The following is a 115,343-nucleotide window of genomic DNA, read 5'->3' on the forward strand; positions in this document are numbered from 1 at the left end:
CGAAGAACTTGCGTGGGTCGAACTCGCTCGGGTTCTGTGCCATCAGGCGACGCATGGCACCGGTAGAGGCCAGGCGCAGGTCGGTGTCGATGTTGACTTTGCGCACGCCGTACTTGATGCCTTCGACGATTTCTTCAACCGGCACGCCGTAGGTCTCTTTGATGTCGCCGCCGTACTGGTTGATGATTGCCAGCCACTCTTGCGGAACCGAAGAGGAACCGTGCATTACCAGGTGGGTGTTGGGAATGCGCTTGTGGATTTCCTTGATACGGTCGATCGCCAGAACGTCACCGGTAGGTGGCTTGGTGAACTTGTAGGCGCCGTGGCTGGTGCCGATGGCGATGGCCAGGGCATCGACCTGGGTTTTCTTGACGAAGTCAGCGGCTTCTTCCGGGTCGGTCAGCATCTGGCTGTGATCCAGAACGCCTTCGGCGCCGATGCCGTCTTCTTCGCCAGCCATACCGGTTTCCAGCGAACCCAGGCAGCCCAGCTCGCCTTCAACCGAAACACCGCAGGCGTGCGCCATGGCGACGGTTTGCTGGGTGACGCGAACGTTGTACTCGTAATCGGTCGGGGTCTTGCCGTCTTCGCCGAGCGAGCCGTCCATCATGACCGAGCTGAAGCCCAGCTGGATCGAGCGCTGGCACACGTCAGGGCTGGTGCCGTGGTCCTGGTGCATGCACACCGGAATGTGCGGAAATTCTTCGATCGCAGCCAGGATCAGGTGGCGCAGGAATGGGGCGCCAGCGTATTTGCGAGCACCGGCCGAAGCCTGGACAATCACCGGAGAGTCGGTCTTGTCGGCGGCTTCCATGATGGCGCGCATCTGCTCGAGGTTGTTGACGTTGAAAGCTGGAACGCCGTAGCCGAATTCGGCAGCGTGGTCCAGCATCTGGCGCATGCTAATGAGTGCCATTGTGTATCTCTCTCCCGACAAGCGTCGTTTTAATCGTGCAAGCCTGCCGCAGTGGCGGTTGCTATTCAAGTAGTGTGGGCCGCCATCAGGCGGCCCGGCCAGTCACGGCGCCTTGCAGCCCCGCCCTATCAAATCGTTGGTGGCGACCCAGTACACCAGGCCTTCCTCACCCTTGCTGTGGAACGCCAGCACACCATCGCTGTACAAGCTGCCCGAGGCACCGGGTTCGGCTTTCAGGCGGTAAACCTGGTCGCCGCCGCCCAGGCGCACATCCACCTGCTGCTGACTGCTGTCGGCAAAACGCCAAAGCACTTCCGCCTGGCTGTCACACACCCAGCGCGTCCAGTTGTCCGACGGCGCCGGTGCAGGCGAGAAGCTTGCGCATCCACCCAGTACCGCCAGGGCCAGCACGGCCATGACTCCTTTCATTGAATATCCTCTAGCAGACCACAAACTGGCCGGTAGGTTGCCATCAACCGATCAAGGGCAACCCTGAGCCCGGCGCTGGTGTTCATCGTCGTATTTTTCCAGGCCATCCGGGCCGAGCCGCTTGTTGATCACCGGGACGGTTTCCGCCTGCCATTCGGACTGATAGCAGCCGCCTTTCGGCGCGCCCGGCTTATCAGCCGAAGGCTCCGGGGTGCTGGAGCAAGCGCCCAGCATCCCGACCAGGACAAACACAGGCAATCGCTTGACCATCAGGTCGCTCCCTTTGCCAGGCGCTGAGCGAATCAGGCCTTGGCCCGTTGTTCCAGTACTTCCACCGCTGGCAGGACCTTGCCCTCGACGAACTCGAGGAACGCGCCGCCACCGGTAGAAATGTAGGAGATTTGCTCGGCAACGCCATACTTGTCGATGGCAGCCAGGGTGTCGCCACCACCGGCGATGGAGAACGCCGCGCTCTCAGCGATAGCCTTGGCCAGCACCTTGGTGCCGTTGCCGAACTGGTCGAACTCGAACACGCCTACCGGGCCGTTCCACAGGATGGTCTTGGACGACTTCAGCAGCTCGGCGAAGTTGGCCGCAGTCTGCGGGCCGATGTCCAGGATCATGTCGTCTTCAGCCACGTCAGCCACCAACTTGACGGTAGCTGCGGCGCTTTCTGCAAATTCCTTGGCAACCACCACGTCGACAGGCAGCGGCACATTGACCTTGGCGGCAATGGCTTTGGCGGTGTCGATCAGGTCGGGCTCGTACAGCGACTTGCCAACCGGGTGACCGGCAGCGGCCAGGAAGGTGTTGGCGATACCGCCACCGACGATCAGCAGGTCGCAGATCTGGCTCAGGCTGTTGAGCACATCGAGCTTGGTCGACACCTTGGAGCCGGCAACGATGGCAGCCATCGGCTTGGCCGGGGCTTTCAGGGCCTTGCCCAACGCATCCAGTTCAGCGGCCAGCAGCGGGCCAGCAGCAGCGACGCTGGCGAACTTGGCCACGCCGTGGGTAGAACCCTCGGCGCGGTGGGCGGTACCGAACGCGTCCATCACGAACACATCGCACAGCGCAGCGTACTTCTGCGCCAGCTCGTCAGCGTTCTTCTTTTCGCCCTTGTTGAAGCGCACGTTCTCGAACAGCACGATGTCGCCGGCCTTGACGTCAACACCGTCCAGGTAGTCGGCAACCAGTGGCACTTCGCGGCCCAGGGCCTTGCTCAGGTAGTCGGCAACCGGCTTGAGGCTGTTCTCGGCAGAGAATTCGCCTTCGCGCGGGCGACCCAGGTGCGAGCACACCATTACGGCCGCGCCCTTTTCCAGCGCCAGCTTGATGGTCGGCAGCGAAGCCAGGATACGCGCATCGCTGGCAACCACACCGTCCTTTACAGGGACGTTGAGGTCTTCGCGAATCAGTACGCGCTTACCTTGCAGGTCGAGGTCGGTCATCTTCAACACGGTCATGAATGCAGTCCTTCAGGGCTGTTTACAAGTGGAGCGGGTTTGATTGACGACGTGCAGATAATGTTCGGCAACGTCGAGCATACGGTTGGCAAAACCCCATTCGTTGTCGAACCAGGCCAGCAGGTTGACCAGCCGGGGGCCGGAAACACGGGTCTGACTGGCATCGACGATCGCCGAATGTGGGTCATGGTTGAAATCACAACTGGCATGCGGCAGTTCAGTGTAGGCCAGCAAGCCCTTGAGCGGCCCGCTCAGGGCTGCATCACGCAACACCTGGTTGACCTCGGCCGCCGTGGTGTCGCGGGACGTCTGCAGGGTGATGTCCAGGCACGACACGTTAACCGTCGGCACACGTACGGCTTTGGCCTGAATTCGCCCGGCAAGTTCCGGCAACAGGCGTTCAATGCCACGTGCAAGGCCGGTGGACACCGGAATCACCGACTGGAACGCCGAACGGGTGCGACGCAGGTCTTCATGGTGGTAGGCGTCGATTACCGGCTGATCGTTCATTGCCGAGTGGATCGTGGTGATCGACACATACTCCAGGCCAAAGGCCTGGTCCAGCACACGCAGCAACGGAACACCGCAGTTGGTGGTGCAAGAGGCGTTGGAGACCAGCAGCTCACTGCCGTCCAGACAATCCTGGTTGATGCCATAGACAATCGTTGCGTCGACGTCTACTTCACTGGCCATGGGCTGGGAAAACAGCACTCGCGGGGCACCGGCATCAAGAAAACGCTGGCCATCGGCACGGGTGTTGTAGGCGCCGGAACACTCAAGCACCAGGTCGACACCCAGTGCGGCCCAGTCGATTTCTTCCGGCGTGGCACTGCGCAAGACTTTCACGCAGTCGCCGTTGATATGCAGACAATCGCCATCGACCTTCACCTCGCCGGGAAAACGCCCGTGGGTGGAGTCGAAGCGTGTCAGGTATTCGATGCTGGCCTGGTCGGCCAGGTCGTTCAGCGCAACGATCTCGAAGCCGGCCTTTGCCCCTCGCTCAAAGAGTGCGCGCAAAACGCAACGACCGATACGGCCGTAGCCGTTGAGTGCAACTTTGTAGGGACGCGGTTGGGGCATGGGATGCTCACGGAACAGAAGCGTTATCTGCAACCTATGGGATTTGAGGCGAGGCCATCGCGGATAAATCCGCTCCCACAGCGTTTTGTAGGAGCGGATTCATCCGCAATCAATCCAGCACCGCTCCCACAGAACAGCGGGATCAGTCTTCCAGCAGCTCTTCAGCGGTACCCAGGATGTTTTCCAGGGTGAAGCCGAACTCTTCGAACAAAGCAGCCGCCGGGGCCGATTCGCCGTAGGTGGTCATGCCGATGACACGACCTTCAAGGCCGACGTACTTGTACCAGAAGTCGGCATGGGCCGCTTCGATAGCGATACGCGCGCCAACCTGCAGCGGCAGTACCGATTGCTTGTACGCAGCATCCTGGGCATCGAACACGCTGGTGCACGGCATCGACACGACGCGGGCCTTGCGGCCTTGCTCGGTCAGTTTGTCGAAGGCCTGAACGGCCAGGCCGACTTCGGAGCCGGTGGCGATCAGGATCAGCTCAGGCTCGCCTGCGCAGTCTTTCAACACATAGCCACCACGGCTGATGTCGGCGATCTGGCCGGCATCACGGGTTTGGTGCTGCAGGTTCTGACGCGAGAAGATCAGTGCCGAAGGGCCGTCCTTACGCTCCAGCGCGTGCTTCCAGGACACCGCCGATTCAACGGCGTCGGCTGGGCGCCAGGTGTCCAGGTTAGGCGTGCTGCGCAGGCTGGTCAGTTGCTCGATCGGCTGGTGAGTCGGGCCGTCTTCGCCCAGGCCAATCGAGTCGTGGGTGTAGACGTGGATTACGCGCTGCTTCATCAGTGCCGACATGCGTACTGCGTTACGTGCGTATTCCATGAACATCAGGAAGGTTGCGCCGTAAGGCACCAGGCCGCCGTGCAGGGCAACGCCGTTCATGATGGCGGTCATGCCGAACTCGCGCACGCCGTAGAACATGTAGTTGCCGCTGGCATCTTCAGCGCTGACGCCCTTGCAACCTTTCCACAGGGTCAGGTTGGAGCCGGCCAGGTCAGCCGAGCCGCCGAGGAACTCTGGCAGCAGAGGACCGAAGGCGTTCAGGGTGTTCTGGCTGGCCTTGCGGCTGGCGATGGTCTCGCCTTTGGCCGCCACTTCAGCAATGTAGGCCGAGGCTTTTTCCGAGAAGTCAGCAGGCAGCTCACCGCTCAGGCGACGCTTGAGCTCGCTGGCCAGTTCAGGGAAGGCAGCGGCGTAGGCGGCAAAGCGCTTGTCCCAGGCCGCTTCGGCAGCCTTGCCGGCTTCTTTGGCGTCCCACTCGGTGTAGATGTCAGCCGGCACTTCGAACGGCGCATGGTCCCACTTCAGTTCTTTACGGGCCAAGGCGATTTCATCGTTGCCCAGCGGAGCACCGTGGCAGTCTTCCTTGCCCTGCTTGTTCGGCGAACCGAAACCGATGATGGTCTTGCAGCAGATCAGCGTTGGCTGCTCGCTTTTGCGTGCGGTGTCGATGGCGGTCTTGATCTCGTCGGCGTCATGGCCGTCGACATTGCGGATCACCTGCCAGCCATAGGCTTCGAAGCGCTTTGGCGTGTCATCGGTGAACCAGCCTTCGACTTCACCGTCGATGGAGATACCGTTGTCATCGTAGAAGGCAATCAGCTTGCCCAGGCCCAAAGTGCCGGCCAGAGAAGCGACTTCGTGGGAAATGCCTTCCATCATGCAGCCGTCACCCAGGAACACATAGGTGTGGTGATCGACGATGTTGTGGCCTTCACGATTGAACTGCGCACCCAGCACTTTTTCTGCCAGGGCAAAGCCCACAGCGTTGGCCAGGCCCTGACCGAGCGGGCCGGTGGTGGTCTCTACGCCCGGGGTGTAACCGAACTCCGGGTGGCCCGGGGTACGGCTGTGCAACTGGCGGAAGGCCTTGAGGTCGTCGATGGTGACGTCATAGCCGGTCAGGTGCAGCAGCGAGTAGATCAACATCGAGCCATGGCCGTTCGACAGCACGAAGCGGTCACGATCGGCGAAATTCGGGTTGGTCGGGTTGTGCTTCAGATAGTCGCGCCAAAGAACCTCGGCGATATCCGCCATGCCCATAGGGGCACCGGGATGGCCGCTGTTGGCCTTTTGCACGGCATCCATGCTGAGGGCACGAATGGCGTTGGCACGCTCACGACGGCTGGGCATCGCTTATCTCCTGGGCTTGAATTAGTTACGGTACGAAAAAAGGCGGCCATTTTCGCCCAGGCACGTGTCCGGGGGCAATGACGGATGGTCGATGCAGCGTGATTTTCCTGTGTTTAAGCGCAGATTCAGGGGTTAGCCCGGCCAAACAGCAGGATCGGTCGCGTGTGCTGCGACGATTTGCCCCGCTTATCGCGCAATATCAAAACTTTTTGATATTGCTCTTGCGAGGTGAGGGGTGCCCTGTCTAGACTGCCGCCCCATGAATGTACGTGCGCCCGCAATCCGCCCAGAGCAAAGCGAGGAGCTGGCCGCCTTATGCAAGGCGGGCGGCGACCCACTGCGCCTGAGTGTTCTGCGGGCACTGGCCAGCGATTCGTTCGGCGTGCTGGAACTGGCGCAGATCTTCGCCATTGGCCAGTCGGGCATGAGCCACCACCTCAAGGTACTGGCGCAGGCTTCCCTGGTGGCAACCCGGCGCGAAGGCAATGCGGTGTTCTATCGCCGCGCCTTGCCGGACGACCAGCGTTTGGGTGGCAAGCTGCACGCAGCCTTGCTGGAAGAGGTTGATGCACTGATCCTGGCTGATGACGTCCAGGCGCGCATCCATCAGGTACAGCAGCGCCGAGCCGCCACTAGCCAGGATTTTTTCCTGCGAGTAGAAGAGAAGTTTCGCGCCCAACAAGACCTGATTGCCGGCCTGCCCCAATACGGCGAAAGCCTGCTGGCGTTGCTCGACAAGCTCAGCTTTGCCCCCCACGCCAGCGCCCTTGAAGTCGGCCCTGGCGATGGCGAATTTCTGCCCGAGTTGGCCCGGCGCTTTGCCCGGGTCACCGCACTGGACAACAGCCCGACCATGCTCGAGCTGGCACGCCAGGTCTGTCAGCGTGAAGGCCTGGCTAATGTGAACCTGCAGTTGGCCGATGCACTCAGTGCAACGGATGTGGAAGCCGACTGCGTAGTGCTGAACATGGTCCTGCACCATTTCAGCGCCCCGGCCCAAGCCCTGCGGCAACTGGCCAACCGCGTAAAAGCAGGCGGCAGCCTGTTGGTGACAGAGTTGTGCAGCCATGACCAAAGCTGGGCCAGAGAGGCCTGCGGTGATATCTGGCTGGGTTTTGAACAGGACGACCTGGCCCGCTGGGCCAGCGCTGCGGGACTGGCTCCCGGGGACAGCCTTTATGTGGGCTTACGTAATGGTTTCCAGATTCAGGTCCGCCATTTTCAGCGACCGGCTGGCGACACTAACATCGGTAAATTTTAGGAACCCGTCGAGATGAGCGAATACTCCCTTTTCACCTCCGAGTCCGTGTCTGAAGGGCATCCGGACAAAATCGCCGACCAGATTTCAGATGCTGTGCTGGACGCCATCATCACCCAGGACAAATACGCACGCGTGGCCTGCGAAACCCTGGTGAAAACCGGCGTAGCGATCATCGCGGGTGAAGTCACCACCTCGGCCTGGGTAGACCTGGAAGAGATCGTCCGTAACGTCATCGTCGACATCGGTTACAACAGTTCCGACGTCGGCTTCGACGGCGCCACCTGCGCCGTGATGAACATTATCGGCAAGCAGTCGGTAGATATCGCCCAGGGCGTTGACCGCAGCAAACCGGAAGACCAGGGCGCCGGTGACCAGGGCCTGATGTTCGGCTATGCCAGCAACGAAACCGACGTGCTGATGCCTGCACCGATCTGCTTCTCTCACCGTCTGGTCGAGCGTCAGGCCGAAGCGCGCAAATCCGGCCTGCTGCCATGGCTGCGCCCGGATGCCAAGTCGCAAGTGACCTGCCGTTACGAAGGCGGCAAGGTTGTCGGCATCGACGCCGTGGTGCTGTCCACCCAGCACAACCCTGAAGTCTCGCAAAAAGACCTGCAGGAAGCGGTGATGGAGCTGATCGTCAAGCACACCCTGCCTGCCGAGCTGCTGCACAAGGACACCCAGTTCCACATCAACCCGACCGGCCAGTTCATCATTGGCGGCCCGGTGGGTGACTGTGGCCTGACCGGCCGCAAGATCATCGTTGACAGCTACGGCGGCATGGCCCGTCACGGCGGTGGCGCATTCTCCGGTAAAGACCCTTCCAAGGTTGACCGTTCGGCTGCCTACGCCGGTCGCTACGTGGCCAAGAACATTGTTGCCGCCGGCCTGGCCGAGCGCTGCGAGATCCAGGTGTCCTACGCCATCGGTGTAGCCCAGCCTACCTCCATCTCGCTCAACACCTTCGGCACCGGCAAGATCTCCGACGACAAGATCGTCCAGCTGGTTCGCGAGTGTTTCGACCTGCGTCCATACGCCATCACCACCATGCTCGACCTGCTGCACCCGATGTACCAGGAAACCGCTGCCTACGGTCACTTCGGCCGTATCCCGCAGCAGAAGACTGTCGGCGACGATACCTTCACCACCTTCACCTGGGAACGTACCGACCGCGTCGACGCCCTGCGTGCAGCTGCTGGTCTGTAAGCGTCAGCTACAAGCACCAATGCACAAGAGAAGCCCCAGCCGAGCGATCGGCTGGGGCTTTTTTGTGACATATCGGCTGACAACTCCAAGCGCTGTCCTGGGCAGCCATTGCCTAGGCTGAGGACTCCCTACCGCCAAGCAAGGATGCTGGCCATGTTGCTCAAGTTGCTCGCCTCGCTGCTCGCCACCGCCTACTTATCCACAGCACAGGCCGAGACGTGCCCCGCCTGGTCCGTCGAACGTGCGCAGCGCGAAATAAAGCAGCTGGGTGAAACCGTGAGCCGCTGGGATGCGCATTACCACGGCCAGGGCATTTCACTGGTGCCTGATGAACTTTATGACCAGAGCCGGCAACGCCTGACACACCTTCAGGCATGCTTCGATCACAAGCGTATCGACACGCCGTTAGCCAGCGCCCGCGGACCTGTCGCCCATCCCGTCCCGCATACAGGCGTGCTCAAACTGGCCGACGAACACGCCGTCGCTCGCTGGATGCAAGGCAAACAGCACATTTGGGTACAACCCAAAGTGGACGGCGTTGCTGTCTCACTGGTGTACCGTGAGGGCCGACTGCAGCAATTGCTCAGCCGCGGCGACGGAACACACGGGCATGACTGGAGCCGGCATATTCCATCCCTTGGCGGCATCACCCGAGAACTGCCGCAGCCACTCGACCTCACGTTGCAGGGCGAGCTTTACTGGCGCCTGGACGCGCATGTGCAATCCACTGCAGGAGGGCTCGGCGCACGCGGCACCGTGGCGGGTCTGATGGCACGCAATCAGTTGAGCAGCGCGCAGGGCGCAGGGATCGGCCTGTTCGTCTGGGACTGGCCAGCAGGGCCGAACACCCAGGCCGAACGACTGGCCAAGCTGAGTGCGCTGGGTTTCGCCGACAGTGAACGCTACAGCGTCGCTATCAACAGCCCGGCAGAGGCCGCGCATTGGCGCCAGCACTGGTACGGTACGGCCCTGCCCTTTGCCACCGACGGGGTGATCCTGCGTCAGGACAGCCGCCCACCCGCCGAGCGCTGGCGTGCAAACGCGCCGTACTGGATCGCCGCCTGGAAACACCCGCTCTCCCAAGTACTGGCCGAAGTACGCCAGGTGCATTTCAAGGTCGGGCGCACCGGCAAAATTACACCCGTTGTGCAATTGCAGCCCGTCGCCCTCGATGACCGGCGCATTACCCACGTCAGCCTGGGATCAGTCGCGCGCTGGCAAGCGCTGGACATACGCCCGGGCGATCACGTGACGATAAGCCTGGCTGGCCTTACCATCCCCCGCCTGGAAAACGTCGTGCACCGCAGTACTGTGCGCCAGCAGGTGCAGACGCCGAAACAAGGACAGTTCCATGCCCTGAGCTGCTGGCAGCCCAGCCCCGGCTGCGAAGAACAGTTCATTGCCCGCCTCACCTGGCTCAGCGGCAAGCAAGGGCTCGACCTACCGCGCATGGGGGCTGCCGTCTGGCGCAACCTGATGCAGGCTGGCCTGGTCAACAGCCTGAGTGACTGGCTGGCGCTCACGAGCGAACAGCTGCAGCCGCTACCGGGCTTCAACACCGCTAGCGCCGAGCAACTGATGCAGCGCGTCGACCTCGCACGAACACGCTCTTTCCAGCAATGGCTGCGCGCCTTGGGAGTACCAGCACCGCGCAACCTTGATCTGCGGTCGAACTGGCCAACGCTGGCAGCCATGACAGCAGCCCAGTGGTCCGGTGAGCCCGGTATCGGCGCTAACCGCGCCAAACAACTCGAAGCCTTTTTCACCCACCCGCAACTGGCCGCTGTGGCTGAGCAACTAGGGGTTCAAGGCATTGAAGGTTTCCACAACGCAGGTTAAAGAAGCCACCTGGCGAATCAGGATTTTTCTGACAATGCAGCCGAAAAGTCCACCTAGGGTTCCTTAATTCGCGAAATAAGGGCAGGATTTCCCCCAACCTTTACTGCTATGCCCCGAATGGAGGCGCCCATGAAAGTCTTTTCTTCGCTCATTCTCATGACTGCACTTGGCCTGGCTGCCAGTGCGCTGCAGGCAGCCCCGGAAGCAACGCCCCTGACCGGCTGTGCAGCCAAGAAAGCGGACATTCAACAACAGATTGACAAGTCCGTTAACCCTTTCGAAAAAGCCGGTCTTGAGAAAGCGCTGAGCGAAGTCAACGAGCACTGCACCGATGCCGGCCTGAAGAAAGAGCGCGAACAGAAAGTGCTCGACGCCCGTCACGAAGTGACGCAGCGCACCAAGGACCTGGACAAAGCCATGAAAAAGGGCGATGCAGAGAAGATCAACAAGCGCAAAGACAAGCTGGCCGAGTCCAAGAAAGAACTGCAGGAAGCACTGGACGCACTTGATAAGTAAGCCAACGGTTTAACGCTGTAGTTATCGCAGGGCCTGACTCCACCTGAGCGTGGAGCAAGCAGGCCCTGCGACCTTGTATTCAATGGTTACGAAATTCGGTATGACAGGCTTTGCAGGCTGCTTCAACCTTGTCGGTCGGCGCAGCCAGATCGGCCGCCTTCAGCGGTTGATTACGGGTAACGGCGACCAGTTCGCCGGTCGCTACCTCAAGCTGACGCGCCAACTCCTGGAAACGTGCCTGCTTTTCCCAGACGTCAGGGCGCGCACTGGTTTCGTCTTCCTCGCGAACCTGTGGAAAATGCTTCCACGGCTCACGGGACAAGGTGTCGAGCTGCACGGCGCCGTCGGCGAACTTCTGTCCGTTGAACGCCAACCGACCGCGCAGCATTCCGCCGAGGTCTTCACTGGTCTTGAGCATCTGTTTGAAAATGGTCTTGCGCTGGCCCAGCGGCGAATTGGGATCAACGCCACCACAGGCGGTCAGGGTCAGGCAGGCCAGCAGTACAACGGAGAGTCGCTTGAGCATCATGGTAACGTCGGCTTACGGGAAAAAGGCGGCCAGTATCCTCGCCTCACCGCCAAAGACCAATACCCTTATTAAATCTACGGATTGTTGCCCACGCCTCAACCCCCGGACAATCCGCTACGGAAACCCCTTCATGAAATTTCCTTTACGCCATCTGGGCTGGACACTCTCGGTACTGGCCCTGCTCACCGGTTGCAACGGCGGCGCCCCGGAAAAACCCAAGCCCCATGCGGTCGCCACCTACGTCAGCAGCACCTGGAAAGACCTGCCCCAGGTCAGCGATAGCGACCTGCTGGCCGGATTCGAAGCCTGGCGCAGTGCTTGCGAGCGCCTCAAGCGTGACGCCATCTGGGCGGGTACCTGTACTGCCGCCGCCAGTGTCCCCGCCGACAGTAATCAGGTGCGCAGCTTTCTTCAGGCACAACTGGATGTCTACAGCATGCGCTCGGGCGACAACAGTGCGAACGGGTTGATCACCGGCTACTACGAACCGGTTTACCCCGGCAGCCTGACCCAGACCGCCAGCGCGCATGTGCCGGTGTACGGCGTGCCGAACGACATGATCGTGGTGGCACTGGACAGCGTTTACCCCGAACTCAAGGGCAAGCGTCTTCGCGGCCGCCTGGAGGGTCGCGTGCTCAAGCCTTACGACACTGCTGAAGTGATCAACCAGCACGGTGTACCAGCCCCGGTACTGGCCTGGCTTACCGACCCGATGGACCTGCAGTTTCTGCAGATCCAGGGTTCCGGTCGGATTCAACTCGAGAGCGGCCGCCAGTTGCGTGTTGGTTATGCCGACCAGAATGGCCACCCTTATCGTCCGGTTGGGCGCTGGCTGGTCGAGCAGGGTCAATTGAAAAAAGAAGAAGTGTCCATGGGTGCCATTCACGCCTGGGCCGAGGCGAACCCGGCGCGCGTGCCCGAACTCCTGGCGAGCAACCCCAGCTATGTATTCTTCAGTACGCGTCCGGACAGTAACGAAGGGCCACGCGGTTCGCTCAACGTACCCTTGACCGCAGGCTACAGCGTGGCGATCGACCGCAAGGTAATTCCGCTGGGCAGCCTGCTGTGGCTCTCCACCACTCGCCCCGATGGTGCACCGGTAGTACGGCCGGTTGCTGCCCAGGACACGGGCGGGGCGATCACCGGAGAAGTGCGTGCAGACCTGTTCTGGGGCACCGGCGCCGAAGCAGGAGAACTGGCTGGCAACATGAAGCAGCAAGGGCAGATCTGGTTGCTATGGCCCAAAGGTGCAGCGCTGCCTGAAGTGCCGAAGGTGCTGTGATTCGATCGCGGGACGACCGCTCCTACCGTCATAGGGGGAGCGGACTTGCTCCGCGCTTGCGTCAGGCCGATACAACAAAAAACGAAACGATCAACCCCACGCCAACAAACCAGACCAGCGAGCGCAACGCCGCCCAGTCAGCCAGGTAGCAGATGATGTAGAGCAGGCGACTGGTGATGTACAGCACTGCCAGTACGTCCTGGGTCACCTGTTCGGCGTTACCGACAATGTCGGCGATAATCACTGCTGCGGCAAAAGCCGGAAACGCTTCAAAACTGTTCAGCTGTGCCGCATGAGCACGCCGCGGCAAGCCTTCGAGTTTGTCGAGAAACGCTCGCGGGTCGTGATTTTGCCGCAAGTTGAAACGTCCGCTCCCGAACTTGGCGATGCTGGTACACAGTACCGGCAGAAACATCGCAATCAATACACACCAAAGCGCAACGGTCATGGCTATTTCCTTATCGGTCGGGAAGTCAGAGTTTCATGATCAGCATGCCAATCAGCACCAGGGCACAAGCTAAGAGCCTGGGCCCACCAAAAGGTTCTTTGAGGTAGCGCATTCCGAACAGCACCACCAGAATCACGCTCACCTCACGCAACGCCGCCGCTTCTGCCACTGACCCCAACTGCATGGCCCAAAGCACCAGCGCATAACTGAGCAGCACGCACACACCGACGGCCAACCCAAGCCGCCACTGCAAGCGCCAGAACAGCACGAACGGCGCGCGTCGGGCAACACCGGCCAACAACGGAAAGGGCCATGCACTGAGCAGCGTCAACCACACAAGATAGTCCAGCGGCTGCGACCACAGCCGGATGGCCTGACCATCGAACCAGGTGTAACAACCGATGCACAGCCCGATCAGCGCCACCACCGGCAGCATCGACCAGGGCAGACGATCCCCGCCTCCGCCCTGCCAGAGCAAGCAGGCCATGCCACAGGGAATCAGCAGGATGCCAATGATCTGCTGGTTGCTCAGGGCTTCTCCGGCAAAGGTCAAAGTGAGAGCCAGCACCACCAACGGCGACAGCCCACGCATTAACGGATAAACCAGGCCCAGGTCGCCAACCCGATAGGCCTGGATCAACAAAAACCGGTAGAACTGCTCGAACAGTGCCGAGGCCAGCAACCAAGGCCAGACTTCTGCAGGCGGGAACTGCACGAAGGCAACCATCACCAGCGCAAACACCAATGCCACGGCGTCCATGCTGGCGATAACCAGCAGGCGCTCGCCGCTGAACTTGATCAGAGTGTTCCAGGTTGCATGCAGCAGGGCGGCAACCAGCACAAGGGAAGTGGCTAACACGCGAAGGTCCTTGGCAAGGCAGAAGGGTCATCATTGGCCAGCCACTATCTAAGCATTTACCCCGGCACTGCGTCGCGCACATTTGCCAACAACGGAAACCAAATCGTACAGGCGCGGTCAACGCATGCACTGAAAAACTGTGTCCCCGCACCCACGACAGGCCATCCAAGCACTGCCCGACGGAGTCGGGCGTCAAATCGGAAGCCATTACAGGACCTGGAATGCTTGAGCTTGTTGCTGCGTTTATCTGCCTCACCACCCTCCTCACCTACTTGAACTACCGCTTCATCGGCCTGCCGCCCACCATCGGCGTGATGGTCACCGCCCTGTTGTTTTCCCTGCTGCTGCAAGGCTTGAGTGTCATTGGCTTCCCGGGGCTTGAAGAGCGGGTGCAAAGCCTGATGAGCCAGATCGACTTCAACGACCTGCTGATGCACTGGATGCTGTCGTTCCTGCTGTTTGCCGGCGCCCTGCACGTGAATCTTGCCGACCTGCGCAGCTACCGCTGGCCCATCGGCCTGCTGGCCACCGTCGGGGTATTGATAGCCACCGTGGTCATCGGCTTCCTGGCGCACTGGATCTTTGCTTTGTTCGGCTGGCATGTCAGCTTGCTCTACTGCCTGCTGTTCGGCGCGCTGATTTCGCCGACCGACCCGATTGCGGTTCTGGGCGCCCTGCGTACCGCCAACGCCTCCAAACCGCTGAAAACCACGATTGTCGGTGAGAGCCTGTTCAATGATGGCACCGCCGTGGTGGTGTTCACCGTGCTGCTGGGTATTGCGCAACTGGGGGAAACCCCGAGCGTTGGCGAAACCACCCTGCTGTTCGCCCGTGAAGCTATCGGCGGAGCGTTGTTCGGCGGCCTGATCGGTTACATCACCTATCGCATGATCAAGAGCATCGAGCAGTATCAGGTCGAAGTCATGCTGACCCTCGCGCTGGTCATCGGCGGCTCGGCCATGGCCTATGAACTGCATGTCTCGGCGCCGATCGCGATGGTCGTGGCCGGCCTGATCATTGGCAACCTGGGGCGTAACCTGGCGATGAACGACATGACCCGTCGCTACATGGACGGTTTCTGGGAACTGATCGACGACATGCTCAACGCCCTGCTGTTTGCCCTGATCGGCCTGGAGCTGTTGCTGCTGCCGTTTTCCTGGATGCACCTCGCAGCGGCCGGGGTGCTGGCCGTGGCGATCCTGCTTTCGCGTCTGCTGACCGTCGCCCCGGCGATCCTGATGCTGCGCCGCTGGCGCAGCGTGCCCCGCGGAACCGTGCGCGTACTGACCTGGGGTGGCCTGCGCGGCGGCGTGTCGGTTGCCCTGGCCCTGTCGCTGCCTTCGGGTACCGAGCGTGATCTGCTGCTGAGCATCACCTATATCGTGGTGCTGTCGTCGATCCTGCTGCAGGGACTGACGATCGGGCGGGTCGTGCGCGGGGTCACCGAACAGCCTTGAGCGACGCAGCCATCGCCTGCAAGCCTGCTCCTGCCCGTGCGACAGGAGGAGACTTGCAGGTGAAGCGCTTGCTTACTCGACCGGAGTGTCGAACTGATCCTTGATGTATTTGATCTCGGTGCGCCCGTGCGCTGCCGGCAAACCATCCTCACCCAGGTTGACGAAGACCATCTTGTCCACAGTCAGGATGCTCTTGCGGGTGATCTTGTTGCGCACTTCACATTTGAGGGTGATGGACGTGCGCCCGAATTCGGTAGCGGTGATACCCAGCTCGATAATGTCGCCCTGGCGCGAAGCGCTGACGAAGTTGATTTCCGAAATGTACTTGGTGACCACACGCTGGTTGCCCAGCTGGACGATGGCATAAATCGCCGCTTCCTCGTCGATCCAGCGCAACAAACTGCCGCCGAACAAGGTGCCATTGGGGTTGAGGTCTTCAGGTTTTACCCATTTGCGGGTGTGAAAATTCATAACTGCTCCTGACCGTCTTGCCAATTGATGACGGTAATGATGGCAGAGCTCGCCCCCGGCCTCCATTTAACATCGACTATGGTCTCGATTAATCGACAGAAAGCCTTGGGCAGATACGCAGGCACGGCTATAATCGCGATCGCTTCAAAAACGGTCATCTGTACTTGATACCGTTCCCGCCACCTGTCCGAGGGGCGCTGCAGCAGGTTCCACCTGTCAGGCTCGGATGGGGCGTTGTCTGGCCAGGAATACCTGCCGACTCTAAACGCACAACGGCGCCCATTCGCACATTACGAATGGAGGCTCTTCATGAGCGCTGTAAACACGCCTGCCGGTTTTACCGATTTCAAAGTCGCTGACATCTCCCTGGCTGCATGGGGCCGTCGCGAAACCATCATCGCCGAATCGGAAATGCCTGCACTGATGGGCCTGCGCCGCAAGTACCTGCAAGAGCAACCGCTCAAGGGTGCGAAGATTCTCGGCTGCATCCACATGACCATTCAGACCGCCGTGCTGATCGAAACCCTGGTTGCCCTGGGTGCCGAAGTACGCTGGTCGTCCTGCAACATCTTCTCCACTCAAGACCAGGCCGCTGCCTCCATCGCCGCTGCCGGCATCCCGGTATTCGCCTGGAAAGGTGAAACCGAGGAAGAGTACGAGTGGTGCCTGGAACAAACCATCCTCAAGGACGGCGCCCCATGGGATGCCAACATGATCCTCGACGATGGCGGCGACCTGACCGAACTGCTGCACAAGAAATACCCGGCTGTTCTGGATCGCGTCCACGGTGTGACCGAAGAAACCACCACCGGCGTTCACCGTCTGCTGGACATGCTGGCCAAGGGCGAGCTGAAAATCCCGGCCATCAACGTCAACGACTCGGTCACCAAGAGCAAGAACGACAACAAATACGGCTGCCGCCACAGCCTGAACGATGCCATCAAGCGTGGTACCGACCACCTGCTGTCCGGCAAGCAAGCGCTGGTCATCGGTTACGGTGACGTGGGCAAGGGTTCTGCCCAGTCGCTGCGTCAGGAAGGCATGATCGTCAAGGTCACCGAAGTCGACCCGATCTGCGCCATGCAAGCCTGCATGGACGGTTTCGAGCTGGTTTCTCCGTTCATCGACGGTATCAACACCGGCACCGAAGCAAGCATCGACAAAGCCCTGCTGGGCAAGATCGACCTGATCGTGACCACCACTGGCAACGTCAATGTTTGCGACGCGAACATGCTCAAAGCCCTGAAGAAGCGCGCTGTGGTGTGCAACATCGGCCACTTCGACAATGAAATCGACACCGCTTTCATGCGCAAAAACTGGGCATGGGAAGAAGTCAAACCGCAAGTACACAAGATCCACCGTACCGGCGCTGGCGAATTCGACCCGCAAAACGACGACTACCTGATCCTGCTGGCCGAAGGCCGCCTGGTCAACCTGGGCAACGCCACCGGCCACCCAAGTCGCATCATGGACGGCTCGTTCGCCAACCAGGTACTGGCGCAGATCTTCCTGTTCGGCCAGAAGTACGCCGACCTGTCGCCTGCGCAGAAGGCCGAGCGCCTGACCGTTGAAGTGCTGCCGAAAAAACTCGACGAAGAAGTGGCCCTGGAAATGGTCCGCGGCTTCGGCGGCGTAGTGACCCAGCTGACTCAGCAGCAAGCCGACTACATCGGCGTGACTGTTGAAGGGCCGTTCAAGCCGCACGCCTACCGCTACTGATGGGCCAAAGCCGGTGACGCCGCAAGCGTTACCGGCTTTTTTCTGTAAGCCAGCCACCGGGCTGGCCTGCTTGATCGGTTTACCAGGATTTCGCCATGTCTCAGGAACGTCGTTACAGCTTCGAGTTCTTCCCGACCAAGACCGATGCTGGACATGAAAAACTGCTTGCCACTGCCCGCCAGCTGGCCAGCTACAACCCGGATTTCTTCTCCTGCACCTACGGTGCCGGTGGCTCGACCCGTGACCGCACGCTGAACACCGTGCTGCAGCTGGAAAGCGAAGTGAAGATCCCGGCCGCACCGCACCTGTCGTGTGTCGGCGACAGCAAAGAAGACCTGCGCAGCCTGCTGGCCCAGTACAAGGCCGCCGGCATCAAGCGTATCGTTGCCCTGCGTGGTGACCTGCCTTCGGGCATGGGCATGGCCAGTGGTGAACTGCGCTACGCCAATGAACTGGTCGAGTTCATCCGCCAGGAAAGCGGCGACCACTTTCATATCGAAATTGCCGCCTACCCGGAGATGCACCCGCAGGCGCGCAACTTCGAAGATGACCTGAACAACTTCGTGCGCAAGGCCAAGGCCGGTGCCGACAGCGCCATCACCCAGTACTTCTTCAACGCCGACAGCTACTTCTACTTCGTCGAGCGCGTGCGCAAGCTGGGCGTGGACATTCCGGTCGTACCGGGGATCATGCCGATCACCAACTACAGCAAGCTGGCGCGCTTCTCCGACGCCTGCGGCGCCGAAATCCCGCGCTGGATCCGCAAGCAGCTGGAAGCCTACGGCGACGACGTCCAGAGCATCCAGGCCTTTGGCGAGGACGTCATTACCCGCATGAGTGAACAACTGCTGCAAGGCGGTGCGCCAGGGCTGCATTTCTACACCCTGAACCAGGCAGACCCGAGCCTGGCGATCTGGAACAACCTCAAGTTGCCCCGCTGATCGGCACAATTTACCGTTAGTAACAATTGATGCAGATTTTGGACGGGCCTTGGCTTACGCTAAGGCCTTTCTGCAATTTACAACTAACGGATTATTGCGCTCCATGCCCCAAGGACATACCTCTACTCACCCGCAACTTGTTTACCTGGTATTCGGGGCCAAAACCTATCATCAAGAAGCACAGTTCAGCATCGTCAGCGCGCTGGCCAATCTGCGCAAGACACCTGGCGAAGCCTTGGACATCCAGGTCTACAGCGACGATCCCGCGCCTTACCAGCAGCTTCCGGTAACCGTCCACCCGCTCGATGCCGCCACGCGTGAAGCCTGGAACCAGCCCTACGGCTATCATTTTCGCAGCAAGCATGTCGTCCTGCGCCAGGTCCTGGCCAAGGCACCGATGGCTGTACTGATTGATACCGACACGTTCTTCCACCAGTCGCCCATCGAACTGTTCCGTCGCGTCGCTCCCGGCACATTGCTGTGCAATGCCATCGGCAGCACCTATGGCGCAGACAAACAATGCCCGCTGTTCCAACGCCTGGCGCCCATGCTTGAAGCACGCGGCCTGGCCGATCAGCAGATGCCGCTGCTCAATTCCGGCGTAATCGGGCTGACGCAACAGGACGCACCCTTGCTTGATCGCTCCATCGCTCTGATGGACGAGTACTACCCCCACGCCAATGGCGCCTACACCCTGGAAGAGTTCTGCCTGTCCGTGGCGGCCTACCGCAACCTGCAGGTCAATCAGTGCACCGACTTGATCCATCACTACTGGAGCCGCAAACAGTTGTTCCGCGCCAAGGTCCAGGCCTGGCTGGCCAAGCACCAGCAAGCCCCATTGAGCAGCGAGGCGCTGGAAGATGTCGCCCTGGTCAACGCCCAACTTCCCAAACCCCCTGCGCTGCAGCGCCTGGGCTACAAAGCGTTGAGCCTGACCCTGCCGGCCGAACAGCGCCAGTTCCTGCGCGAACTGATGTATGGCTGCTACCCGTACCCCAACGAATTCGACCGCGCCAGTGCCCCCGCGTGGTGGGACAAGGCGCTGGCAAACCTGAATGCCCGCCACCCACAACCGCTGTGCCCCAATAAGTTGAAGCAGTGGTTCGATCAACCCGGCATGCGCCTGAGCCTTGGCAGCAAACGCCGGGCCGTGCGTGATTCCCTGTTGAAGCGCGCACACCACTGAACGCCTTCTCAACGCTGCGCGCACGTCTACTAGCCATAGCCGTGCGCACGTCGTAATCTCCGGACATGCGTTATTTCCCCCGCCTGTTTGCCACCCTGTTGCTCACTTGCCTGAGCACGTTTGCCTGTGCCGAAAAATTGCTCATCGTCACCGAACCCTGGGCACCTTACGTGTACCTGGAAGACGGTCAGGCCAAAGGCATCGACTACGAGGTCACCGTCGAGGTGTTCAAGCGCCTGGGCGTGGAGGTGGACTGGCAGTTCCTGCCGTGGAAGCGCTGCCTGGCGATGATCGACCAAGGCCTGGCAGATGGCATCCTGGATATCTTCCAGACCGAAGAGCGCGACCGCTACCTGTACTACCCCGACGAACCCTTGTCGGAGGTGGCGTTTGTGCTGTTCTATGCCAACGCCCGCCCTCACCCGGTAGAGCGCCTGGAGGACCTGGCCGGGCTGACCATTGGCACCTCGCCCGGCTATACCTATTCGACAGCGTTCAATGAATCGTCTCGATTCAAGCGCGAACCGGCGCCAACCCATGAAGCCAATTTCGGCAAACTGCAACGCGGCCGTATCGATCTGCTCATTACTGACCGCCGCGTCGGGCGTTTTCTTGCCAGCGAACTGGGCCTGGCGCAGGACGTCAGCGAGCTACCACTGGTCGTCAACAGCCAGCACCAGTACCTGGCAATACGCCGCAACGCCGGAAAGGACTCACTGGCGCAACGTTTTGCCGAAGAGTTGCGCCGGTTCAAACGCGAGCCCGCTTATGCAGCCCTGAATGCCCGCTATGCCAGCATGGGGGATAAATTTCCAACCACCGTTGAGCAGCAGGAAAGCGGCACGCCGTGATTGCTCTGTTATACTCGGGCCTTCCCGCCAGGCTTACGCCCGGACGCTTGGCCTTGCAAAAGGCATCCCGACCGGCAGGACAGCGCGGCCAAGAGCCCGCCCGCCACATTCCGGATGCGCATTGAAGGCCCTGCTGGACCGGACGCGATAGCATCACCCGATGCCCGTCGCGCCAGGCAAGATTATCCCATCGGGCTTAGCCCCCACTAAGAACAGGATTGCTCATGTCCTTTGCTTCCCTCGGTCTCTCCGAGGCTCTAGTCCGCGCCATCGAGGCTGCAGGCTATACCCAGCCCACTCCGGTGCAACAGCGGGCCATCCCCGCCGTGTTGCAAGGTCGCGACCTGATGGTCGCCGCCCAGACAGGTACTGGTAAAACTGGCGGTTTCGCCCTGCCGATCCTTGAACGCCTGTTCCCGGGCGGTCACCCTGACAAATCCCAGCGCCATGGCCCCCGCCAGCCGCGGGTTCTGGTGCTGACCCCCACACGTGAACTGGCTGCACAGGTTCACGACAGCTTCAAGGTCTATGCCCGCGACCTCAAATTCGTCAGCGCCTGCATCTTCGGTGGCGTCGGCATGAACCCGCAGGTTCAGGCCATGGCCCGTGGCGTCGATGTGCTGGTGGCCTGCCCTGGCCGTCTGCTCGACCTGGCCGGCCAGGGCAGCGTCGATCTTTCCCACGTTGAAACCCTGGTGCTGGACGAAGCCGACCGCATGCTCGACATGGGCTTTATCCATGACGTGAAGAAGGTCCTTGCGCGCTTGCCTGCCAAGCGTCAGAACCTGCTGTTCTCGGCGACCTTCTCCAAAGACATCACCGAGCTTGCCGACAAGTTGCTGCACAACCCCGAGCGCATCGAGGTGACGCCGCCCAACACCACGGTTGAGCGCATCGAGCAACGCGTCTACCGCCTGCCGGCCAGCCACAAGCGCGCCCTGCTGGCTCACCTGATTACCACCGGGGCCTGGGAGCAAGTGCTGGTGTTCACCCGGACCAAGCACGGCGCCAACCGCCTGGCCGAGTACCTGGAAAAGCACGGCCTGACCGCTGCTGCGATCCACGGCAACAAGAGCCAGAACGCCCGCACCAAAGCTCTGGCCGACTTCAAGGCCGGCACCGTGCGCATCATGGTTGCCACCGATATCGCCGCCCGCGGCCTGGATATCGACCAACTGCCACACGTCGTCAACTTCGAGCTGCCAAACGTTGAAGAAGACTACGTGCACCGTATCGGCCGTACCGGCCGCGCCGGTCGCTCGGGTGAAGCCATCTCGCTGGTTGCACCCGACGAAGAGAAGCTGCTCAAGAGCATCGAACGCGTTACCCGGCAGAAGATCCCGGATGGCGACCTGATGGGCTTTGATGCCTCCAAGGTAGAAGCCGAGAAGCCCGAGACCCGTGAACGGCCTCAAAACAATCCTCGCGGTGGCCGCGGCCAGCGTGCTGACGGCACCAACAGCAGCAACGGTGGCCGCAAGGATAAAGGCAAGGATCAGGGCAAGGAAAAAGGTCGCGACAAGGACAAGGAAAAAACCGCAGAGAAGTCTGCTGGTAGCGGTGGTCGTCAGGAGCGCAAGCCACGCGACAACAAAAAGCCTCGTCAGGCGCAGTCAACCCAGGCAGGCGCACCTTCGATCCCGGCGGACCGCGATCCGGAAGAGTTCCTGGATGATGAAGTAGATAACTTCGGCAACCGTGCCGACTACGTCAGCCCTTACCAGAACAAAGGCAATCAGGGCCGCAACCGTCGCCCGGGTGCACCGGCGCAAACTGGTGCCGGTACCGGTGGCCAGCCACGCAGCGGCGCTGGTGGTGGTGCAAACCAGGGCCGCAACAATGGCCCGCGTAGCGGTGCAGGTAGCTCAGCCAACGGCGAGAAGCGCGGTGGTTCGCGTAACAGTGGCGGTGGCCAGCAGCGCCGTGATGGCGGTGGCGCCCGCAATCGCCGTCCAGCCAGCGACAATCAATCGGGCGAGCCGGCCGTGCGCAACCCGCGTGAAGGTCAGCCGCAACCGAAGATCATGCACAAAGAGTCGAAGATCGACCGCTTCCCCACGGCCGAACAGCTTGAGCAACTGCCAAGCCGTCCGCGTGGCGAGAAGCCGGCACTGCTGACGCGTAACCGCTGATTCAGTGACCCGCCAACAAAAACGCCGCCCCTAGGGGCGGCGTTTTTGTTGGTGCGTGTTGCAATGTTACTTTTTGACGCCTTCGACCGAGATGTCCAGGTCCAGGGTCTGCGACGTGGCACCTGGGCCTTTGATGCCAAAGTCGTTCAGGTTCAGGGTGGTGGTGGCGTTGAAGCCAGCACGCTCGCCGCCCCATGGGTCCTTGCCTTCACCGACGAAGGTGGCTTTGAAGACTACCGGCTTGGTGACACCGTGCAGGGTCAGGTCACCAGTCACGTCAGCAGTTTTCTCGCCGGTCGATTTGACTGCAGTGGAGACGAACTTGGCCTCTGGGTATTTCTTCACATCGAGGAAGTCTTTGCTGGCGATGTGTTTGTCACGCTCAGCGTGGTTGGACCAGACGCTGGCGGTTTTCAGGTCAACGGCAATCTTGCTCGCTTCAGGCTTGGCGGCATCCCACGAGAAGGAGCCGTCGAAATCGGTGAAAGTACCGTGAATGAAGCTGTAGCCCAGGTGACTGATTTTCCAGTCAACAAAGGCGTGCTGACCCTTCTTGTCGATCGCGTAATCAGCAGCCATGGCCTGACCAGCCGACAGCAGAGCAGTACCGAGCGCCAGTGCGGCAAAAGTCTTTTTCAACATGCGTCTATATCCCTTTGGAGTTGAGGTTGAACATCAAGCTTTGCGGCCCAGCATGCGCTTGAGGGTCGCGTCACGGTCGATAAAGTGGTGCTTCAGGGCTGCCAGGCCATGTAAGCCGGCAAAAATCACCAGGCCCCACGCCAGATACAAATGGACTTCACCGGCGATATCCGCTTGATCAGGCAGGTTGCTGACCAGCGCCGGCACGTCAAAAAGACCGAACACCGGAATGCCTACACCGTCGGCAGTGGAAATCAGGTAACCCGCGACCATCACCGCAAACAGACCGACATAGAGCAGAGCGTGGCCGAACGTGGCGCCCACGCGGGTAAGCTTGCTGTAGCTCGGCAGTGCCGGCGGTGGCGGGCTGATGAAACGCCAGAGCACCCGCAGCAGCATCACGCCCAGCAGTACCAGGCCGATGCTTTTGTGCAGGTCCGGGGCGTCTTGGCGCCATGCGCTGTAGTAGTCCAGACCCACCATCCACAAGCCCAATCCGAACAGCCCGAAAACTACCAGCGCCACACCCCAGTGGATGACGATGCTGACAAGGCCGTAACGAGAGGATGAATTGCGCAGTTGCATTGCCGTGCTTCCCTGAAAGAACTGTGCCCAAGACTAACGAGTTATCTATCGAATTAAAGCCGAAAATTTTGCTTTGAAATATCGAGAAAGACGATTGTTAGTGTTTTACAGCGCCATTAAGGAAACATTAACTATGGGGGAAGGAATGCATCAAGGGACAAGCCCGCTCACCCTCTCGGTGACAGCGGGGACGGGCTTGTCCGGGGTTTCAGCGCATTACTGCGCCTTGGCCTGAATGTTGGCCACCGGCTTTTTGGCCGGCTCAGCCTTGACCGTGGCTTTCTTCACTGGCGCGGTCGCCTTGGCTGCAGTTTTCTTCGCCTGGTCGGCCTTGGCCACAGGCTTTTTCACCGGTGCCTGTTTGGCTGGCGCTTTGGCAGGTGCAGGCTTGACTGTTTCTTCCTTTGCGACCGGGGCCACGGCTGGCGTGGATACCGGCGCTGACGCGGCTACGGGTGCCGGAGCGGCGTCGGCAGCTTTCGCCTCCGGTTGCGCGGCTGGCTTGTCATCGCTGCCAAACATCCGCTTGAACAAGCCCGGCTTGCTTTCTTCCTGCTTCGAAGTGTCCACCGCTTTCGCCGGTTTATCGGACGATCCACCGAACATGTTGGAGAAGAAATTGCCCTTGCTGGCAGCTGCCGCGGTGGCGGCTGCACCGGCAACAGTGGCTGCCTTGGCCGGATCGAAGGACTTGCCTGCGGCGAGGTCTTGCACCTGGCCGGCGGCACGCTGACCGCTGCGCAGCGCACCTTCCAGGGTACCCGGGTACAGGGCATCGGTATGCTCACCGGCAAAAATGACGCGCTGCACCGGACGCTCCCACAGGCGCCAGAATTTGCTGATCTGCCCCGGGCCGTAGGCCAGGTAGGCGCCACCCATGTTGGCATCGGTGCTGTAACGGCGTACTTCATAACCGGTGAACGCACCACGCGCCTGCGGGTAGAACGCATGCAGGCGGATCAGCACCTGGTCGACCATCTGCTTGTCGCCAAAGGCCTGCAGCAGGCGGGCATTGTCACCCGACAGGTTGATGACGACGTTGGCGCCACCCTTGAGCGCCGGCTCGATCCAGAGCATGCCCAGGCCGGTGTTGCTGTAGATCTCGCCGGACATGCGCGCACGGCTTTCCCACACCGGGTTCTTGAACTTGAGCAGCAACTGGTCGCGCCAACCGTAGTTGGTGCCTTTGAGGGCTGCCAGGTGCTGGTTGTCCAGCCCCGGGATCATCTGGATCTTGGCCAGTGCACGCAGCGGTACGGCCAGCACTACGTAGTCGGCCTGGTAACCCACGCTACCGACTTTGACGGTTACGCCGTCCTTGTCCTGGGTGATGGCGCTGACGGGCGAGCTGGTCTTGATGGTCTTCAGTTCTTTGACGAAGGCCTGGGCCAGTACCGGGCTGCCACCAGGCAGGCGGGCTGCACGCAGGTCACGGTCGCTGACACCACGGTAGACGCGAGTCTGCTGGGCGAAATACAGCAGCGACAGGCGCGATGGCTCGTCGTAGCGGGTACGAATCTGCTGGTTGACCAACTGACGAGCGGTGGTCGGCAGTTGCAGCTTGTCCAGCCAGGTGGACACGTTCAGCTGGTCGAGGGCGAACAAGGTGCTGTTGGCCGCCGGGTTCTGCGGGTCGTCGATCGAACGCGCCAGGTCGTCGAGGGTCTTTTCGTAGCGCTTGAGCGCCTCGGCGGTGGCCGGCTGCTTGGTGGCCAGGTCCGTCGAGCTGAAGTACTCGCCGTCGATCAGGTAGCCCGGCGTCCGCACGAACTCCGGTGCCGGCTGGGTGCTGATCTTGAAGGTATCGAGGTACTGGTTGAGGGTCGGCTGCGCCTTGCTGTTGCCGATCCACTCGCTGGTGGCCAGGCCCGAACGCCCGCCCATGCCGGACTTGGCCTCCAGCAGGGTGACCTGCCAGCCCTTGCCCTGCAGTTCATATGCAGCGGTCAGGCCCGCCAGGCCACCACCCACGACGATTGCCGTCGGGGTCTTGGCCAGCGCAGCACCGCTGAACAGTCCTATCATTACGAGCGCACAGGCGCGCAGCCAAGCAGCAGACATTTTGGCGAACTCCGGATCAAAGCAGAATGTGGGGGAAGCCCCCGGAAAGAATAGCCGAAGGATACGTCACGCCAAGCCCGCTCGCCAGCAATGCCAGGCAGCTGATTGCATGCCACGGGTTGTCCTTCGTCGACGCATTGCATAGGCTTGCGCCGCACGTGCGCGCTGTCGTCGCCAGGAGAATCGAAATGGGCCTCAACCAACAGTGGATGGAACGCGACCTCAAGGTCTTGTGGCACCCCTGCACCCAGATGAAAGACCACGAACATCTGCCGCTGATCCCGATCAAACGCGGTGAAGGCGTGTGGCTGGAGGACTTCGAGGGCAAGCGCTATCTCGATGCGGTCAGCTCCTGGTGGGTCAATGTTTTCGGCCACGCCAATCCACAGATCAACCAGCGCATCAAGGACCAGGTCGATCAGCTCGAACACGTGATCCTCGCCGGTTTCAGCCACCAGCCGGTCATCGAGTTGTCCGAGCGTCTGGTCAAGCTCACTCCCGAGGGCCTGGATCGGTGTTTCTATGCCGATAACGGCTCGTCGTGCATTGAAGTTGCGCTGAAGATGAGTTTTCACTACTGGCTGAACAAAGGTCAGCCAGAGAAAAAGCGTTTCATCACCCTGACCAACAGCTACCACGGCGAAACCATCGCCGCGATGTCGGTCGGCGATGTGCCGCTGTTCACCGAAACCTACAAGGCCCTGCTGCTCGACACCCTCAAGGTGCCAAGCCCGGACTGTTACCTGCGTCCTGAGGGCATGAGCTGGGAAGAGCACTCGCGCAACATGTTCGCGGCCATGGAACACACCCTGGCAGAACACCATGCCAGCGTCGCCGCGGTCATTGTCGAGCCGCTGATCCAGGGTGCTGGCGGCATGCGCATGTACCACCCGGTCTACCTCAAACTGCTGCGCGAAGCGTGCGACCGCTACGGCGTGCACCTGATTCATGACGAGATCGCCGTGGGCTTCGGCCGCACCGGCACGATGTTCGCCTGCGAACAGGCCGGCATCCGCCCGGACTTCCTATGTCTGTCCAAGGCCCTGACCGGTGGCTACCTGCCACTGGCCGCGTGCCTGACCACCAACGAGGTGTACAGCGCCTTCTACGACGACTACCCGACCCTGCGCGCCTTCCTCCACTCGCACAGCTACACCGGCAACCCGCTGGCCTGTGCCGCGGCGCTGGCGACCCTGGACATCTTCGAGCAAGACAACGTCATTGAACGAAACAAGGCCTTGTCTGCACGCATGGCGAGCGCCACGGCGCACCTGGTCGATCACCCGCATGTCGCCGAAGTGCGCCAGACCGGCATGGCCCTGGCCATTGAGATGGTTCAGGACAAGGCCAGCAAGACCGCCTACCCCTGGCAGGAGCGGCGCGGCCTGAAAGTCTTCGAGCATGCACTGACCCGTGGCGCCCTGCTGCGCCCATTGGGCAGCGTGGTGTACTTCCTGCCACCGTACGTCATTACCCCGGAACAGATCGACTTCCTTGCCGAGGTGGCCAGCGAAGGCATCGATATCGCCACCCGCGACAGCGTCAGCGTGGCCGTTCCGGCTGATTTCCACCCTGACTTCCGCGACCCGGGCTAACAGCATTGCTGGCAACACCAGCAATGACGTCCGCACAGCCAACACCTACCCAGAGTTTTGAGATGAGACTGTCCCGCTTCTTCATTGACGCCCCCCTGAGCCTTGGTGAGCATGACTTGCCTGAGGCCCAGGCCCATTACATCGGTCGGGTGCTGCGCATGGCCGTTGGCGACGCCGTGCAACTGTTCGACGGCAGCGGCGTGGAATTCCTCGGCCAGTTGCTTGAAGTCGGCAAGAAAACCGTGCGGGTACAACTGAACGAATCGTTCGCCGGCCAAGCCGACTCCGGCCTCAAGGTTCACCTTGGCCAGGGCCTGTCCCGTGGCGAGCGCATGGATTGGGCCATTCAGAAAGCCACTGAACTGGGGGCCACGGTCATCACCCCGATCGTCAGCGAACGCTGTGAAGTGCGCCTCAAAGATGAGCGCGCCGACAAACGGCTGGCCCACTGGCGCCAGGTGGCTATCAGCGCCTGTGAACAGTGTGGCCGCTCCAGCGTACCGCTGATCAACTCGCCGGTGTTGCTCGCCGATTGGCTCAAGGCCTGTGACGAACAGCTCAAGCTGGTCCTGCACCCGGTCGCCGAGCCGCTCACCAGCCACCAGCAACCCGCCAGCCTGGCCTTTCTGATCGGCCCGGAAGGTGGCTTGAGCGAAGCTGAAGTCGAGCAGGCCAAGGCCGCCGGTTTCCACGCCGCCCGCCTCGGCCCACGCGTGCTGCGCACCGAAACCGCACCGGTGGTGGCCCTGGCCGTGGCTCAGCAGTTGTGGGGCGATTTTTAAAGCACGTAGAAAAATACCGCGATGAAGTGCAGCAAGCTGCCGGCGATGACGAACAGGTGCCAGATGCCATGCCAGTGGCGAAAGCGGCTGTCGTAGGCGAAGAAAATGATGCCGATGGTGTAGAACGCACCACCGGCAGCCAGCCAGGCAAAACCCGCCGCGCCGAGACTGGCGAGCAAAGGCTTGACTGCCACCAGCACGATCCAGCCCATCACTGCATAAATGATGATCGACAGCACCCGTGCTTCGGAGCGCGGCTTGATCTCCTGCAACATGCCGATCAGCGCCAGCCCCCACACCACGCCGAACAGGCTCCAGCCCCAGGGGCCGCGCAAACTGACCAGACAGAACGGCGTGTAGCTGCCGGCGATCAGCAGGTAGATGGATAGGTGATCGAGCTTGCGCATCACCACCTTGGCCTTGCCGCGCACGCTGTGATAGACCGTTGAAATGCTGTAGAGCAACAACAGGGTAAAGCCGTATATAGCCAGGCTGACGATTTTCCAGGGGTCGCCCTGCAGGCTTGCCACCACCAGCAGCCAGATGGCGCCGATACAGGCAAGCACTGCGCCGACCAGATGCGTCCAGGCGTTGAAACGTTCACCGTGATACATGCGACAGGGTCCTCCGGACAACGGACAGGGTTCCCATCCTACACAGGCAAATGTTTCAAACCAGCCCTGCCTCCTCAAGCAACTGCTCAAGCGCCGGCAGATCCGGCACCCTGGCAACCTGATCACCCACCTGCACTGCCGCCAGCTCCAGTGCCGCCAACGGCACATCCACGTAGTTGAGCTGGCTGTCGAGCTTGCACGAACGGGGGATGCCCTGCACCAGCAAGGCAATGAAGCGCAGGCGGCTGCCACCCAGGGCATTGAGCACGACGATCCGCGCCCGCTCCCCGATCCGCACCTGGCCACCACAGGCCGCCTCGAAGCTGAGCAGCGGCAGGCGCTGGTTGCGCCAGTCGATCCAGCCCAGCATCCACGGCGGCTGGTCGGTTGCCGGCGTCCCCACCTGGTAGCCGATCAACTCGGCCACAGCGACATTGGGCAGTACCAGGCAACGATCGGCCATTGCCAGCAACAACCCGGTCAGGCTGCTGCGACGCCCATTGCGGGCAGATTGCTCAAGCATGACGGGGACTCCAGCGAGCAATGCTCTGCAGCAACACCGACTCCTGATAGGGTTTGCCCAGGTAATCGTTGACGCCGATGGACATCGCCCGGTCGCGGTGCTTCTGTCCGGTTCGCGAGGTGATCATGATAATCGGCAAATCCTTGAGGTCGGGGTCGTTGCGTACCTGCGTCGCCACTTCGAAACCGTCCATGCGCGGCATCTCGATGTCCACCAAGAGGATATCCGGGCGGTGTTCCAGCAGCAGGGCCATGGCATCGACTCCATCTTTGGCCGTCAGTACGTTCATGCCATGGCGTTCGAGCAAGCGGCTGGTGACCTTGCGCACCGTCACCGAATCATCGACCACCATCACCAGCAACGGTCGCGTCGGGGCCTGCTCGATAGCCTGCAGCTGAACACCCGCAAGGGCGCCAATGCGCTGTGCATGGCGATGGTGCAAGCCGCGCAGCTGCCCCAGCAGATCCAGGATCAGCACCACGCGACCGTCACCCAGCAGGGTCGCCCCGGACAATCCCTGAACACTGGCGAACTGCGGCCCCAGACTCTTGACCACGATCTCGCGGCTGGCCGCCAGGCTATCGACCTGAATCGCAAACTGCTGCTCGTGCGAGTGCACCAGCAGTACCGGCAACGGCAGGTTCTGGCCGAGCAGGCGCGGCTGCACTGCACCTTGCAGCAGCTCACCCAGGTAGTGCAGCGCGTAGCGATGCCCGGCGTACTCGTAATGCGGTGATTCAAGCTGGTAACAGGCTTCCAGTTCGACCGGCGGCACCCGCACGATCCCTTCGATGGTATTGAGCGGTACGGCGTATTGCTCTTCGCCGTACTGCACCATCAACGCCCGGTTGACCGAGACGGTGAACGGCAAGCGAATCAGGAAGCGCGCACCCTTGCCCGCCCGGGACTCGATCACCATCGAACCGCCCAGTTGTTTGACCTCTTCATGGACCACGTCCATGCCCAGGCCGCGCCCGGAAATCTGGGTGATTTTTTCCGCCGTAGAAAAGCCCGGCTGCAGAATGAACTGCATGATCTCGTGGTCGCTCAGCACCGCCGCCGGGTCCAGCAGGCCACGCTTGATAGCCTTGTTGCGGACCGCCTGCAACGGCACACCCGCGCCGTCGTCGCTCATCTCGATGACGATATCGGCGCCTTCATGCAGCAGGTTCAACGAGATCAGCCCCTGCGCAGGCTTACCGGCGGCCTGGCGAATTTCACTGGACTCCAGGCCGTGGTCGACGGCGTTGCGCAGCATGTGCTCCAGCGGCGCCACCATGCGCTCCAGCACGCTGCGGTCCATCTCGCCTTCGGCATTGCCGACGACCAGTTCGACCTGCTTGCCCAGTTCGCTGGCCACTTGCCGAACCACCCGCTGCAAACGCGGCACCAGTCGTTCGAACGGCACCATCCGCGTACGCATCAGGCCTTCCTGCAGGTCGGTGTTCACCCGCCCCTGCTGTTGCAACAGGCTCTGTGCATCCTGGGCGCGTACGGCGAGGGTTTCCTTGAGATCCAGCAGGTCGGAAGCGGACTCGAACAAGGCCCGGGAGAGTTGCTGCAGCTGCGAATGGCGGTCCATTTCCAGCGGGTCAAAATCATCGTAGAGCTGACCACCGGCGTCGGCCTGCTGACGGCTGAGAATCCGCCCCTGGGTTTCGGTGTCCAGCCTGCGCAGCTGATCGCGCATACGCTCCAGCGTGGTTTCCATCTCGTTGAGTGCCACCTGGGCATCGTTGACCTGCTGTTCGATGCGCCCGCGCAGGATTGAATGCTCACCCGCGAGATTGCCCAGGTCATCGAGCAGCTCCGAGGCTACCTTGACCATGTCCACCGGGCCACGCTCCGGTGCTGCGGCTGGCGCGTCCACAGGCGCCGCTTCAGGTTGGGACTGCTGGGCCGCGGTATCGGCCAGTGCCGCACTGCTGAAGTTGCGGATGTAGTCGATCAGTGCCGTGGCGGCATGCAGTGGCTGCTGCAGGCGTACTGCGTCGAGCATGTGTGCCAGCCGGTCATGGCAGTTCTGCAGCAGGCTGAACAACGCGGCACTGGGCTGCAACTGCCCGGCAGCCAGCAGTTCATAGAGAAATTCCAGCTCATGGGCGAGGTCGCCGATCGGCGCAATCTGCACCATGCGCGCGCCCCCCTTGAGGGTGTGCAGGTCGCGCAACAGGTTTTCGATCTCGACGCTGTTGCGCGGCTCGGCCTGCCAGCGCAGCAAGGCAGCGCCTGAGCTTTCGACGATATCGAAGCTCTCTTCGAGGAAGATCTCCAGCAGCTCTTTGTCGCCGGCGTCTTCTACCGGGTCCGCCGCCTTCTCCAACGCAACGGCAGGCGGTGCGTTGTGACGATGTTCACGCAGTGCAGCCAGCAATTCCACCATCGACACGGGCGCAGCACCGGCCTGCAGTTGCTCAAGTACCTGGGCCAGCTGGGCATGGCTGCGCTTGAGCAACGTGATCAGTTCAGGGGTCGGCGCAAAACGCCGATCGACCAGGCCTTCGTATACCAGCTCAAGCTCCTGGGCCAGCACTTCGACCGTACCAAATTCGGCCATCTGCGCCCCACCCTTGAGGGTCTGCAGATCACGTTGCAACGACGACAGCGCCGAGCCGTTGTCCGGGTCGGCCAGCCAACGCTCCAGCGTCTGGTCGGCGCTTTGCAGCACATCGTTTGCTTCTTCGAGGAACAGCTCCACTACCGCCGGGTCGACTGCCAGAGCTGCCGTCGCAGCGCCCAGATCGGCGATTCGGGCCTGGCCATCCTGATGGCTGATCAGCCCCGTGGCGTCTGGCGCCAGCGCTTCGTCGAGCAGTTTACGCAAGGCCTCAAGGCGTTCCGGACGCGGGCTCACCTCCTGGCCTGCCGCCAACTGGTCGAGCATGTCGATCAGCGACTCATGGGCCAGCTGGGCCTGTTCGAAAAAGTGCGCACTGACCGCCAGGCTGCTTTCTTCGACGGCCCCGTAGAGGTCCAGCAAGGCCTCACACAGTTCATCAACCTGCCACAAGTCAGCCAGGTGCGCGCTCTGGCCCAAGGTGGTCAGCTCATCGAGCAACGCATTGAGTTCCTGGCGCTCGCCCGGGTGCTCTTGCCAGCGCAGCAACAGCGATTCGGCATCGAGCAGAATATCCATGCCCTGGGCAAGAAAGCTGGCGATCAATTGCGGATCACGTTTGATCCGGCCGCCTTGGCGCGGCGCCTGCTGCAAGGCCTGCAGGCGGGCATCGACCACCTGCTGAATATCTTCGATCAGCGTCGAGGCGCCATTGATCGGCGCCTGAGGCGAACTGGCCAGTTGTTCCAGGCCTCGGCGCAACAGCGGCTCGGCGCTCTCCAGCAGGTAAATCTCTTCAATGTCGAACGCCAGCTGGTGGGCCTTGAACTCTCTTGCCAGCAGGTCGAGTGCCGTGGCCAGCTCGGCGATGGGCTTCACACCGGCCATGGCCGCACTGCCCTTGAGGGTATGAAAGGCTCGCTGCAAATTGTCGCTGACCGGTTGCGGCAAATGCTGGTCGGCCGCTGCCAGGAAACGTTCGAGGCTGGCCAGGTGCCCCAGCGCCTCGTTACGGAAAATCTCCACCAACCGGGGGTCGATGGCTTCATGGCTATCGGCTTCATGAGGCGCGTCGTTCATGGCCTGGGCGTGCAGGCGCAGCGACAACTGCTCGAGGTCCTTGCCGATCTGCAGGTTCCCGTTGGCAAACGCCACCAGCAACCCGGGAAACATGTCCAACGCCTGCTGCAGGCTGGCCAGCGGCGCTGCGCCGATTTCCACGCGTCCTTCAAGCACGCGGTTGAGCAGGTGCTCGGCGGACCATGCCAGCTCCGCCAGCCCTTGTGCCCGCACCATGCGCCCGCTGCCCTTTAGGGTGTGCAGGCCACGGCGCAGCTCGATAAGTGCATCACGGTCGCCGGTATTGGCCTGCCAACGTGCCCACTGGCGATTGAGTTCGGGCAGCAGTTCCTGGGCTTCCTCGAGAAACACTTCACGCAGTTCTTCATCGACAGCGGGCTCTTCGACCACCGCCGCCTTGATCTCCAGCGCAGGCTCAGGCGCCGGGGCAAAGCCCAGGGCCGCCAGGCTGGCCTGGGCCAGATCCAGAAACGACCAGGGGTTTGCCTGAGGGTCGGCGTTCAGCCACTGCAAATAGCACTCACAGGCGCTCAGTGCGTCCGCCAGGTGCGCCAGCGCAGCGTCATCCGGCGGGGTGCTGCCGAGCATGCTGGACTGGACGTAGTCACCGCACTGGCCGATCAAGGTCGCCGCCCTTGGAAGCATGAGCATGGCCAGGGCCCCGCGAATCTGCTGCAGCAAACCCGGCAGCGACTGCATCCGGTGCGACTGCCAGCCGGCTTCAAGGCAATCGCCTATCTGGTCCTTGACCTGCTGCAACACCGCATGGGCTTCCTCAAGCACCAGCTGGCGGATCTCGGCCAGGTCGGTACCCGGCAGCGAGCTCTGAGTGGGGTGCTGCTCCAGCGGGCCGACCATGCCGGCCAGGGTCGCCTCGACATACAGCAGTGCACCCGCAACATCCATCAACACCGCGTCGTCCACCGCGCGCTGGCCTTGAGCCAGGCTCTGCAGCACCCATACCTGGTCGATGATCACCCGCCTGGGCTGACCGAAGCCAAGCACCGCCAAGGTATCGGCGATCTGCCGCAAGGGCGAAAGCAACGGCTGCAAGTCATCAAGTCGCTGACGGTCACCGCGTACGAACAGGTCAAGACGCTCCTTGACCCGCATCAAGTCGTCACACAGCGCCGCCACCACCGAGCGCAAGGCGTCGCGATCGGTACCGGCGTGCAGGCGCTCGCGCAACGACCCCAGCGACAGGTCGAGGTTGGCCAGTTCGTCGGCGGCCACGGGCGCGGCGCCCGACACACTGCTCTGCCCCAGCGGCTCGACACCACGTTCGGCACGCAGCTGATTGAGCACCGGCAGCACCACCAGCGGCAGGTCGCGTCGGGCGCTGCGCAGCCGCTCCAGGTACAGCGGCAACTGCTCAAGGCCGCGAAACAGCGCGCCCAGGGCTTCGCCACGCTGGGCGACACGTTTTTCGCGCAAGGCCAGGCCCAGTTGCTCCAGCTCTTCGGCCAGCAGGGCCGCGCCACTAAGCTCGAGCATCACCAGGCAACCGCGAACCTGGTGGAGGTTCTCGATAAACCCACCCAGCACCTGTTCGTCACCAGGTTCAGCGGAGAATTGCTCCAGCGCCAGACGCGCCTGGCCAAGACACTCGCTGATAGCGCCCTTGACCCAGACCAGAGCCACCGTATCGTGCCGCTCAGCCATATCTGCTCCCGATGCCATGCTCACGACTGTGCGCTCATCGCGGCGATGTCGGTGGCAAAGTAAAACCGGACACCGAGCGGCGCATTTCACTCGCCATGCGCGCCAGGTTGCCAATGCTGTCAGCCGTTGCGCTGGAGCCCGCCGAGGTTTGCGAGGTGATCTGCTGGATCACCGCCATGGTATGCGAGATCTGCCCGGCCGAAGAGGTCTGCAGCTGAGCGGCATCGGAGATGCTGTGGATCAGTTCGGCGAGGGTTTGCGACACGCCTTCGATTTCTTCCAGGGCGACGCCGGCATCCTGGGCCAGGCGCGCACCGCGCACCACTTCTGCGGTGGTCTGTTCCATGGAGATCACCGCCTCGTTGGTATCGGCCTGAATGGTGCGTACCAGGGCCTCGATCTGCCGGGTGGCAGACGATGAACGCTCCGCCAGGCGCTGGACTTCGTCGGCGACCACCGCGAAGCCCCGCCCCGCCTCGCCAGCCAGCGACGCCTGGATCGCCGCATTGAGTGCCAGAATGTTGGTCTGGTCAGCAATGTCGTCGATCAGGCTGACGATATCGCCGATTTCCTGGGAAGACTCCCCCAGGCGCTTGATGCGCTTGGCGGTGTCCTGGATCTGTTCGCGAATGTTGTCCATGCCATGGATGGTGTTGTGCACCACCTCGTTGCCCTTGTTGGCAATGGCCACCGAGCGTTCGGCCACCTTGGCCGACTCGTAGGCATGGGTGGACACCCGGTCGATGGACTCGACCATGTCGCCCACCGCCACCGAGGCTTCGGTGATCTGCTCGGCCTGGTGTTCAGATGCTTTGGCCAACTGACGGGCCGTGGTCTGCGTGTCCTGCACAGCGCTGGCCACCTCCTCGGCACTGAGGTTGATGGTGGCCACCAGGTCGCGCAGCTGGTCAATGGAGTAGTTGATCGAGTCGGCAATGGCACCGGTGAAGTCTTCCGTCACCGAGACCATCACCGTCAGGTCACCGTCAGCCAGGTCTTCTATTTCGTCGAGCAGGCGCATGATCGCCTGCTGGTTGCGCTCGTTCTTTTCCGCCGTTTCACGCAGCCGCCGGTTGGACTCACGCACCATCACCAGGCCGATGAGGATGATCGACGCCAGGGCCAGCAGGCCCAGTACATAGCCACCCACGGTATCGAGGGTGCGGCCACTGGCCAGGTTCTCGAAGCCGTTGGCCAGACGCGAGGCTTCGTCGAGCAGGGTCTGCGACTGGTTGAAAATGTTCCCGGCCGCCTCGCGCACGCGGAACAGTTCCGGCGAGGTTTCAAGAATCTCATCCACCGAGCCGGCAACGAACTGGAACAGTTCGGCGATCTCACCCAGCCGCGCCCGGGCATCCGGGTCCTGGACCCGTGTAACCTGGATACTCGGGTTACCGGCGAGCATGCCCTCGAGCACCTGACCGAAACGGCTGGCGTCACGGCCGAAGGCATCCGCCGCCTGCACCGAGGTGTCGTCACCGGCGAGCACGGTATTCACCGAACCGAGGATGCGCTCGGCCAACAGCGACTGGCGCTGGGCCACAGCCACCTGATTGGCCGGTGCGCCGCTCTTGAGCAGAATCTCGACAACCTGCTCGTATTCAACCTGCAGCTGCGGCACGGTCTCGGCCAGGGTGGCCGCGACCTGATGCAACGACAGCACCGTCTGTTCGCTGGCCAGGATCGTATCGGTGTTCTTGCGCAGGCCTTCCCAGTCGCGCAGCACGGCATCCATTTCGTTGCGCACCGCCGGTGGCGCGGCAGGCAGGCCAGTGCTTGCATCACCCTTTTTCAGGTAATCCCAGCGCTGCTCGAAATCGTTGCGCGCTTCACTGAGCAAGCGGAACGCCCGCGCCTTGCCCGCTGCCGCCTCGGTGGCGTTCTTGGCAATGCGCTGGGACAGCACCCGCAGCTCGCCGGCGTGACCGATGTACTGCTTGTCGTAGTTGGCCTGGGTGTTCAGGTAAGCGAAGTTGGCGAACAACAGCACGATCGACAGGATCAACACGACAAACAACGCCGCAATCCGGGCGCTGCTGCGCGAGCCTTGGGTCAAAGTAGCCGTCTTGGTATTGGTCACGACTCTGGCATTCCTTTACAACGCCACATCAAGAAAACCCGGCGCCTGGGCCAGGGCCAGCGGGCTGAAGATGGCCCAGCAGCGTTGCTGCTGGAAATGGCCCTGAACGAACGGTGCTGCGCCACCCAGCAAAGGCTTGGGCGGCGACAGTTCAAGGCTGTGCAGCGGAAAATGCTGCAAACCTACGACTTCGTCGACCAGCAACCCGGCAAACAGCTCTTCGTGATCGAGCACCAGTACCCGCCGCTGCTTGCGCGCCGCCGACAGGCCCAGGCCGAAAAACCCGCACAGGTCCATCACCGGCAGCAAACGCCCGCGCAGGTTCGCCACGCCACTGACCCAGGGCTTTACCCCCGGGATACGACTCAAACGCGGCTCGTGCAGGACTTCAGCCACCTCGCCCATGGGCGCGACGAACCACTGGTCGGCAATACGAAAGCCGATACCGCTCCAGCTCTGCAGTCGCGTCTCCTGCAGCGGCAGGTCCGCCGCGAGCAGGCGGCAGCGCCGGTCGATGTCGAGCAACAGCTCGAACGCCGTCAGTGACTCGCCCACAGGCTGCTTGATCAACCTTTGAGAACGCCGTTGAGCACCTTGATCAGGGTGTCTTCATCCACAGGTTTGGTCAGGTAGTCGCTGGCGCCCTGGCGCTTGCCCCAGACCTTGTCGGTTTCCTGATCTTTGGTGGTGACGATAATCACGGGAATGGATGCAGTTTCCGGGTTTTTGCTCAACTGGCGGGTGGCCTGGAAACCGTTTACGCCGGGCATGACGATATCCATCAGCACCGCGTCGGGCTTCTCCTGAGTAGCCAGGGCCACGCCATCGGCGCCGTTTTCGGCCTTGAGTACCTGATGCCCGTGTTTTTCGAGCATTCCGGTCAGTTTGTACATTTCGGTCGGCGAATCGTCGACGATCAGAACTCGGGCCATGCTGTTCCCCATCAAAGGAATGAACGCCGCGGCGCTGGCGCGGCGTCAGGGTGCGTGTTGTTCTTCTGCGGCGAACCCGGGCACATGCGCCCTGATTGCGTCCAGCAGTTCTTCCTTGCTGAAAGGTTTGGTCAAAAACTGATCAGAGCCGACCACGCGGCCCCGGGCTTTGTCGAACAGACCATCGCGGGACGACAGGAGAATCACCGGCGTGTCCTTGAAAGCGCTGTTGTGCTTGATCAGGGCGCAGGTCTGGTAGCCATCCAGACGTGGCATCAGCACGTCGACAAATATGATCTGCGGGTGCTGGTCGACAATCTTGGCCAGGGCATCAAAGCCGTCGGTGGCCGTGATGACCTCGCAGCCTGCTTCACTGAGCAACATTTGTGCGGTTCTACGGATCGTTTTGGAGTCATCGATCACCATCACTTTCAGTGCCGTGCCGGGCTGTTCCATAATCGCTCTACCATCGCTGCTCAGGCGTCGCCTGGAAGGGCCGTGCAGGCCACGTGCCAGGCCTTTTTAGCACACTCTGGGGGTGCATTCCATCGGCCCGCGCCACGGCCCGCCCAGGATGCGTTTTTCCCTTGACCGCCGACGCTGCGGGCGCCACCCTGATGCCACTTTTCATTTGAGCTACTGCGGCATAGCGCCGCCGAGAGGAACTACCCCATGAGCGTTCGCCTCGGGATTGTCATGGACCCCATCGCGTCCATCTCCTACAAAAAGGACAGCTCGCTGGCCATGCTTCTCGCCGCTCAGGAGCGCGGCTGGTCGCTGTTCTACATGGAGCAGCAGGATCTGTACCAAGGCCAGGGCCAGGCCCGTGCGCGGATGCGCCCGCTGAAAGTATTTGCCGACCCGCAGCACTGGTTCGAGCTGGATGCCGAGCAGGACAACGCCCTGAGCGACCTCGACGTGATCCTGATGCGCAAGGATCCGCCGTTCGACATGGAGTTCGTCTACAGCACCTACCTGCTGGAACAGGCCGAAACCGCCGGCGTGCTGGTGGTCAACCGTCCGCAGAGCCTGCGTGACTGTAACGAGAAGCTGTTCGCCACCCTGTTCCCGCAGTGCACGCCACCCACCCTGGTAAGCCGTCGCGCCGACATCATCCGCCAGTTCGCCGCCGAGCATGGCGACGTGATCCTCAAGCCGCTGGACGGCATGGGCGGTACCGGGATCTTCCGCCACCGCGCGGGCGACCCGAACCTTTCGGTGATCCTCGAGACCCTGACCCTCAACGGCGCCTCGCAGATCATGGCCCAGGCCTATCTGCCGGCGATCGTCGAGGGTGACAAGCGCATCCTGATGATCGATGGCGAGCCTGTGCCGTACTGCCTGGCGCGCATTCCCGCCAGCGGTGAAACCCGTGGCAACCTGGCCGCCGGTGGCCGCGGCGAAGCCCGTCCACTGACCGACCGCGACCGCTGGATCGCTGCACAGGTCGGCCCGACCCTGCGCGAAAAAGGCCTGCTGTTCGTCGGCCTGGATGTGATCGGTGAGCACCTGACCGAAATCAACGTGACCAGCCCGACCTGCATTCGCGAGATCGACAATGCCTTTGGCACCGCTATCGGCGCACAGTTGATGGATGCCATTGATCGCAAGCTCAAGGCGCGCTGACCGCCGACGCGAAGCTATTGCGCAGAGTGGGGTATCATGCGGGTCGTTTTTTTGACCTGCGCACTCGCTCTGCCGGTTTTTCGCCGGCCTTGTGGTTGCTGGATACCCGATGACGCTGCCTGCTGACATCCCCGCCGACTTCTCTCCGCCCCGCGTTCGCCCGGCGGACCGGCTCGGCTTTACCCTGTTTCTGGCCGCCCTGCTGCACCTGGCGCTGATTCTCGGCGTGGGCTTTACCTTCGCCAAGCCCGAAGAAATTCGCCGCACGATGGAAATCACCCTGTCCACCTTCAAGAGCGAAAAAGCGCCGGAAAAGGCTGATTACCTTGCTCAGGACAACCAGCAGGGCAGCGGTACGCTGGACAAGAAAGCGGTGCCTAAAACCACCGAAATCGCGCCATTCCAGGACAGCAAGATCAACAAGGTGACGCCACCGCCGGCGGCCAAGCCCGAGGTGCAACCGCAACCGGCACCGCCCAAGGCCGTGGTGACCACCCAGGCACCCAAGCCGCAAAAGGTCGAAACCCGGCCCAAAGAAGCCAAGCCGCAGCCAAAACCCAAGGCCGCCACCCCCGAATTCGACAGCTCGCAGCTGTCCAGCCAGATAGCCAGCCTCGAAGCCGAGCTGTCCCACGAACAGCAGCTGTACGCCAAACGCCCGCGCATCCACCGCCTCAATGCGGCCTCGACCATGCGCGACAAGGGCGCCTGGTACAAAGACGAATGGCGCAAAAAGGTCGAGCGTATCGGCAACCTCAACTACCCCGATGAGGCACGCCGCCAGCAGATCTATGGCAGCCTGCGGCTAATGGTCTCGATCAACCGCGACGGCTCGCTCTACGAAGTGCTGGTACTGGAATCCTCCGGCCAGCCGCTGCTCGACCAGGCGGCCCAGCGTATCGTGCGCCTGGCCGCGCCCTTTGCCCCGTTCACCGGTGATCTGGCTGAATTCGACCGGTTGGAGATCATCCGTACCTGGCGCTTTGCCCGCGGCGACCGATTGTCCAGCAACTGACGCTGGCGCCCCCACATCAGGCTTGTCAGTGAGGCGTCCCAACGCCACACTATCAACCATGAAAAACCTCAGCCCGAGTTACCTCAAGCACCAGTTCCTGATTGCCATGCCGCACATGGCCGACCCGAACTTCGCGCATACCTTGACCTACATCGTCGAGCACAACGCCAATGGCGCCATGGGGCTGGTGGTCAACCGCCCACAAGAGCTGAACCTGGCCGATATCCTCGAGCAATTGCGGCCTGAGGTCGAAGCGCCAGCCAGCTGCATCCAGGTGCCAATCTACCTGGGCGGCCCGGTACAGACTGACCGCGGGTTTGTCTTGCACACCAATGACAAGACCTTCCAGGCCACCGTCCAGCTCGACGGCCTGTCGCTGTCCACCTCCCAGGACATCCTGTTTGCCATCGCCGATGGCGCCGGGCCAAAGCAAAGCCTGATCACCCTCGGCTACGCCGGCTGGGAAGCGGGCCAGCTGGAAGCGGAATTGGCTGACAATGCCTGGCTGAATTGTCCGTTCGACCCCGAAATCATCTTTGGCATGGCCTGCGAACAGCGTCTTGAGGCCGCAGCGGCGAGCCTGGGCATCAACCTCAGCCTGCTCACCAGTCAGGCGGGGCACGCCTGATGGCTGAATTGCGCCTGCTGCTGGGCTTTGACTACGGCACTAAACAGATCGGCGTCGCGGTTGGTCAGGTCGTTACCGGCCAGGCCCGCGAGCTGTGCACCCTGAAAGCCCAGAACGGTGCGCCGGACTGGGCCCAGGTGGAAAAACTGATAAAGGAATGGCAACCCGATGCCATCGTCGTTGGCCTGCCGCTGAACATGGACGGCACGCCCAGCGAAATGAGTGCCCGCGCCGAGAAGTTCGCCCGGCGCCTGAACGGCCGCTTCAACCTGCCTGTGCATACTCACGACGAACGCCTGACCACCTTCGAAGCCAAGGGCGAACGCATGGCCCGCGGCGGCCAGCGTGGCAGTTACCGCGACAACCCGGTGGATGCCATCGCTGCGGCCCTGCTGCTGCAAGGCTGGCTGGAGGCCAATACCGGGCAATCCTGATCATCGGATTCAAGCCGGGGCAGCGCTACGCCCCCGGTCTATTGAGGAGCAAGCATGAGCCTACCCAATCCCGCCGAACTGATCCGGCAGATGGCTGTCGACCTTCGTGCCCATCTGGCCCGGCGCAACATCACCGAACCCCGTTTCATCGGCATCCGCACCGGGGGCATCTGGGTTGCCCAGGCCCTGCTCGAAGAACTCGGGGACGACAGTGCGCTGGGCACCCTCGACGTCTCGTTCTACCGCGATGACTTCAGCCAGAACGGCCTGCACCCGCAAGTACGCCCTTCCGACCTGCCGTTCGAGATTGAAGGCCAGCACCTGATCCTGGTGGACGACGTGCTGATGAGCGGCCGCACCATCCGTGCCGCCCTCAACGAACTGTTCGACTATGGCCGCCCGGCCAGCGTGACCCTGGTCTGCCTGCTCGACCTGGATGCCGGCGAGTTGCCGATCCGCCCGAATGTGGTCGGTGCGACGCTGTCGCTGGCCGCCCATGAACGGGTAAAATTGACCGGACCCGCGCCGCTCGCTCTCGAGCGCCAGGACCTCGCATCCGCTTCCGCCCTTTAAGAGTCCCTCGCGATGACGCCAATCGACGCCAAGCGCCCGCTGCAGCTCAATGATCAGGGCCAGCTGCGCCACTTTCTTTCGCTCGACGGTTTGCCCCGCGAACTGCTGACCGAAATCCTCGACACCGCCGACTCTTTCCTCGAAGTCGGTGCCCGGGCCGTTAAAAAGGTCCCCTTGCTGCGCGGCAAAACCGTGTGCAACGTGTTCTTCGAGAACTCCACGCGTACCCGCACTACCTTCGAACTGGCCGCCCAGCGGCTGTCGGCGGACGTGATCACCCTGAACGTGTCGACCTCCTCGACCAGCAAGGGCGAAACCCTCTTCGACACCCTGCGCAACCTTGAAGCGATGGCCGCCGACATGTTTGTCGTGCGCCATGCCGACTCGGGTGCCGCACACTTCATCGCCGAGCATGTGTGCCCGGACGTGGCGATCATCAATGGCGGTGACGGCCGTCACGCCCACCCGACCCAGGGCATGCTCGACATGCTCACCATTCGTCGGCACAAAGGCAGCTTCGAGAACCTCTCGGTGGCCATCGTCGGCGATATCCTGCATTCGCGGGTGGCCCGTTCGAACATGCTCGCGCTGAAAACCCTGGGTTGCCAGGACATCCGTGTGATCGGCCCGAAAACCTTGCTGCCGATCGGTATCGAACAGTATGGCGTGAAGGTCTACACCGACCTTGAACAGGGCCTGAAGGATGTCGACGTGGTGATCATGCTGCGCCTGCAGCGTGAGCGCATGGCCGGCGGCCTGCTGCCCAGCGAGGGTGAGTTCTACCGGCTGTTCGGCCTGACCACCGCACGCCTGGCCGGGGCCAAGCCCGATGCCATCGTCATGCACCCGGGGCCGATCAACCGCGGCGTGGAAATCGAATCCGCCGTAGCCGACGGTGCCCACTCGGTGATTCTCAACCAGGTCACCTACGGCATCGCGGTGCGTATGGCCGTGCTGTCCATGGCCATGAGCGGGCAGAACGCCCAACGTCAATTCGAGCAGGAGAACGCCCAGTGACCCTCAGTATTCTTGGCGCCCGGGTCATCGATCCCACCAGCGGCCTGGACCAGATCACCGACCTGCATATCGATGCCGGCAAGATCGTCGCCATGGGCGCGGCACCTGCCGGTTTCAACCCGGCGCGCAGCATCGACGCTCAAGGCCTGGTCGCTGCCCCTGGTCTGGTCGACCTCAACGTAGCGCTGCGCGAACCCGGCTACAGCCGCAAGGGCAGCATCGCCAGCGAAACCCGCGCAGCAGCAGCCGGCGGCGTCACCAGCCTGTGCTGCCCTCCGCAGACCAAGCCGGTGCTCGACACCTCCGCAGTGGCGGAGCTGATCCTCGACCGCGCCCGCGAAGCCGGGCACAGCAAAGTGTTCCCCATCGGCGCCTTGAGCAAGGGCCTGGAAGGCGAACAGCTGGCAGAACTCATCGCCCTGCGTGATGCCGGGTGCGTGGCCTTCGGCAACGGTTTGAACGCCTTCGCCAACAACCGCACCCTGGCCCGCGCCCTGGAGTATGCGGCCACTTTCGACCTGACCGTGGTGTTCCATTCGCAAGATCGCGACCTGGCGCAGGGTGGTCTCGCCCACGAAGGCGCGATGGCCAGCTTCCTTGGTCTGCCGGGCATTCCGGAAACCGCTGAAACCGTGGCCCTGGCGCGCAACCTGCTGCTGGTCGAACAGACCGGCGTGCGCGCGCACTTCAGCCAGCTGACTAGCGCCCGCGGGGCACGCCTGATCGCCCAAGCGCAGGAACTGGGGCTGCCGGTCACCGCCGATGTTGCCCTGTACCAGCTGATCCTTACCGACGAAGCGCTGCGCGACTTCTCCAGCCTCTATCACGTGCAACCTCCGCTGCGCACCCGCGCCGACCGTGACGGCCTGCGTGAGGCAGTGAAGTCCGGTGTGATCCAGGCGATCTCCAGCCATCACCAACCACACGAGCGCGATGCCAAGCTGGCACCGTTCGGCGCCACCGAGCCGGGTATCAGCAGTGTCGAACTGCTGCTGCCGCTGGCCATGACACTGGTGGAGGACGGCCTGCTCGACCTGCCAACTTTGTTGCAACGTTTGTCAGCCGGTCCGGCCGATGCCCTGCGCCTGCCGGCCGGCCAGCTGAAAGTCGGCGGCGCTGCCGACCTGGTGCTGTTCGACGTCAAGGCCTCGACTGTTGCCGGTGAACAGTGGCGTTCCAAGGGCGACAACTGCCCGTTTATCGGCCACTGCCTGCCGGGCGCGGTGCGTTATACCTTGGTCGATGGGCATATCAGCCACGAAGCGTGATCGAGTGTGCTGTAGGAGCGGATTCACCGGGACGCCGGACCGCCGCGATGAGCTGTGTAGCAGCCCCCTTTTGGGGCCGCGCTGCGGCCATTGCGGATAAATCCGCTCCTACAGAGATTCCCCTACCGCTCGTCCTTGCAGGTTGAAATCCTTCCCTGCACCCCCATATGAGTCTGCATCAGGCATTTTCGCCCCGCTGCGTGGAGACTCTCCCTTGACCACCATCGTTTCAGTTCGTCGCCACGGCAAAGTCGTCATGGGCGGCGACGGCCAGGTTTCTCTCGGTAATACCGTGATGAAAGGCAACGCCAAGAAAGTCCGCCGCCTGTACCACGGTCAGGTCATCGCCGGCTTCGCTGGCGCCACCGCCGACGCATTCACCCTGTTCGAACGCTTTGAAGGCCAGCTGGAAAAGCATCAGGGCCACCTGATCCGCGCCGCCGTCGAGCTGGCCAAGGAATGGCGTACCGACCGTTCCCTGAGCCGTCTGGAGGCCATGCTGGCCGTCGCCAACAAAGACGCCTCGCTGATCATCACCGGCAACGGTGACGTCGTCGAACCCGAGGACGGCCTGATCGCCATGGGCTCCGGTGGCGCCTACGCCCAGGCCGCTGCCCGCGCCCTGCTGCAAAAGACCGACCTCTCGGCCCGTGAAATCGCCGAGACCGCCCTGAATATCGCCGGTGACATCTGTGTGTTCACCAACCACAACCTGACCATCGAGGAGCAGGACCTGGCCGAGTAATTCAGCTGTTCTGGCGCCCGGCCCCGACGGCCGGGCTTTTCCACGCTGACTTATCGAGCCCAAGGACCATCATTACCATGTCCATGACCCCCCGCGAGATCGTCCACGAACTCAACCGCCACATCATCGGCCAGGACGACGCCAAGCGCGCCGTCGCCATCGCCCTGCGCAACCGCTGGCGGCGCATGCAACTGCCGGCCGAGTTGCGCGTTGAAGTGACCCCGAAGAACATCCTGATGATCGGCCCGACCGGCGTCGGCAAGACCGAAATCGCCCGGCGCCTGGCCAAACTGGCCAATGCCCCGTTCATCAAGGTCGAAGCGACCAAGTTCACTGAAGTCGGCTATGTGGGCCGTGACGTCGAGTCGATCATTCGTGACCTGGCCGATGCCGCGATCAAGATGCTCCGCGAGCAGGAAATCGTCCGCGTCGGCCACCGTGCCGAAGACGCTGCCGAAGAGCGCATCCTTGATGCCCTGCTGCCACCGGCACGCACCGGCTTCAACGAAGACCAGACCACCAGCACCGACTCCAACACCCGCCAACTGTTCCGCAAGCGCCTGCGTGAAGGCCAGCTGGACGACAAGGAAATCGAGATCGAAGTTGCCGAAGCCATGGGTGTCGACATTTCCGCGCCACCGGGCATGGAAGAGATGACCAACCAGCTGCAGAACCTGTTCGCCAACATGGGCAAGGGCAAGCGCAAGAGCCGCAAGCTCAAGGTCAAGGAAGCGCTCAAGCTGGTACGCGACGAAGAAGCCAGCCGCCTGGTCAACGAAGACGAGCTCAAGGCCAAGGCCCTGGAAGCTGTCGAGCAGCACGGCATCGTGTTCATCGATGAGATCGACAAGGTTGCCAAGCGCGGCAACGTCGGCGGTGCCGATGTCTCACGTGAAGGTGTACAGCGCGACCTGCTGCCGCTGATCGAAGGCTGCACGGTGAACACCAAGCTGGGCATGGTCAAGACCGACCACATCCTGTTCATTGCCTCCGGCGCCTTCCACCTGAGCAAACCGAGCGACCTGGTGCCCGAACTGCAAGGCCGTCTGCCGATTCGCGTTGAACTCAAGGCGCTGAGCCCGGAAGACTTCGAGCGCATCCTCAGCGAACCGCACGCCTCGCTCACCGAGCAGTACCGCGAGCTGCTGAAAACCGAAGGCCTGAACATCGAGTTCGCCGCCGAGGGCATCAAACGCCTGGCCGAGATCGCCTGGCAGGTTAACGAGAAGACCGAGAACATCGGTGCCCGCCGCCTGCACACACTGCTTGAGCGCCTGCTTGAAGAAGTGTCGTTCAGCGCCGGTGACCTGGCCAGCGCCCACGACGAAGCGCCGATCCGCATCGACGCCGAATACGTCAACAGCCATCTGGGCGAATTGGCGCAGAACGAAGACCTTTCTCGTTATATTCTGTAAGCCTCACTCTCTTACAGGCAGGGCCGCTTGCGGCCCTGAACCATATGGCCAGACTCCCTACCGGCATCAACCTGCACAAAGCCTCCAAGACCCTGAGCCTGACTTACGGGCCTGACGAGGTGTACCACCTGCCAGCCGAGTTCCTGCGCGTGCATTCTCCCTCCGCCGAGGTTCAAGGCCACGGCAATCCCATCCTCCAGTTCGGCAAACTGGGCGTCGGTCTCAAGCAGATCGAACCGGCCGGCCAGTACGCACTGAAACTGACCTTCGACGACGGCCATGACAGCGGCCTGTTCACCTGGGAGTACCTGGAGCAACTGTGCCTGCGTCAGGAACAACTCTGGGCCGAGTACCTCGATGACCTGGCAAAAGCCGGAAAATCGCGCGACCCTTCCGAGTCGATCGTCAAGCTGATGCTCTAGTTCAGGCCTCCCAGGATTTAGAGCGCATTTTCTAATTCTATTTGCTTGAATGCCTGCACAACGGCCAATGAATGGCCGTATTGCGAAACACTCGAAAGTCGGGTAACCAATGGATCTGGCAAGTTCCCTGCATTGATTTTTTACGCAGGGTCAGGCCGGGATGTAGAGGTCGCGAGCGAAAGCAGGCTGTCTTCACACGCAGAAAAACCCGCATGGCTCATCGTCGTTTGCATCCGGCCGCAGGACCGCAGTTCGTTATCACTGGTCACCCGAGCAGCAGTACCGGGCACTCGTCTGTGTAGGTGCACAACAGGCCGGTACTCGTCTCAGGACAACGGAGCGTCGTAGATGAGTAACAAGAACAACGATGACCTGCAGCGCCAAGCCTCGGAAAACACACTGGGCCTGAACCCGGTGATCGGCTTGCGCCGCAAGGATTTGCTGAGTTCTGCTCGAATGGTGCTGGGCCAGGCCATTCGCCAACCGCTGCACAGTGCCAAGCATGTCGCTCATTTCGGCTTGGAACTGAAAAATGTGATTTTCGGAAAATCGGGCCTGCAACCGGAGAGCGACGACCGTCGTTTCAACGACCCGGCCTGGAGCCAGAACCCGCTTTACCGCCGCTACCTGCAAACCTACCTGGCGTGGCGCAAAGAACTGCACGACTGGATCGACGCCAGTAACCTCTCGGAACAGGATGCCAGCCGTGGCCACTTCGTCATCAACCTGATGACCGAAGCCATGGCCCCGACCAACTCGGCGGCCAACCCGGCGGCGGTCAAACGCTTCTTCGAAACCGGTGGCAAAAGCCTGCTCGACGGCCTGTCGAACCTGGCCAAAGACGTGGTCAACAACGGCGGCATGCCCAGCCAGGTGAACATGGAGGCCTTCGAGGTCGGCAAGAACCTGGGCACCAGCGAAGGCGCCGTGGTGTTTCGCAACGACGTCCTGGAGCTGATCCAGTACCAGCCGATCACCGAACAGGTGCATGCCCGCCCGTTGCTGGTGGTACCACCGCAAATCAACAAGTTCTACGTCTTCGACCTCAGCCCGGAAAAGAGCCTGGCGCGCTTTTGCCTGCGCTCCAACGTGCAAACCTTCATCGTCAGCTGGCGCAACCCGACCAAGGCCCAGCGCGAATGGGGGCTGTCGACCTACATCGATGCGCTCAAGGAAGCCGTCGACGTCGTCCTGGCGATTACCGGCAGCAAAGATCTGAACATGCTCGGCGCCTGCTCGGGCGGTATCACCTGCACCGCGCTGCTGGGTCACTACGCAGCACTGGGTGAAAACAAAGTCAACGCCCTGACCCTGCTGGTCAGCGTGCTGGACACCGCCCTCGACACCCAGGTCGCGCTGTTCGTCGACGAACAGACCCTTGAATCGGCCAAGCGCCAGTCCTATCAGGCCGGTGTACTCGAAGGCCGTGACATGGCCAAGGTGTTTGCCTGGATGCGCCCCAACGACCTGATCTGGAATTACTGGGTCAACAACTACCTGTTGGGTAACGAACCGCCGGTGTTCGACATCCTGTTCTGGAACAACGACACCACCCGTCTGCCGGCCGCCTTCCACGGCGACCTGATCGAAATGTTCAAAACCAACCCACTGACCCGTGCCGATGCACTGGAAGTGTGCGGAACACCGATCGACCTGAAGAAAGTCACCACCGACATCTACAGCCTGGCAGGCACCACCGACCACATCACGCCGTGGCAGGCCTGCTACCGCTCGGCGCAGCTGTTTGGTGGCAACGTCGAATTCGTGCTGTCCAACAGCGGCCACATCCAGAGCATCCTCAACCCGCCCGGCAACCCCAAGGCACGCTACATGACCAGCAGCGAGCTACCGGCACAGGCCAGCGATTGGCAAGACAATGCCAGCAAGCACACCGACTCCTGGTGGCTGCACTGGCAAAACTGGCTCAGCCAGCGCTCGGGCGAACTGAAAAAGGCACCGACCCGACTGGGCAACAAAGCCCATGCCGCTGCCGAGGCCGCACCGGGGACGTACGTACACGAGCGTTGATTGCAGTGTCCGCCGTGGCCACTGAAGGCCACGGCGCCTTATCCAGCACAGGGCTTCGCGCATGCCGCAACCGTATATTTTCAGAACCGTTGACCTGGATGGCCAGACCATCCGTACGGCGGTTCGCCCCGGCAAGCCCCACTTGACGCCCTTGCTGATTTTCAACGGCATCGGCGCCAACCTGGAATTGGTGTTCCCTTTCATCCAGGCACTGGACCCGGACCTTGAGGTCATCGCCTTCGACGTGCCCGGGGTCGGCGGCTCGTCGACCCCCAGACACCCTTATCGCTTTCCGGGCCTGGCCAGGCTCACCGCGCGCATGCTCGATTACCTCGATTACGGCCAGGTCAATGTCATCGGCGTGTCATGGGGTGGTGCCCTGGCCCAGCAGTTCGCCCATGACTACCCGGAACGCTGCAAAAAGCTCGTGCTTGCAGCGACTGCTGCCGGTGCGGTGATGGTGCCGGGCAAGCCCAAGGTGCTGTGGCTGATGGCCAGCCCGCGGCGCTATATCCAGCCTTCCCATGTGATCCGCATTGCCCCGCAGATCTACGGGGGCGCCTTTCGCCGCGACCCGGACCTGGCCATGAACCACGCCGCGAAGGTGCGTTCCTCGGGCAAGCTCGGCTACTACTGGCAACTGTTCGCAGGGTTTGGCTGGACCAGCATTCACTGGCTGCACAAGATCCAGCAGCCGACGCTGGTGCTGGCGGGCGACGATGACCCCTTGATTCCATTGATCAATATGCGCCTGCTGGCCTGGCGGATTCCCAATGCCCAGCTACACATAATCGACGACGGTCACTTGTTCCTGATCACCCGGGCCGAAGCCGTCGCCCCGATCATCATGAAGTTCCTCCAGCAAGAGCGCCAGCGCGCTGTCATGCACCCCCGGCCTGCGGCCAGTTGAGATAAAGCGCGATCACGCGCGGGGCAGGACGCCTTGTAGCTCGATCGACAGCAAGAGGTTGGTGTCGCTCTTGCATTGAATTGTTTGTTGATGGCCTGACGACGGAGTGTTGCCTGATGAAAGACAAGCCCGCGAAGGGGTCGGTACCGGTCCCCGCCTCCTACATGAACGTGCAGAGTGCAATCACTGGCCTGCGCGGCCGCGACCTGCTGTCCACCTTGCGCAATGTCAGTCGCCACAGCCTGCGCCATCCGCTGCACACAGCCAAACACATGCTCTCGCTGGGCAACCAGCTGGGTCGTGTATTGCTCGGCGATACGCCGCACCAGCCACACCCTCGGGACAATCGCTTCAAGGATCCGGCCTGGAGCCTCAACCCCTTCTACAGTCGCGGCCTGCAGGCGTATCTGGCCTGGCAGAAGCAGACCCGCCAGTGGATCGATGAAAGCCAACTGGATGCCGATGACCGGGCTCGGGCGCACTTCCTCTTCGCCCTGTTGAACGATGCCATGGCACCAAGCAACTCTTTGCTCAACCCTGCCGCCGTCAAGGAGCTGTTCAACTCCGGGGGATTAAGCCTGGTGCGTGGCGTCAGCCACCTGCTCGATGACCTGCGTCATAACGATGGCTTGCCACGCCAGGTCAACCCGCAAGCATTCGAAGTGGGTCGCAACCTGGCGACCACGCCGGGCTCGGTGGTGTTTCGCAACGAACTGCTGGAGCTGATCCAGTACAAGCCGATGAGCGAAAAACAGTACGCCCGGCCCATGCTGGTGGTGCCGCCGCAGATCAACAAGTTCTACATTTTCGACCTGAGCCCGAGCAACAGCTTCGTCCAGTACATGCTCAAGAACGGCCTGCAGACCTTCATGGTCAGTTGGCGCAATCCCGACCCACGGCATCGCGAGTGGGGCCTGACGAGCTACGTCGAGGCGCTCGAAGAAGCCATGAATGTCTGCCGGGCGATAACCGGCAGTCGCGAAGTCAACCTGATGGGCGCATGTGCCGGCGGCCTGACCATGGCCGCGTTGCAGGGCCATTTGCAGGCCAAGCGGCAACTGCGCAGGGTCGGCAGCGCCACTTACCTGGTAAGCCTGCTCGACAGCGAAATTGACAGCCCCGCCAGCCTGTTCGCCGATGAGCAGACGCTGGAAGCGGCCAAGCGCCGCTCCTACCAACAGGGTGTGCTCGACGGCAAGGAAATCGCCAAGGTCTTCGCCTGGATGCGCCCCAATGACCTGATCTGGAATTACTTCGTCAACAATTACCTGCTGGGCAAGGCACCACCGGCTTTCGACATCCTTTACTGGAACAACGACAACACCCGCCTGCCCGCAGCCCTGCACGGCGATCTGCTGGATTTCTTCAAGCACAATCCGCTGGCCCATGCTGCCGGCCTCGAAGTCTGCGGTACGCCGATCGACTTGCAGAAGGTCAACGTCGACAGCTTCAGTGTGGCCGGCAGCAACGACCACATCACCCCCTGGGATGCGGTCTACCGTTCGACCTTGCTGCTGGGCGGCGACAAACGTTTCATCCTGGCCAACAGCGGCCACGTGCAAAGCATCCTCAACCCGCCCGGCAATCCCAAGGCGCACTATGTCGACAACCCGCGCCTGAGCAGCGATCCGCGGGCCTGGTTCTATGACGCCAAACAGGTAGACGGCAGTTGGTGGCCGCAGTGGCTGGAATGGATTCAGGCACGCTCCGGCGAGCAGCGTGAAACCCTGATGACCCTGGGCAACCAGAATTACCCTCCCATGGACCCCGCACCCGGCACTTACGTCCTGGCGCGCTGAACAAGTAGAACGGATGAAAACCCGCGACCGTATTCTTGAGTGTGCCCTGCAGCTGTTCAACCAGCAGGGCGAGCCCAATGTCTCGACCCTGGAGATTGCCAATGAAATGGGGATCAGCCCGGGCAACCTCTACTACCACTTCCATGGCAAGGAGCCGTTGGTGCTGGGCCTGTTCGAACGCTTCGAAGAGGAACTGACGCCGCTGCTCGACCCACCCCTGGAAGTGCGCCTGGATGCAGAGGACTACTGGCTGTTCCTGCACCTGATCGTCGAGCGCATGGCCCAGTACCGCTTCCTCTTCCAGGACCTGTCGAACCTCACCGGGCGGTTACCCAAACTGGCCCGCGGCATGCGCAACCTGCTCAACGCCCTCAAGCGCACCCTGGCCGCCTTGCTCGCCAGCCTCAAGGCCCAGGGCCAGGTGGTCAGCGACACGCGGGCACTGGGGCAACTGGTGGAGCAGATCACCCTGACGTTGCTGTTCTCGCTGGATTACCAGCGGGTACTGGCGCGCGAGGGCGAAGTCGGGGTGGTGGTGTATCAGGTGATGATGCTGGTAGCGCCGCACCTGGAGGCAGGTTCCCGGCATGCCGCCGAGCAGATCGCGCTGAGGTACCTGAGCGGCTGATGCCGGCAGCCCAAGGCGGCAAATGAAAACGCCCGGCACTGAGGCCGGGCGTTCGCTGACAACCGCCTGGAATCAGGACTGGCTGATCGCGTTCAGCGGTGCCGATGGTGTCGGCGTTGCCGGTGCTACGGTTGCGGTTGCTGCTGGCGCCGCACTCGGTGCCGGTGCAGCACTGGCCGCAGGTGCCGCGGGCTTGGCAGCAGGTTTGGCCGGGGCTTTCTTCACCGCAGGCTTTTTCGCCGCTGCAGGCTTGGCAGCTGCCTTGACTGCAGGTTTTGCTGCAGGTTTTGCTGCCGGCTTGGCCGCAGCAGTTTTTGCCGCTGCAGGCTTGGCCGCCGCGGTTTTCGCCGCAGGCTTGGCAGCAGCTTTCGGTGCTGCCTTGGCCAATGGCTTGGCCGCCGCCTTGCTGGCTGCCGGCTTGCTGGCTGCCGGCTTGCTGGCAACCGGCTTGACCGATGCCCCGGTCAGTTTCTCGATCTGCTTGGTCAAGGTGTCGACCTGCTGGTGCAGTGCCTTGACTTCATTACGGCTAGGGACGCCCAGACGCGAGATAGCGCTGTTCAGGCGCTTGTCGAAAGCTTCTTCGAGCTCGCTCCATTTGCCCAGTGCACGGTCTTTCACATCGCCCACTCGCGAAGTGGCCGACTTGGCCGAAGCCTTGGCAGCACCTACCGATTCCTTGGCCTGTTTCTCGGCCTTCTCGCCATCCTTGACCAAGGACTCGAACAGCTTGTTGCCGTCCTGATCGATCTTGGAGTAGATACCCAAACCAGCCAGCCAGATCTTGCGGGAATATTTCTCGATCCCCCCGACCCAGGAGCTGCCTTCTTTCTCGCTATTCTTCTTGCCAGCCATCCTGCTCTCCTTATTGTTTGCGCGCGACACGTTCGAGCAATGCCGTCAGCTCTTCGAGCTTGGCAGAGAGTGCCTCCACGTCATGTTTAGACGGAATGCCGATGCGATTCAAGGCGCTGGCGACCCGTGTGTCGAAAGCCTTTTCAATTTTGTCGAGTTGAACTTCGACCTTGCCCTTGACGCTGGTGATCTCGCCTTTGACCGAATCGATCTGGGTATTGGCTGCATCAAGCTCTTTGTCGATGCGTTTCTTTCCACGTTTCTCGACGGTTTCGCCGGCCTTGACCAGCTCTTTCAGGTAGTCGGCACCTTCCTGGCCAACCCGGGCATAAGCCCCAAGGCCTGCCAGCCAGATCTTGCGCGCATAGCCGCGCACTTCGCCCAGCGTGTGCTGGTCGTCATCTTTTTTCTTCAGGGTCACTTTAACCATGCTCTGCACCTCACGCTCGAATAGATATGGAGGAACTGCCCATGGATACTGGGCTTGAGCATAAGGTAGGGTGAAAAATTAGAATCCTCACCCTAAGCTGCAGAATCCGGATTCAAGCCAGCGCTTTGTCCAGCGCCCGCTCGATCTCGCTCTTGATGGTCGCGCTCATCATCGACAGCATCATGCCCAGTTTCAGCTCGACCCTGATGGTGTCTTCACCGATCTGCACACTGCCCGTGGCACCGCTGCGCTTGACCTCGACCCGGTCGCCATTCCAGCGGGCGCTGAGGTCGTACTCGCGGGCCAGCTTGTCGACCAGGGTTTGGGCCTTTTCCCGAGCCGCTTCGCGGCCCAGGCTGTGTTTGCGCTCAACGCTGATCTGGGTCATTCATTCAATCCTGGGTTCAAAGGCATACTTCTATTATGCCCGCACCCCGACCTGCGACACACCCCGCCAAGACAAATCCGACCGTACGCCCTAGAATGGCCAGTAATTTTTTTCGGTGAAGCGATATGAACGACCAGCGCAAAGGCGACCACGCCGAACCCACCACCCATTTCGGCTACCAAAACGTACCGGAAAGCCAGAAAGCAGAGAAAGTCGCTGAGGTTTTCCATTCGGTAGCTGCCAAATACGACTTGATGAACGACGTGCTGTCCGGCGGTATGCACCGCTTGTGGAAGCGCTTCACCATCGAACTGTCCGGTGTGCGCAGCGGCAACCGGGTACTGGACATCGCCGGCGGTACCGGTGACCTGGCCGCCAAGTTCTCGCAACTGGTCGGGCCGACCGGTCAGGTAGTACTGGCCGACATCAACGCCTCGATGCTCAAGGTAGGCCGTGACCGCCTGCTCGACCGCGGTGTGGCCGGAAACATCGAGTTCGTCCAGGCCGACGCTGAAAAGCTGCCGTTTCCGGACAACCACTTCGATTGCGTGACGATCGCCTTCGGCCTGCGCAACGTCACCCACAAAGAAGATGCCATCCGCTCGATGCTGCGCGTGCTCAAGCCCGGCGGCCGCCTGCTGGTACTGGAGTTCTCCAAGCCTACCAACAAGCTGATGTCCAAGGTCTACGACGCGTACTCGTTTGCCTTCATGCCACTGGCCGGCAAGCTGATCACCAACGACTCGGAAAGCTACCGTTACCTGGCCGAATCGATCCGCATGCACCCCGACCAGGAAACCCTCAAGTCGATGATGGTCGAAGCCGGCTTTGATCGCGTGACCTATCACAACATGACCAGCGGCATCGTTGCCCTGCACCGGGGCATCAAGCCCTGATGCTCCTGGCCGGCCTACTTGCCAGTGTCGAACACGGCCTGAACCGTGTTCTGCGCCTGGACAGCACGGCATTGCCGCGGTTGCGTCCCCTCGATGGCAAAGTCATTGCCATCGACTGTCGTCAGCCGGCGCTGCAGCTGTTCATTTTGCCCAGCGACGAGGGCCTGATGCTGGCCAGCCACTGGGCCAATGATGCCGACTGCACCCTGCGCGCCCCGGCCAGCAGCCTGGTACGCCTGGCCCTGAGCCAGGACAAGACGGCCGTGCTGCACAGCCCGCAGGTCGAGCTCGAAGGTGACAGCGCGGTACTGCTCGACCTGGTCAAGGTACTGCAGGACCTGGAGCTGGACTGGGAATACGAAGTCTCGCGCTGGCTTGGCCCTGTCGCTACCCAACTGCTCAGTGGCCACCTGCGCAGCCGCGCCAACTGGACCCGCCAGGGCTTTGCCGCACTTAACCAGAACCTCTCCGAGTACCTGGCCGAAGAAGCCCGCACCCTGGTTGGCCAACGCGAAGCTGAAGCCCGCTTCAGTGAGCTAGACACCCTCAAAGTCGACATCGAACGCCTTGAGGCGCGCATTGAGCGCCTTGCCCGATCCCTTGATACCAGCGATAACGCATGAAGCTGCTTGCCGTCCGCCGTCTGTTGCGCATCCAGCGCGTAGTCATTCGCTACCGCCTCGATGACCTGCTGTTTGACCTGCCGCTCCCGTGGTGGCTGATGGCCCTGCGGCACGTGATGCCCTGGCGCTGGCTGCCCCGCAAGCCCCTGGACCTCAGCCGCGGAGCGCGCCTGCGCCTCGCCCTGCAGGACCTCGGGCCGATTTTCATCAAGTTTGGCCAGCTGCTGTCAACGCGCCGCGATCTGCTGCCCGAAGACATCGCCGATGAACTGATGAAGCTGCAGGACCGGGTACCACCCTTCGACCCGCAAAAGGCCGTGGCCCTGATCGAAGAGCAACTGGGCGCGAAGATCAGCGAAGTGTTCAGCCGCTTTGATGTCGAGCCACTGGCGTCGGCCTCGGTGGCCCAGGTACATGCGGCCAAGCTCAAGAGCGGCGAAGAGGTCGTGGTCAAGGTGGTGCGCCCGGGCCTCAAGCCGATCATCGCCCAGGACCTGGCCTGGCTGTTCCTGATCGCCCGCGGTGCTGAACGGGTGTCTGCCGATGCCCGTCTGTTGCACCCGGTGGAAGTGGTCAGCGACTACGAAAAAACCATTTATGACGAGCTCGACCTGTTGCGCGAGGCGGCCAACGCCAGCCAGCTCAAGCGCAACTTCGAAGGCTCGGAAATGATGTACGTGCCCCAGGTGTACTGGGACTGGTGCCGCCCCAAGGTCCTGGTGATGGAGCGCATCTACGGCATCCAGGTCACCGACCTGGCGACCCTGGCCGACCAGCGTACCGACATGAAAATGCTCGCCGAGCGCGGCGTGGAGATCTTCTTCACCCAGGTATTTCGTGACAGCTTCTTTCATGCCGACATGCACCCGGGCAACATCTTCGTCAGCACCATCAAACCGTGGAGCCCGCAGTACATTGCGATCGACTGCGGCATCGTCGGCAGCCTGACACCTGAAGACCAGGACTACCTGGCGCGCAACCTGTTTGCCTTCTTCAAGCGCGACTACCGCCGCGTGGCCCAGTTGCACATCGATTCTGGCTGGGTCCCGGCACACACCAAGCTCAACGAGTTCGAAGCGGCGATCCGTACCGTGTGCGAGCCGATCTTCGAAAAGCCGTTGAAAGACATCTCCTTCGGCCAGGTCCTGATGCGCCTGTTCCAGACTGCCCGGCGCTTCAACATGGAAGTCCAGCCGCAGCTCGTGTTGCTGCAGAAGACCTTGCTCAACATCGAAGGCCTGGGCCGCCAGCTGTACCCCGAGCTGGACCTGTGGAGCACCGCCCAGCCGTTTCTCGAGCGCTGGATGCGTGAGCGGGTCAGCCCCAAAACACTGCTGCAGAACCTGCACGGCCAGGTCGAACAGATTCCGCACCTGGCCGGCATGACCCGCGACCTGCTCGAACGCATGTCGCAGCCGCACCTGTCTGACCCTCCCGCGCCGTGGCAGCAAAAAGGTGATGGCTGGGCCCTGCGCCTGCTCGGCGCCGGCCTGCTGGGCGGCGGGGCGACGCTGGCCGCCGGTGCTGTCAGCCTTAGCGCTCCGGCCGCCTGGCCGGCCTGGCTGATGCTCGCCGCCGGCCTTTACCTGATCGTGCGTCGATAGCCAGCAGCGCCGCGCGCTGGCACACTAGCGCCATGGGTCGGCAGAGGATCGGGCCACGAGTTTTGGAGTTGTGCATGAAAGACTGGCTGGACGAGATCAACTGGAACAGCGATGGCCTGGTACCGGCCATCGCCCAGGACCACAAGACCGGGCGTGTGCTGATGATGGCCTGGATGAACCGCGAAGCGCTGGCGCTGACCGCCGCCGAGCAGCGGGCCATCTACTGGTCGCGTTCGCGTGGCAAACTGTGGCGTAAAGGTGAGGAATCCGGGCACGTGCAGAAACTGCATGAAATGCGCCTGGACTGCGATGCCGACGTGATCATCCTGATGGTCGAGCAACTGGGCCATATCGCCTGCCATACCGGTCGCGAGAGCTGCTTCTACCGCGTTTACGAAAACGCCGAGTGGAAAACCGTCGACCCGGTTCTCAAAGACCCCAATGCCATCTACAACGCAGGACACTGACATGAGCGACACCCTGACCCGCCTGGCCGAAGTGCTGGAAGCGCGCAAAGGCGCCGAGCCTGACAGTTCCTATGTAGCTAGTCTGTATCACAAGGGCCTGAACAAGATTCTGGAAAAGCTCGGCGAAGAGTCGATCGAGACCATCATCGCAGCCAAAGACGCTGCCAACAGCGGCGATTACAGCGATGTAATCTACGAAACCGCCGATCTGTGGTTCCATAGTCTGGTCATGCTTGCCCAACTGGGTCAGCATCCGCAGGCTGTACTCGATGAGCTGGACCGCCGGTTCGGCCTGTCTGGACATGCCGAGAAAGCAGCGCGTCAACCGTCGGCCTAACTGAATTATTTCGAGGGATTGCACCATGGGTATTTTTGACTGGAAACACTGGATCGTCCTGCTGGTCGTGGTGGTACTGGTGTTCGGTACCAAGAAGTTGAAAAACTTCGGCAGCGATCTGGGCGAATCGATCAAGGGCTTTCGCAAGGCCATGAACGAAGAAGAATCCAAGCCTGCCGAACAGACCCCACCGCCGGTGCAAACTGCCCAACCGCAGGCTTCTTCGCCGCTGAACCAGCCACAGACCATCGACGGCCAGGCGCACAAGGTCGAAGAGCCCATCAGGAAAGATTGATCAATGTTCGGGATCAGCTTCAGCGAACTGTTGCTTGTGGGCCTGGTGGCCCTGCTGGTGCTCGGCCCCGAGCGTTTGCCGGGGGCTGCGCGCACGGCCGGGTTGTGGATCGGCCGCCTCAAACGCAGCTTCAATGCGATCAAGCAGGAAGTCGAGCGCGAGATTGGCGCTGATGACATCCGCCGCCAGTTGCACAACGAGCACATCCTCTCGATGGAGCAGGAAGCGCGCAAGATCCTCAACCCGCAGAGCGTGACGCCTGAGCCACCTGCCACGCCGGTTGCCAGCCAAGACGCCGTGGTAGCACCGCCAGCAGCCAGCACCGACTCCTCACCGGTCGCCAGCGCCACCCCCGAACCGACACAGCCGCCGCGAGCCCCATGAGCGATATTCCGGAAAACGACCAGCCGATGCCGCTGGTTTCGCACCTCACCGAGTTGCGCACTCGCCTGCTGCGCTGTGTCGCGGCCATCTTTCTGATCTTTGCCGGGCTGTTTTCATTCGCACAGCAGATCTACACCCTGGTCTCGGCGCCGTTGCGTGCGCACTTGCCGGCCAACGCAACGATGATTGCCACCGACGTGGCCTCGCCGTTCCTGACGCCGTTCAAGCTGACCATGATCGTCTCGCTGTTCCTGGCCATTCCGCTGATCCTCCAGCAGATCTGGGGCTTCATTGCCCCGGGCCTGTACCGCCACGAAAAGCGCATTGCGATTCCGCTGCTGATCTCCAGCATCATCCTGTTCTATGCCGGGATGGCGTTTGCCTACTTCCTGGTGTTTCCGCTGATTTTCGGGTTTTTCGCCAGTGCCACCCCTGAAGGGGTGTCGATGATGACGGACATTGCCAGTTACCTGGACTTCGTCATGACCCTGTTCTTCGCCTTCGGCGTGGCCTTCGAGATCCCGGTGGCGGTGGTCCTGCTGGTATGGATTGGCGTCGTTGACGTCAAATACCTGAAGAAGATCCGTCCTTACGTGATCATCGGCTGCTTTGTGGTCGGCATGGTCCTGACCCCCCCGGATATCTTCTCGCAGACCTTGCTGGCCGTGCCCATGTGGCTGCTGTTCGAGATAGGCGTGCTGTTTGGCGGGCTGATCCGCAAACGCAGCGAACATCGCGACGACACTGCCGACGATCATAACGACCAGCCGCCAGCGACCCAGCCGTGAACCTGCTGTTACTCGAAGAAGCCGACTTCATCGCGGCCGATCGCGTCATTCTCGCCGATCGGCGCTTTACCCACATGCAGGAGATCCACCGCGTTGCGGTAGGCGACAGCCTGCGCGTCGGCCGCATCGGCGGGCTGATGGGTGAAGCCCGCGTCGAACGCCTGGAAGGCCATGAAGCAGAGCTCTCGGTCAGCTTCGACCGCGAGCCGCCGGCCAAACTGCCGCTGACCCTGGTACTGGCCCTGCCACGCCCGAAAATGCTGCGCCGGGTCTTCCAGACGGTTGCCACCATGGGCGTACCGAAGCTGATTCTGGTCAACAGCTACCGGGTCGAGAAAAGCTTCTGGCAAACCCCCTTTCTTGAGCCTGAAGCAATCCGCGAACAGTTGATCCTGGGCCTGGAACAAACTCGCGACACCCGCCTGCCCGAGGTCATCATCGAGAAGCGCTTCAAGCCGTTCGTCGAAGACCGCCTGCCGGCCATCACCCACGGCACGCTTGGCCTGGTGGGCCACCCGGGTCCTTTCCCGCCCTGTCCGCGTGGACTCGACGAACCGGTCACCCTGGCCATTGGCCCGGAAGGCGGCTGGATTCCCTATGAGATTGATTTGCTGGGTAAGGCTGGCTTGGCTCCGGTGCAACTGGGCGAGCGCATCCTGCGTGTAGAAACGGCGGTCACAGCCCTGCTCGCTCGCCTGTTCTGACTTCAGTTTCGCCGCGCAAGGCCGATGCATTGGTATCAAAACAATTCATCGCCTCTGCTGATCGCACTGGAGTTCCACCATGTATCAATGGTTAGCCCTGCACCTGGGTCACGTGAGCGTCAATCGTAAACTCGGTATCGGCTTCGGCCTGGTCCTGCTGCTGACCCTGAGCATCACCCTGACCGGCTGGCAGGGGGTCAACGGTGTAACGTCCCGCGGCGACACCCTAGGCGGCGTCTCTCAGGTGCTGCAGGCGACGCTTGAGCTGCGCGTCGCCCGGCAGAACTTCCAGATCAAGGGTGACGAAAGCGCGCAGCAGACCCTCAACAACGCCCTGACAGGGCTGGATCGCCAACTGCAGCAGGTCCAACAGCGCATCACCCGCCCTGAAGATCATCGGCGTATCGAGCAACAGATTGATGCGTTACGTCAGTACCGTCAGGCCCTCGACACTGCCGAAAAAGCGAGCCAGCAGCGCGAAGCAAGCCGGGCTGTACTTGGCAGCAGTGCTGACGAAGCCGTAGCGCTGATTACCGAGGTCGAGCAACAGCTGCTGAACGGCAGCGATCTGAACCTGTTCAACAGCGTGATCGGCGCCAGCAAACTGCTGCAGCAGGCGCGCTTCCAGGTGCGCGGTTACACCTACAGCGGCAAGCCGGAATTCCACTCGTCTGCCCTGCAAGCGATCGATCTGGCGTCATCGCAACTGAAAACACTCGCCGAGGTGCTGCCAGCGAATTACAGCGGCAACTTCCACCAGGCCACACGTGCCCTCGACAACTACCGCGGGGCCGTCGAGCAATTCGCCGCCGCACAATCGATCATCGAGCAGGCAACCCAATTGATGGCGGCCCAGGGGCAGATCCTCATTGACCAGAGCCAGCAACTGACGCTCACCCTGACCCAACTGCGTGACGAAGAATCGCAGCACGCCAAATCGATGCTCACCCTGGCCACGGCCCTGGCCCTGCTGTTCGGCCTGCTGTCCGCCTGGGCCATTACCCGCCAGATCGTCATCCCCCTGCGCCAGACCCTCAGCGCTGCAGACCGGGTTGCCAGTGGCGACCTGCGCCAGGACCTGAACGCCGAGCGGCGCGACGAACTGGGCCAACTGCAGCGCAGCATGCAGTGCATGACCGTCAGCCTGCGCGAGTTGATCGGCGGCATTGGCGATGGCGTCACACAGATTGCCAGCGCCGCAGAAGAGCTGTCAGCCGTGACCGAGCAGACCAGCGCCGGGGTCAACAATCAGAAGGTCGAGACCGATCAGGTGGCCACCGCCATGAACGAGATGGCCGCCACGGTGCAGGAAGTCGCGCGCAACGCTGAGGAAGCCTCTGAAGCGGCGCTGGCGGCGGATCAGCAGGCCCGCGAAGGCGATCGGGTGGTGGGCGAAGCCATCGCCCAGATCGAGCGTCTGGCCAACGAAATGAATCATTCCAGCGCAGCCATGGGTCACCTCAAGAGCGAGAGCGACAAGATTGGCAGCGTGCTGGATGTGATCAAGTCGGTCGCCCAACAAACCAACCTGCTGGCCTTGAACGCGGCCATCGAGGCTGCGCGCGCTGGCGAGGCTGGCCGCGGTTTTGCCGTGGTTGCCGACGAAGTGCGCAGCCTGGCGCAGCGCACCCAGCAGTCAACCGAAGAAATCGAGGCGCTGATTGCCGGTTTGCAAAGTGGCACCCAGCAGGTTGCCAGTACCCTGGATGCCAGCCGCAACCTGACCGACAACAGCGTCGAGCTGACCCGTCGCGCTGGCGCATCGCTGGAGACCATCACCCGCACGGTGTCCTCGATTCAGGCGATGAACCAGCAAATTGCTGCTGCGGCAGAACAACAAAGCGCCGTGGCCGAAGAGATCAACCGGAGCGTGATGAACGTGCGCGACGTTTCGGACCAAACCTCCGCTGCCAGCGAAGAAACCGCAGCCTCCAGCGTCGAGCTGGCACGCCTGGGTACCCATCTTCAGGGCCTGGTTGGCAAATTCCAGCTTTAAGGCCATCGCGATCTTTGTAGGAGCCTGTGATCGAGCGCGCAGCGCTCGCAAACTCTGTCAGCCAATACGGCCCTCAGGGCTGCGGCGCAGCCCATCGCAGGCTACGCCAGCTCCTACAGGCGCTCTAGAGCACCTGGCGCAGGAACGCCTGGGCGCGCAGGTCCTTGGGCGAGGTGAAGAACGCCTCGGGCGGCGAGTCTTCCAGCAGCTTGCCATGGTCGAAAAACAACACACGGTCCGCCACTTCCCGGGCAAAGCCCATTTCATGCGTGACACACACCATGGTCATGCCTTCCAGCGCCAGGGTCTTCATGACGTCAAGCACTTCACCGACCATTTCCGGGTCAAGCGCCGAAGTCGGCTCATCGAACAGCATGACCTTCGGGTCCATCGCCAGCGCACGGGCAATGGCCACCCGTTGCTGCTGGCCACCGGACAGGCGCGACGGGTACTCGTTGGCTTTCTGGCCGATGCCGACCTTTTCCAGCAACGCCCGCGCCTTGGCCTCACGCTCAGCCTTGCCACGCTTGCGCACGACCTTCTGTGCCAGGCACAGGTTCTCGAGCACGGTCATGTGCGGGAACAGGTTGAAATGCTGGAACACCATACCGACTTCACGGCGATAGGCATTGACGTCGGTCTTCGGGTCAGCCAGTTGCAGGCCGTCGATGGCCACGGTGCCCTCATCGAAGGACTCCAGGCCGTTGAGGCAGCGCAGGAAGGTCGACTTCCCCGATCCCGAAGGGCCGAGCACTACCAATACCTCACCCTTGGCTACGTTGGTGCTGACGTGATCGACGGCACGCACCACCTGGCCGCGGGTGTCGAAGACTTTTACCAGGTCACGGACTTCAATCACTTTGCGCAAGCCTCCGCTCAAGCCGGCTGGCCATGTGCGACAGCGGCAGGTTGATCAACAGGTACAGGCCGGCGACACAGAACCAGATCTCGAACGTCGAGAACGACGTGGTGATTGCTTCGCGCCCGCTTTTGGTCAGTTCGGTAATGGCGATTACCGAGACCAGCGAGGTGTCCTTGACCAGGCTGATGAACTGCCCGGCCAGCGGTGGCAGTACACGCTTGAACGCTTGCGGCAGGACCACATGGCGCATCGACTGGCCGGCACTCAAACCCAGCGAGCGGGCCGCTTCGCCCTGCCCTTTGGCAATCGACTGGACACCGGCACGCACAATTTCAGCCACGTAGGCACCGGTAAACAGCGCCAGCGCCGCAACACCGGCGAATTCACGGGACAGGTTGAGCACCGTGCCAATGAAGAAATAGAAGATGAAGATCTGTACCAGCAGCGGCGTGCCGCGCACCAGTTCGACATACACGGTGGACAGATCGCGCAGTGTGGGGTTGTTCGACAGCCGGCATAGCCCGGCAAACAGCCCGATCACCAGGCCCAGTACACCAGAGGCCACCGAAATCCAGACGGTGGTCCACAAACCCCAGGCCAAGGGTCCCGCAGCCCAGTGATGCGTGACACCGATCAGGTCGCCTTCGGCCACGTCGTCGCCACGCGACAGCTGCACACTGCCCTGCTCGACTTCGAACACCTGTTCAGCGCCGCTTTCATCACGGACGGTGACATTCGCCATCGCACCGTTGGCGGTGATCGATTCGACAGTACCGTTATCGGCGGCGCGCTGAGCGACTTCTGCCTGATAGGCAAAGTACTGCGGTACCCGATTCCAGCTCCATTCGTAGGAGATCAGCGAGGTTGCGTAGTACAGGCTCAACGCCAGGCCCACCAGGACCAGCGCGGTAAGCCCGTGCCAGGGCCACTGGGCTTTCTTGTGTTTGATCACTTGAGGGTACTTCCGTAAAAGCGAACGCGCAGGGCCAGCCTGCGCGTCGGGTTTCAAACCAGGGTAGGCCCTGGCCTTATTCCATGTCCTTCAGCCAGGCGGTGTCCTTGAACCACTTGTCGTGGATTCGATCGTAGGTACCGTCGTGCTTGATCTGGTGCAGGAAGTTGTTGATGAAGTTCAGGCTGTCGTAGTCGCCTTTCTTCAGGCCGAAGGCCAGCGGTTCGAAGGTGAACGGCTTGTCGAGGAACAGCAGCTTGCCGGCACCGGCCTTGTTCACCGCAACCACGTTGTACGGGGCGTCGTAGACGAAGGCGTCCGCCTTGCCGTTGACCACGTCCATGACCGCTTCCTGTTCGTTGTCGTAGCCATGGTACTTGGCTTTGCCGATCAGCTTCTTGGCAACCAGCTCGCCGGTGGTGCCGAGCTTGGAAGTCAGGCGGTATTTTTCGTTGTTCAGGTCTTTATAGGACTTGATCTCGCCCGCCAGCTCCTTGCGGATCAACAGGGTCTGGCCGACAACAATGAAGGGTTCGCTGAAGTTGAGCTTCAGGTTGCGTTCCTGGGTCAGGGTCATGCCGCTGCTGATGATGTCGAACTTGTCAGTCATCAGGGCCGGGATGATGCCGTCATAGGAGGTGGAGACCATCTCCAGCTTGACGCCCATGGACTTGGACATGGCCTTGAGGATATCGACTTCGAAACCGACGATCTCGCCGCGCTTGTTGGTCATCTGAAATGGCATGTAGGTAGGGTCCATGCCCGCACGCAGGGTGCCACGCTTGACCGCGTCGTCGATAGCGCCGGCCGCCTGGGCGGCATTGACCGCAACCAATGCAGTGACGCCGACCAGCAACATCGACAGGTATTTTTTGAACATCACCAGATCCCCCAGCAAGAAGACTCGAATTTTATTGTTGGCACCAACCGTCCTACAGACGGGTGCGAAATATTCGGAAGGGATGCTAACGCATGGGCGGCGTTGTTGGTATCAGAAAAAGGCAGGGGGAAGCCATTGCGGGGCGAGTCGACTCGCCCCGCAATCAGTCAGGCACTGGCCAACGAAGGCTGCGCCACGGGCTCCGGGTGCAGTGGCAACAACGGCGAGTGCGGGTCATTGGCGATCGAGCGCCGCCAGACACCCAGCCAGGCATCGTTCTGCTCGCTCCAGACACGGCTGTGCAGACGCGCCAGGGCCACCGGATCACTCAGCAGGGCCAGGCGTGTAGCACCGTCCAGGCCCGCCGGACCGACTTCAAGCGCCTTGCCGATACGCTCGGCACGCAGCGACTCGATTGGCGCTGCAACACCATGACGGGCCGTTGCCAGGGCACAGGCCAGCGCGTTCTGCTGCGGATCGACCACGGCCCGGACGAAACCGTCATGCAGGGCATGCCAGCGGTTTTCGTGGGTGTAGCGATCGGTTGCCAGCAGTTCTTGTGGCGTGGCGTATTCTTCGGGGATCAGGAACAGGCTCTCGTCCCGGGCACGCAAGCCCAGGTGCACGCGACTGGAGATCACCGACACCGGGATCGACAGCATCAGCGAGCCAACGATCGGCACCAGCCACCACAGGAAGCTTGGGTTCAACCAGGCCACCAGCAACGCCCAGGCCACACCCAGCAAGGTCTGAGGACCATGACGGCGCACCGCTTCGCTCCACGGCGTGGAGTCGTCGTCACGCTGCGGCGAGTTCCAGGTTGCCGCCCAGCCAAGGAACGCAGCCAGCACAAAACGGGTGTGGAAGATCATCCGCACCGGCGCCAGGAGCATGGAGAACAGCATCTCCAGCAACATCGACAGGGTCACTTTGAAGCGCCCGCCGAACTCTTTCGCGCCCTTGGCCCAGATCAGGATGACACTGAGCAGCTTGGGCAGGAACAGCAGCACGATGGTGGTGGAGAACAGCGCGATGGCTTTTTCCGGATGCCACTGCGGCCACAACGGGTACAGCTGGCGTGGCTCGAGGAAGTACTGCGGCTCCATCAAGGTGTTGGTCGCCAGCAACGCGGTCGACAGCACCAGGAAGAAGAACCACAACGGCGCCGACAGGTACGACATCACCCCGGTGAGGAACACCGCACGGTGCACCGGGTGCATGCCTTTGACCAGGAACAGGCGGAAGTTCATCAGGTTGCCGTGGCACCAACGCCGGTCGCGCTTGAGCTCGTCCAGCAGGTTCGGCGGCAGTTCTTCGTAACTGCCCGGCAGGTCGTAGGCAATCCACACGCCCCAACCGGCACGACGCATCAGCGCCGCTTCAACGAAGTCATGCGAGAGGATTGCACCGGCGAACGCGCCCTTGCCCGGCAACGGCGCCAGGGCACAGTGCTCGATAAAGGGTTTCATGCGGATGATTGCGTTGTGCCCCCAGTAGTGCGACTCGCCCAGCTGCCAGAAGTGCAGGCCGGCGGTGAACAGCGGACCGTAGACGCGGGTCGCAAACTGCTGCATGCGCGCATACAGGGTATCCATGCCCGACGCTTTAGGCGCGGTCTGGATGATCCCGGCATCAGGGTTGGCTTCCATCAGCCGCACCAGGCTGGTCAGGCATTCGCCGCTCATCACGCTGTCGGCGTCGAGGACCACCATGTAGCGGTACTCGCTGCCCCAGCGACGGCAGAAGTCGTCGAGGTTACCGCTCTTGCGCTTCACACGGCGACGGCGGCGACGGTAGAAGATCCGCCCGAAGCCTTTGGCCTCGCGGCAGACTTCCAGCCAGGCCTGTTGTTCGGCCACGGCAATGTCGGTGTCATTGGTGTCGCTGAGCACGAAGAAGTCGAAGCGGTCCAGGTCGCCAGTGGCGGCCACCGACTCGAAAGTCGCTCGCAAGCCCGCGAACACCCGCGGCACATCTTCGTTGCAGATCGGCATGACCAGCGCAGTACGGGCACCCGGCTCGATCGGTTCGTTACCGGCACTGCTGCCGGAAATGCGGTATTTGTCGCGGCCGGTCAACAGCTCGAGAAAGCCCATCAACGCGGTCCAGAAACCCGCCGAGACCCAACAGAAGAGGATGCCGAACAGAATCAGGATGCTGGTCTGCAACGCATACGGCCAGACCTGCGTAGCGGTCTGCCACAGCGATTGCTGCATGATTTCGTCGAGTTCGACGAACGACCAGCCCTGATACGGCAGGATGCCTTTCATGTACCAGCCGGCAACGATGGTTTGCCCCAGCATCAAGGCCAGCAGAATGTAGCGGCGCATCGAGCCGACCCAGCGCCAGCGCGCCTTCGGCAGTTCACGCTTGGCCGGTGCCGGCGCGTTGGTACGCCCGGTCAGCCGGCGCCAGGCGCGAATCAGGATATTGGTGCGCCATGGCTCGGGGATCACCCGGGTACGCTGGATCGGCGGCGTGGCCTTGAGGCACAGCCGACCGCTGGCATCGACACCGAGCATCTCGGCGTCTTCCATGTCTGCAGCACCGCCCAGCGTCAGGCGCTCGCCTACCGAAGCCTGGACGGCCTCGGCATCGAATACACTCGGTTTGCTGGACAAGCGTTGGTGCAATTCACTGAACGAGTTGCAACTGGCAAGTTCTGCCCGCTGCTCATCGCTCAGTGGTAGGTGGGCCAGGTACTCGCCAAGCGATTCTGGCCGTAGTTGAGAGTTACTCATCGGCAGGCAACTGATAGCTCCAGGTCTCGGTCAGCACCTGTTCGGTGGTGGCCGGTGCCCCGGTGGTGGACGCCGCATCGGCGGCAGGTTGCTCGGCAGGCTTCTCGGCCTTGGCTGCTTTGGCGGCTGCCTTGTCCTGTTTGGCCGGTTTTGCTGGCTTGGCAGGTTCGACCGGAACATCACGCAGCAGTGCTGCACGCATTTCCACGTTCTTGCTCGGGTCTTTGACCTTCAACCGCAGGGTCAGGCGCCAGCCTTTGATTTCCGGGTTGTAGCGCAGGTTATTCTCGACCAGTTCAGCGTTGTCGTCGACGCTCACCTGACTACGGACCGCCGTGTCTTCTGGCAGTTTAGCCAGCGCCGGGCCTTCGAAATCGACCAGAAAGGCCAGGCTGCCGTCTGGCTGACGGATCAGGTTGGACTGTTTGACGTCACCGGTCGAACGCAGGGTCTGCTTGACCCAGCCCAGGTTCGGCGAATGGAAGTCGGATTCATCGATGGTCCAGTGCAGGCGGTACGCGTACTCGAACGGCGTGCCAGGCTCCGGCAGCTTTTCCGGGCTCCAGAACGCAACGATGTTGTCGTTGGTTTCGTCGGCCGTCGGAATTTCGACCAGGTCGACCGTGCCCTTGCCCCAGTCGCCGACAGGTTCAATCCAGGCACTTGGGCGTTTCTGATAGTTGTCATCGAGGTCTTCGAACTGGCTGAACTCGCGCTGACGCTGCAGCAAACCAAAACCACGCGGGTTCTCGACGCTGAAGTTGCTCACGGCCAGGTGTTTCGGGTTGTTCAGTGGGCGCCACAGCCACTCGCCATTGCCGGCATGGATCGACAGGCCTTCGGAGTCGTGCAGTGCCGGACGATAGTTGAGCACTTTCGATGGCTGGTTGCCGCCGAACAGGAACATGCTGGTCAGCGGGGCAATGCCAAGGCGGCTGACGTGATCACGCAGGAACACCTTGGACTTGACGTCGACAATGGTGTCGCTGCCAGGGCGCAGGGTCAGCTTGTAGGCACCGGTGGAGCGCGGCGAGTCGAGCAGCGCATAGATCACCAGGTGCTTGTCGGCCGGCTTGGGCTTCTCGATCCAGAACTCGGTAAACCGCGGGAACTCTTCGCCGGACGGCAGTGCGGTGTCGATGGCCAGGCCGCGGGCGGACAGGCCGTACACATGCCCCTTGCCCACTACACGGAAGTAGCTGGCGCCCAGCAGGGTCATGATTTCATCCTGCTTGTCGGCCTTGTTGATCGGGTACAGGACGCGGAACCCGGCGTAGCCGAGGTTCTCGGTGGCCTTGGGATCAAACTGCACGCTGCCGAAATCAAAGCGGTTCGGGTCGTACTTGATTTCTTCAACCGAGGTAGCGGTGACCTCGTTGATTTTCACCGGGGTGTCGAAATGCATGCCCTGATGATAGAAGGACAGCTTGAACGGGGTCTTGTCGTTGGCCCATTCGGCTTTTTCCGTCAAGAAGCGAATCTGCTGGTAGTCCCCGTATTTCATGTCACGGAAGACGGCCGGCAAGTTGCTTTTCGGCGCTTCGTATTTCTGCCCGGCAAGATCCTTTGCCTTGGCGGCAACATCGTCAAGGTTGAACGCCCAGAGCTGGCCTGCAGCGAGCAGGCTGACCAGTGTTGCGCCTGCCAACAAGGCCGAGCGCAGCCGATTGCCGGGAGTTCTTGGTGCATTACAGGGACTTACAATCACGAGCAACCCTCGCCGAAAACAGATCAAAAAACCAACGGCCAGCGACAAATGCCAGGTTGGCGAGCACTGTTCGGACTCCGAAAGGGCGCAATGATTCCCCAAACGGTTCCAGACAGGCTCAAGTCAGAGTGAAACGAACCCACGAACGCAGGTCCACATAGCGCGCGATTATCCAGCAGGGCGCGTTACAACGCATCAGGGCAAATGAACTATTTCTGCTCCAAACCCCCTTGTTTTCCTACAAACAGGGGTTTTTTGCCCTCATATTTGTAACATAAATGTTACGGGGCCATCATTGACCAGGTGCACTTGCATGTCAGCACCAAACTGACCGCTGGCAACGGTAGCGTGCAGTTCCTCTGCCCGCCCTAATAGATAGTCGAAAAGCTCCGCCCCGAGGGCCGGTGGCGCCGCCGTGGAAAAGCTTGGGCGCAGGCCGCTCTGGGTGTCGGCAGCCAGGGTGAACTGCGACACCAGCAGCAAGCCACCGCCAATATCCTTGAGCGACAGGTTCATTTTCCCTTGAGGATCGCTGAACACCCGATAATTGAGCAGTTTGTGCAGCAATTTGTCGGCATGGGCGCGGGTGTCGTCGGGTTCGACCGCCACCAGCACCAGCAGCCCCTGGTCGATGGCGCCGACGGTCTGACCGTCGACATCCACCCGTGCACCGCGCACGCGTTGAAGCAGCCCCTTCATGCTTCTTCCAGCGGCAAGTCGAGCAGGCGACGGGCCATCTGGTCGGCGGCACGCACCAGGGCGTCAGTGATACCGGGCTCGGAAGCGGCATGGCCGGCATCGCGAATCACCTTCAGTTCACTGTTCGGCCAGGCCTGGTGCAGTTCCCAGGCGTTGTCCAGCGGGCAGATCACGTCGTAGCGGCCATGCACAATGACTGCAGGCAGGTGGGCGATCTTCGGCATGTCACGGATCAGCTGATCCGGCTCAAGGAAGGCATTGTTGGTGAAGTAATGGCATTCGATACGGGCGATCGACAAGGCGCGTTGAGGCTCGGAGAAGCGATCCACCACCAGCGGGTTTGGCCGCAACGTGGCGGTGCGCCCTTCCCAGGTTGACCAGGCCTTGGCGGCATGCATCTGGGCAATCTGGTCGGTACCGGTCAAACGTTTGTGGAAGGCTTTGACCAGGTCACCACGCTCTTCTGCCGGAATCGGCGCAATGTAGTCCTGCCAGTAGTCAGGGAACAGGCGGCTGGCGCCGGCCTGGTAGAACCACTCGATTTCTTGCGGGCGGCAGAGAAAAATACCGCGCAGGATCAGCCCGTGGACACGCTCGGGATGGGTCTGGGCATAGGCCAGCGCCAGGGTCGAACCCCAGGAGCCGCCGAACAGCACCCATTTTTCGATGCCCAGGTGCTTGCGGATTCGTTCCAGGTCTTCGACCAGGTGCCAGGTGGTGTTGTTCTCCAGGCTCGCGTGGGGCGTGGAGCGACCGCAGCCGCGCTGGTCGAAAGTGATGATGCGGTACAGGTTGGGATCGAAGTAGCAACGGCTCTGGGCATCGCAGCCCGCGCCCGGACCACCGTGGATGAACACCACCGGCAGACCTTCCGGCGAACCGCTCTCATCGACATACAGCACATGCGGCGCTTCGACGGCCAGATCGTGCCGGGCGTAGGGTTTGATCTGCGGGTACAGGGTCTGCATTGCGCACTCCGTGTGGGAATTATTCTGCCGTTGGGCATCATAAACCTGAATTGTGCTTTGAGCATGTTCTCGTAGCTTCGAACGTCAACGATCGACGGTCCACCGAGCGTAAATATCTACCACATGCGCCCTGCTCGCTTGAACATAGTCGTTGAGCCTCTCACTCAGCATAGGGCTCATCATGACCTTGGAAAAAAACACCAACATCCCGTATGCACTGATTAACGGGAAAATCCCCAACTGGTTAAAAAGCGCGCCTTCATCGACTCATGACCTGTTGAAACAGGTCATGAGCACTCGTGCAGCGACGCTGGGACAGGCTTGCCTGGCTCAACCCGCCATTGCCAAGGCACTGGCAACCGAGCACGCGCACCTGCAGGCAGCCATGGCCGAGGTACAGGCCCTGTATCACGCCTTGCCAAACCTGGAGGCATTCGCAAGAGAACAGTTGAACACTGCCATCAAGGAAACCTTCGGCGTCGAAGTGGACATCAACAACAACTACCTGCTGGATGTCAGGCAACTCGACAATCAGCCAGGACAGGATGTTGAGGCCTACAAGCACGCCCCCCGTTCGCTACTGGAAAGTGCGTTGCGAAATTTCGAAGCCGGGGCAGCCAAGCCCGGTGGAATGGACAATGACAATGCCCTGCTCAAGAAATCGGTGATTCTCGACCACAAAGGGTTCATGGGCACAGTACCCATCTCCAATACCCTCGACATGGCACCCGAACGGTTTGCCCGCATGTGCCGTGAACTGGATATCGGTGGCCAATACCAGGCAAAACTACACGCCATTTACTACAGCGACATCAAGACCGGCGCGAGCAACCAGGCGACCTTCGGGAAAATTGCCGAACTCGAACGCTGCACGTTCACGCAAAGCCTGCACCTTGCCCGGCTCCAGAATGACATCAGCCAGAGCTTCTACGTGGCTGCCCTGGCGCTACCTCTGGAAGTGCCGACACAATCCTCCACCCTGACATTCAGTGTTATCTCGCTATGGGATGTGCCACTGACCCGCATGCGCCTGTTCGACTACAGAGCAACCAATGGGGAACACTCGGTGGCGCTCTACATTCCCGGCGACCCCGAGACACCACTCCGGGAGTTCACATCGCTGACGGAAAGCGAACAATGGCTACGTGACCGCTTGCTCGGTGACATCAGATACCTCGACAACTGCATGAAGGAGCGCGACAAGGCCCATCTGCAGGCCAAGTTGCTGGACCGGCTGATGCCGTTGACGCTGACGCTGAAGGGCACGCATGAACGCGCCGCAGATCCACACGCAAAGTTGCACCTGCAAACACACCAGTTGAGTGGCTCGCTGTTGCAGGGGCTGGTCACGGAAAAAGTCTTCCGCCATGAAGAAGACGCCGCGTTCCACGCCATACCTACAACCCTCATCGATACCATCACTGCGGTTAATTACCGCGAGCACTTGCTGCAAAAGGCCCTGACCACACTCAATATCGCCGGCTTTTTCATACCGGCGGTCGGCGAGGTCATGCTGGGTATATGTGCACTGCAACTGGCTTACGAGGTCTATGAGGGCATTGAAAGCTGGGCCCACGACGATCAGCAACAGGCTTACCAGTACATGCTGGACGTGGTGAAAAACGTCGCGGAGATGGCCGCCTTCACTCTGGCCATCAAAGCGGTCGGGGGCGGCCTGGGTGCTGCAGCCGATGGATCGAACAAGCCAGTGCCTTTACCTGAACCCATGCCAGTGGAGACGCCGTCATTCATCGAGGAGCTCGAAGATGTGGAACTGCCGGATGGCCAGGCCAGGCTCTGGCGAGCTGACCTCGAGCCCTATGCCCAGTCCATCGACATTCCCGACACGCTGCCGCAAGACAACCGCGGGCTGCGTCATCACCAGGGCAAAATCTGGCTGAAACTGGACGGCCAGGTTTACTCGATCGTGCGCTCAGCGCAGGCCGATAGTTACCACATCGAACACCCTACCCGGGTGAAGGCCTACCAACCTCCGCTGCGCCACAATGGCGCCGACACCTGGTTGCACCCGCTGGATCGCCCCGAGCAATGGCAGGAGGTCGAACTGTTGCGTCGTTCGGGTGCTCGCAACGCAGAGCTCGACGAACACACCGTGCGCAACATTCTGCGGGTCAGCAATATAGAAGAGGATGTACTACGCCAAGTGCTCTGCGACAACCAGCGCCTGCCCGGCCAACTACAAGACACGCTTGCCCGCTTCGACCTGTATCGCAAGATCGAACAGGCAAGCCCGATGGCAGAGCCGGGGTCGGTCCACACCGACTTCCAGCAGCAATACCGAAGCCTGCCCGCAAGTCAGTCACCGGGCGCCGAGATGATCTACAGGCGCTATCCGCAGCTCCCTACCCCGGTGACAGAAGAACTGCTCCAGCATACGACCGCTAACGAGCTGGACGAACTGAGTAACGGCAAGGTTCCCAGGCGCCTGGCCGCTGAGGTACGCCTGCTCCAGCAGCAAATCAGGCTCAACCGGGCTTATGAAGGGTTGTACCTGAACCAGTTGCGCAGCTGGGACACCGATCGACTGGTGCTCCACACCCTTGACCAATTACCCGGCTGGCCAGCGGAGCTTGGCATCACCGTGGAACAGCGCATGTATTCGCCCCAGCAAAGTGCCCGCATCGGCCCCGATGCTCCGGGGGGGCCAACAATCATCAGTGCTCAAGCCGGCTATATACTGATGCGTAGCGAAACCTCCGATGCACCACTGAACGCCCACGCCTCGTTGCACGGTGCCCTGTTCGAAGCACTCAGCGAATCACAACGTATGGCGCTGGGGGTCGACGATGAGCTGGCACTCAAAGCATTGATTCTGCAAACCGACCTGCTGCCACGCCCAGCGCTTAGGCAGATACTGGGCATGCAGCCGGTGGAACCCGATTTCCGCTCGCCCATGCGCCTGGCCGACGGGCGTATCGGCTATCCCTTGGGCGGCATTCGCCCGCGCGTCACCAGCATCTCACGGCAAACGCTGCTCGCCAGGATCAGGCAGGTCGGTCTGTACGCCCCCACGCCACGTCCTGCCGAGCAGACCCTGGCAGCACTGGAAAGCCGCAACCTCGATCGCAACGCAATAAACGAACTGCTCGACAATCTTCTGGAGCAACGCAGCCAATTGCTGTCTAGCCTGAGCAGTTGGCGGCAGATGGCGGCTGTGCTGCCTAGCTACAGCGCCAACGGCTTCGAACAAATGGCGAACACCATCACGCAGCATTGGTATGATCGCGCCTTTGCAGTAAACGGCAACGTGGCTACACCCTTGCGCCTGGAGCGATTGTCCCTGCTGGACTTTCCCCTTGAGTTGCCGACTTTCTTCACCGCAAACGTCACCGACTTGCAACTGCTCGAGACCCAGCCTGAGCGTTATGAAAACGTGCGCGAGCACACACCACGCCTGAACAGCCTGCTGCGGCAATTCGCCAACCTGAGAACGCTGGAAATCAGCCGCGCCTACCAGCAAGACGCATCACCTTCGCCGTTCCAGTTCAGTTTGCCGTTGATCGCAGAGCGCTTGCCCTCGCTGCAATCGCTCAGCCTGACGCACCAGAACATTCAGATTTCCACGTCGGATATCGACAGCCTCGCCAGCCTGCCCGACCTGCGCCACCTGGACCTCAGCGGAAATCGCTTATCTGAAGACTACCCGCCCAACTTCAGTGACTTGAGGCTGACATATCTGGGCCTGGACAACATGCAACTGCAACACTGGCCGGACGGGCTCGGCTACAGCACCGCATTGCGCATGCAACAGATTTCCCTGCGCAACAACCAGATCACGCTACTGCCCCACTTCTTGCTGGAGAGCAGCTTCGGCGTCACCGAACATCCTCAGCTCTTCCTGCAAGGCAACGCCATCAGCCATGAACACATGCTCTCGGTGATGCTCAACCAGGACGGCTTTGGATCGCGGTTCGAATGGGACCAGCCCGATGCTTTCCGTGAGCGCCTGCGTCAGCAACTGGGACTGCGCCAACAGCTGCACGATCTGCTCGACAACTACGTCAATGCTTCTTCCTCGACTGCGGTAGTCAGCCAGGCGGTGCTGGCTGGCAGGATGCGCATCGCTACGGCGTTGCGGCAGTTCTGGAGTGGCCAGGAGTCCAGCCAGCTCAGCCTTCCACTGCGTCTCACAGGCGTTACCCTGGACTTATTTCCGACTCGACTACCCACGTTCTTCACTGAACGCGTACTCAACCTCAGCCTCGACAACATCGGCGGCACCACTGCACAACTGCAAGATCTGCTCAGTCGTTTCCCTCGCCTGACCCGCCTGACCCTGGATACTTTTGTACGGGCGCAACAAGACCTGCCGATGGCGCTGCAGCAATCTTCGCAACTTAGCTATCTGGCACTGCGCAATGTAGGGCTGGAGATCGATCAAAACTTCATGGAGGCTCTGGCGCCACTGCATAGGCTCGAAGTACTGGACCTCAGCAACAACCGCGCCGGCACCATCGTCAATGCCCCGCGCATGCTGTCGCTGCGACGCCTGGACCTCAACGGGATGGGCCTCGAGCATTGGCCGGCCTGGGTCGACCGCCTGTTACCGCTGGAGATGCTGGACCTCAGCGATAATCAACTAAGGGAGCTACCGCCCCACATCCTGGGAAACCTCGATAACAATGTGCTCATCAGCACGATTGGCCTGCACGGTAATCCATTGGCGGAGAATGTGGTTCACCGTGCACGTGCGACATCGGAGAGCCAGAGCAGCTTCATACTGAGGTTCGATGCCCCTGACGAATGGGACGAAAACCTGCTTAACGAGTTTCTCAACGACCCTGCTAGTCTGCTCATCAACGATGAACCCATGGTCACAGACTGGCTCCTGGCTTCGGAGGCAGAGAACGAAGCCATGCGCGACATCTGGGAGCAGCTTCAAGCATCGGGCGACGCCCAGGACCTGCTTGCCCTGGTGGGCCGGTTGAAAAATACATCCACCTACCGGAACAGCGACACCCGCGTGGAAATCTGCAAGCGGGTGCGCATCGTGCTAGTCAGGGCATTGCTCGCCCCGGACGAACGGGCGCTATTCAATGTCCAAGCCCGCGAAGCCTTGACCCAGGAAGACGGCAGCCATACTTGCCATGACGGCGCGATGTTGACCTTCAAGAATATCGAGTTCTACATTGCCAGCGAACACTTGCAATTCGACGGTGCGGACAACGAAGCCAACCTGTACCGTGAACTGCGCCGCCTGTATCGCGTGCACACGGTAGATGAGCTGGCCACGCGGGAAGCCGGCGGCCGGGATGTAGCCGAGGTGCGCCTGACCTACCTGCGTGAACTGAATGGACCACTGCAACTTGGCCAACCCGTGGACAGGCTGCTCTATGCGATCAACCCCAGTATCGAGGAACTGATAGATGCAGAGCTGCAGGTTCAGCGTGGCGAGCTCGGCGAGGATTTCGTGCGTTTTGCCGCCGCCAACGAAGTGTGGGTCCAGCATTTGCGCCAGGCCCACGCTGAGCGCTTCGCGCAGATTGAAAGCAGCTACCGGGACCAGGTGAATGATCTGACCGAGCGCTATCCGGGACGATCTCTCGATGAACTGACTGAAGAGTTCAACGCCCTGAAGCGAAGCCAGCAGGCCCGCGAATCACACCTGATCCGCGAACTCACCGCCTTTGCCGACCCTGATCGCAGGCCACGCTCTTCGAGCGAATAATCCAGCTTAACGCCCGTAGTGCTCACGGCCCCATGCCAAGGTCGTTTCAAGCAGCTTGCGCAGCACCTTCTGGGTGTTCTGCGCAAGTTGCTCGCGATAGGCAAAGGGCTCGAGTTCTTCCATATAGGTACTTTGCGCAAGCTCCAGTTGCACAGCGTGGATATTCTGCCCCGGTTGGCCATAGTGGCGGGTGATGTGCCCGCCCTTGAAACGCCCGTTCAGCACGTGGCTGAAACCCGCCGCCGCGGCGCAAACGCCCTGCAGTTGCTCAGCCAGTTGTGCATCACAGCTGGCGCCATTGAAGGTGCCAAGGTTGAAATCCGGCAGCTTTCCGTCAAACAAATGCGGAATCTGCGAACGGATCGAATGGGCATCCCACAGCAACGCATAGCCGAACTGCTCGCGCAGGCGCTGCAGTTCGTTGCGCAGAGTGTCGTGATAAGGTCGCCAGATCTGTTCCAGGTAGGTGGCGCGGTCATCTGCCGAAGGCACTTGCCCCTCCTTGAACAGGGCCTCGCCTTCGAACAGGGTGGCCGGGTACAGGCCCGTCGTCGCCCCGGCGTACAATGGCTTGTCGTCCTCCGGCCGGTTCAGGTCGATGACAAACCGCGAGTACTCGGCGGCGACGATACTGGCCCCCAGTTCACGGGCAAAATCGTACAACCGGGGAATGTGCCAGTCGGTGTCCGGCAGGCTTTCCGCCTGCGCCACCAGGCCATGCCTGACCGCCGGGGTCAATCGTAGGCCGGCATGCGGCATGCTGATCAGCAACGGCACGCTGCCTTGATGAAAACTCAGTACCTTGTCCATTTGCCCTCCTTCAATTGAACAGTTCGCGGCCAAGGCGCACGACCCGTTTGGGCAGGTCGCCGCCGAGCCAGTAGCACAGGTCTGCCGGGCGTTCGATCTGCCAGGCGACGAAGTCTGCGACCTTGCCCACTTCCAGCGAGCCATGGCTGCTACCCAGTCCCAGCGCCGTAGCGGCATGCTGGGTGACGCCCGCCAGCGCCTCTTCCGGGGTCATGCGGAACAGCGTGCACGCCATATTGAGCATCAGTCGCAGCGAAAGCGCCGGCGAGGTGCCGGGGTTAAGGTCACTGGCAATGGCGATCTTCACCCCGTGCTTGCGCAGGGCGTCCATGGGTGGCAATTGGGTTTCACGCAGAAAATAGAAAGCGCCCGGCAACAGCACCGCAACGGTGCCCGCCGCCGCCATGGCAATGGCGTCTTCTTCAGTCATGAATTCCAGATGATCGGCCGACAACGCCTGGTACCGTGCCGCCAGGCTTGACCCGCCCAGCGACGACAGCTGCTCGGCATGCAGCTTGACCGGCAACCGCAGTTCGCGAGCCTTGATGAACACCCGCTCGACCTGAGCCGGGGAAAATGCCAGGTACTCGCAGAAGGCGTCGACGGCGTCGACCAGGCCTTCGGCCGCCAGCGCCGGCAGCATCTCATCACAGATGTGGCTGATGTAGTCGTCGGCGCGGTCCTTGTATTCGGGTGGCAAGGCATGCGCCGCCAGGCAGGTACTGCGTACCGTCAGCGGTAGCTCTTCACCCAGACGGCGGATCACTTTGAGCAGTTTGCGCTCACTGGCAAGGTCCAGGCCGTAGCCTGATTTGATCTCCATGCTGGTGACGCCATCGCGCATCAGTGCCTGCACGCGTTGGCGAGCACTGGCGAACAGTTCATCTTCACTGGCCGCACGCGTCGCCCGCACCGTGCTGGCAATGCCACCGCCCTGGGCGGCAATCTCGGCATAGCTGACCCCTTGCAGGCGCTGCTCGAACTCGCCACTGCGATTGCCACCGAACACCGCATGAGTATGGCAGTCGATCAGTCCCGGCGTGACCCAGGCACCGCCCAGGTCGACGGTTCGGTCCGCGCTAAGGGGCGGCAGCTCCTGACGTGGTCCGATCCACTCGATATGGCCGGCGCTGGTGATCATCGCGGCATCCTCGATGATCGAGTAAGTACCGTGCGCCATGCTCGCCACATGGCAATGCTGCCAGAGGGTTTTCATGAAATATCTCCGTTTGTAGTCCGTTACAGGCTCGGCAGAATGCCCGCCAACAACAGTCCGCTCAGCTTGCCCTCAGCCAGCAGCGCACTGGCCACTTCGATGTCTGGCGAGAAGAACCGGTCGCGGTCGTAATGCGCGACTTCCTTGCGCAAGATCTGACGTGCCTGTTCCAGCTTGACCGAGGTCTTCAGGCCCTCGCGCAGGTCCAGGCCCTGGCACGCCCCCAGCCATTCGATGGCCAGCACGCCACGGGTGTTCTCGGCCATCTCCCACAGCCGTTTGCCAGCAGCCGGTGCCATCGACACATGGTCTTCCTGGTTGGCCGAGGTCGGCAGGCTGTCCACGCTGTGCGGATGTGACAGCGCCTTGTTCTCGCTGGCCAGCGCCGCTGCGGTGACTTGGGCAATCATGAAGCCCGAGTTGACTCCGCCATTTTCCACAAGGAATGGCGGCAGTTGGGACATGTGCTTGTCCATCATCAACGAGATGCGGCGCTCGCTCAGCGAACCGATTTCAGCGATGGCCAAGGCCATGTTGTCAGCGGCCATGGCCACGGGTTCTGCGTGAAAGTTGCCACCGGAAATCACGTCGCCTTCGCTGGCAAACACCAACGGGTTGTCGGATACCGCGTTGGCTTCGACCGCCAGCACTTCGGCAGCCTGGCGCAATTGGGTCAGGCAAGCGCCCATGACCTGTGGTTGGCAGCGTAGCGAATACGGATCTTGAACTTTGCCGCAGTTTTCGTGGGAGGCCGAAATTTCACTGCCTTCGCCGAGCAGGTCGCGGTAACAGGCAGCCGAATCGATCTGCCCACGCTGGCCGCGCGCCGCATGAATGCGGGCGTCAAACGGCGAGCGCGACCCGAGCACGGCTTCGACCGTCAGCGCACCGATCGAGGTAGCCGCGGCGAACAGGTCCTCGCCCTCAAACAGGCCGCGCAGCGCATAGGCGGTGGACGCCTGGGTACCATTGAGCAGGGCCAGGCCTTCTTTGGCCGCCAGGGTCAGCGGCTCAAGGCCTGCAGCCGCCAGGGCTTCAGGAGCCGACAGCCACTGCCCCTGGTACCGCGCCTTGCCCTCGCCGAGCAGAACCAGCGACATGTGCGCCAGCGGTGCCAGGTCGCCGGATGCACCCACCGAGCCTTTCAGCGGAATGTGCGGGTATACCTCGGCGTTGACCAGGGCGATCAGGGCATCAATGACCTTGCGGCGGATGCCGGAGAAACCACGGCTGAGACTGTTGATCTTCAGCACCATGATCAGCCGCACCATGGCATCGTCCAGCGGTGCACCGATACCGGCGGCGTGTGACAGCACCAGTGAGCGCTGCAGGTTTTCCAGGTCGTGGCTGGCAATGCGGGTCGAGGCCAGCAGACCAAAACCGGTGTTGATGCCGTAGGCGGTGCGGTTTTCTGCGAGGATCTGCTCGACGCAGGCGACACTGGCGTCAATCGCCGCGCCCGCACTGGAGTCCAGGGTCAGCTGCACCGGTTGGCGATAGATCTCGCGCAGCTGTGCCAGGGTCAACTGCCCAGGCACCAGATTGAATGTATTCATGACCTTACTCCTTGTAGTTGTTCAATGCAGGGCCGGCAGCACGCGCTGCAGCAACCGGGGTTGTCTGAGCAGCTCGGCGGCACGGGCAATATCCGGCGCCAGCCAGCGGTCTTCGAGGTAGGCCGGCACGTGCTCGCGCAGCAGGTGCCAGGCGGCGCCGGTGCCCGAACCGAAACCCTGTTCCTTGAGGAATTCGAAGGCCTGGGCGGCCAGCAGGTACTCGATCGCCAGAATCTGTGTGCAATTTTCCAGCACCTTGTGCAGTTTCAGCGCCGCGTTGGTGCCCAGGCTCAGGTGGTCTTCCTGCAGGCCGGAGGTCACATAGTTGTCGAGCACCGCAGGTTGTGCCAGCTGACGGTTTTCCGCGCACAGCGAGGCGGCGACGTACTGGGTGATCATCATTCCCGAGTTGACCCCGGGGTTGCTCACCAGGAAGGCAGGCAAACCACTGACATGCGGATTGACCAGGCGGTCCAGGCGACGCTCGGCAATCGAGCCGATTTCTGCCATGGCAATGGCCAGCAGGTCGGCAGCCAGGGCCACGGACTGGCCGTGAGGGTTGGCCTGGGACATCACCCGGAAGTTATCCACAGTGCCCAGCAGCAGCGGGTTGTCGTTGGCGCCATTGAGCTCGCACTCGATCTGGCGGGCGGCATGCACCAGCTGATCGCGGGACGCGCCGTGCACCTGCGGAATCGAACGGATGCTCAACGCATCCTGAGTGCGAATGCCTTTGCTCGAAGCAATCACTTCACTGCCGTCGAGCAAAGCACGCAGATTCGCACCGACCCGTTGCATACCTGGGTGCGGCTTGAGCGCAATGATCTCGGCATCGAATGCATCGATCTGGCCGCGCTGAGCTTCAAAACTCATGGCCGAAATCACGTCGGCCCATTGCAACAGGCGCGTGGCGTCATCCAGGGCCAGGCAGCCGAGGCCGGTCATGCAAGGCGTACCGTTGACCAGGCAGAGCCCGTCCTTGGCGCCCAGCTTCACTGGTGACAGGCCTTCTTCGGCCAAGGCTTGCGCCGCCTCGACGATCTGCCCGCGGTAGCTGACCTTGCCGATGCCCAGCAGGCAGATGCCGACATGGGCCATGTGGGTCAGATAACCCACCGAGCCCTGAGCCGGAACCTGCGGGGTGATACCGCGTTCGAGCAGCGCCAGCAGCGCCTCGACCACACTGCGTTGCAGGCCTGACTTGCCGTGGCTGTAGTTGACGATGGCCGCGCAGATGATCGCCCGGGTCTGCTCGTCCGCCAGCGCCGGGCCGACCCCGCAGGCATGGCTGAGCAAGGTATTGCGCGACAGCTGGCTCAGCTGTTCGCCTTCCAGCGACACATTGCACAGCGCGCCAAGACCGGTGTTGACCCCATAGGCACGCTCGCGGCTCTGCACAATGCGTTGCACGATGGCCTGGGCGTTTTCGATACGCGCCCAGGCTTGCGCCGACAGCTCCAGGTGTGCGCCATGGTGCGCTACCGCGACGACGTCCTGCCAACGCACCGGGGCGTCCGTGATGACGACAGTTTCAGCTTTCAACAGGTTGGCCCTCACACAGTTGCCGCACGGCGTTGGACAAACCGGTCGACGTACTCGTCGGCCGGCGAATGGAGAATCTCTTTCGGTGTGCCCACCTGGATCAGACGGCCGTCCTTGAGGATCGCAATGCGATTACCGATACGCACCGCCTCATCGAGGTCATGGGTGATGAACACAATGGTCTTGTGCAGGGTTTTCTGCAGCTCCAGCAACTGGTCCTGCATCTCGGCGCGGATCAGCGGATCCAGGGCACTGAAGGCTTCGTCCATGAGGATGATGTCGGTGTCTGCCGCCAGCGCCCGCGCCAGGCCGACACGCTGGCGCATGCCGCCGGAGAGCTGATGCGGATAAGACTTTTCGTAGCCCTTCAGGCCCACGGTGTTGATCCAGTGCAACGCGCGCTCGTTGCACAGCTGCTTGCTCTCGCCACGCACTTTCAGGCCATAGGCAACGTTGTCCAGCACGGTCTTGTGCGGCAGCAGGCCGAAGCTCTGGAACACCATGCTGATCTTGCGGCGACGGAATTGGCGCAAGGCCTCCATGTCGTACTTCAGAATGTCTTCGCCATCGACCAGGATCGCCCCGCTGGTAGGGTCGATCAGGCGGTTGAAGTGCCGGACCAGCGTCGACTTGCCTGATCCGGACAGGCCCATGATGACGAAAATCTCGCCGCTGCCGATCGACAGCGACAGGTCATTGACCCCCACCACACAGCCGGTCTCGGCCAGCACCTGCTCTTTGCTGCGCTGCTGACGAATCAATTGCAGGGCGTCCTCGGCGCGCGCGCCGAAGATCTTGAAGACATTCTTCACTTCGATCTTGTTCATCGCCTGCGTGCTCATTTGCTCACCTCATGCCGTGGACGGCCATAGGCTTGAGTAATACGGTCGATCACCACCGCCAGAATCACGATCGCCAGGCCCGCTTCCAGACCGCGACCGACGTTGAGCGTCTGGATTCCCACCAGCACATCTTCACCCAGGCCACGGGCACCGATCATCGAGGCGATCACTACCATCGACAACGCCATCATGGTGGTCTGGTTGATGCCGGCCATGATGCTCGGCAGGGCCAGCGGCAATTGCACGCCGAACAGTTGCTGCCAGCGGTTGGCACCGAAGGCATTGATCGCTTCCATGACCTCGCCGTCGACCTGACGGATACCCAGGTCGGTGAGACGGATCAGCGGCGGCGCAGCGTAGATCACAGTGGCGAAGATCGCCGGTACCTTGCCCAGGCCGAACAGCATCAGCACCGGTATCAGGTACACAAAACTGGGCATGGTCTGCATGATGTCCAGTAGCGGCATCAGCACCGCGCGCAGGCGGTTGCTGCGCGCCGACAGTATCCCCAGGGGAATGCCGACCAGTACCGATATCAGCGTGGCCACCAGCATCAGCGCCAGGGTTTGCATCAGCTTGTCCCACAACCCGACGGCGCCCACCAGAAACAGCAGGCCGACAATCACCACTGTCGGCAGCACACGCCGCGTGGCGTGCCAGGCAATCGCCCCGACCACGGCCAGCATCAACCACCAGGGCGTGGCACGCAGCAGACCTTCAAGGTTGACGATCGCCCACAGCAGGGTGTCGGAAATGTGCCGGAACACATCGCCGTAGTTTGTCACCAGCGCATCGACCCAGCCATTGACCCAGTCGGCGATGGAGAAGGTAAAGTTTTCGGGAAACATAGGGTTCACTCGTCAGGTCGAAGTGAGCGCTCAAAGCGCCGCATTGATCTTCTTGGCCGCGTCTTCACTGACCCATGCCTGCCAGACTTCAGGATGTTCCTTGAGGAACAGCTTGGCCAGCTTCGGCGACTCGATCCGCTCTCTGGTCATGCGGGCCAGGTTCTGGTTGAGCAGGTCGATCGGCAGATTGACCTTTTCCAGTACCGCGACCAGCTCGGGGGCCTGCTCGTGGAATGCCTTGGAGAGCCCGACCTTGATCGATACGCTCTTGTCCACGCCCGGTTTTTCTTCCAGCTTGACCAGGTCGACCTGGCCCATCAGCGGGGTTGGCGTCCAGTAGTAGAACAGGATCGGCTCGCCGCGCTTGTAGCTCGACAGCACCGCCGCATCCAGGGCCGGGCCGGTGCCAGGGCGGAAGTTGGTGTAGCTCGACTCCAGGCCGTACTCCTTGAGCATCTGGCTGTTGTCCAGCTCGCAGGTCCAACCGGCCGGGCAGTTGTAGAAACGGCCTTTGCCAGGCTCTTCCGGGTCCCTGAATACAGCGGCGTACTTGCTCAGGTCGGCAATGCTCTTGAGGTCCGGAGCCTTGGCCTCGAGCTTGCGCTTGGCGTCGCCTTCAATCACGTAGCGTGGCACGTACCAACCTTCAACCGCGCCCACCACTGGCGCACCGACACCGACCACTTTGCCGGCCGCTTCGGCCTTCTTCCAGACCTCGCTGCGCCCTACCCACTCTTCGGCAAACACCTGGATGTCATTGGTGCCCAGGGCATTCTCCATGGTGATGGAGTTGCCCGGCAGGCTGTCGGTTTCGCAGCCGTAGCCGTTTTTGAGCACAAACTGCATCACGTCGGTCAGCAGCATGCCGCTTTCCCAGTTCAGCCCGGCGAATTTCACCGGTTTGCCGGATTCGCACCAGCTGGCCGCCTGGCTGGCACCGGCAATGCCGAGCAGGCCAAGGGCAAACAGCGACGCGAGCAGGGTCTTGGTGGTTTTCATTGCGTGACGCTCCCAAACATGAAAGTGGATATCGGCAGTCCAGTGGCAAACGCAGCCATGCGTGCGGTCGTCCCTTTCCCTGAAACGACGTCAGCGGGGGTACGCTCTGCGGCCCACCCCCGCAACGCAGGATCAGCCGGTAATCATCGGCAGGTTCAGCCCCTGCTCTTTGGCGCAATCAATGGCGATCTGGTAGCCGGCATCCGCGTGGCGCATAACGCCGGTACCCGGATCGTTGGTCAGCACGCGAGCGATACGCTCGGCAGCCTCGTCGGTGCCATCACAGACGATGACCATGCCCGAATGCTGGGAGAAGCCCATGCCGACGCCACCACCGTGGTGCAGCGACACCCAGGTAGCCCCGCTGGCGGTATTGAGCAGGGCGTTGAGCAGCGGCCAGTCGGACACAGCGTCGGAGCCGTCCTGCATCGACTCGGTTTCGCGGTTCGGGCTCGACACCGAACCGGAATCCAGGTGATCACGGCCGATCACGATCGGCGCCGACAGCTCACCGCGGCGGACCATCTCGTTGAACGCCAGCCCCAGCTTGGCGCGCTGGCCCAGGCCGACCCAGCAGATACGGGCCGGCAAGCCCTGGAAGCTGATGCGCTCGCGGGCCATGTCCAGCCAGTTGTGCAGGTGGGCATCGTCCGGGATCAGCTCCTTGACCTTGGCGTCGGTCTTGTAGATGTCTTCGGCATTGCCCGACAACGCCGCCCAGCGGAACGGACCGATACCGCGGCAGAACAGCGGGCGGATGTAGGCCGGCACGAAACCCGGGAAGTCGAACGCATTGCTCACGCCCTCCTCCTTGGCCATCTGACGGATATTGTTACCGTAGTCGAAAGTCGGCACGCCCTGCTTCTGGAACTCGAGCATGGCTTTGACGTGCACGGCCATCGATTGCTTGGCGGCCTTGACCACTGCAGCAGGCTCGGTCTGCGCGCGATCGCGGTACTGCTCCCAGGTCCAGCCGGCGGGCAGGTAACCGTTGAGCGGGTCGTGGGCGCTGGTCTGGTCAGTGACCATGTCCGGACGTACACCGCGCTTGATCAGTTCCGGCAGGATTTCCGCGGCGTTACCCAGCAGGGCGATGGAGATGGCCTTGCCTTCGCCGGTGTACTTGGCGATGCGTGCCAGGGCGTCGTCCAGGTCCTTGGCTTGCTCGTCGACGTAACGGCTGCTCAGGCGGAAGTCGATGCGGCTCTGCTGGCATTCGATGTTCAGCGAGCAGGCACCGGCCAGGGTCGCTGCCAGCGGTTGTGCGCCGCCCATGCCGCCCAGGCCTGCGGTCAGTACCCACTTGCCCTTGAGGCTGCCGTTGTAGTGCTGACGGCCGGCTTCCACGAAGGTTTCGTAAGTGCCCTGGACGATGCCCTGGCTGCCGATGTAGATCCAGCTGCCTGCGGTCATCTGGCCGTACATGGCGAGGCCCTTGGCGTCCAGTTCGTTGAAGTGTTCCCAGTTGGCCCAGTGCGGTACCAGGTTGGAGTTGGCGATCAGTACACGGGGGGCGTTGCTGTGGGTCTTGAACACGCCGACCGGCTTGCCCGACTGAACCAGCAGGGTTTCGTCGTCATTGAGGTGGGTCAGGCTTTCAACGATCTTGTCGTAGCAGGCCCAGTTGCGCGCCGCGCGGCCGATGCCACCGTATACCACCAGCTCCTTCGGGTTTTCCGCCACTTCCGGGTCGAGGTTGTTCATCAGCATGCGCAGCGGCGCTTCGGTCAGCCAGCTTTTCGCCGTCAGCTTGTTACCGCGCGGGGCACGAATCTCGACATCACGGAATTTGTTCAGGTTGTTGTCAGTCACGAAAAGGGCTCCTAAAGCGATCTATCCAGACCCGACCCGGCAGCGGGTCAGTGGGCGGTTTCAACAGCGCAGACGGGACGGCCTATCCACTCTTACGCACACATCTTTACTTGTACATACAAGCATATGCAATTGAGCGGCCAAGTCAGTAAAGGCCTTGCTGAAAAAACCGTGAGCGATGGCGAACCCCTTGAATTACAAGGCGCGGCGAGAAAGGGGACTTGCCAGGGAGATGGCTAGAAAACAGGCTGCTGCCAAGGCGGCATTGCGCCACCTTGAGGCAATCGGTAACAGCCTGGGTAAAAAAGGTGCGTTACCGAGATACGTCCGACAGCTCGACGACGCAGCAACGGCCGTCAACTTCCAGTTCGAACAACTGCGCGTTACCGCTCAGTTGTACACAGTCATACAACCCCATCACCTGCTGTGGATGCCCGGCGATACGAAGGTTCAAGGTGTCTTGCGCACAGAACAGCAACAAGGTGCTGGCCGCGCTGAACAAGCGGGTCGGCTCTGCGAACCACTGCAACCGCGCACGGTAACGCTGCGGCGCATAGATCAGGTTGAAATCGCGAATGGCGCCTCCCAGCAACCGGCAGTTGGCCTGGCTCTCACCGCTGAACGCAAAGGCATCGAATGGCAACAGGTCACGGCTGGGCTGGCCATCCACCTGCAGGACCATGCCGTCGCCCTGCAGCACGCTGATGATTCGTTGGTAACCGCTGAAGCTGGAGAAACCACCGGACTCGGCGATATCCGCTATCGACAGTCGCCAGCCAAAGCCCTCAAGGCCTGCACCACCGTCACGGGTGATTTCTTCGGTACTGCCGCCGCCGTTCTTCCACGGCATGCGGGGGTAATCCCTGGCGCGTAATACCTGCATCTGACTCATTTGCTGAAGCGTCCTTCAAGGCGATGGCGGGAACCCGGGTGAATCAGACGCGCAGCCGTCACCGGCTGGCGACCCGACCAGGTGCGCCGGCGAATCAGCAGGCACGGCTCACCCGGTTCGATCTGCAACAGGCTGCATTCTTCCGGCTCGGCCAGGATCGCTTCGACGACATGCTCGCCTTCGGTCAAGGGAGCCACCTGGGACAGGTAGGCATACGGCGTCTGCCGGGTGAAGTCCTGCTTGAGGTAATCCGGGGCAATCTGTGCGTTGACGAAACGGTCTTCGATCTGCACCGGCACACCGTTCTCGTAATGCACGATCAGCGAATGAAAGACCCGCTGCCCTTCACGCATGTCCAGCGCCAGAGCCCGCTCGGAACCGGCCGCCTCTTCGGCGAGTGTCACCACCCGACAACTATGCTGATGGCCACGGGCGGCGATCTCATCAGCGATGTTGTGGACCTCGAACAGCGCCGAACGGGTCTTGGGCTCGGCGACAAACGTGCCGACGCCCTGCATGCGCACCAGCAGGCCTTCGGCGGTGAGTTCACGCAGGGCACGGTTGATGGTCATGCGACTGAAACCCAGCTGGCTGACCAGTTCGCTTTCCGAGGGCACCCGGTGGTGCGGCGGCCAGCTGCCATTCTGGATCTGCTGGACGATCATCTGTTTGACCCGGGCGTACAGTGGCGCCGGCCCCTCGCCCATCTGGGCAACCAGCGCGGAGACAGGAGGTGTCGGCACGGCGCATATCCTTTTCTGTGGGAGTGAACGGTAGCTTGCCGGAGTTTACCCAGCAGGCAAACGTCTGTATATGTATATACAAATAATCACAACGAGGTGCCGCGTCGATGTCCGTCTTCTTTGCCGAACGCGCTTTGCTCTCCACGGGCTGGGCCGAAAACGTCCGAATCGAGGTCGGCGCCGATGGCATGCTGACCCACATTCAAGCCGGTGGCTCGGCCGACGGTGCCGAACGCCTCGCCGGCCCACTGCTGCCCGGCATGCCCAACTTGCACTCCCACGCGTTCCAGCGCGCCATGGCCGGGCTGGCGGAAGTGGCCGGTAACCCCAACGACAGCTTCTGGACCTGGCGTGAGTTGATGTACCGCCTGGTCGGCAAAATCAGCCCCGAGCAACTGCAGGTTATCGCACGCCAGCTGTACATCGAAATGCTCAAGGCCGGTTACACCTCGGTCGCTGAATTCCACTATGTGCACCACGATATCCAGGGCCAGGCCTATGCCGACCCCGCCGAACTCTCCTTGCGTATCAGCCAGGCAGCCAGTGCCAGCGGCATCGGCCTGACCTTGCTGCCGGTGCTCTACAGCCACTCGGGCTTTGGCGGGCAGGCGCCCAACGAAGGCCAGCGGCGCTTCATCAACAGCACCGAGCAGTACCTGAACCTGCAAGCGCGCCTGGCGCCACAGCTGGCAGCGCAACCGGCGCAAGCGCTGGGCCTGTGCTTCCACTCCCTGCGTGCGGTGACCCCGGAACAGATCACCCAGGTGCTGGCGGCCAGCGACAAGGCCTGTCCGGTGCATATCCATATCGCCGAGCAACAGAAGGAAGTCGACGACTGCCTGGCCTGGAGCGGGCGTCGGCCGCTGCAATGGCTGTATGAAAACACCGAGGTCGATCAGCGCTGGTGCCTGGTGCATGCCACCCATGCGGAGCCGGACGAAGTTCAGCTGATGGCCCGCAGCGGTGCTATTGCCGGCCTGTGCCTGACCACTGAAGCCAACCTCGGTGACGGCATCTTCCCGGCGGTGGACTACCTGGCCCAGGGCGGGCGCCTGGGTATCGGCTCCGATAGCCATGTGTCGCTGAGCGTGGTGGAGGAGCTGCGCTGGCTGGAATACGGCCAGCGCCTGCGCGACCAACGACGCAACCGCCTCTATCGCGGTGACCAGCCAATGGTTGGGAGGACCTTGTATGACGCAGCCTTGAGCGGCGGCGCCCAGGCGCTGGGGCAGCCGATCGGGGCACTGGCGGTTGGCAAGCGAGCCGACTGGCTGGTGCTTGAAGGCAGCGATCCGTATCTGGCCACTGCCAGCGAGGACGGCATTCTCAATCGCTGGCTGTTCGCCGGCGGCGATCGCCAGGTGCGCGATGTAATGGTCAACGGACAGTGGGTGGTACGCCAGGGCCGCCATGCCCAGGAAGAAGACAGCGCACGGGAATTCGCCGGGGTGTTACGCAACGTGTTGGGCTGACCAGATTCGGCGGTGTACCTGCTACACCGCCGCATCATCTTTGCGATCACCTCACGGCGTGTGCGCAGCAATGTCCCTGTCGGCTACCCGCCAGATCAGGCGATTCGTGTCGTAGCCTTGCTGACGTGCCTTGGCCAGCAGGGTTTCACGCTGCCAGGCCGGAACGGTGGCCTTGCGCGACAATATCCACAGGTACTTGCGGTCCGGATTGCCGACCAGCGCGGTCTGGTAGTCGTCACTCACGTAAAGCACCCAGTACTCGCCCTTGGCGACGCCTGGCAGCACTTTCGAGAACCAGTTGTCGAACACTACCCAGAGCTTGTCGGTTTTGCCCGGCACTTGCGGCGTGGCCGTGCCACTGGCTTCCTGCCACTCACCCTCAAGGGTCTGGCAACGGTTGAGGACACCGACCGTGCCATCAGGCTTGAGGTTGTAATGGGCCTCGGACTGGGCGCAATCGCGCTGGAAGAACATCGGCAGGCGCGCCAGTTCGAACCACTTGCCCTGGTAGCGCTTGAGGTCGACGCTGGCGGCGGTTTTCGGCGGTATCGGGCCTGCACCCGTATTGGCGCAGCCACCCAGGATCAGGCCGGCACACAGAACGAGCAGCAGGTGTAACGCTTTCATTTGAGTCCCTGCCCCGAGTACATCAGCACCTTGTCGGCGGCGTACTGCACGCTGATAAAGCTCTTGTCGTCACCCCAGGTGCAACTGGACATGCCCAGTGCGCCGGAGCATTCCTTGGGGGTACCGAGCAGCTTCTCAACCTCGGCCTTGGCCATACCGGCCTTGAGCTGTGAATAGTTTTCCTGATTGATCTTGTTGCACGCAGTCAGAAACACGCACAAGGACAGCAGGGCGAGGGAACGCAACGACATGAAAGGTCACTCCTGGACATGAGGGTGCAGGCGCGATGGCCTACAGACAGCTTAGAAGGGAAAAAGCGCTGTCGGTTCCCCAGCCTTATGGCTTTCCTGCGGCCATTTGCATGCCTTCGGTCGCTTAGTGCGCTCGTCGATTAATCTTTTCCCGTTGGCGGACGACACAGAGTCGCGCTGCGACGTATTGCCGCGCCCCTCCCGTAGACCTGCCGTGTGCAAACAGATCCCCGCGATGACAAAAAACCTCAAGTTCAGCCATAAAATTCTGCTCGCCGCCGCCCTGGTGGTTGCTGTTGCCTTCACCTGCTTTGTCTTGTTCAACGATTACCGCCAGCGCCAGACCCTGCGCAGCAACACCGAGTCGTCCATGCAGGAGCTCGGCAACCTGACCAGCAGCAACATCCAGACCTGGCTGCAAAGCCGCATGCAGATCCTGCAGTCGCTGTCCCAGCAAGTGGCCATCGACGGCACCAGCAAAGACAGCCTGACCCGCAGCCTCAATCTGCCGGTGTATGGCAGCAACTTTCTGCTGACCTACTTCGGCGGCCAGGACGGCTACATGCAGTCCGTACCGCTGGGCAGCCGCCCCGCCGACTACGACCCGCGGGTACGCGGCTGGTACAAGGCGGCCAGCAGTGCCGGCCAGACCATCGTCACCGAGCCCTACATTTCGGCCTCTGCCAACAAGCTGGTGATTACTCTGGCGACCCCGGTGCTGCAACAAGGCCGGCTGATCGGCGTCAACGGTGCCGACACCGACCTGGACAGCATCAGCGCGATCATCAACGCACTGAACTTCAATGGTCACGGCCAGGCCTTCATTGTCAACGGCGACGGCAAGATCCTCGTGCACCCCGACGCCAGGCTGGTACTGAAAAACCTCAGCGAGGCCTACCCGCAGCACACCCCCACCATCGGTAGCGGCCTGAAAGAAGCCGAGCAAGGCGGTGAGCAAAAATTCATCACCTTCACCAAGGTCAACGGCGTACCGTCTGCCGACTGGTATGTGGCCCTGGTACTTGACCAGGACTATGCCTTCACCATGCTCAGCGAGCTGCGCTCCTCGGCGCTGGTGGCCACGGTGATTGCCGTGCTGATCATCATCGTCCTGCTGGGCCTGCTGATCCGCGTGCTCATGGAGCCGCTGCACGTCATGGGTCGGGCCATGCACGATATTGCCGAAGGTGAAGGCGACCTCACCCGCCGCCTGCGCATTCACGCCCAGGACGAGTTCGGCAGCCTCGGTCTTTCCTTCAACCGTTTTGTCGAGCGCATCCACGAATCGATCCGCGAAGTAGCCTCTGCCACGGGCCAGGTCAACGAAGTCGCCCTGCGGGTGGTCAGCGCATCCAATGCCTCGATTCACAACGCCGACCAGCAGTCGAGCCGTACCAGCAGTGTTGCCGCGGCCATCAACGAGCTGGGCGCGGCCGCCCAGGAAATTGCCCAGAACGCCGCCCTCGCCTCGCAGCATTCAAGCGATGCCCGCAACCTGGCTGCGGAAGGTCAGCAGGTGGTTGAGCAGACCATTGAGGTGATGAACCAGCTGTCGAGCAAGATCAGTGATTCGTGCGACAACATCGAGACCCTCAATGCCAACACGGTGAACATTGGCCAGATCCTCGAAGTGATCAGCGGCATCTCGCAACAGACCAACCTGCTGGCGCTCAACGCCGCCATTGAAGCCGCCCGGGCAGGCGAAGCCGGACGCGGGTTCGCGGTGGTCGCCGATGAGGTGCGCAACCTGGCCCACCGTACCCAGGACTCGGCGCAACAGGTTCAACGGATCATCGAAGAGCTGCAAGCCGGCGCCCAGGTGGCCGTTTCGACCATGACCGAAAGCCAGAGCCACAGCCAGCACAGTGTCGGCATCGCCAACCAGGCCGGTGAGCGCCTGAGCAGCGTAACCCAGCGCATCGGCGAGATCGACGGCATGAACCAGTCGGTCGCCACCGCCACGGAAGAACAGACCGCGGTGGTCGAGTCGATCAATGTCGACATCACCGAGATCAATACGTTGAATCAGGAAGGTGTGGAAAACCTGCAAGCGACTTTGCGTGCCTGCAATGACCTGGAGAATCAGGCCAGCCGGTTGAAGCAGTTGGTAGGCAGTTTCAGGATCTGACCTGCAGGAGCGGATTTATCCGCTCCTACACGGCCCGCTCAGAACCTGGAACCGGGCTCCAACAGAAAATCCATCTCTTCATCGGTACTGGGGCGATTGAGCACCAGATTACGATGCGGAAAGCGGCCAAAGCGGGCTATCACCCGCTGATGCTGCTCGGCATAGTCGAGAAAGCCTTCAAACAGGCGTCGGTCCGAGTCCGGTTGAGCGTCCAGCAACAGCTGATAGCGCTCGACACTGACATTCTGCCAGTCAAGAACCTCGGCGTGTTCCAGCACCAGCAGGATGAACACCCGCTGGATCGGCAACAGCTGATAGTCCCAGGCCTTGTCCAGCCCCTGCATCACCAGCACCTGGGCACGCCGGTCGCCATCGAAGGCGCGCGGCGTGTCGCGGTGGATCATTCGCGGCAGCTGGTCCAGCAGCAGTACCAGGCCCAGCCAGCCTTGCGGGCTTTGCAGCCACTCGTCAAGACCACCGGCCAGGGCCTGCTCGACCAGGTCGCCGAAACGCTCATGCGCCTCGACGTCATGGTGCTTGCCGAACCACAGCGTGCTCTTCTCGTCAGCGACGTCCTGGGGACTGGCGCCCCATCCGAACCACCACTCCAGTAACGGCTGCCAAGGTGCGAGCATGATTTACTCCTGGTGATAACCGGTAACGCGCTCGACTTCCTGCTTGGAGCCAAGGAACACCGCTACACGCTGGTGCAGGCTGTCTGGCTGGATGTCGAGAATGCGCTGGTTGCCGTCGGTGGAAGCACCGCCAGCCTGTTCGATGATGAACGACATCGGGTTGGCTTCGTACATCAGACGCAGCTTGCCCGGCTTGGACGGTTCACGCGCGTCACGCGGGTACATGAACAGGCCGCCACGGGTCAGGATGCGGTGCACGTCGGCAACCATAGAGGCGATCCAGCGCATGTTGTAGTTCTTTTTCAGCGGACCGGTCTCACCGGCCAGCAGCTCGCCCACATAGCGGGTAACCGGGGCTTCCCAGTGACGCTGGTTGGACATGTTGATGGCGAATTCAGCGGTGGTTTCCGGCACCTGGATGTTCTCGTGGGTCAGTACGAAGCTGCCCAGCTCACGGTCCAGGGTGAAGCCTTTGACGCCGTTGCCCAGGGTCAGGATCAGCATGGTCTGCGGACCATAGATCGCGTAACCGGCGGCAACCTGCTTGGTACCCGGCTGCAGGAACGCCTGCTCGTTGAGGCTTTCGTTCTGGCTCAGGTACTCGTTAGGGCAACGCAGTACCGAGAAAATGGTACCGACCGACACGTTGACGTCGATGTTCGACGAACCGTCCAGCGGGTCGAACACCAGCAGGTAGGCACCTTTCGGGTATTTGCCCGGGATCTGGTAGGCATTGTCCATTTCTTCGGACGCCATGCCGGCCAGGTGACCGCCCCACTCGTTGGCCTCGAGCAGGATGTCGTTGGAGATCACGTCCAGTTTCTTCTGGACTTCGCCCTGCACGTTTTCGGTGCCCATGCTACCCAGAACACCGCCCAGGGCGCCCTTGGAAACGTTGTGGCTGATCTCCTTGCACGCACGCGCCACCACTTCGATCAGGAAGCGCAGATCGGCAGGAGTACTGTTGCTGCGGGTCTGCTCAATCAAATAGCGACTCAGGGTAACGCGGGACATGTAAGGCTCCGAAGGATGGGGGTAATAAAAACCCCCGCAGTTTACAGGGAGAGTGCGGCGCTAGCGAGCTATCCGACGCGCTTGCCCGATCAGACGGCTGTTTGGCCCGAGAGTTCATCGCTCCCGGGCCGTTATGCACAGCTTAGTCGAGGGCTTTCCAGATTTGCGTGGCGTACTCGCGAATGGTCCGGTCCGAGGAGAACCAGCCCATGCGCGCGGTGTTGAGCACGGCGATGCGCCACCATTTCTGCGGGTCGCTCCAGAGCGCTTCGACCCGCATCTGCGCTTCCCAGTAGGCGTCGAAGTCGGCGCAGACCAGAAAGCGGTCATGCGCCACCAGACCATCCACCAAGCCCACATAACGGGCCGGATCATCGTGCGAGAACACCCCGCTGCGAATGGCCTGAAGTACGTCATTGAGCCGGTAGGAGGCGCCGATCGCGGCATTGGCGCCAAAGTCGCCGCTGCGTTTGCGCGCCTCCACCTGCTGGGCGGTCAATCCGAAGATGAACATGTTCTCGGCGCCCACCTGCTCGCACATCTCCACGTTGGCACCGTCCAGGGTGCCGATGGTGAGGGCGCCGTTGAGGCCGAATTTCATATTGCTGGTACCGGATGCCTCGTAACCTGCAGTGGAAATCTGTTCGGACAGGTCAGCCGCCGGAATGATGCTCTCGGCCAGGCTCACGTTGTAGTTGGGCAGGAATACCACTTTGAGCAGCCCGCGCACGGTCGGGTCGTTGTTCACCACTCTGGCAATGTCATTGGACAGCTTGATGATCAGCTTGGCCTGGTGATAACTGGCAGCAGCCTTGCCGGCAAAGATTTTCACCCGCGGCGCCCAGCCAGCCCCCGGCTCGGCACGAATGGCCTGATACAAAGCCACGGTGTGCAACAGGTTGAGCAACTGCCGTTTGTATTCGTGGATGCGCTTTACCTGCACGTCGAACATCGCCTGCGGGTTCACCGTAATCCCCAGGCGCTCCTGGATCAGGCTGGCCAGCGCCCGCTTGCTGTGCAGCCGTTGCTCGGCAAACTGCTTGCGAAACGAGGCCTTGTCGGCAAAGGGATCAAGGTCTCGCAAGCGGCCTTCGGGGTTATCCAGCACATCCTCACCCAGCGCCTCGACCAGCATGGCCGTCAACTGGGGGTTGGCCTGGTACAGCCAGCGCCGGAAGGTGATGCCATTGGTCTTGTTGTTGATTCGCTCGGGGTACAGCTTGTGCAGCTCGGCAAACACCGTGCTGCGCATCAGCTTGCTGTGCAACGCCGACACGCCGTTGACACTGTGCGAGCCGAGAAACGCCAGGTTGCCCATGCGCACCCGCCGGCCGTTGTCTTCCTCGATCAACGACACCGCACGCAGCACATCGAAATCGTGGATGCCCTTGGCGCGCAGGTCGTCGATGTGAAAGGCATTGATCAGGTAGATAATCTGCATGTGCCGCGGCAGCATGCGCTCCATCAGGCTGACCGGCCAGGTTTCCAGCGCCTCGGGCAACAGGGTGTGGTTGGTGTAGGCCAGCGTGCCGACCGTCAGTTGCCAGGCGGTGTCCCAAGGCACTTCATGCTGGTCGACCAGCAGGCGCATGAGCTCGGCCACGGCAATCGAGGGGTGGGTATCGTTGAGCTGGATGGCTGCCTGCTCCGGCAGGTTGAGCAGGCTGTCGTGCATGTTCAGGTGTCGGCGCAGCAAGTCCTGCAACGAGGCGCAGACAAAGAAGTATTCCTGCCGCAGGCGCAGCTCCTGGCCCGCTTCGGTGCTGTCGGCCGGGTACAGCACCCGCGAAATGCTTTCGGCGCGCGCCACTTCCGCCACGGCGCCGAGGTGGTCACCGGCGTTGAAACGCTCCAGGTGCAGCTCTTCCAGTGCCCGCGCACGCCACAGACGCAAGGTATTGACGCTGGCACCCCGCCAGCCAACCACCGGCGTGTCGTAGGCTACCGCCCTGACGGTCTCGGCCGGCCACCAGACCTGGCGCGGCTCGCCGTTGCTGTCATGCACTGTTTCAACGCTGCCGCCGAAGCTGATCGGATAGATCACCTCGGCGCGCTCGAACTCCCACGGGTTGCCGAAATCCAGCCAGTTCTCGGTTTGCTCTTGCTGCCAGCCATCCACCAGCGCCTGGCGAAACAGGCCGTGCTCATAGCGGATGCCATAACCGTGGGCAGCAATCCCCAGGGTCGACATGCTCTCCATGAAACAGGCAGCCAGCCGACCCAGACCACCATTACCCAAGGCCGCATCGGGCTCCAGCAGGCGGATGCGCTCAAGATCGACATCCAGGCCACTCAGCGCCTCCCGGGCGATATCCAGCAGGCCCAGATTGCTCAAGCTGTCGTACAGCAAGCGACCGATGAGGAACTCGAGGGACAAGTAGTACACGCGCTTCTGGCTGCTGCGGTAGATCTGCCGGGTGTGGTCCATCCAGTGATCAACCATGTGATCACGGGCCGCCAGGGCGATGGCCTCGAACCAGTCATGTTCAAAGGCATGCTCGGGGTCCTTGCCGACGGCGTAGGTCAGTTTTTCCAGCACAGCGGTGCGAAAGGCAGCCACCTCTGCGTCACGTGCGAGCGGTTCCTGAGACATGTGACGTCCTCGGGCAAGTTGACGAAAGCGGATGGAGACTTCTCAGCCTAGACGGTTCGACACAGAGCGAAAGCGCAGGTTCTGCAGCTTTCTGTGAATACTGCCTGCAAAAGCAGTACCCGTTGCTGCACCGGCGGGCAAATGGTTGTTCACATTTTGATCAACTCCGGTATGATCGCGCGCCCAGTAAAAAACATCTGAAACGAGCCTGATGAAACCGACCCTGATTGCCGCCGCCGAAGTCGACCGCCTGGAGACCTGGCAGAAGTACCAAAGCCACATGTGCGGGGGCTGCAAATCGACCTGCTGCACCTTGCCCACGGAGGTGAAAATCAAAGACCTCATCCGCATGGGCGTGGTGGACGAGTTCGAAGTGGGCGAGCCGCCGAAGAACATTGCCAAGCGCTTGCAAAAAGACGGGATCATCCAGCGCTTCAACCAGAAGTCCGGCATCTTCACTCTGGCGCAGATGAGCAACGACGATTGCCTCTATCTGGATCGTAAAAGCCGCCTGTGCACCATTTATGACAAGCGCCCGGACACTTGCCGCAACCATCCGCGGATCGGGCCGCGCCCGGGCTATTGTGCCTACATGCCAAAATCCGTCAGGTAAGCCTCTCAGCCTGGAAAGGTCTTGCAGGCTTCGCCGATCGCCTTCGGCGGGTGTGCAGGGAAGGTCTCGGGCAATACGCTGACCGGGCTGGTGGCGACAAAACCATCGGCAAACCGCGCCTCTACAAACCAGGCCTGCCAGCCTCCAGGAACACTGGGCAGACTCAGGCTGAAAGCCTGGTTGGCCACCTGCAGTGTTTGAGAGCTGAAGCGAACACCGCAGGCATAACGAAAGTCCCGGTCGTCGGGATTGGCGGCCGTCCATAGCCGAACAGCCACGGGACGTTCAGAAGCGCGAACCTCAACCAGCCCTCCTTCACCCGCAGCGGCAATCTGCAGGGCTGGCAATTCACGATCTGCCTGGATACGTTGAACCAGAGGCACCAGGGTGGTGGCGACATGGGCGCGCACGCCGTAATGATCCGAATTGGGCAACACCCTCAGGCTCGTCTGTCCTGGCAGCCGCGCCAGGTAATTCGTGACAGGGTCGGGCGAAAAAAAATCATCTCCGCTGGCGGACACCAGGTATTTGGGAATTTCCAGACGTCGCCCGGGTTCCTGCAGGTACTGCATGGGGTCCATCAGCTGCATCAGCCTGTCGAAGGCTGGCGTACCCAGTTGCGGCAATACCCCGGCAGCCTGGTAGCGCCACAGGGCGAGCGGCCATTCTCCACCGTAGCGTTTACGCAGTCCGCTCAGCATTGACGACGTATCGGCCACATCGATGACCGCTGGCACGATGGCCACAACCCGGTCGTCCGACAGCGCCGTGAGCCAGGCACTCCAACCTCGCTTGGAGGCACCGGTGACGATAAAGCGCTCAATCCGCAAATCAGATAGCTCTTGCGTTGCCAGATCCATTGCCCGACTCGCTGCCACGGCCATCGGTACATGCAGGGGCAACTCGGCAGGGGCCGCTTCATCGCGCATCCAATGGGCCCAGGTATGGGCGACGGCCTCATCCTCTTTCACCGGCACGTCCAGATCACTGAAAGACAGGGACTGGTTGGGTACATCGGTGATCATCACCACAACCGTACGCGTCACCAGGGAAATTTCTCGCAAGACCTCGCGAGAATAGTCAGGCGACTGTTGGGGCCCGAAGCGCACGCCATTGTTGACCACCAGCAGGGCTTTTTCCGGCAGGGCGCCGGGCGGAATGTGCATTTCGACGCTATGCCGCCAGCGTGTGGGTTTGACCACCGGGGCGGGCTGCCAGGTTTGTGAGCTCATGCGATAGTGGCGCCACTCATAACCCGCATCGGATTTCTGGGCTCGCAATACATGATCGAGCGGTTCCTGCTGAGCCGCCTTCACGTAGCAACCCACTACCTCCTGTGCCCGAACCGCTGAGCACGACTCACTGGCATTGACGTGCAGACTCGTCAAAAAACATGGGATTAGCCATCCTGTTATTCGCTTCATGATCCAGCTTCCTTGGGAAAGCCGGTCAAGCTAGTCCCCGAATTTGCTGGCGACAATAGGCTGCAGGCGACTAACGAAGAACCCGTCAACAGTTCGGGCCCTTTCTGACGCAAACTGTTTTTGGCGGCCCCAAAAAAAAGCCCCCGGCCTTTCGACCGGGGGCGTTTTTTATTCAGCCAGGCTTAGTTGGCTTTGGCTTTCTTGGCAGCGCGGGTACGCTCGCCTTCGTCCAGGATCTTCTTACGCAGACGGATCGACTTAGGCGTTACTTCGCACAGCTCGTCGTCCTGGATGAATTCCAGAGCCTGTTCCAGGGTGAAGCGAACAGGTGGAACCAGGGCGATGGTTTCGTCTTTACCCGAAGCACGCATGTTGTCGAGCTTCTTGCCCTTGGTAGGGTTGACGCCGAGGTCGTTGTCACGGCTGTTCAGACCAACGATCTGACCGTTGTAGATCTCCTGGCCGTGTTCTACGAACAGCTTGCCGCGAGCCTGCAGGGTTTCCAGCGAGTAGGTCAGTGCCTTGCCGGTTTCAACCGAAACCAGTACGCCGTTCTGACGACCGGACATGTGGCCGGACTTCATCGGAGCGTAACGATCGAAGATCGAGGTCAGGATGCCTGCACCGTTGGTCAGGGTCAGGAACTGGTTACGGAAACCGATCAGACCACGGGCCGGGATGTTGTACTCAAGGCGCACACGGCCCTTGCCATCCGGAACCATGTTGGTCAGGTCGCCTTTACGCAGACCCATTTCTTCCATGACCTTGCCCTGCGAATCTTCAGGGATGTCGATGGTGACGTTTTCGAACGGCTCGTTCTTCACGCCGTCGACTTCACGGATGATTACTTCCGGACGACCAACACCCATTTCGAAGCCTTCGCGACGCATGGTTTCGATCAGTACCGACAGGTGCAGTTCACCACGGCCAGAGACCTTGAACTTGTCAGCCGAGTCGCCTTCTTCAACGCGCAGTGCAACGTTGTACAGCAGCTCTTTGTCCAGACGCTCTTTGATGTTACGGCTGGTGACGAACTTGCCTTCTTTACCGCAGAACGGCGAGTCGTTGACCTGGAAGGTCATCGAAACGGTTGGCTCGTCAACGGTCAGCGGCTTCATTGCTTCGACTGCGTCCGGGGAGCACAGGGTGTCGGAGATGAACAGCTCGTCGAAACCGCTGATGCAGACGATGTCGCCAGCCTGGGCTTCTTCAACGTCAACGCGGTGCAGACCGTGGTGACCCATCAGCTTCAGGATACGGCCGTTGCGCTTCTTGCCGTCGACGTCGATGGCAACAACCGGGGTGTTCGGCTTGACGCGACCACGGGCGATGCGGCCAACGCCGATAACACCGAGGAAGCTGTTGTAGTCCAGGGCAGAGATCTGCATCTGGAACGGGCCGTCACGGTCAACAGCAGGCGCTGGAACGTTGTCGACGATCGACTGGTACAGCGGGGTCATGTCTTCGGCCATTTCGGTGTGGTCCAGACCGGCAATGCCGTTCAGGGCCGAGGCGTAGACGACTTTGAAGTCCAGCTGTTCTTCGGTGGCACCGAGGTTGTCGAACAGGTCGAAGATCTGGTCCAGAACCCAGTCAGGACGCGCGCCCGGACGGTCAACCTTGTTGATCACGACGATCGGACGCAGGCCGGCTTCGAACGCCTTCTTGGTCACGAAACGGGTTTGCGGCATAGGGCCGTCCTGGGCGTCGACCAGCAGCAGCACGGAGTCGACCATCGACATTACACGCTCAACCTCGCCACCGAAGTCGGCGTGGCCGGGGGTGTCGACGATGTTGATGTGGTAGCCGTTCCAGTTGATGGCGGTGTTTTTCGCCAGAATGGTAATACCGCGCTCTTTTTCCTGGTCGTTGGAGTCCATGACGCGCTCGTCGTTGAGCTCGTTACGCTCCAGAGTGCCGGACTGACGCAGGAGTTTGTCGACCAGGGTGGTTTTACCATGGTCAACGTGGGCGATGATGGCGATGTTACGCAGATTTTCGATCACGTGTGTATCTCGATCAGAGGATTCGGGTTGCCGCCCAGTCTAGGCGGCGAATATGAATGAATGGCGCTCAACGGGCCCGCAGGTCGGGAGGGCGATGGCGGATGCTCCCGCCATATAGCCCCGGCGTTTTATGTCGGACGATAAACGCGCACATTGGCATGTCCCTCACTGAGCAAATGATGGGCATGCAGGCGACTCATCACACCCTTGTCGCAATACAGCAGGTACTGGCGCGTGGCATCCAGCTCCTTGAAGCGACTGTTCAGGGCGTAGAACGGCAAGGCCTTGACCTCGATACCGTCCAGTTCCAGAGGCTGGTCTTCCTGGGCATCAGGGTGGCGAATGTCAATGACCACCTGCCCGGCCAGCGCCTGGCTGACTTCTTCGATCTGAATATCCTGGCCGAGTTCATCGATCACATTGTCGATGGACACCAGGCGCGCGCGCTCCAGCGCACGCTCGAGCACGGCCATGTCGAACTGCTTCTCTTCATGGTCGACGCGATGACGCTTGGCACAGGTGGTCGGGTTCACCGAAATCACGCCGCAGTATTCCGGCATGTGCTTGGCGAACTCGGCGGTACCGATCTGGTTGGCCTGGTCGATGATGTCCTGCTTGTGGCTGGCCAGCAGCGGACGCAGCACCAGTTTCTCGGTGGCCGAGTCGATCACTGCCAGGTTGGGCAGGGTCTGGCTCGACACCTGGGAGATGGCTTCACCGGTGACCAGGGCATCGATTTCCAGACGGTCGGCAATGTTGGTCGCCGCCCGCAGCATCATGCGCTTGAGGGTCACGCCCATGTAGCTGTTGTCGACCTTGCCGAGAATCTCGCCGATCACTTCTTCGAACGGCACGCTGACGAACAGCACGCGCTGGCTGCTGCCGTATTTCTTCCACAGGAAGTGGGCAACTTCCATCACCCCCAGCTCGTGGGCGCGGCCGCCGAGGTTGAAGAAGCAGAAGTGGGTCATCAGGCCGCGGCGCATCATCTGGTAGGCCGCCACGGTGGAGTCGAAACCACCGGACATCAGTACCAGGGTCTGCTCCAGCGTGCCCAGCGGGTAACCGCCGATGCCCTTGTGCTGGTTGTGGATCACGTACAGGAGCTTGTCGCGCACCTCGATGCGCACCTCGACTTCAGGGGTGCGCAGGTCGATACCGGCGGCGCCGCACTGCTGGCGCAACTGGCTGCCGACATAACGGTCGACGTCCATCGAGGTGAAGCTGTGGTGACCGCCACGCTTGCAGCGCACGGCAAAGCGCTTGCCGGGCAGCAGGTGGCCGAAGTGGGTCTTGCACTTGGCGACGATGTCGTCAAAATCGCCCAGCGGATACTCGTCGACCTGCAGGAAATGGGCGATGCCCGGCATGCAGGTCAGGCGCTCGATCATCTCGCGCAGTACTTTCTCGTCCTCGACGCGGGTGACCACCTCGAGGTTGTCCCAGACACCGTCAACCGCGAGCGCAGGATCGAGGTCCTTGAGCACGGTACGGATGTTGCGGCCCAGTTGACGGATGAAGCGTTTGCGAACCGGGCGGCTCTTGATGGTGATCTCTGGGAAGACTTTTACGATTAGTTTCATTGAAAACAGCGCGCGCGATGCCGACTAAAAAAGTGGGGCGCGGATTATAGCGGAAATTGCTCAAGGTTTAACCAATTAATCTACAGAAGGTTTGTGCCGCACCAAAATAGGGCGCCGCACTACAAATGCGCCACTTAAGGGTGCATAAAACCACCTTCATTTTGGTTAAACACCCTCGCAACGCTCAGGAATCGGGCAAAAACTCCAAACCGGGGCACTGGCATGCAATTTGCTCCCTTGTGAGGCAGGTTGCCTTGGCCGACTATTCGCGCCCGGCATCACCCAAATTAAAGGGCTGCAAAGGCAAGCTCTACCCCACCCGGAGGACACTATGTCGAAGTCGGTTCAACTCATCAAAGATCATGACGTTAAATGGATTGATCTGCGCTTCACGGACACCAAAGGCACCCAGCACCACGTGACCATGCCGGCCCGCGATGCGCTGGAAGACGACTTCTTCGAAGTCGGCAAAATGTTCGACGGTTCCTCCATCGCTGGCTGGAAAGGCATCGAAGCCTCCGACATGATCCTGATGCCGGTTGACGATACCGCCGTTCTCGATCCGTTCACCGAAGAGCCGACCCTGATTCTGACCTGCGACATCGTCGACCCTTCGAGCATGCAGGGTTACGACCGCGACCCGCGCGCGATCGCCAAGCGTGCCGAAGAGTACCTCAAGAGCACCGGCATCGGTGACACCGTGTTCGCCGGTCCGGAGCCTGAGTTCTTCATCTTCGACGAAGTGAAGTTCAAGTCGGACATTTCCGGCTCGATGTTCAAGATCTACTCCGAGCAAGGCTCGTGGATGTCGGACCAGGACGTCGAAGGCGGCAACAAAGGCCACCGTCCAGGCGTGAAGGGTGGCTACTTCCCGGTTCCGCCGTTCGACCACGACCACGAAATCCGTACTGCCATGTGCAACGCACTGGAAGAAATGGGTCAGACCGTCGAAGTTCACCACCACGAAGTGGCGACTGCCGGCCAGAACGAAATCGGCGTCAAGTTCAACACCCTGGTGAAGAAAGCTGACGAAGTAATGGCGCTGAAGTACGTCGTGCACAACGTTGCCGATGCCTACGGCCGCACCGCTACCTTCATGCCGAAGCCGCTGTACGGCGACAACGGTTCGGGCATGCACGTTCACATGTCCATCTGGAAAGAAGGCAAGAACACCTTCGCAGGCGAAGGCTATGCCGGCCTGTCCGACACTGCCCTGTACTTCATCGGCGGTATCATCAAGCACGGTAAGGCCCTGAACGGTTTCACCAACCCTTCGACCAACTCCTACAAGCGTCTGGTACCAGGCTTCGAAGCGCCAGTCATGCTGGCTTACTCGGCCCGTAACCGTTCCGCTTCGATCCGCATTCCTTACGTGTCGAGCCCGAAAGCCCGCCGTATCGAAGCACGCTTCCCGGATCCGGCCGCCAACCCGTACCTGGCCTTCGCAGCACTGCTGATGGCCGGCCTGGACGGTATCCAGAACAAGATCCACCCTGGCGATGCCGCTGACAAAAACCTGTACGACCTGCCGCCTGAAGAGGCGAAAGACATCCCACAAGTTTGCGGCAGCCTGAAAGAAGCTCTGGAAGAGCTGGACAAAGGCCGTGCCTTCCTGACCAAGGGCGGCGTGTTCTCCGACGACTTCATCGATGCCTTCATCGAGCTGAAGAGCGAAGAAGAAATCAAGGTTCGCACCTTCGTACACCCACTGGAATACGAGCTGTACTACAGCTGCTAATCCAGTAGCGCTTGCGCAAGCGGCGTAACGAAAGGCCTCCCTCGGGAGGCCTTTTCTTTTTCTGACGACGTTATAGGCCTCAGCTGACAGGTAAGACAGCCAGAACACCGCACACTGAGGTTTTCCCGCTAGGACTCCCGTCATGCACTCACCGCTTACCCCGCTGCTTGCCTCGCTCTTGCTGATCCAGGGCTGCGCAACCACACCCCCGCCGGACACGGCTTTGCAGCGCTTGCTCGCCAGCGTTGAACAACGCCTGGACATCGCCGAAGCGGTTGCCCTGAACAAATGGGATTCAGGCCAGCCGGTGCAGGCCACCGAGCGTGAGCAACAGGTCATTGCCAATGCCCAGACCCAGGCCCTGCGCTTTGGCGTCGACAGCCAACGGGCCGGCCTGTTCTTAAGCGATCAGATCGAGGCCAATAAACTGCTCCAGTACAGCGCCCTGTCGCGCTGGCACGCAGCCGGCAGCGCCCCGACGACAAGGCGCATCGACCTGGCCACGCAACTACGCCCGCAACTGGACCGCCTGCAGAGCAACCTGCTCAGCGAGCTGGCCGAATTCGACCGTAATCCGCCTGCCCGCTGCAATTCTGCGCTGGCGCAGGCCATCGCCCAGCGCGCAACCGACCCGCAACGCAATCTGGCCCTTATCCGCGCCACCGCCCATTTGTGCGCCAGCCACTGAGCAATCCTCTATGCTCTATATTGGTGCACGCAACAGCGTGCACTTGAGCAAAACAGCCCATTTTGGTTCAAGCTCACGGCAACTTCAGGGCTTTACAGCCATATTTAGCGCAATTACAGGTCTTTATCCGGCAAATCCGCTTCTTTTCGGAGCCTTGGTTTGTTTTTTGCATTTTCTTGTTACCAGCAGACAACCAGCGCCCGCGACCCTGGCACCACCGGGGTCGTCATGAGCCAAAAGAGGTCACCGACGCCCCATGACCATCAGCGATGCCCTGCACCGACTGCTACTGGACAACCTGACCACGGCCACCATCCTGCTCAATGCCGAACTGCGCCTTGAGTACATGAACCCGGCCGCTGAAATGCTCCTGGCCATCAGCGGCCAGCGCAGCCATGGGCAATTCATCAGCGAGCTGTTTACGGAGTCCCCCGAAGCGCTCAACTCTTTGCGCCAGGCCGTAGAGCACGCTCATCCCTTTACCAAGCGCGAAGCGCAGCTGACCTCGTTGACCGGGCAGACTCAGACTGTCGACTATGCCGTGACACCAATCCTCAGTAGCGGGCGCACCTTGCTGCTGCTGGAAGTGCATCCGCGCGACCGGCTGTTGCGCATCACCAAGGAAGAGGCCCAGCTGTCCAAGCAGGAAACCACCAAGTTGCTGGTGCGCGGCCTGGCTCACGAAATCAAGAATCCGCTTGGCGGCATTCGCGGCGCTGCACAGCTGCTGTCCCGGGAGCTGCCCGAGGAAAGCCTCAAGGATTACACCAATGTGATCATTGAAGAGGCCGACCGCCTGCGCAACCTGGTCGACCGTATGCTCGGCTCGAACAAGCTGCCATCACTGGCAATGACCAACATCCACGAAGTACTGGAAAGGGTCTGCAGCCTGGTCGAGGCAGAAAGCCAGGGCGGCATTACCCTGGTGCGTGACTACGACCCCAGCCTGCCGGACGTGCTGATCGACCGTGAGCAGATGATTCAGGCGGTGCTCAACATCGTGCGCAACGCCATGCAGGCCATCAGCGGCCAGAACGAATTGCGCCTGGGGCGCATCAGCCTGCGCACCCGGGCCATGCGCCAGTTCACCATCGGCCACACTCGCCATCGCCTGGTGGCCAAGGTCGAAATCATCGACAACGGCCCGGGCATCCCGGCCGAGCTGCAGGAAACCATCTTCTACCCCATGGTCAGCGGCCGCCCGGACGGTACCGGGCTCGGCCTGGCCATTACCCAGAACATCATCAGCCAGCACCAGGGCCTGATCGAGTGTGACAGCCATCCTGGCCACACCACGTTCTCGATCTTTCTGCCGCTGGAACAAGGAGCCTCCGCCTCATGAGCCGTAGTGAAACCGTCTGGATCGTCGATGATGATCGCTCCATCCGCTGGGTACTGGAAAAAGCCCTGCAACAAGAAGGCATGACCACGCAGAGCTTCGACAGCGCCGACGGCGTCATGAGCCGCCTGGCCCGCCAGCAGCCCGACGTGATCATTTCCGACATCCGCATGCCCGGGGCCAGTGGCCTGGACCTGCTCGCGCAGATCCGCGACCAGCATCCGCGCCTGCCGGTGATCATCATGACTGCGCACTCCGACCTCGACAGTGCGGTGGCGTCCTACCAAGGCGGCGCATTCGAGTACCTGCCCAAACCCTTCGATGTCGATGAAGCGGTATCGCTGGTCAAGCGCGCCAATCAGCATGCACAGGAACAGCAAGGTCTGGACGTCGCTCCGACCCTGACTCGCACTCCGGAAATCATTGGCGAAGCCCCGGCGATGCAGGAGGTGTTCCGCGCCATCGGCCGTTTGAGCCACTCCAATATCACCGTGCTGATCAACGGCGAGTCGGGCACCGGCAAAGAGCTGGTCGCTCACGCCTTGCACCGCCATAGCCCGCGCGCCGCCTCACCATTTATTGCCCTGAACATGGCGGCGATCCCCAAGGACCTGATGGAGTCCGAGCTGTTCGGCCACGAAAAAGGTGCGTTCACCGGTGCGGCCAACTTGCGCCGGGGGCGTTTCGAGCAAGCCGATGGCGGTACGCTGTTTCTCGATGAGATCGGTGACATGCCAGCCGACACCCAGACCCGCCTGCTGCGCGTGCTGGCCGACGGCGAGTTCTATCGGGTGGGCGGGCATGTGCCGGTCAAGGTCGACGTGCGCATCATCGCCGCCACCCACCAGAACCTGGAAACCCTGGTGCAGGCCGGCAAGTTCCGCGAGGACTTGTTCCATCGCCTGAACGTGATCCGCATCCACATCCCGCGCCTGGCCGACCGTCGTGAAGACATTCCGACCCTGGCCCGCCACTTCCTCGGCCGCGCGGCCCAGGAACTTGCCGTAGAGCCCAAGCTGCTCAAGGCCGAGACCGAAGAATACATGCGCAACCTGCCGTGGCCCGGCAACGTCCGCCAGCTGGAAAACACCTGCCGCTGGATCACCGTGATGGCTTCGGGTCGTGAAGTGCATGTCGGTGACCTGCCGCCCGAACTGCTCAACCTGCCCCAGGACGCCGCACCGGTGACCAACTGGGAACAGGCTCTGCGCCAATGGGCTGACCAGGCATTGGCCCGCGGTCAATCAAGCTTGCTCGACAGTGCCGTGCCGAGTTTCGAGCGCATCATGATCGAAACAGCCCTCAAGCACACCGCCGGCCGCCGTCGCGATGCTGCGGTATTGCTCGGTTGGGGACGCAATACCCTGACCCGCAAGATCAAGGAACTGGGCATGAAGGTCGATGGCGCCGATGACGAAGGCGACGACGAGGCCTGAGCCACTGCAGAAGCACCGGCCTCTTCGCGGGCAAGCCCGCTCCCACAGGTTCGGCAGGGATTCGAAAACCCTTGTGGGAGCGGGCTTGCCAGCGAAGAGGCCAGTAAAGGCAACACATCACCTATGGCCTGGTGCACATTCCGCAGTTCCGCCGCGACATGCACCGAACCTGTGCCGGACGCACCACCGCAAAGCACAGACCTCCGTCAAAAACCCGTGCTAGACAGCAAAACCCTTTGTTTTTCAGGCTGCAACAAAACTGGCACACACCCTGCATTAGTATCAGTACTTCCAGTTTTGGGGGCCTTGGTACAGGCAGGCCGGGGATTCCCCTCTTTTATTCGTGCAGTCTCACCTGCACACGCCAGCGCCCATCGTCCTCTGCACCGGCCCACTCGCCGTGCAGGGGACGGGCCGCCACCAGGGTGACCAGCAACCCGCCATCGCTCTTCTGCACCCGCCAGCTCACAGGTTTGCCCTGCAACTGCAACTGACCGCGCGCGGCCTTGCCTTCAGCCTCGAACAGCAATGCTACCGTCCCCTCGACCGTTTCCCCGTGCAGCTTGGGCGCCTCATTGAACCAAAGGTCCAGACCGCCCTCCACTACCTGCACCTGCTCCAGCTCCCGCGGTTCAGGCGTGGTCAGTCGGCCGATCATCAAGCCCACCAACATGCCGAACAGTGCCAAAGAAAACAGCACACGCGGCCATGCTTTCGAACGCGGGTCCGGTTCAGGAGTAGAATGCTCGCCATCTTTATATTCGGAGCCGTGCATGTTTCACGTCATCCTCTTCCAACCAGAGATTCCGCCGAATACCGGCAACATAATCAGGCTCTGCGCCAACAGTGGCTGTGCCTTGCACCTGATCGAGCCCATCGGCTTCGAGCTGGACGACAAGCGCCTGCGCCGCGCCGGGCTCGACTACCATGAGTATGCCACCCTCAAGCGCCACGCGGACCTTGCCAGCTGCCTGGAAAGCCTCGGCCAGCCACGCCTGTTTGCCTTCACCACCAAGGCCTCGCACCCCTACCACGAAACCGCCTTCCAGCCCGGCGACGCCTTCCTGTTTGGTCCGGAAAGCCGTGGGCTACCCGCCGAGGTACTGGACAGCCTGCCGACCGAGCAGCGCCTGCGCCTGCCGATGCGCGAGGGTTGCCGCAGCCTGAACCTGTCCAATACCGTCGCGGTGACGGTCTACGAGGCCTGGCGCCAGCAGGGCTTTGCCTGAGCCAAGAAAAAAGCGCCCCTCAGGGCGCTTTTTCGGCACATCGCAACAGTTATTGCAGCGAAGGCGCTTCGCCGGCTTCCTGCATGCGCTGCATTTCCTGCGCGTACAGGGCGTCGAAGTTGACTGGCGAGAGCATCAGCGCCGGGAACGAACCACGGGTCACCAGGCTGTCCAGCGCTTCACGGGCGTACGGGAACAGGATGTTAGGGCAGAACGCACCCAGGGTGTGGCTCATTGATGCCGCATCCAGATTCTTGATCAGGAAGATACCGGCTTGCTGGACTTCAGCAATGAATGCCACCTCGTCACCGTTTTTCACGGTTACCGACAGGGTCAGGACGACTTCGTGGAAATCGCCTTCCAGGCCTTTCTGCTTGGTGTTCAGGTCCAGGGCAACGCTCGGCTCCCACTGCTGACGGAAGATCGCCGGGCTTTTCGGTGCTTCGAACGACAGGTCGCGAACATAGATGCGCTGCATCGAGAACTGAGGTGCGCCATCGTCTTCTGCAGCTGCGCCGTTGTTCAGTTGGTCAGTCATGACAGATCCTTCTTTCCAGGGTCTTTAATAGGGGTTCTGATTCAAGCCTTGAGCAGGCCGTCGAGTTTACCGGCGCGCTCAAGGGCATACAGGTCGTCGCAACCGCCGACGTGGGTGTTACCGATCCAGATCTGCGGCACCGAAGTACGGCCGGCCTTCTGGCTCATTTCGGCGCGCACCTGCGGTTTGCCATCGACCTTGATCTCTTCGAACGCCACACCTTTGCTCTGCAGCAGGTGCTTGGCCCGCGAGCAGTAGGGGCAGTAGTCGCTGGAATAGACGATGACGTCGCTCATATCACTTCACCAACGGCAGGTTGTCGGCTTTCCAGCTCGACACGCCGCCAGACAGCTTGGCCGCGTTGAAGCCGGCCTTGAGCAGTTCGCGAGCGGTGGTGCCAGCGTGCTGGCCCATGGCGTCAACGACGATCAGGGTTTTGCCGGCCTTGTGTTTTTCCAGCTCGCCGATACGCGCGGCGAACTTGTCCTGCGGAATGTTCAGGGCGCCAACGATATGACCCGCCGCGTAGTCCTTGGCCGAACGAATGTCGATCACCAGGCCTTTCTCGCTGTTAACCAGTGCAGTCAGTTCACCGGTGCTCAGGCTACGTCCGCCTTTGCGTGCTTCGGTGATGATCAGCAGCACCAGCAGAACGACGAAGATACCAACCAGCAGATAGTGATTTGTTGCGAATTCAATCAGGTGAGCAACCATCGGAGGGTGTTTCCAGGCCATTAAAAATGTTGGCCAGTATACACAGCCCCCAAGGTCGGCCAAAGCCCGCCCGACCGGCTTGTTGCCAGCAATTCTCCTTTACCCCGTGCAGCCCGTCGGACGGCGCACGCTGCCAGGTGAGGTAAATTCGTCTTTCATGGCCAACTTGCCCTAAAATGCGTGCCTTTATCATCTGAACAACCGAGAGTGGGATTGATGACGAGCACGCCAAAACCTTTGGTCCTGATCATCCTGGATGGCTTTGGTCACAGCGAAAGCCACGAATACAACGCCATCTACTCGGCCAACACGCCGGTTTACGATCGCCTGCGCGCTACCCAGCCGCACGGCTTGATCTCCGGCTCCGGCATGGACGTCGGCTTGCCTGACGGACAGATGGGCAACTCCGAGGTTGGCCACATGAACCTCGGCGCTGGCCGCGTGGTGTACCAGGACTTCACCCGGGTCACCAAGGCCATCAAGGATGGCGAGTTCTTCGAGAACCCCGTGCTCTGCGGCGCAGTAGACAAGGCGGCCGGTGCCGGCAAGGCCGTGCATATCCTCGGCCTGCTGTCCGATGGCGGCGTGCACAGCCACCAGGACCACCTGGTTGCCATGGTCGAACTGGCCGCCCAGCGTGGCGCCGAGAAGATCTACCTGCACGCCTTCCTCGACGGCCGCGACACGCCGCCGAAAAGCGCGCAATCGTCCATCGAACTGCTCGACGCTACCTTCGCCAAACTGGGCAAGGGCCGCATCGCCAGCCTGATCGGTCGCTACTTCGCCATGGACCGCGACAACCGCTGGGATCGTGTATCGACGGCCTACAACCTGATCGTCGACAGCACGGCCGAGTACACCGCCGACAACGCCCAGGCCGGCCTCGAAGCTGCCTACGCACGCGGCGAGAGCGACGAGTTCGTCAAAGCCACGCGTATCGGTGATGCCGTCAGGGTGGAAGACGGCGACGCGGTGATTTTCATGAACTTCCGCGCTGACCGTGCCCGCGAACTGTCGCGGGTATTCGTCGAAGCCGACTTCAATGAATTCCCTCGCGCCCGCCTGCCAAAACTGGCCGCTTATATCGGCCTGACCCAGTACTCGGCGAAAATCCCGGCCCCGGCCGCGTTCGCACCGGGCAGCCTGGACAACGTCCTGGGCGAATACCTGGCGAAAAACGGCAAGACCCAGCTGCGCATTGCCGAAACCGAGAAATACGCCCACGTCACCTTCTTCTTCTCCGGTGGCCGCGAAGAGCCGTTCGAAGGCGAAGAGCGCATCCTGATCCCGTCGCCAAAGGTCGCCACCTACGACCTGCAGCCGGAGATGAGCGCCCCGGAAGTCACCGACCGCATTGTCGAAGCCATTGAGCAGCAGCGCTACGACGTAATCGTGGTCAACTATGCCAACGGCGACATGGTCGGCCACAGCGGCGTCTTCGAAGCGGCGGTCAAGGCCGTCGAGGCACTGGACCTGTGTGTCGGGCGCATCGTCGAGGCGCTGGACAAGGTCGGTGGCGAAGCCCTGATCACCGCCGACCACGGCAACGTCGAGCAGATGGAAGACGCCTGCACCGGCCAGGCGCATACCGCGCACACCACCGAGCCGGTGCCGTTCATCTATGTCGGCAAGCGCAACGTGCAGGTCCGTGAAGGCGGTGTGCTGGCTGACGTGGCGCCGACCATGCTGAAACTGCTGGGCCTGGAAAAGCCGGCAGAAATGACCGGCACCTCGATTCTGATCGACGCCTGAAGCCCGTAAACCGGCCGCAACGACCGGTTTTCCGGACCAACGCCTCAACGCAGTTGCCTTGAGGCGTTTTTTTTGCCGCCTGCGGCGGGCATACTAGGCCAGTCTCCATCCCTGGTGTCGCCCACTCCATGTTTCGCGCCCTGATATTACTTGCCTTGACTTGCCTGCTCAGCCCGGCGTTTGCCGATGAGCGCGCGCAAACCCAGCAGCAACTGGACGCCACGCGTCAGGACATTGCCGAGCTGAAAAAAATGCTCGGCCAGTTGCAGCAGGAAAAATCCGGTGTGCAGAAAGACCTGCGCAGCACTGAAACCGACATCGGCAAGCTGGAGAAGCAGGTGGAGGCCCTGCAACAGGAACTAAAAAAGACCGAGGGCGAGCTGGAGCGCCTTGATCAAGAGAAAAAAAAACTCCAGAGCGCCCGCGTTGAACAGCAACGCCTGATTGCCATCCAGGCCCGTTCGGCCTACCAGAACGGCCGCGAGGAATACCTCAAGCTGCTGCTCAACCAGCAGAACCCGGAAAAATTCGCGCGCACCCTGACCTATTACGACTACCTGAGCCAGGCGCGCCTGGAGCAGTTGCGCAACTTCAATGAAACCTTGCGCCAGCTGGCCAACGTCGAGCAGGACATCAGCCTGCAGCAGGCGCAACTGCTGACCCAACAAGGCACCCTCGACACCCAGCGCCAGGAGCTGGAGAAAGTCCGCGCCGAGCGCCAGCAGGTGCTGGCCAAGCTGAACACCGACGTCAAGGCGCGCGACCAGAAGCTCCAGGCCCGCGAGCAGGATCAAGCCGACCTGACCCGCGTACTCAAGACCATCGAGGAAACCCTCGCGCGTCAGGCCCGAGAAGCGGAAGAAGCCCGGCAAAAAGCCCTGCTCGCAGCCCAGGAAGCTGAAAAGCAGCGCCAGCGCGAGGCCCTGGCCGCCAGCAGTGATGCGCCGAAAAAGCCCAGAGTCATCCCCGGTCCACTGGTTTCAAGCAGCGGCGAAACCTTCGGCGGCGCTTTTTCTGCAGCCCGCGGAAAACTTCCATGGCCGGTCAATGGTCGATTGCTGGCGCGTTTTGGCGAAACCCGGGGTGACGACTCACGGGCAAAGTGGGATGGTGTGATGATCAGCGCCTCGCCAGGCAGCCAGGTGCATGCCGTACACGGCGGCCGGGTGGTGTTTGCCGACTGGTTGCGCGGTGCTGGACTTCTGGTCATTCTCGACCATGGTAATGGTTACCTGAGCCTGTACGGCCACAACCAGAGCCTGCTCAAGAGCGCCGGGGATGTCGTCAAGGCCGGTGAGGCGATTTCCACCGTCGGCAACAGCGGCGGCCAGGACAACTCAGGGCTGTACTTCGCCATCCGCCAGCAAGGTCGCCCAAGCGACCCCGCACAATGGTGCCGTGCCCAGGGATAGGTACCCGCCACTCTCTATTTGACGGCGTAGCGCGATATCGGGCTATGCCGAGGCTCCAGCCGGAGCGCTACCAGGATCAGGAGTTCGTTCGACATGCTGCATTCGCCTCGCCTCACCTCGCTGGCCCTGACCATTGCCATGGTCCTCGGCGCGCCCCTGGCCCGTGCGGCCGAGCCTGCCAAGCCAACCGCGGTGCCGGCCACGACGGTTTCTGCGCCAGCAAAGGCGCCGCTACCGCTGGATGAGCTGCGCACCTTCGCCGAGGTCATGGACCGGATCAAGGCAGCCTATGTCGAGCCCGTGGACGACAAGACCCTGCTGGAGAATGCCATCAAGGGCATGCTCAGCAACCTCGACCCGCATTCCGCGTATCTGGGCCCGGAAGACTTCCAGGAACTGCAGGAAAGTACCAGCGGCGAGTTCGGCGGCCTGGGAATCGAAGTAGGCATGGAGGATGGCTTCGTCAAAGTCGTCTCGCCAATCGATGACACCCCTGCCACCCGCGCCGGTATCGAGGCCGGCGACCTGATCGTCAAGATCAACGGCCAGCCGACCCGCGGCCAGACCATGACCGAAGCCGTCGACAAGATGCGCGGCAAGATCGGCGAGAAGATCACCCTGACCCTGGTGCGCGACGGCGGCACGCCCTTCGACGTGACCCTGGCCCGTGCGGTCATCCAGGTCAAGAGCGTCAAGAGCCAGCTGCTCGAAGACGGCTACGGCTATATCCGCATCACCCAGTTCCAGGTCAAATCCGGCGAAGAAGTCGGCAAGGCCCTGGCCAAGCTGCGCAAGGACAACGGCAAGAAATTGCGCGGTCTGGTCCTGGACCTGCGCAACAACCCTGGTGGCGTATTGCAGTCGGCAGTTGAAGTGGCCGACCACTTCCTGACCAAGGGCCTGATCGTCTACACCAAGGGCCGTATCGCCAACTCCGAGCTGCGTTTCTCTGCCGACCCGGCCGACGCCAGCGAAGGCGTGCCACTGGTGGTGCTGATCAACGGCGGCAGTGCCTCGGCCTCGGAGATTGTCGCGGGCGCCCTGCAGGATCAGAAGCGCGGCGTGTTGATGGGTACCGACAGTTTCGGCAAAGGCTCGGTGCAAACCGTGCTGCCGCTGAACAACGACCGTGCGCTCAAGCTCACCACTGCGCTGTATTACACCCCGAACGGCCGTTCAATCCAGGCCCAAGGCATTGTCCCGGACATCGAGGTGCGCCAGGCCAAGCTGACTGCCGAAGCAGACAGCGAAAACTTCAAGGAAGCCGACCTGCAAGGGCACCTGGGCAACGGCAACGGCGGCGCCGACCGTCCGACCAGCAGCACTGCCAAGCGCAAAGAACGCCCACAGGACAATGACTTCCAGCTCAGCCAGGCCATCAGCCTGCTCAAGGGCCTGAGCATTACCCACAGCAAGTGACGCGCTACCTGCTGTGCCTGCTTGTGTACCTGGTGAGCGGTGCCGCGCTGGCGGCGCCCGCTCATCAGGGCAAGGCGTACATGAGCCTGATCATCGACGACCTGGGCCAGAGCACCGCTCGCGACGACCGTACCCTGGCCCTGCCCGGCCCGGTGACGATGGCGATCATGCCCGACACCCCGCACGCCAGCGACTTCGCCCGCCAGGCGCACAAGGCGGGCAAGACGGTGATCCTGCACATGCCCATGGACCCGGCCACCGGGCCCTACGCCTGGCATCCGGGCACACCGTTACCGGAGCTGGCCCAACGCCTGGACGCCGCCCTGGCCAAGGTGCCCTATGCGGCGGGCATCAACAATCACATGGGCAGCCGCATGACCTCGCAAGCCGAGCCCATGACATGGCTGATGGGCGAATTGCAGCGCCGCCACCTGTTCTTCGTCGACAGCCGTACCAGCGCCGCTACCGTGGCAGCTGCCAAGGCCCAGGCGATCAATCTCGCGCATGTATCACGAGATGTATTCCTCGATGACGTGCGTACACCCGAAGCCATTGCCGGGCAATTGCAGCAAGGCATCGACCTGGCGCGCAAACAGGGATCAGCCGTACTGATCGGCCACCCCTACCCGCAGACGCTTGAGGTGCTGGAGCGCGAAATGCCCCGGCTGAAAAGCCAGGGCATTGAGCTGATCACACTCAGGCAGATGATTGCCGAACGCAGTAACCAGGCCATGCCGGCGCATGGCAGCCACGGCGTCTACCGCAACCGCTGAGTCCGTCAGTCGAAGGGGATGATGCCTTCGACTTCGCTCAGCACCAGATTGCCCCGATAGACCGCCAGCAACTCACGCGAGTTACCC

Annotated in this window: 103 protein-coding genes, 2 pseudogenes and 1 riboswitch (2 of these 106 cut by a window edge); of the genes and pseudogenes, 52 read left to right on the forward strand and 53 right to left on the reverse strand. The window is 61.5% G+C overall.

The features are described from left to right. From fba to tkt, 6 genes are all read right to left on the reverse strand, one after another. A protein-coding gene (gene fba, locus DM813_RS01135; protein WP_128321610.1) for a class II fructose-bisphosphate aldolase crosses the window boundary here: on the reverse strand, positions 1-916 show its 5' portion. 149 nt of this gene lie to the left of the window's left edge; the window shows 916 of its 1,065 coding nt (coding positions 1-916); the start codon lies at positions 914-916; its stop codon lies off the left edge, out of view. A gap of 102 nt (positions 917-1,018) precedes the next feature. Next, complete coding sequence (locus DM813_RS01140; RefSeq protein WP_128321611.1) at positions 1,019-1,345, reverse strand: MliC family protein; 327 nt, start codon at positions 1,343-1,345, stop codon at positions 1,019-1,021. 51 nt (positions 1,346-1,396) lie between these two features. Further along, the gene (locus tag DM813_RS01145) at positions 1,397-1,648 is read right to left on the reverse strand and encodes a hypothetical protein (protein ID WP_128321612.1); all 252 of its coding nucleotides are present in this window, start codon (positions 1,646-1,648) and stop codon (positions 1,397-1,399) included. Continuing rightward, positions 1,648-2,811, reverse strand: a complete 1,164-nt coding sequence (locus DM813_RS01150; protein ID WP_128321613.1) for a phosphoglycerate kinase — start codon at positions 2,809-2,811, stop codon at positions 1,648-1,650. Before DM813_RS01150 ends, DM813_RS01145 begins: the two co-directional genes overlap by 1 nt. 12 nt (positions 2,812-2,823) lie before the next feature. Beyond that, the gene (gene epd / locus DM813_RS01155) at positions 2,824-3,891 is read right to left on the reverse strand and encodes an erythrose-4-phosphate dehydrogenase (RefSeq protein ID WP_128321614.1); all 1,068 of its coding nucleotides are present in this window, start codon (positions 3,889-3,891) and stop codon (positions 2,824-2,826) included. A gap of 142 nt (positions 3,892-4,033) precedes the next feature. Next, a complete protein-coding gene (tkt, locus tag DM813_RS01160; protein ID WP_128321615.1) occupies positions 4,034-6,031 on the reverse strand; it encodes a transketolase in 1,998 nt (665 codons plus the stop codon). Positions 6,032-6,290: 259 nt separating this feature from the next. Here tkt and DM813_RS01165 point away from each other — a divergent pair, with 259 nt between their 5' ends. The 4 genes from DM813_RS01165 to DM813_RS01180 all read left to right on the forward strand — a co-directional run bounded on the left by DM813_RS01165 (position 6,291) and on the right by DM813_RS01180 (position 10,850). Further along, positions 6,291-7,292 (forward strand): ArsR/SmtB family transcription factor, encoded by a 1,002-nt coding sequence (locus DM813_RS01165; RefSeq protein WP_128321616.1) that lies wholly within the window; start codon positions 6,291-6,293, stop codon positions 7,290-7,292. A 12-nt stretch (positions 7,293-7,304) separates the two neighbouring features. Continuing rightward, a complete protein-coding gene (gene metK / locus DM813_RS01170; RefSeq protein WP_038615329.1) occupies positions 7,305-8,495 on the forward strand; it encodes a methionine adenosyltransferase in 1,191 nt (396 codons plus the stop codon). Between the two features lie 153 nt (positions 8,496-8,648). Next, positions 8,649-10,334, forward strand: a complete 1,686-nt coding sequence (gene ligB / locus DM813_RS01175; RefSeq protein WP_128321617.1) for an NAD-dependent DNA ligase LigB — start codon at positions 8,649-8,651, stop codon at positions 10,332-10,334. A 129-nt stretch (positions 10,335-10,463) separates the two neighbouring features. Continuing rightward, positions 10,464-10,850, forward strand: a complete 387-nt coding sequence (locus DM813_RS01180) for a DUF1090 domain-containing protein (RefSeq protein WP_128321618.1) — start codon at positions 10,464-10,466, stop codon at positions 10,848-10,850. A 79-nt stretch (positions 10,851-10,929) separates the two neighbouring features. On the opposite strand, the gene DM813_RS01185 is transcribed toward DM813_RS01180, so the two are convergent. Beyond that, positions 10,930-11,379 carry a c-type cytochrome gene (locus DM813_RS01185; protein WP_128321619.1) on the reverse strand — a complete coding sequence of 150 codons (450 nt, stop codon included), beginning with the start codon at positions 11,377-11,379 and terminating at the stop codon, positions 10,930-10,932. A gap of 130 nt (positions 11,380-11,509) precedes the next feature. On the opposite strand from DM813_RS01185, the gene mltA reads away from it, so the two are divergent. Further along, positions 11,510-12,661 (forward strand): murein transglycosylase A, encoded by a 1,152-nt coding sequence (gene mltA, locus DM813_RS01190; RefSeq protein ID WP_128321620.1) that lies wholly within the window; start codon positions 11,510-11,512, stop codon positions 12,659-12,661. Positions 12,662-12,722: 61 nt separating this feature from the next. On the opposite strand, the gene DM813_RS01195 is transcribed toward mltA, so the two are convergent. Both DM813_RS01195 and DM813_RS01200 read right to left on the reverse strand, forming a co-directional pair. Next, complete coding sequence (locus DM813_RS01195; RefSeq protein ID WP_128321621.1) at positions 12,723-13,109, reverse strand: MAPEG family protein; 387 nt, start codon at positions 13,107-13,109, stop codon at positions 12,723-12,725. A 25-nt stretch (positions 13,110-13,134) separates the two neighbouring features. Beyond that, positions 13,135-13,968 (reverse strand): EamA family transporter, encoded by an 834-nt coding sequence (locus DM813_RS01200; RefSeq protein WP_128321622.1) that lies wholly within the window; start codon positions 13,966-13,968, stop codon positions 13,135-13,137. 221 nt (positions 13,969-14,189) lie between these two features. Between DM813_RS01200 and DM813_RS01205 the strand changes: the two genes are divergently transcribed. Beyond that, complete coding sequence (locus DM813_RS01205) at positions 14,190-15,425, forward strand: cation:proton antiporter (RefSeq protein ID WP_128321623.1); 1,236 nt, start codon at positions 14,190-14,192, stop codon at positions 15,423-15,425. Between the two features lie 72 nt (positions 15,426-15,497). Here the strand turns inward: DM813_RS01205 and DM813_RS01210 are convergent, their stop codons facing one another. Further along, positions 15,498-15,896 carry an acyl-CoA thioesterase gene (locus DM813_RS01210; protein WP_128321624.1) on the reverse strand — a complete coding sequence of 133 codons (399 nt, stop codon included), beginning with the start codon at positions 15,894-15,896 and terminating at the stop codon, positions 15,498-15,500. A gap of 183 nt (positions 15,897-16,079) precedes the next feature. Further along, positions 16,080-16,184: riboswitch (S-adenosyl-L-homocysteine riboswitch) on the forward strand. A 21-nt stretch (positions 16,185-16,205) separates the two neighbouring features. On the opposite strand from DM813_RS01210, the gene ahcY reads away from it, so the two are divergent. From ahcY to DM813_RS01235, 5 genes are all read left to right on the forward strand, one after another. Next, positions 16,206-17,615 (forward strand): adenosylhomocysteinase, encoded by a 1,410-nt coding sequence (gene ahcY, locus DM813_RS01215; protein ID WP_128321625.1) that lies wholly within the window; start codon positions 16,206-16,208, stop codon positions 17,613-17,615. Between the two features lie 95 nt (positions 17,616-17,710). Beyond that, the gene (gene metF, locus DM813_RS01220) at positions 17,711-18,556 is read left to right on the forward strand and encodes a methylenetetrahydrofolate reductase [NAD(P)H] (protein WP_128321626.1); all 846 of its coding nucleotides are present in this window, start codon (positions 17,711-17,713) and stop codon (positions 18,554-18,556) included. Between the two features lie 103 nt (positions 18,557-18,659). Then, positions 18,660-19,742, forward strand: a complete 1,083-nt coding sequence (locus tag DM813_RS01225; protein ID WP_128321627.1) for a hypothetical protein — start codon at positions 18,660-18,662, stop codon at positions 19,740-19,742. Positions 19,743-19,807: 65 nt separating this feature from the next. Next, complete coding sequence (locus DM813_RS01230; RefSeq protein ID WP_128321628.1) at positions 19,808-20,593, forward strand: substrate-binding periplasmic protein; 786 nt, start codon at positions 19,808-19,810, stop codon at positions 20,591-20,593. Positions 20,594-20,817: 224 nt separating this feature from the next. Beyond that, on the forward strand, positions 20,818-22,725 hold the full coding sequence (locus DM813_RS01235) for a DEAD/DEAH box helicase (protein ID WP_128321629.1): 1,908 nt from the start codon (positions 20,818-20,820) through the stop codon (positions 22,723-22,725). Positions 22,726-22,791: 66 nt separating this feature from the next. On the opposite strand, the gene DM813_RS01240 is transcribed toward DM813_RS01235, so the two are convergent. From DM813_RS01240 to DM813_RS01250, 3 genes are all read right to left on the reverse strand, one after another. Next, positions 22,792-23,367 (reverse strand): YceI family protein, encoded by a 576-nt coding sequence (locus DM813_RS01240; RefSeq protein WP_128321630.1) that lies wholly within the window; start codon positions 23,365-23,367, stop codon positions 22,792-22,794. A gap of 33 nt (positions 23,368-23,400) precedes the next feature. Next, positions 23,401-23,952 (reverse strand): cytochrome b, encoded by a 552-nt coding sequence (locus tag DM813_RS01245; RefSeq protein ID WP_128321631.1) that lies wholly within the window; start codon positions 23,950-23,952, stop codon positions 23,401-23,403. Between the two features lie 216 nt (positions 23,953-24,168). Further along, the gene (locus DM813_RS01250; RefSeq protein WP_128321632.1) at positions 24,169-26,013 is read right to left on the reverse strand and encodes a flavin monoamine oxidase family protein; all 1,845 of its coding nucleotides are present in this window, start codon (positions 26,011-26,013) and stop codon (positions 24,169-24,171) included. Between the two features lie 188 nt (positions 26,014-26,201). Between DM813_RS01250 and DM813_RS01255 the strand changes: the two genes are divergently transcribed. After that, positions 26,202-27,608 carry an adenosylmethionine--8-amino-7-oxononanoate transaminase gene (locus DM813_RS01255; protein ID WP_128321633.1) on the forward strand — a complete coding sequence of 469 codons (1,407 nt, stop codon included), beginning with the start codon at positions 26,202-26,204 and terminating at the stop codon, positions 27,606-27,608. 62 nt (positions 27,609-27,670) lie between these two features. Then, positions 27,671-28,390 carry a 16S rRNA (uracil(1498)-N(3))-methyltransferase gene (locus DM813_RS01260; RefSeq protein ID WP_128321634.1) on the forward strand — a complete coding sequence of 240 codons (720 nt, stop codon included), beginning with the start codon at positions 27,671-27,673 and terminating at the stop codon, positions 28,388-28,390. Here the strand turns inward: DM813_RS01260 and trhA are convergent. From trhA to pilG, 7 genes are read right to left on the reverse strand one after another with little or no spacing between them, the layout of a single operon-like run. Beyond that, positions 28,387-29,004 carry a PAQR family membrane homeostasis protein TrhA gene (gene trhA, locus DM813_RS01265; RefSeq protein WP_128321635.1) on the reverse strand — a complete coding sequence of 206 codons (618 nt, stop codon included), beginning with the start codon at positions 29,002-29,004 and terminating at the stop codon, positions 28,387-28,389. The genes DM813_RS01260 and trhA overlap by 4 nt on opposite strands. A gap of 55 nt (positions 29,005-29,059) precedes the next feature. Further along, entirely contained in the window at positions 29,060-29,527 is a 468-nt protein-coding gene (locus tag DM813_RS01270; protein WP_128321636.1) for a chemotaxis protein CheW, read from the reverse strand. Next, positions 29,520-34,826 (reverse strand): hybrid sensor histidine kinase/response regulator, encoded by a 5,307-nt coding sequence (locus DM813_RS01275; RefSeq protein ID WP_128321637.1) that lies wholly within the window; start codon positions 34,824-34,826, stop codon positions 29,520-29,522. Before DM813_RS01275 ends, DM813_RS01270 begins: the two co-directional genes overlap by 8 nt. Positions 34,827-34,860: 34 nt before the next feature. Next, a complete protein-coding gene (locus DM813_RS01280; RefSeq protein ID WP_128321638.1) occupies positions 34,861-36,906 on the reverse strand; it encodes a methyl-accepting chemotaxis protein in 2,046 nt (681 codons plus the stop codon). Between the two features lie 15 nt (positions 36,907-36,921). Next, complete coding sequence (locus DM813_RS01285) at positions 36,922-37,461, reverse strand: chemotaxis protein CheW (RefSeq protein ID WP_431311904.1); 540 nt, start codon at positions 37,459-37,461, stop codon at positions 36,922-36,924. 11 nt (positions 37,462-37,472) lie between these two features. Next, positions 37,473-37,838 carry a twitching motility response regulator PilH gene (gene pilH / locus DM813_RS01290; RefSeq protein WP_128321640.1) on the reverse strand — a complete coding sequence of 122 codons (366 nt, stop codon included), beginning with the start codon at positions 37,836-37,838 and terminating at the stop codon, positions 37,473-37,475. 45 nt (positions 37,839-37,883) lie between these two features. Further along, positions 37,884-38,294 (reverse strand): twitching motility response regulator PilG, encoded by a 411-nt coding sequence (gene pilG, locus DM813_RS01295; protein WP_128321641.1) that lies wholly within the window; start codon positions 38,292-38,294, stop codon positions 37,884-37,886. A 216-nt stretch (positions 38,295-38,510) separates the two neighbouring features. On the opposite strand from pilG, the gene gshB reads away from it, so the two are divergent. The 14 genes from gshB (at position 38,511) to DM813_RS01365 (ending at position 52,346) form a co-directional block, all read left to right on the forward strand. Then, positions 38,511-39,464, forward strand: a complete 954-nt coding sequence (gene gshB, locus DM813_RS01300; protein WP_128321642.1) for a glutathione synthase — start codon at positions 38,511-38,513, stop codon at positions 39,462-39,464. A gap of 109 nt (positions 39,465-39,573) precedes the next feature. Then, positions 39,574-40,479, forward strand: coding sequence for an energy transducer TonB (locus DM813_RS01305; protein WP_128321643.1), 906 nt, complete (start codon positions 39,574-39,576; stop codon positions 40,477-40,479). Between the two features lie 58 nt (positions 40,480-40,537). Further along, a complete protein-coding gene (locus DM813_RS01310) occupies positions 40,538-41,107 on the forward strand; it encodes a YqgE/AlgH family protein (protein ID WP_128321644.1) in 570 nt (189 codons plus the stop codon). After that, on the forward strand, positions 41,107-41,541 hold the full coding sequence (gene ruvX / locus DM813_RS01315) for a Holliday junction resolvase RuvX (RefSeq protein WP_128321645.1): 435 nt from the start codon (positions 41,107-41,109) through the stop codon (positions 41,539-41,541). The genes DM813_RS01310 and ruvX overlap by 1 nt, the downstream gene beginning before the upstream one ends. A gap of 54 nt (positions 41,542-41,595) precedes the next feature. Further along, a complete protein-coding gene (gene pyrR / locus DM813_RS01320) occupies positions 41,596-42,114 on the forward strand; it encodes a bifunctional pyr operon transcriptional regulator/uracil phosphoribosyltransferase PyrR (RefSeq protein ID WP_128321646.1) in 519 nt (172 codons plus the stop codon). A 12-nt stretch (positions 42,115-42,126) separates the two neighbouring features. Then, complete coding sequence (locus DM813_RS01325; protein WP_128321647.1) at positions 42,127-43,131, forward strand: aspartate carbamoyltransferase catalytic subunit; 1,005 nt, start codon at positions 42,127-42,129, stop codon at positions 43,129-43,131. Next, positions 43,128-44,399, forward strand: a complete 1,272-nt coding sequence (locus DM813_RS01330; RefSeq protein ID WP_128321648.1) for a dihydroorotase — start codon at positions 43,128-43,130, stop codon at positions 44,397-44,399. Before DM813_RS01325 ends, DM813_RS01330 begins: the two co-directional genes overlap by 4 nt. Positions 44,400-44,613: 214 nt before the next feature. Further along, positions 44,614-45,144 (forward strand): ATP-dependent protease subunit HslV, encoded by a 531-nt coding sequence (hslV, locus tag DM813_RS01335; protein ID WP_028945572.1) that lies wholly within the window; start codon positions 44,614-44,616, stop codon positions 45,142-45,144. A 77-nt stretch (positions 45,145-45,221) separates the two neighbouring features. After that, positions 45,222-46,559, forward strand: a complete 1,338-nt coding sequence (gene hslU, locus DM813_RS01340; RefSeq protein WP_128321649.1) for an ATP-dependent protease ATPase subunit HslU — start codon at positions 45,222-45,224, stop codon at positions 46,557-46,559. Between the two features lie 44 nt (positions 46,560-46,603). Further along, positions 46,604-46,981, forward strand: a complete 378-nt coding sequence (locus DM813_RS01345; RefSeq protein WP_128321650.1) for a gamma-butyrobetaine hydroxylase-like domain-containing protein — start codon at positions 46,604-46,606, stop codon at positions 46,979-46,981. A 348-nt stretch (positions 46,982-47,329) separates the two neighbouring features. Then, positions 47,330-49,009 carry a class II poly(R)-hydroxyalkanoic acid synthase gene (gene phaC / locus DM813_RS01350; protein WP_128321651.1) on the forward strand — a complete coding sequence of 560 codons (1,680 nt, stop codon included), beginning with the start codon at positions 47,330-47,332 and terminating at the stop codon, positions 49,007-49,009. Between the two features lie 61 nt (positions 49,010-49,070). Continuing rightward, positions 49,071-49,919, forward strand: a complete 849-nt coding sequence (phaZ, locus tag DM813_RS01355) for a poly(3-hydroxyalkanoate) depolymerase (protein ID WP_128321652.1) — start codon at positions 49,071-49,073, stop codon at positions 49,917-49,919. Positions 49,920-50,035: 116 nt separating this feature from the next. After that, positions 50,036-51,718 (forward strand): class II poly(R)-hydroxyalkanoic acid synthase, encoded by a 1,683-nt coding sequence (gene phaC, locus DM813_RS01360; protein WP_128321653.1) that lies wholly within the window; start codon positions 50,036-50,038, stop codon positions 51,716-51,718. Positions 51,719-51,731: 13 nt separating this feature from the next. Next, complete coding sequence (locus tag DM813_RS01365) at positions 51,732-52,346, forward strand: TetR/AcrR family transcriptional regulator (RefSeq protein ID WP_128321654.1); 615 nt, start codon at positions 51,732-51,734, stop codon at positions 52,344-52,346. 72 nt (positions 52,347-52,418) lie between these two features. On the opposite strand, the gene DM813_RS01370 is transcribed toward DM813_RS01365, so the two are convergent. From DM813_RS01370 to DM813_RS01380, 3 genes are all read right to left on the reverse strand, one after another. Next, complete coding sequence (locus DM813_RS01370) at positions 52,419-53,201, reverse strand: phasin family protein (RefSeq protein WP_128321655.1); 783 nt, start codon at positions 53,199-53,201, stop codon at positions 52,419-52,421. A 10-nt stretch (positions 53,202-53,211) separates the two neighbouring features. Beyond that, a complete protein-coding gene (locus tag DM813_RS01375) occupies positions 53,212-53,631 on the reverse strand; it encodes a phasin family protein (RefSeq protein ID WP_128321656.1) in 420 nt (139 codons plus the stop codon). 112 nt (positions 53,632-53,743) lie between these two features. Beyond that, a complete protein-coding gene (locus DM813_RS01380) occupies positions 53,744-54,019 on the reverse strand; it encodes a polyhydroxyalkanoic acid system family protein (protein ID WP_128321657.1) in 276 nt (91 codons plus the stop codon). 125 nt (positions 54,020-54,144) lie between these two features. Between DM813_RS01380 and ubiE the strand changes: the two genes are divergently transcribed. The 11 genes and pseudogenes from ubiE (at position 54,145) to DM813_RS28870 (ending at position 62,113) form a co-directional block, all read left to right on the forward strand. Then, positions 54,145-54,915 (forward strand): bifunctional demethylmenaquinone methyltransferase/2-methoxy-6-polyprenyl-1,4-benzoquinol methylase UbiE, encoded by a 771-nt coding sequence (gene ubiE, locus DM813_RS01385; protein ID WP_128321658.1) that lies wholly within the window; start codon positions 54,145-54,147, stop codon positions 54,913-54,915. Then, positions 54,915-55,538, forward strand: coding sequence for a ubiquinone biosynthesis accessory factor UbiJ (locus DM813_RS01390; protein ID WP_128321659.1), 624 nt, complete (start codon positions 54,915-54,917; stop codon positions 55,536-55,538). Before ubiE ends, DM813_RS01390 begins: the two co-directional genes overlap by 1 nt. Beyond that, positions 55,535-57,142, forward strand: coding sequence for a ubiquinone biosynthesis regulatory protein kinase UbiB (ubiB, locus tag DM813_RS01395; RefSeq protein WP_128321660.1), 1,608 nt, complete (start codon positions 55,535-55,537; stop codon positions 57,140-57,142). The genes DM813_RS01390 and ubiB overlap by 4 nt, the downstream gene beginning before the upstream one ends. Before the next feature lie 74 nt (positions 57,143-57,216). Then, entirely contained in the window at positions 57,217-57,609 is a 393-nt protein-coding gene (hisI, locus tag DM813_RS01400; protein WP_128321661.1) for a phosphoribosyl-AMP cyclohydrolase, read from the forward strand. A gap of 1 nt (position 57,610) precedes the next feature. Beyond that, positions 57,611-57,946 (forward strand): phosphoribosyl-ATP diphosphatase, encoded by a 336-nt coding sequence (locus DM813_RS01405; protein ID WP_128321662.1) that lies wholly within the window; start codon positions 57,611-57,613, stop codon positions 57,944-57,946. A 25-nt stretch (positions 57,947-57,971) separates the two neighbouring features. After that, positions 57,972-58,241 (forward strand): twin-arginine translocase TatA/TatE family subunit, encoded by a 270-nt coding sequence (locus tag DM813_RS01410; RefSeq protein WP_128321663.1) that lies wholly within the window; start codon positions 57,972-57,974, stop codon positions 58,239-58,241. Between the two features lie 3 nt (positions 58,242-58,244). Next, entirely contained in the window at positions 58,245-58,625 is a 381-nt protein-coding gene (tatB, locus tag DM813_RS01415; protein WP_128321664.1) for a Sec-independent protein translocase protein TatB, read from the forward strand. Then, positions 58,622-59,413, forward strand: coding sequence for a twin-arginine translocase subunit TatC (gene tatC, locus DM813_RS01420; RefSeq protein WP_128321665.1), 792 nt, complete (start codon positions 58,622-58,624; stop codon positions 59,411-59,413). Before tatB ends, tatC begins: the two co-directional genes overlap by 4 nt. Continuing rightward, the gene (locus DM813_RS01425; RefSeq protein WP_128321666.1) at positions 59,410-60,117 is read left to right on the forward strand and encodes a 16S rRNA (uracil(1498)-N(3))-methyltransferase; all 708 of its coding nucleotides are present in this window, start codon (positions 59,410-59,412) and stop codon (positions 60,115-60,117) included. The genes tatC and DM813_RS01425 overlap by 4 nt, the downstream gene beginning before the upstream one ends. Before the next feature lie 79 nt (positions 60,118-60,196). Next, positions 60,197-61,255: pseudogene (locus tag DM813_RS28865) on the forward strand (methyl-accepting chemotaxis protein); the annotation flags it as partial. Positions 61,256-61,399: 144 nt separating this feature from the next. Then, positions 61,400-62,113, forward strand: a complete 714-nt coding sequence (locus DM813_RS28870; RefSeq protein ID WP_431311906.1) for a methyl-accepting chemotaxis protein — start codon at positions 61,400-61,402, stop codon at positions 62,111-62,113. Positions 62,114-62,237: 124 nt separating this feature from the next. Here the strand turns inward: DM813_RS28870 and DM813_RS01435 are convergent, their stop codons facing one another. From DM813_RS01435 to pip, 7 genes are all read right to left on the reverse strand, one after another. Further along, positions 62,238-62,972 carry an amino acid ABC transporter ATP-binding protein gene (locus DM813_RS01435; RefSeq protein ID WP_038616999.1) on the reverse strand — a complete coding sequence of 245 codons (735 nt, stop codon included), beginning with the start codon at positions 62,970-62,972 and terminating at the stop codon, positions 62,238-62,240. Next, a complete protein-coding gene (locus DM813_RS01440) occupies positions 62,965-63,927 on the reverse strand; it encodes an amino acid ABC transporter permease (protein WP_128321668.1) in 963 nt (320 codons plus the stop codon). The genes DM813_RS01435 and DM813_RS01440 overlap by 8 nt, the downstream gene beginning before the upstream one ends. 76 nt (positions 63,928-64,003) lie before the next feature. Next, positions 64,004-64,807: a transporter substrate-binding domain-containing protein gene (locus tag DM813_RS01445; RefSeq protein WP_128321669.1), complete on the reverse strand. Its 804-nt coding sequence runs from the start codon at positions 64,805-64,807 to the stop codon at positions 64,004-64,006. Between the two features lie 167 nt (positions 64,808-64,974). Further along, positions 64,975-67,548 carry a glucans biosynthesis glucosyltransferase MdoH gene (gene mdoH, locus DM813_RS01450; protein ID WP_128321670.1) on the reverse strand — a complete coding sequence of 858 codons (2,574 nt, stop codon included), beginning with the start codon at positions 67,546-67,548 and terminating at the stop codon, positions 64,975-64,977. Next, a complete protein-coding gene (locus tag DM813_RS01455) occupies positions 67,541-69,256 on the reverse strand; it encodes a glucan biosynthesis protein G (RefSeq protein ID WP_206617349.1) in 1,716 nt (571 codons plus the stop codon). The genes mdoH and DM813_RS01455 overlap by 8 nt, the downstream gene beginning before the upstream one ends. A 261-nt stretch (positions 69,257-69,517) precedes the next feature. Further along, a complete protein-coding gene (gene dtd / locus DM813_RS01460) occupies positions 69,518-69,955 on the reverse strand; it encodes a D-aminoacyl-tRNA deacylase (protein WP_128321671.1) in 438 nt (145 codons plus the stop codon). After that, the gene (gene pip, locus DM813_RS01465) at positions 69,952-70,923 is read right to left on the reverse strand and encodes a prolyl aminopeptidase (protein WP_128321672.1); all 972 of its coding nucleotides are present in this window, start codon (positions 70,921-70,923) and stop codon (positions 69,952-69,954) included. Before pip ends, dtd begins: the two co-directional genes overlap by 4 nt. 289 nt (positions 70,924-71,212) lie before the next feature. On the opposite strand from pip, the gene DM813_RS01470 reads away from it, so the two are divergent. Further along, the gene (locus tag DM813_RS01470; RefSeq protein WP_164897195.1) at positions 71,213-76,612 is read left to right on the forward strand and encodes a dermonecrotic toxin domain-containing protein; all 5,400 of its coding nucleotides are present in this window, start codon (positions 71,213-71,215) and stop codon (positions 76,610-76,612) included. A 6-nt stretch (positions 76,613-76,618) separates the two neighbouring features. On the opposite strand, the gene hutG is transcribed toward DM813_RS01470, so the two are convergent. From hutG to hutC, 10 genes are all read right to left on the reverse strand, one after another. Further along, entirely contained in the window at positions 76,619-77,422 is an 804-nt protein-coding gene (gene hutG, locus DM813_RS01475) for an N-formylglutamate deformylase (RefSeq protein ID WP_128321674.1), read from the reverse strand. Positions 77,423-77,432: 10 nt separating this feature from the next. Next, complete coding sequence (gene hutI, locus DM813_RS01480; protein WP_128321675.1) at positions 77,433-78,638, reverse strand: imidazolonepropionase; 1,206 nt, start codon at positions 78,636-78,638, stop codon at positions 77,433-77,435. Between the two features lie 23 nt (positions 78,639-78,661). Beyond that, complete coding sequence (gene hutH / locus DM813_RS01485; protein ID WP_128321676.1) at positions 78,662-80,194, reverse strand: histidine ammonia-lyase; 1,533 nt, start codon at positions 80,192-80,194, stop codon at positions 78,662-78,664. Between the two features lie 21 nt (positions 80,195-80,215). Next, on the reverse strand, positions 80,216-81,739 hold the full coding sequence (locus DM813_RS01490; protein ID WP_128322133.1) for an HAL/PAL/TAL family ammonia-lyase: 1,524 nt from the start codon (positions 81,737-81,739) through the stop codon (positions 80,216-80,218). Between the two features lie 8 nt (positions 81,740-81,747). Beyond that, positions 81,748-82,578 carry a quaternary amine ABC transporter ATP-binding protein gene (locus DM813_RS01495; protein WP_128321677.1) on the reverse strand — a complete coding sequence of 277 codons (831 nt, stop codon included), beginning with the start codon at positions 82,576-82,578 and terminating at the stop codon, positions 81,748-81,750. Next, the gene (locus DM813_RS01500; protein ID WP_128321678.1) at positions 82,575-83,426 is read right to left on the reverse strand and encodes an ABC transporter permease; all 852 of its coding nucleotides are present in this window, start codon (positions 83,424-83,426) and stop codon (positions 82,575-82,577) included. Before DM813_RS01500 ends, DM813_RS01495 begins: the two co-directional genes overlap by 4 nt. Before the next feature lie 30 nt (positions 83,427-83,456). Next, on the reverse strand, positions 83,457-84,425 hold the full coding sequence (locus DM813_RS01505; RefSeq protein WP_128321679.1) for an ABC transporter substrate-binding protein: 969 nt from the start codon (positions 84,423-84,425) through the stop codon (positions 83,457-83,459). Positions 84,426-84,557: 132 nt separating this feature from the next. Beyond that, entirely contained in the window at positions 84,558-86,237 is a 1,680-nt protein-coding gene (gene hutU, locus DM813_RS01510) for a urocanate hydratase (RefSeq protein ID WP_128321680.1), read from the reverse strand. 313 nt (positions 86,238-86,550) lie between these two features. Then, the gene (locus tag DM813_RS01515; protein WP_128321681.1) at positions 86,551-87,129 is read right to left on the reverse strand and encodes a HutD/Ves family protein; all 579 of its coding nucleotides are present in this window, start codon (positions 87,127-87,129) and stop codon (positions 86,551-86,553) included. Further along, positions 87,126-87,836 (reverse strand): histidine utilization repressor, encoded by a 711-nt coding sequence (gene hutC, locus DM813_RS01520; protein ID WP_206617352.1) that lies wholly within the window; start codon positions 87,834-87,836, stop codon positions 87,126-87,128. The genes DM813_RS01515 and hutC overlap by 4 nt, the downstream gene beginning before the upstream one ends. 143 nt (positions 87,837-87,979) lie before the next feature. On the opposite strand from hutC, the gene DM813_RS01525 reads away from it, so the two are divergent. After that, a complete protein-coding gene (locus DM813_RS01525; RefSeq protein WP_128321683.1) occupies positions 87,980-89,344 on the forward strand; it encodes a formimidoylglutamate deiminase in 1,365 nt (454 codons plus the stop codon). A gap of 51 nt (positions 89,345-89,395) precedes the next feature. On the opposite strand, the gene DM813_RS01530 is transcribed toward DM813_RS01525, so the two are convergent. Further along, positions 89,396-89,971 carry a lipocalin family protein gene (locus DM813_RS01530; protein ID WP_128321684.1) on the reverse strand — a complete coding sequence of 192 codons (576 nt, stop codon included), beginning with the start codon at positions 89,969-89,971 and terminating at the stop codon, positions 89,396-89,398. Then, positions 89,968-90,222: an outer membrane protein assembly factor BamE domain-containing protein gene (gene bamE / locus DM813_RS01535; protein ID WP_128321685.1), complete on the reverse strand. Its 255-nt coding sequence runs from the start codon at positions 90,220-90,222 to the stop codon at positions 89,968-89,970. Before bamE ends, DM813_RS01530 begins: the two co-directional genes overlap by 4 nt. A 235-nt stretch (positions 90,223-90,457) precedes the next feature. Here bamE and DM813_RS28875 point away from each other — a divergent pair. Continuing rightward, positions 90,458-91,495, forward strand: a pseudogene (locus DM813_RS28875) (HAMP domain-containing protein); the annotation flags it as partial. A gap of 66 nt (positions 91,496-91,561) precedes the next feature. Beyond that, a complete protein-coding gene (locus DM813_RS28880) occupies positions 91,562-92,350 on the forward strand; it encodes a methyl-accepting chemotaxis protein (protein ID WP_431311907.1) in 789 nt (262 codons plus the stop codon). A gap of 38 nt (positions 92,351-92,388) precedes the next feature. Here the strand turns inward: DM813_RS28880 and DM813_RS01545 are convergent, their stop codons facing one another. The 3 genes from DM813_RS01545 to DM813_RS01555 form a co-directional block, all read right to left on the reverse strand. Beyond that, positions 92,389-92,985 carry a DUF924 family protein gene (locus tag DM813_RS01545; RefSeq protein ID WP_128321687.1) on the reverse strand — a complete coding sequence of 199 codons (597 nt, stop codon included), beginning with the start codon at positions 92,983-92,985 and terminating at the stop codon, positions 92,389-92,391. Positions 92,986-92,988: 3 nt separating this feature from the next. Next, positions 92,989-93,999, reverse strand: coding sequence for a class 1 fructose-bisphosphatase (locus DM813_RS01550; protein WP_128321688.1), 1,011 nt, complete (start codon positions 93,997-93,999; stop codon positions 92,989-92,991). Positions 94,000-94,141: 142 nt separating this feature from the next. After that, the gene (locus tag DM813_RS01555) at positions 94,142-96,592 is read right to left on the reverse strand and encodes a glycogen/starch/alpha-glucan phosphorylase (protein ID WP_128321689.1); all 2,451 of its coding nucleotides are present in this window, start codon (positions 96,590-96,592) and stop codon (positions 94,142-94,144) included. 211 nt (positions 96,593-96,803) lie between these two features. Between DM813_RS01555 and DM813_RS01560 the strand changes: the two genes are divergently transcribed. Then, positions 96,804-97,205 carry a YkgJ family cysteine cluster protein gene (locus tag DM813_RS01560; RefSeq protein WP_128321690.1) on the forward strand — a complete coding sequence of 134 codons (402 nt, stop codon included), beginning with the start codon at positions 96,804-96,806 and terminating at the stop codon, positions 97,203-97,205. Between the two features lie 5 nt (positions 97,206-97,210). Here DM813_RS01560 and DM813_RS01565 read toward each other — a convergent pair whose 3' ends face one another. The 3 genes from DM813_RS01565 to thiI all read right to left on the reverse strand — a co-directional run bounded on the left by DM813_RS01565 (position 97,211) and on the right by thiI (position 102,218). Further along, positions 97,211-98,629 (reverse strand): PhoPQ-activated protein PqaA family protein, encoded by a 1,419-nt coding sequence (locus DM813_RS01565; RefSeq protein WP_128321691.1) that lies wholly within the window; start codon positions 98,627-98,629, stop codon positions 97,211-97,213. Between the two features lie 182 nt (positions 98,630-98,811). Next, positions 98,812-100,635 carry a translational GTPase TypA gene (gene typA, locus DM813_RS01570; protein WP_128321692.1) on the reverse strand — a complete coding sequence of 608 codons (1,824 nt, stop codon included), beginning with the start codon at positions 100,633-100,635 and terminating at the stop codon, positions 98,812-98,814. A gap of 128 nt (positions 100,636-100,763) precedes the next feature. Beyond that, on the reverse strand, positions 100,764-102,218 hold the full coding sequence (gene thiI, locus DM813_RS01575) for a tRNA uracil 4-sulfurtransferase ThiI (RefSeq protein WP_128321693.1): 1,455 nt from the start codon (positions 102,216-102,218) through the stop codon (positions 100,764-100,766). Positions 102,219-102,549: 331 nt separating this feature from the next. Here thiI and glnA point away from each other — a divergent pair, with 331 nt between their 5' ends. From glnA to ntrC, 4 genes are all read left to right on the forward strand, one after another. Continuing rightward, entirely contained in the window at positions 102,550-103,956 is a 1,407-nt protein-coding gene (gene glnA, locus DM813_RS01580; protein WP_128321694.1) for a type I glutamate--ammonia ligase, read from the forward strand. A gap of 142 nt (positions 103,957-104,098) precedes the next feature. After that, positions 104,099-104,644, forward strand: coding sequence for a chorismate mutase (locus tag DM813_RS01585; RefSeq protein ID WP_128321695.1), 546 nt, complete (start codon positions 104,099-104,101; stop codon positions 104,642-104,644). A 256-nt stretch (positions 104,645-104,900) separates the two neighbouring features. Continuing rightward, complete coding sequence (glnL, locus tag DM813_RS01590) at positions 104,901-105,986, forward strand: nitrogen regulation protein NR(II) (protein WP_128321696.1); 1,086 nt, start codon at positions 104,901-104,903, stop codon at positions 105,984-105,986. Further along, on the forward strand, positions 105,983-107,419 hold the full coding sequence (gene ntrC / locus DM813_RS01595; RefSeq protein WP_128321697.1) for a nitrogen regulation protein NR(I): 1,437 nt from the start codon (positions 105,983-105,985) through the stop codon (positions 107,417-107,419). The genes glnL and ntrC overlap by 4 nt, the downstream gene beginning before the upstream one ends. A gap of 337 nt (positions 107,420-107,756) precedes the next feature. On the opposite strand, the gene DM813_RS01600 is transcribed toward ntrC, so the two are convergent. Continuing rightward, positions 107,757-108,194, reverse strand: a complete 438-nt coding sequence (locus tag DM813_RS01600) for a hypothetical protein (RefSeq protein ID WP_128321698.1) — start codon at positions 108,192-108,194, stop codon at positions 107,757-107,759. Between DM813_RS01600 and DM813_RS01605 the strand changes: the two genes are divergently transcribed. Next, positions 108,193-108,648, forward strand: coding sequence for a tRNA (cytidine(34)-2'-O)-methyltransferase (locus DM813_RS01605; protein WP_128321699.1), 456 nt, complete (start codon positions 108,193-108,195; stop codon positions 108,646-108,648). The genes DM813_RS01600 and DM813_RS01605 overlap by 2 nt on opposite strands. A gap of 49 nt (positions 108,649-108,697) precedes the next feature. Here the strand turns inward: DM813_RS01605 and secB are convergent, their stop codons facing one another. From secB to DM813_RS01620, 3 genes are read right to left on the reverse strand one after another with little or no spacing between them, the layout of a single operon-like run. After that, on the reverse strand, positions 108,698-109,186 hold the full coding sequence (gene secB, locus DM813_RS01610) for a protein-export chaperone SecB (RefSeq protein ID WP_128321700.1): 489 nt from the start codon (positions 109,184-109,186) through the stop codon (positions 108,698-108,700). A gap of 41 nt (positions 109,187-109,227) precedes the next feature. Beyond that, entirely contained in the window at positions 109,228-109,482 is a 255-nt protein-coding gene (gene grxC / locus DM813_RS01615) for a glutaredoxin 3 (RefSeq protein ID WP_128321701.1), read from the reverse strand. A gap of 1 nt (position 109,483) precedes the next feature. Beyond that, complete coding sequence (locus DM813_RS01620; protein ID WP_128321702.1) at positions 109,484-109,900, reverse strand: rhodanese-like domain-containing protein; 417 nt, start codon at positions 109,898-109,900, stop codon at positions 109,484-109,486. Between the two features lie 216 nt (positions 109,901-110,116). Here DM813_RS01620 and gpmI point away from each other — a divergent pair, with 216 nt between their 5' ends. From gpmI to DM813_RS01640, 4 genes are all read left to right on the forward strand, one after another. Continuing rightward, positions 110,117-111,652 carry a 2,3-bisphosphoglycerate-independent phosphoglycerate mutase gene (gpmI, locus tag DM813_RS01625; RefSeq protein WP_128321703.1) on the forward strand — a complete coding sequence of 512 codons (1,536 nt, stop codon included), beginning with the start codon at positions 110,117-110,119 and terminating at the stop codon, positions 111,650-111,652. Between the two features lie 128 nt (positions 111,653-111,780). After that, on the forward strand, positions 111,781-113,064 hold the full coding sequence (locus tag DM813_RS01630) for a murein hydrolase activator EnvC family protein (protein WP_128321704.1): 1,284 nt from the start codon (positions 111,781-111,783) through the stop codon (positions 113,062-113,064). Positions 113,065-113,157: 93 nt separating this feature from the next. Further along, positions 113,158-114,483, forward strand: a complete 1,326-nt coding sequence (locus DM813_RS01635) for a S41 family peptidase (RefSeq protein WP_128321705.1) — start codon at positions 113,158-113,160, stop codon at positions 114,481-114,483. Beyond that, positions 114,480-115,256, forward strand: coding sequence for a divergent polysaccharide deacetylase family protein (locus tag DM813_RS01640; RefSeq protein WP_128321706.1), 777 nt, complete (start codon positions 114,480-114,482; stop codon positions 115,254-115,256). Before DM813_RS01635 ends, DM813_RS01640 begins: the two co-directional genes overlap by 4 nt. Before the next feature lie 5 nt (positions 115,257-115,261). Here the strand turns inward: DM813_RS01640 and DM813_RS01645 are convergent, their stop codons facing one another. After that, positions 115,262-115,343: the end of a dermonecrotic toxin domain-containing protein gene (locus tag DM813_RS01645; protein WP_128321707.1), read on the reverse strand. Its footprint extends 4,625 nt past the window's final position; 82 of the gene's 4,707 nt are visible here — the last part of the coding sequence; its start codon lies off the right edge, out of view — the gene reads right to left on this strand; its stop codon occupies positions 115,262-115,264.

Origin of the sequence: Pseudomonas alkylphenolica (assembly GCF_004025535.1) — a bacterium.
GTDB classification, from domain to species: domain Bacteria; phylum Pseudomonadota; class Gammaproteobacteria; order Pseudomonadales; family Pseudomonadaceae; genus Aquipseudomonas; species Aquipseudomonas alkylphenolica_A.

Excerpts from the sequence above, each read along its gene's own strand:
- DM813_RS01140 (WP_128321611.1), bottom strand. The coding sequence starts at position 1,345 with ATGAAAGGAGTCATGGCCGTGCTGGCCCTGGCGGTACTGGGTGGATGC.
- DM813_RS01150 (WP_128321613.1), bottom strand. The coding sequence starts at position 2,811 with ATGACCGTGTTGAAGATGACCGACCTCGACCTGCAAGGTAAGCGCGTA.
- epd (WP_128321614.1), bottom strand. The coding sequence starts at position 3,891 with ATGCCCCAACCGCGTCCCTACAAAGTTGCACTCAACGGCTACGGCCGT.
- tkt (WP_128321615.1), bottom strand. The coding sequence starts at position 6,031 with ATGCCCAGCCGTCGTGAGCGTGCCAACGCCATTCGTGCCCTCAGCATG.
- DM813_RS01165 (WP_128321616.1), top strand. The coding sequence starts at position 6,291 with ATGAATGTACGTGCGCCCGCAATCCGCCCAGAGCAAAGCGAGGAGCTG.
- metK (WP_038615329.1), top strand. The coding sequence starts at position 7,305 with ATGAGCGAATACTCCCTTTTCACCTCCGAGTCCGTGTCTGAAGGGCAT.
- ligB (WP_128321617.1), top strand. The coding sequence starts at position 8,649 with ATGTTGCTCAAGTTGCTCGCCTCGCTGCTCGCCACCGCCTACTTATCC.
- DM813_RS01180 (WP_128321618.1), top strand. The coding sequence starts at position 10,464 with ATGAAAGTCTTTTCTTCGCTCATTCTCATGACTGCACTTGGCCTGGCT.
- DM813_RS01185 (WP_128321619.1), bottom strand. The coding sequence starts at position 11,379 with ATGATGCTCAAGCGACTCTCCGTTGTACTGCTGGCCTGCCTGACCCTG.
- mltA (WP_128321620.1), top strand. The coding sequence starts at position 11,510 with ATGAAATTTCCTTTACGCCATCTGGGCTGGACACTCTCGGTACTGGCC.
- DM813_RS01195 (WP_128321621.1), bottom strand. The coding sequence starts at position 13,109 with ATGACCGTTGCGCTTTGGTGTGTATTGATTGCGATGTTTCTGCCGGTA.
- DM813_RS01205 (WP_128321623.1), top strand. The coding sequence starts at position 14,190 with ATGCTTGAGCTTGTTGCTGCGTTTATCTGCCTCACCACCCTCCTCACC.
- DM813_RS01210 (WP_128321624.1), bottom strand. The coding sequence starts at position 15,896 with ATGAATTTTCACACCCGCAAATGGGTAAAACCTGAAGACCTCAACCCC.
- ahcY (WP_128321625.1), top strand. The coding sequence starts at position 16,206 with ATGAGCGCTGTAAACACGCCTGCCGGTTTTACCGATTTCAAAGTCGCT.
- metF (WP_128321626.1), top strand. The coding sequence starts at position 17,711 with ATGTCTCAGGAACGTCGTTACAGCTTCGAGTTCTTCCCGACCAAGACC.
- DM813_RS01225 (WP_128321627.1), top strand. The coding sequence starts at position 18,660 with ATGCCCCAAGGACATACCTCTACTCACCCGCAACTTGTTTACCTGGTA.
- DM813_RS01230 (WP_128321628.1), top strand. The coding sequence starts at position 19,808 with ATGCGTTATTTCCCCCGCCTGTTTGCCACCCTGTTGCTCACTTGCCTG.
- DM813_RS01235 (WP_128321629.1), top strand. The coding sequence starts at position 20,818 with ATGTCCTTTGCTTCCCTCGGTCTCTCCGAGGCTCTAGTCCGCGCCATC.
- DM813_RS01240 (WP_128321630.1), bottom strand. The coding sequence starts at position 23,367 with ATGTTGAAAAAGACTTTTGCCGCACTGGCGCTCGGTACTGCTCTGCTG.
- DM813_RS01245 (WP_128321631.1), bottom strand. The coding sequence starts at position 23,952 with ATGCAACTGCGCAATTCATCCTCTCGTTACGGCCTTGTCAGCATCGTC.
- DM813_RS01250 (WP_128321632.1), bottom strand. The coding sequence starts at position 26,013 with ATGTCTGCTGCTTGGCTGCGCGCCTGTGCGCTCGTAATGATAGGACTG.
- DM813_RS01255 (WP_128321633.1), top strand. The coding sequence starts at position 26,202 with ATGGGCCTCAACCAACAGTGGATGGAACGCGACCTCAAGGTCTTGTGG.
- DM813_RS01260 (WP_128321634.1), top strand. The coding sequence starts at position 27,671 with ATGAGACTGTCCCGCTTCTTCATTGACGCCCCCCTGAGCCTTGGTGAG.
- trhA (WP_128321635.1), bottom strand. The coding sequence starts at position 29,004 with ATGTATCACGGTGAACGTTTCAACGCCTGGACGCATCTGGTCGGCGCA.
- DM813_RS01270 (WP_128321636.1), bottom strand. The coding sequence starts at position 29,527 with ATGCTTGAGCAATCTGCCCGCAATGGGCGTCGCAGCAGCCTGACCGGG.
- DM813_RS01275 (WP_128321637.1), bottom strand. The coding sequence starts at position 34,826 with ATGGCTGAGCGGCACGATACGGTGGCTCTGGTCTGGGTCAAGGGCGCT.
- pilH (WP_128321640.1), bottom strand. The coding sequence starts at position 37,838 with ATGGCCCGAGTTCTGATCGTCGACGATTCGCCGACCGAAATGTACAAA.
- pilG (WP_128321641.1), bottom strand. The coding sequence starts at position 38,294 with ATGGAACAGCCCGGCACGGCACTGAAAGTGATGGTGATCGATGACTCC.
- gshB (WP_128321642.1), top strand. The coding sequence starts at position 38,511 with ATGAGCGTTCGCCTCGGGATTGTCATGGACCCCATCGCGTCCATCTCC.
- DM813_RS01305 (WP_128321643.1), top strand. The coding sequence starts at position 39,574 with ATGACGCTGCCTGCTGACATCCCCGCCGACTTCTCTCCGCCCCGCGTT.
- DM813_RS01310 (WP_128321644.1), top strand. The coding sequence starts at position 40,538 with ATGAAAAACCTCAGCCCGAGTTACCTCAAGCACCAGTTCCTGATTGCC.
- ruvX (WP_128321645.1), top strand. The coding sequence starts at position 41,107 with ATGGCTGAATTGCGCCTGCTGCTGGGCTTTGACTACGGCACTAAACAG.
- pyrR (WP_128321646.1), top strand. The coding sequence starts at position 41,596 with ATGAGCCTACCCAATCCCGCCGAACTGATCCGGCAGATGGCTGTCGAC.
- DM813_RS01325 (WP_128321647.1), top strand. The coding sequence starts at position 42,127 with ATGACGCCAATCGACGCCAAGCGCCCGCTGCAGCTCAATGATCAGGGC.
- hslU (WP_128321649.1), top strand. The coding sequence starts at position 45,222 with ATGTCCATGACCCCCCGCGAGATCGTCCACGAACTCAACCGCCACATC.
- DM813_RS01345 (WP_128321650.1), top strand. The coding sequence starts at position 46,604 with ATGGCCAGACTCCCTACCGGCATCAACCTGCACAAAGCCTCCAAGACC.
- phaC (WP_128321651.1), top strand. The coding sequence starts at position 47,330 with ATGAGTAACAAGAACAACGATGACCTGCAGCGCCAAGCCTCGGAAAAC.
- phaZ (WP_128321652.1), top strand. The coding sequence starts at position 49,071 with ATGCCGCAACCGTATATTTTCAGAACCGTTGACCTGGATGGCCAGACC.
- phaC (WP_128321653.1), top strand. The coding sequence starts at position 50,036 with ATGAAAGACAAGCCCGCGAAGGGGTCGGTACCGGTCCCCGCCTCCTAC.
- DM813_RS01365 (WP_128321654.1), top strand. The coding sequence starts at position 51,732 with ATGAAAACCCGCGACCGTATTCTTGAGTGTGCCCTGCAGCTGTTCAAC.
- DM813_RS01370 (WP_128321655.1), bottom strand. The coding sequence starts at position 53,201 with ATGGCTGGCAAGAAGAATAGCGAGAAAGAAGGCAGCTCCTGGGTCGGG.
- DM813_RS01375 (WP_128321656.1), bottom strand. The coding sequence starts at position 53,631 with ATGGTTAAAGTGACCCTGAAGAAAAAAGATGACGACCAGCACACGCTG.
- DM813_RS01380 (WP_128321657.1), bottom strand. The coding sequence starts at position 54,019 with ATGACCCAGATCAGCGTTGAGCGCAAACACAGCCTGGGCCGCGAAGCG.
- ubiE (WP_128321658.1), top strand. The coding sequence starts at position 54,145 with ATGAACGACCAGCGCAAAGGCGACCACGCCGAACCCACCACCCATTTC.
- DM813_RS01390 (WP_128321659.1), top strand. The coding sequence starts at position 54,915 with ATGCTCCTGGCCGGCCTACTTGCCAGTGTCGAACACGGCCTGAACCGT.
- ubiB (WP_128321660.1), top strand. The coding sequence starts at position 55,535 with ATGAAGCTGCTTGCCGTCCGCCGTCTGTTGCGCATCCAGCGCGTAGTC.
- hisI (WP_128321661.1), top strand. The coding sequence starts at position 57,217 with ATGAAAGACTGGCTGGACGAGATCAACTGGAACAGCGATGGCCTGGTA.
- DM813_RS01405 (WP_128321662.1), top strand. The coding sequence starts at position 57,611 with ATGAGCGACACCCTGACCCGCCTGGCCGAAGTGCTGGAAGCGCGCAAA.
- DM813_RS01410 (WP_128321663.1), top strand. The coding sequence starts at position 57,972 with ATGGGTATTTTTGACTGGAAACACTGGATCGTCCTGCTGGTCGTGGTG.
- tatB (WP_128321664.1), top strand. The coding sequence starts at position 58,245 with ATGTTCGGGATCAGCTTCAGCGAACTGTTGCTTGTGGGCCTGGTGGCC.
- tatC (WP_128321665.1), top strand. The coding sequence starts at position 58,622 with ATGAGCGATATTCCGGAAAACGACCAGCCGATGCCGCTGGTTTCGCAC.
- DM813_RS28870 (WP_431311906.1), top strand. The coding sequence starts at position 61,400 with ATGAACGAGATGGCCGCCACGGTGCAGGAAGTCGCGCGCAACGCTGAG.
- DM813_RS01445 (WP_128321669.1), bottom strand. The coding sequence starts at position 64,807 with ATGTTCAAAAAATACCTGTCGATGTTGCTGGTCGGCGTCACTGCATTG.
- mdoH (WP_128321670.1), bottom strand. The coding sequence starts at position 67,548 with ATGAGTAACTCTCAACTACGGCCAGAATCGCTTGGCGAGTACCTGGCC.
- dtd (WP_128321671.1), bottom strand. The coding sequence starts at position 69,955 with ATGAAGGGGCTGCTTCAACGCGTGCGCGGTGCACGGGTGGATGTCGAC.
- pip (WP_128321672.1), bottom strand. The coding sequence starts at position 70,923 with ATGCAGACCCTGTACCCGCAGATCAAACCCTACGCCCGGCACGATCTG.
- DM813_RS01470 (WP_164897195.1), top strand. The coding sequence starts at position 71,213 with ATGAGCACTCGTGCAGCGACGCTGGGACAGGCTTGCCTGGCTCAACCC.
- hutG (WP_128321674.1), bottom strand. The coding sequence starts at position 77,422 with ATGGACAAGGTACTGAGTTTTCATCAAGGCAGCGTGCCGTTGCTGATC.
- hutI (WP_128321675.1), bottom strand. The coding sequence starts at position 78,638 with ATGAAAACCCTCTGGCAGCATTGCCATGTGGCGAGCATGGCGCACGGT.
- hutH (WP_128321676.1), bottom strand. The coding sequence starts at position 80,194 with ATGAATACATTCAATCTGGTGCCTGGGCAGTTGACCCTGGCACAGCTG.
- DM813_RS01495 (WP_128321677.1), bottom strand. The coding sequence starts at position 82,578 with ATGAGCACGCAGGCGATGAACAAGATCGAAGTGAAGAATGTCTTCAAG.
- DM813_RS01500 (WP_128321678.1), bottom strand. The coding sequence starts at position 83,426 with ATGTTTCCCGAAAACTTTACCTTCTCCATCGCCGACTGGGTCAATGGC.
- DM813_RS01505 (WP_128321679.1), bottom strand. The coding sequence starts at position 84,425 with ATGAAAACCACCAAGACCCTGCTCGCGTCGCTGTTTGCCCTTGGCCTG.
- DM813_RS01515 (WP_128321681.1), bottom strand. The coding sequence starts at position 87,129 with ATGAGTCAGATGCAGGTATTACGCGCCAGGGATTACCCCCGCATGCCG.
- hutC (WP_206617352.1), bottom strand. The coding sequence starts at position 87,836 with ATGGGCGAGGGGCCGGCGCCACTGTACGCCCGGGTCAAACAGATGATC.
- DM813_RS01525 (WP_128321683.1), top strand. The coding sequence starts at position 87,980 with ATGTCCGTCTTCTTTGCCGAACGCGCTTTGCTCTCCACGGGCTGGGCC.
- DM813_RS01530 (WP_128321684.1), bottom strand. The coding sequence starts at position 89,971 with ATGAAAGCGTTACACCTGCTGCTCGTTCTGTGTGCCGGCCTGATCCTG.
- bamE (WP_128321685.1), bottom strand. The coding sequence starts at position 90,222 with ATGTCGTTGCGTTCCCTCGCCCTGCTGTCCTTGTGCGTGTTTCTGACT.
- DM813_RS01545 (WP_128321687.1), bottom strand. The coding sequence starts at position 92,985 with ATGCTCGCACCTTGGCAGCCGTTACTGGAGTGGTGGTTCGGATGGGGC.
- DM813_RS01550 (WP_128321688.1), bottom strand. The coding sequence starts at position 93,999 with ATGTCCCGCGTTACCCTGAGTCGCTATTTGATTGAGCAGACCCGCAGC.
- DM813_RS01555 (WP_128321689.1), bottom strand. The coding sequence starts at position 96,592 with ATGTCTCAGGAACCGCTCGCACGTGACGCAGAGGTGGCTGCCTTTCGC.
- DM813_RS01560 (WP_128321690.1), top strand. The coding sequence starts at position 96,804 with ATGAAACCGACCCTGATTGCCGCCGCCGAAGTCGACCGCCTGGAGACC.
- DM813_RS01565 (WP_128321691.1), bottom strand. The coding sequence starts at position 98,629 with ATGAAGCGAATAACAGGATGGCTAATCCCATGTTTTTTGACGAGTCTG.
- thiI (WP_128321693.1), bottom strand. The coding sequence starts at position 102,218 with ATGAAACTAATCGTAAAAGTCTTCCCAGAGATCACCATCAAGAGCCGC.
- glnA (WP_128321694.1), top strand. The coding sequence starts at position 102,550 with ATGTCGAAGTCGGTTCAACTCATCAAAGATCATGACGTTAAATGGATT.
- DM813_RS01585 (WP_128321695.1), top strand. The coding sequence starts at position 104,099 with ATGCACTCACCGCTTACCCCGCTGCTTGCCTCGCTCTTGCTGATCCAG.
- glnL (WP_128321696.1), top strand. The coding sequence starts at position 104,901 with ATGACCATCAGCGATGCCCTGCACCGACTGCTACTGGACAACCTGACC.
- ntrC (WP_128321697.1), top strand. The coding sequence starts at position 105,983 with ATGAGCCGTAGTGAAACCGTCTGGATCGTCGATGATGATCGCTCCATC.
- DM813_RS01605 (WP_128321699.1), top strand. The coding sequence starts at position 108,193 with ATGTTTCACGTCATCCTCTTCCAACCAGAGATTCCGCCGAATACCGGC.
- DM813_RS01600 (WP_128321698.1), bottom strand. The coding sequence starts at position 108,194 with ATGCACGGCTCCGAATATAAAGATGGCGAGCATTCTACTCCTGAACCG.
- secB (WP_128321700.1), bottom strand. The coding sequence starts at position 109,186 with ATGACTGACCAACTGAACAACGGCGCAGCTGCAGAAGACGATGGCGCA.
- grxC (WP_128321701.1), bottom strand. The coding sequence starts at position 109,482 with ATGAGCGACGTCATCGTCTATTCCAGCGACTACTGCCCCTACTGCTCG.
- DM813_RS01620 (WP_128321702.1), bottom strand. The coding sequence starts at position 109,900 with ATGGTTGCTCACCTGATTGAATTCGCAACAAATCACTATCTGCTGGTT.
- gpmI (WP_128321703.1), top strand. The coding sequence starts at position 110,117 with ATGACGAGCACGCCAAAACCTTTGGTCCTGATCATCCTGGATGGCTTT.
- DM813_RS01630 (WP_128321704.1), top strand. The coding sequence starts at position 111,781 with ATGTTTCGCGCCCTGATATTACTTGCCTTGACTTGCCTGCTCAGCCCG.
- DM813_RS01635 (WP_128321705.1), top strand. The coding sequence starts at position 113,158 with ATGCTGCATTCGCCTCGCCTCACCTCGCTGGCCCTGACCATTGCCATG.